The sequence below is a fragment of the Nitrosopumilus sp. S6 genome, assembly GCF_054515815.1.
Genome location: NZ_JBTNRI010000001.1, coordinates 1 through 115,343, shown reverse-complemented (window position 1 = coordinate 115,343; position 115,343 = coordinate 1). Strand labels below are relative to the sequence as shown.

The 115,343-nt window shown below is 30.1% G+C and carries 114 protein-coding genes, 3 tRNA genes and 1 other RNA gene (1 of these 118 running past the window's edge); 57 read left to right on the top strand and 61 right to left on the bottom strand.

What is annotated here, in order from left to right:
• Both mtnA and ACX12B_RS00585 read right to left on the bottom strand, forming a co-directional pair.
• A protein-coding gene (mtnA, locus tag ACX12B_RS00590; RefSeq protein WP_459352147.1) for an S-methyl-5-thioribose-1-phosphate isomerase crosses the window boundary here: on the bottom strand, positions 1-271 show its beginning. 764 nt of this gene lie to the left of the window's left edge; the window shows 271 of its 1,035 coding nt (coding positions 1-271); it begins with the start codon at positions 269-271; its stop codon lies beyond the left edge, outside the window.
• A gap of 36 nt (positions 272-307) precedes the next feature.
• Entirely contained in the window at positions 308-1,225 is a 918-nt protein-coding gene (locus tag ACX12B_RS00585) for an NAD-dependent epimerase/dehydratase family protein (RefSeq protein ID WP_459352146.1), read from the bottom strand.
• A 96-nt stretch (positions 1,226-1,321) separates the two neighbouring features.
• Here ACX12B_RS00585 and ACX12B_RS00580 point away from each other — a divergent pair, with 96 nt between their 5' ends.
• On the top strand, positions 1,322-2,332 hold the full coding sequence (locus ACX12B_RS00580; RefSeq protein ID WP_459352259.1) for an SIS domain-containing protein: 1,011 nt from the start codon (positions 1,322-1,324) through the stop codon (positions 2,330-2,332).
• 8 nt (positions 2,333-2,340) lie between these two features.
• On the opposite strand, the gene ACX12B_RS00575 is transcribed toward ACX12B_RS00580, so the two are convergent.
• Positions 2,341-3,285: a glycosyltransferase family 2 protein gene (locus ACX12B_RS00575; RefSeq protein ID WP_459352145.1), complete on the bottom strand. Its 945-nt coding sequence runs from the start codon at positions 3,283-3,285 to the stop codon at positions 2,341-2,343.
• Between the two features lie 152 nt (positions 3,286-3,437).
• Here ACX12B_RS00575 and ACX12B_RS00570 point away from each other — a divergent pair, with 152 nt between their 5' ends.
• Genes ACX12B_RS00570 through ACX12B_RS00560 form a run of 3 tightly spaced genes read left to right on the top strand, consistent with a single transcriptional unit; the run spans position 3,438 to position 5,933 of the window.
• The gene (locus ACX12B_RS00570; RefSeq protein WP_459352144.1) at positions 3,438-4,265 is read left to right on the top strand and encodes a CBS domain-containing protein; all 828 of its coding nucleotides are present in this window, start codon (positions 3,438-3,440) and stop codon (positions 4,263-4,265) included.
• Between the two features lie 43 nt (positions 4,266-4,308).
• On the top strand, positions 4,309-5,634 hold the full coding sequence (locus tag ACX12B_RS00565; RefSeq protein ID WP_459352143.1) for an MBL fold metallo-hydrolase: 1,326 nt from the start codon (positions 4,309-4,311) through the stop codon (positions 5,632-5,634).
• A 2-nt stretch (positions 5,635-5,636) separates the two neighbouring features.
• Entirely contained in the window at positions 5,637-5,933 is a 297-nt protein-coding gene (locus ACX12B_RS00560; RefSeq protein ID WP_459352142.1) for a Rieske (2Fe-2S) protein, read from the top strand.
• Between the two features lie 8 nt (positions 5,934-5,941).
• On the opposite strand, the gene ACX12B_RS00555 is transcribed toward ACX12B_RS00560, so the two are convergent.
• A complete protein-coding gene (locus ACX12B_RS00555; RefSeq protein ID WP_459352141.1) occupies positions 5,942-6,889 on the bottom strand; it encodes an iron-containing alcohol dehydrogenase in 948 nt (315 codons plus the stop codon).
• A 63-nt stretch (positions 6,890-6,952) separates the two neighbouring features.
• Here ACX12B_RS00555 and ACX12B_RS00550 point away from each other — a divergent pair, with 63 nt between their 5' ends.
• The 4 genes from ACX12B_RS00550 to ACX12B_RS00535 are packed head-to-tail and all read left to right on the top strand — an operon-like array spanning position 6,953 to position 9,639.
• Entirely contained in the window at positions 6,953-7,852 is a 900-nt protein-coding gene (locus ACX12B_RS00550) for an isocitrate lyase/phosphoenolpyruvate mutase family protein (RefSeq protein ID WP_459352140.1), read from the top strand.
• Positions 7,849-8,337, top strand: coding sequence for a thiamine pyrophosphate-binding protein (locus tag ACX12B_RS00545; protein WP_459352139.1), 489 nt, complete (start codon positions 7,849-7,851; stop codon positions 8,335-8,337). The genes ACX12B_RS00550 and ACX12B_RS00545 overlap by 4 nt, the downstream gene beginning before the upstream one ends.
• The gene (locus ACX12B_RS00540) at positions 8,330-8,878 is read left to right on the top strand and encodes a thiamine pyrophosphate-dependent enzyme (protein WP_459352138.1); all 549 of its coding nucleotides are present in this window, start codon (positions 8,330-8,332) and stop codon (positions 8,876-8,878) included. Before ACX12B_RS00545 ends, ACX12B_RS00540 begins: the two co-directional genes overlap by 8 nt.
• Before the next feature lie 8 nt (positions 8,879-8,886).
• Complete coding sequence (locus tag ACX12B_RS00535; protein WP_459352137.1) at positions 8,887-9,639, top strand: phosphocholine cytidylyltransferase family protein; 753 nt, start codon at positions 8,887-8,889, stop codon at positions 9,637-9,639.
• On the opposite strand, the gene ACX12B_RS00530 is transcribed toward ACX12B_RS00535, so the two are convergent.
• Both ACX12B_RS00530 and ACX12B_RS00525 read right to left on the bottom strand, forming a co-directional pair.
• The gene (locus tag ACX12B_RS00530; protein WP_459352136.1) at positions 9,632-10,750 is read right to left on the bottom strand and encodes a sulfatase family protein; all 1,119 of its coding nucleotides are present in this window, start codon (positions 10,748-10,750) and stop codon (positions 9,632-9,634) included. The genes ACX12B_RS00535 and ACX12B_RS00530 overlap by 8 nt on opposite strands.
• A 47-nt stretch (positions 10,751-10,797) precedes the next feature.
• Positions 10,798-12,153, bottom strand: coding sequence for a sulfatase family protein (locus ACX12B_RS00525; RefSeq protein ID WP_459352135.1), 1,356 nt, complete (start codon positions 12,151-12,153; stop codon positions 10,798-10,800).
• A gap of 81 nt (positions 12,154-12,234) precedes the next feature.
• On the opposite strand from ACX12B_RS00525, the gene acpS reads away from it, so the two are divergent.
• The 4 genes from acpS to ACX12B_RS00505 are packed head-to-tail and all read left to right on the top strand — an operon-like array spanning position 12,235 to position 16,270.
• On the top strand, positions 12,235-12,612 hold the full coding sequence (gene acpS / locus ACX12B_RS00520) for a holo-ACP synthase (RefSeq protein ID WP_459352134.1): 378 nt from the start codon (positions 12,235-12,237) through the stop codon (positions 12,610-12,612).
• Positions 12,609-13,673, top strand: a complete 1,065-nt coding sequence (locus ACX12B_RS00515) for a 4-hydroxy-2-oxovalerate aldolase (protein ID WP_459352133.1) — start codon at positions 12,609-12,611, stop codon at positions 13,671-13,673. The genes acpS and ACX12B_RS00515 overlap by 4 nt, the downstream gene beginning before the upstream one ends.
• Complete coding sequence (locus tag ACX12B_RS00510; RefSeq protein ID WP_459352132.1) at positions 13,666-15,126, top strand: class I adenylate-forming enzyme family protein; 1,461 nt, start codon at positions 13,666-13,668, stop codon at positions 15,124-15,126. The genes ACX12B_RS00515 and ACX12B_RS00510 overlap by 8 nt, the downstream gene beginning before the upstream one ends.
• Entirely contained in the window at positions 15,110-16,270 is a 1,161-nt protein-coding gene (locus ACX12B_RS00505) for a class I SAM-dependent methyltransferase (RefSeq protein ID WP_459352131.1), read from the top strand. Before ACX12B_RS00510 ends, ACX12B_RS00505 begins: the two co-directional genes overlap by 17 nt.
• 38 nt (positions 16,271-16,308) lie before the next feature.
• Here ACX12B_RS00505 and ACX12B_RS00500 read toward each other — a convergent pair whose 3' ends face one another.
• The 3 genes from ACX12B_RS00500 to ACX12B_RS00490 all read right to left on the bottom strand — a co-directional run bounded on the left by ACX12B_RS00500 (position 16,309) and on the right by ACX12B_RS00490 (position 19,625).
• On the bottom strand, positions 16,309-17,334 hold the full coding sequence (locus ACX12B_RS00500) for an SGNH/GDSL hydrolase family protein (protein ID WP_459352130.1): 1,026 nt from the start codon (positions 17,332-17,334) through the stop codon (positions 16,309-16,311).
• Between the two features lie 77 nt (positions 17,335-17,411).
• Positions 17,412-19,115 (bottom strand): carbamoyltransferase family protein, encoded by a 1,704-nt coding sequence (locus ACX12B_RS00495; protein WP_459352129.1) that lies wholly within the window; start codon positions 19,113-19,115, stop codon positions 17,412-17,414.
• A 357-nt stretch (positions 19,116-19,472) separates the two neighbouring features.
• Positions 19,473-19,625, bottom strand: coding sequence for a DUF5989 family protein (locus ACX12B_RS00490; RefSeq protein ID WP_459352128.1), 153 nt, complete (start codon positions 19,623-19,625; stop codon positions 19,473-19,475).
• An 88-nt stretch (positions 19,626-19,713) separates the two neighbouring features.
• On the opposite strand from ACX12B_RS00490, the gene ACX12B_RS00485 reads away from it, so the two are divergent.
• From ACX12B_RS00485 to ACX12B_RS00475, 3 genes are read left to right on the top strand one after another with little or no spacing between them, the layout of a single operon-like run.
• A complete protein-coding gene (locus ACX12B_RS00485) occupies positions 19,714-20,364 on the top strand; it encodes a cyclase family protein (RefSeq protein WP_459352127.1) in 651 nt (216 codons plus the stop codon).
• Positions 20,365-20,372: 8 nt separating this feature from the next.
• A complete protein-coding gene (locus ACX12B_RS00480) occupies positions 20,373-20,627 on the top strand; it encodes an acyl carrier protein (protein ID WP_459352126.1) in 255 nt (84 codons plus the stop codon).
• Positions 20,611-21,402, top strand: a complete 792-nt coding sequence (locus tag ACX12B_RS00475; protein ID WP_459352125.1) for an AAC(3) family N-acetyltransferase — start codon at positions 20,611-20,613, stop codon at positions 21,400-21,402. The genes ACX12B_RS00480 and ACX12B_RS00475 overlap by 17 nt, the downstream gene beginning before the upstream one ends.
• On the opposite strand, the gene ACX12B_RS00470 is transcribed toward ACX12B_RS00475, so the two are convergent.
• The 4 genes from ACX12B_RS00470 to ACX12B_RS00455 are packed head-to-tail and all read right to left on the bottom strand — an operon-like array spanning position 21,399 to position 25,455.
• Positions 21,399-22,643: a DUF4910 domain-containing protein gene (locus ACX12B_RS00470; RefSeq protein WP_459352124.1), complete on the bottom strand. Its 1,245-nt coding sequence runs from the start codon at positions 22,641-22,643 to the stop codon at positions 21,399-21,401. The two genes, ACX12B_RS00475 and ACX12B_RS00470, sit on opposite strands and share 4 nt — an antisense overlap.
• Before the next feature lie 57 nt (positions 22,644-22,700).
• A complete protein-coding gene (locus ACX12B_RS00465; protein WP_459352123.1) occupies positions 22,701-23,477 on the bottom strand; it encodes a cytidylyltransferase domain-containing protein in 777 nt (258 codons plus the stop codon).
• 3 nt (positions 23,478-23,480) lie between these two features.
• Complete coding sequence (locus ACX12B_RS00460; protein WP_459352122.1) at positions 23,481-24,530, bottom strand: N-acetylneuraminate synthase family protein; 1,050 nt, start codon at positions 24,528-24,530, stop codon at positions 23,481-23,483.
• A 22-nt stretch (positions 24,531-24,552) separates the two neighbouring features.
• A complete protein-coding gene (locus tag ACX12B_RS00455; RefSeq protein ID WP_459352121.1) occupies positions 24,553-25,455 on the bottom strand; it encodes an SDR family oxidoreductase in 903 nt (300 codons plus the stop codon).
• Between the two features lie 100 nt (positions 25,456-25,555).
• On the opposite strand from ACX12B_RS00455, the gene ACX12B_RS00450 reads away from it, so the two are divergent.
• Positions 25,556-26,521 (top strand): Gfo/Idh/MocA family protein, encoded by a 966-nt coding sequence (locus ACX12B_RS00450; protein ID WP_459352120.1) that lies wholly within the window; start codon positions 25,556-25,558, stop codon positions 26,519-26,521.
• Here ACX12B_RS00450 and ACX12B_RS00445 read toward each other — a convergent pair.
• Positions 26,518-27,348, bottom strand: coding sequence for a glycosyltransferase family 2 protein (locus ACX12B_RS00445; protein ID WP_459352119.1), 831 nt, complete (start codon positions 27,346-27,348; stop codon positions 26,518-26,520). The genes ACX12B_RS00450 and ACX12B_RS00445 overlap by 4 nt on opposite strands.
• Positions 27,349-27,477: 129 nt before the next feature.
• Between ACX12B_RS00445 and ACX12B_RS00440 the strand changes: the two genes are divergently transcribed.
• Positions 27,478-28,752 carry a DegT/DnrJ/EryC1/StrS family aminotransferase gene (locus ACX12B_RS00440; RefSeq protein WP_459352118.1) on the top strand — a complete coding sequence of 425 codons (1,275 nt, stop codon included), beginning with the start codon at positions 27,478-27,480 and terminating at the stop codon, positions 28,750-28,752.
• Here the strand turns inward: ACX12B_RS00440 and ACX12B_RS00435 are convergent.
• Positions 28,745-29,779, bottom strand: a complete 1,035-nt coding sequence (locus ACX12B_RS00435) for a GDP-mannose 4,6-dehydratase (RefSeq protein ID WP_459352117.1) — start codon at positions 29,777-29,779, stop codon at positions 28,745-28,747. The two genes, ACX12B_RS00440 and ACX12B_RS00435, sit on opposite strands and share 8 nt — an antisense overlap.
• Positions 29,780-29,861: 82 nt before the next feature.
• On the opposite strand from ACX12B_RS00435, the gene ACX12B_RS00430 reads away from it, so the two are divergent.
• Complete coding sequence (locus ACX12B_RS00430) at positions 29,862-30,740, top strand: NAD-dependent epimerase/dehydratase family protein (protein ID WP_459352116.1); 879 nt, start codon at positions 29,862-29,864, stop codon at positions 30,738-30,740.
• A 16-nt stretch (positions 30,741-30,756) separates the two neighbouring features.
• On the opposite strand, the gene ACX12B_RS00425 is transcribed toward ACX12B_RS00430, so the two are convergent.
• From ACX12B_RS00425 to ACX12B_RS00405, 5 genes are read right to left on the bottom strand one after another with little or no spacing between them, the layout of a single operon-like run.
• Complete coding sequence (locus ACX12B_RS00425) at positions 30,757-32,049, bottom strand: aminotransferase class III-fold pyridoxal phosphate-dependent enzyme (RefSeq protein WP_459352115.1); 1,293 nt, start codon at positions 32,047-32,049, stop codon at positions 30,757-30,759.
• A gap of 40 nt (positions 32,050-32,089) precedes the next feature.
• Complete coding sequence (locus ACX12B_RS00420) at positions 32,090-33,097, bottom strand: SDR family NAD(P)-dependent oxidoreductase (protein ID WP_459352114.1); 1,008 nt, start codon at positions 33,095-33,097, stop codon at positions 32,090-32,092.
• A gap of 48 nt (positions 33,098-33,145) precedes the next feature.
• The gene (locus ACX12B_RS00415; RefSeq protein ID WP_459352113.1) at positions 33,146-33,916 is read right to left on the bottom strand and encodes a hypothetical protein; all 771 of its coding nucleotides are present in this window, start codon (positions 33,914-33,916) and stop codon (positions 33,146-33,148) included.
• Positions 33,917-33,966: 50 nt separating this feature from the next.
• A complete protein-coding gene (locus ACX12B_RS00410) occupies positions 33,967-35,838 on the bottom strand; it encodes a hypothetical protein (RefSeq protein ID WP_459352112.1) in 1,872 nt (623 codons plus the stop codon).
• Entirely contained in the window at positions 35,810-36,262 is a 453-nt protein-coding gene (locus tag ACX12B_RS00405) for a WxcM-like domain-containing protein (protein ID WP_459352111.1), read from the bottom strand. Before ACX12B_RS00405 ends, ACX12B_RS00410 begins: the two co-directional genes overlap by 29 nt.
• Positions 36,263-36,353: 91 nt before the next feature.
• On the opposite strand from ACX12B_RS00405, the gene rfbB reads away from it, so the two are divergent.
• The 4 genes from rfbB to ACX12B_RS00385 all read left to right on the top strand — a co-directional run bounded on the left by rfbB (position 36,354) and on the right by ACX12B_RS00385 (position 41,044).
• Positions 36,354-37,340 (top strand): dTDP-glucose 4,6-dehydratase, encoded by a 987-nt coding sequence (rfbB, locus tag ACX12B_RS00400; protein ID WP_459352110.1) that lies wholly within the window; start codon positions 36,354-36,356, stop codon positions 37,338-37,340.
• Positions 37,341-37,366: 26 nt separating this feature from the next.
• A complete protein-coding gene (locus ACX12B_RS00395) occupies positions 37,367-38,431 on the top strand; it encodes a glucose-1-phosphate thymidylyltransferase (RefSeq protein WP_459352109.1) in 1,065 nt (354 codons plus the stop codon).
• A 46-nt stretch (positions 38,432-38,477) separates the two neighbouring features.
• The gene (locus tag ACX12B_RS00390) at positions 38,478-39,509 is read left to right on the top strand and encodes a glycosyltransferase family 2 protein (protein ID WP_459352108.1); all 1,032 of its coding nucleotides are present in this window, start codon (positions 38,478-38,480) and stop codon (positions 39,507-39,509) included.
• A gap of 89 nt (positions 39,510-39,598) precedes the next feature.
• Complete coding sequence (locus ACX12B_RS00385) at positions 39,599-41,044, top strand: B12-binding domain-containing radical SAM protein (RefSeq protein ID WP_459352107.1); 1,446 nt, start codon at positions 39,599-39,601, stop codon at positions 41,042-41,044.
• 2 nt (positions 41,045-41,046) lie between these two features.
• Here the strand turns inward: ACX12B_RS00385 and ACX12B_RS00380 are convergent, their stop codons facing one another.
• Positions 41,047-41,982 carry a GDP-mannose 4,6-dehydratase gene (locus ACX12B_RS00380; RefSeq protein ID WP_459352106.1) on the bottom strand — a complete coding sequence of 312 codons (936 nt, stop codon included), beginning with the start codon at positions 41,980-41,982 and terminating at the stop codon, positions 41,047-41,049.
• Positions 41,983-42,223: 241 nt separating this feature from the next.
• Between ACX12B_RS00380 and ACX12B_RS00375 the strand changes: the two genes are divergently transcribed.
• Complete coding sequence (locus tag ACX12B_RS00375; RefSeq protein ID WP_459352105.1) at positions 42,224-43,384, top strand: lipopolysaccharide biosynthesis protein; 1,161 nt, start codon at positions 42,224-42,226, stop codon at positions 43,382-43,384.
• Between the two features lie 48 nt (positions 43,385-43,432).
• Positions 43,433-44,707 carry a hypothetical protein gene (locus tag ACX12B_RS00370; protein WP_459352104.1) on the top strand — a complete coding sequence of 425 codons (1,275 nt, stop codon included), beginning with the start codon at positions 43,433-43,435 and terminating at the stop codon, positions 44,705-44,707.
• On the opposite strand, the gene ACX12B_RS00365 is transcribed toward ACX12B_RS00370, so the two are convergent.
• From ACX12B_RS00365 to ACX12B_RS00330, 8 genes are all read right to left on the bottom strand, one after another.
• A complete protein-coding gene (locus ACX12B_RS00365) occupies positions 44,704-45,708 on the bottom strand; it encodes a hypothetical protein (RefSeq protein WP_459352103.1) in 1,005 nt (334 codons plus the stop codon). The genes ACX12B_RS00370 and ACX12B_RS00365 overlap by 4 nt on opposite strands.
• A gap of 7 nt (positions 45,709-45,715) precedes the next feature.
• Entirely contained in the window at positions 45,716-46,549 is an 834-nt protein-coding gene (locus ACX12B_RS00360) for an FkbM family methyltransferase (RefSeq protein ID WP_459352102.1), read from the bottom strand.
• 192 nt (positions 46,550-46,741) lie between these two features.
• Entirely contained in the window at positions 46,742-47,311 is a 570-nt protein-coding gene (gene gmhA / locus ACX12B_RS00355; RefSeq protein WP_459352101.1) for a D-sedoheptulose 7-phosphate isomerase, read from the bottom strand.
• Position 47,312: 1 nt separating this feature from the next.
• Positions 47,313-48,146: an N-acetylneuraminate synthase family protein gene (locus ACX12B_RS00350; RefSeq protein ID WP_459352100.1), complete on the bottom strand. Its 834-nt coding sequence runs from the start codon at positions 48,144-48,146 to the stop codon at positions 47,313-47,315.
• Positions 48,147-48,184: 38 nt separating this feature from the next.
• Positions 48,185-48,703, bottom strand: coding sequence for a KdsC family phosphatase (locus ACX12B_RS00345; protein ID WP_459352099.1), 519 nt, complete (start codon positions 48,701-48,703; stop codon positions 48,185-48,187).
• On the bottom strand, positions 48,700-49,401 hold the full coding sequence (locus tag ACX12B_RS00340; RefSeq protein ID WP_459352258.1) for an acylneuraminate cytidylyltransferase family protein: 702 nt from the start codon (positions 49,399-49,401) through the stop codon (positions 48,700-48,702). The genes ACX12B_RS00345 and ACX12B_RS00340 overlap by 4 nt, the downstream gene beginning before the upstream one ends.
• Before the next feature lie 72 nt (positions 49,402-49,473).
• Complete coding sequence (locus ACX12B_RS00335; protein WP_459352098.1) at positions 49,474-50,064, bottom strand: hypothetical protein; 591 nt, start codon at positions 50,062-50,064, stop codon at positions 49,474-49,476.
• 33 nt (positions 50,065-50,097) lie between these two features.
• Complete coding sequence (locus ACX12B_RS00330) at positions 50,098-52,212, bottom strand: B12-binding domain-containing radical SAM protein (RefSeq protein WP_459352097.1); 2,115 nt, start codon at positions 52,210-52,212, stop codon at positions 50,098-50,100.
• Between the two features lie 55 nt (positions 52,213-52,267).
• Here ACX12B_RS00330 and ACX12B_RS00325 point away from each other — a divergent pair, with 55 nt between their 5' ends.
• The 3 genes from ACX12B_RS00325 to ACX12B_RS00315 all read left to right on the top strand — a co-directional run bounded on the left by ACX12B_RS00325 (position 52,268) and on the right by ACX12B_RS00315 (position 55,952).
• The gene (locus ACX12B_RS00325; protein ID WP_459352096.1) at positions 52,268-53,434 is read left to right on the top strand and encodes a DegT/DnrJ/EryC1/StrS family aminotransferase; all 1,167 of its coding nucleotides are present in this window, start codon (positions 52,268-52,270) and stop codon (positions 53,432-53,434) included.
• The gene (locus ACX12B_RS00320) at positions 53,424-54,257 is read left to right on the top strand and encodes an SDR family oxidoreductase (RefSeq protein ID WP_459352095.1); all 834 of its coding nucleotides are present in this window, start codon (positions 53,424-53,426) and stop codon (positions 54,255-54,257) included. Before ACX12B_RS00325 ends, ACX12B_RS00320 begins: the two co-directional genes overlap by 11 nt.
• Positions 54,258-54,380: 123 nt before the next feature.
• Positions 54,381-55,952, top strand: coding sequence for a glycosyltransferase family 39 protein (locus tag ACX12B_RS00315; protein ID WP_459352094.1), 1,572 nt, complete (start codon positions 54,381-54,383; stop codon positions 55,950-55,952).
• Between the two features lie 64 nt (positions 55,953-56,016).
• On the opposite strand, the gene ACX12B_RS00310 is transcribed toward ACX12B_RS00315, so the two are convergent.
• Entirely contained in the window at positions 56,017-56,979 is a 963-nt protein-coding gene (locus tag ACX12B_RS00310) for a glycosyltransferase (RefSeq protein ID WP_459352093.1), read from the bottom strand.
• A 161-nt stretch (positions 56,980-57,140) separates the two neighbouring features.
• Positions 57,141-58,151 carry an SDR family NAD(P)-dependent oxidoreductase gene (locus ACX12B_RS00305; protein WP_459352092.1) on the bottom strand — a complete coding sequence of 337 codons (1,011 nt, stop codon included), beginning with the start codon at positions 58,149-58,151 and terminating at the stop codon, positions 57,141-57,143.
• A gap of 88 nt (positions 58,152-58,239) precedes the next feature.
• Here ACX12B_RS00305 and ACX12B_RS00300 point away from each other — a divergent pair, with 88 nt between their 5' ends.
• Positions 58,240-59,076, top strand: coding sequence for an NAD-dependent epimerase/dehydratase family protein (locus ACX12B_RS00300; RefSeq protein WP_459352091.1), 837 nt, complete (start codon positions 58,240-58,242; stop codon positions 59,074-59,076).
• On the opposite strand, the gene ACX12B_RS00295 is transcribed toward ACX12B_RS00300, so the two are convergent.
• Both ACX12B_RS00295 and tes read right to left on the bottom strand, forming a co-directional pair.
• Entirely contained in the window at positions 59,065-60,087 is a 1,023-nt protein-coding gene (locus ACX12B_RS00295) for a glycosyltransferase family 4 protein (RefSeq protein ID WP_459352090.1), read from the bottom strand. The two genes, ACX12B_RS00300 and ACX12B_RS00295, sit on opposite strands and share 12 nt — an antisense overlap.
• Positions 60,088-60,137: 50 nt before the next feature.
• Positions 60,138-61,817 carry a tetraether lipid synthase Tes gene (tes, locus tag ACX12B_RS00290; protein ID WP_459352089.1) on the bottom strand — a complete coding sequence of 560 codons (1,680 nt, stop codon included), beginning with the start codon at positions 61,815-61,817 and terminating at the stop codon, positions 60,138-60,140.
• 101 nt (positions 61,818-61,918) lie between these two features.
• On the opposite strand from tes, the gene ACX12B_RS00285 reads away from it, so the two are divergent.
• From ACX12B_RS00285 to ACX12B_RS00275, 3 genes are read left to right on the top strand one after another with little or no spacing between them, the layout of a single operon-like run.
• Positions 61,919-62,686 (top strand): TrmB family transcriptional regulator, encoded by a 768-nt coding sequence (locus ACX12B_RS00285; protein WP_459352088.1) that lies wholly within the window; start codon positions 61,919-61,921, stop codon positions 62,684-62,686.
• A 2-nt stretch (positions 62,687-62,688) separates the two neighbouring features.
• A complete protein-coding gene (locus ACX12B_RS00280) occupies positions 62,689-63,141 on the top strand; it encodes a metal-dependent transcriptional regulator (protein WP_459352087.1) in 453 nt (150 codons plus the stop codon).
• A 39-nt stretch (positions 63,142-63,180) separates the two neighbouring features.
• Complete coding sequence (locus ACX12B_RS00275; protein ID WP_428325018.1) at positions 63,181-63,345, top strand: hypothetical protein; 165 nt, start codon at positions 63,181-63,183, stop codon at positions 63,343-63,345.
• Positions 63,346-63,349: 4 nt separating this feature from the next.
• Here ACX12B_RS00275 and ACX12B_RS00270 read toward each other — a convergent pair whose 3' ends face one another.
• Positions 63,350-63,769: a secondary thiamine-phosphate synthase enzyme YjbQ gene (locus ACX12B_RS00270; RefSeq protein ID WP_459352086.1), complete on the bottom strand. Its 420-nt coding sequence runs from the start codon at positions 63,767-63,769 to the stop codon at positions 63,350-63,352.
• A 171-nt stretch (positions 63,770-63,940) separates the two neighbouring features.
• Here ACX12B_RS00270 and ACX12B_RS00265 point away from each other — a divergent pair, with 171 nt between their 5' ends.
• Positions 63,941-64,354, top strand: a complete 414-nt coding sequence (locus ACX12B_RS00265) for a hypothetical protein (protein WP_048071331.1) — start codon at positions 63,941-63,943, stop codon at positions 64,352-64,354.
• A gap of 32 nt (positions 64,355-64,386) precedes the next feature.
• Positions 64,387-65,436: an mRNA surveillance protein pelota gene (locus ACX12B_RS00260; protein WP_459352085.1), complete on the top strand. Its 1,050-nt coding sequence runs from the start codon at positions 64,387-64,389 to the stop codon at positions 65,434-65,436.
• Here the strand turns inward: ACX12B_RS00260 and cutA are convergent.
• The gene (cutA, locus tag ACX12B_RS00255) at positions 65,433-65,744 is read right to left on the bottom strand and encodes a divalent cation tolerance protein CutA (protein WP_459352084.1); all 312 of its coding nucleotides are present in this window, start codon (positions 65,742-65,744) and stop codon (positions 65,433-65,435) included. The genes ACX12B_RS00260 and cutA overlap by 4 nt on opposite strands.
• Before the next feature lie 88 nt (positions 65,745-65,832).
• Here cutA and ACX12B_RS00250 point away from each other — a divergent pair, with 88 nt between their 5' ends.
• From ACX12B_RS00250 to ACX12B_RS00235, 4 genes are all read left to right on the top strand, one after another.
• Positions 65,833-66,984 carry a site-2 protease family protein gene (locus tag ACX12B_RS00250; protein WP_459352083.1) on the top strand — a complete coding sequence of 384 codons (1,152 nt, stop codon included), beginning with the start codon at positions 65,833-65,835 and terminating at the stop codon, positions 66,982-66,984.
• Between the two features lie 43 nt (positions 66,985-67,027).
• Positions 67,028-67,942, top strand: coding sequence for a TIGR00269 family protein (locus tag ACX12B_RS00245; protein ID WP_459352082.1), 915 nt, complete (start codon positions 67,028-67,030; stop codon positions 67,940-67,942).
• A 35-nt stretch (positions 67,943-67,977) separates the two neighbouring features.
• An RNA gene (gene ffs / locus ACX12B_RS00240) (signal recognition particle sRNA) lies at positions 67,978-68,289 on the top strand.
• Positions 68,290-68,321: 32 nt separating this feature from the next.
• Positions 68,322-68,654 (top strand): DUF5655 domain-containing protein, encoded by a 333-nt coding sequence (locus ACX12B_RS00235; protein WP_459352081.1) that lies wholly within the window; start codon positions 68,322-68,324, stop codon positions 68,652-68,654.
• Here ACX12B_RS00235 and ACX12B_RS00230 read toward each other — a convergent pair.
• Both ACX12B_RS00230 and ACX12B_RS00225 read right to left on the bottom strand, forming a co-directional pair.
• The gene (locus ACX12B_RS00230) at positions 68,651-68,929 is read right to left on the bottom strand and encodes an acylphosphatase (protein WP_459352080.1); all 279 of its coding nucleotides are present in this window, start codon (positions 68,927-68,929) and stop codon (positions 68,651-68,653) included. The genes ACX12B_RS00235 and ACX12B_RS00230 overlap by 4 nt on opposite strands.
• 50 nt (positions 68,930-68,979) lie before the next feature.
• Positions 68,980-69,714 (bottom strand): 50S ribosomal protein L2, encoded by a 735-nt coding sequence (locus ACX12B_RS00225; RefSeq protein ID WP_459352079.1) that lies wholly within the window; start codon positions 69,712-69,714, stop codon positions 68,980-68,982.
• A gap of 105 nt (positions 69,715-69,819) precedes the next feature.
• On the opposite strand from ACX12B_RS00225, the gene ACX12B_RS00220 reads away from it, so the two are divergent.
• Genes ACX12B_RS00220 through gatE form a run of 3 tightly spaced genes read left to right on the top strand, consistent with a single transcriptional unit; the run spans position 69,820 to position 75,223 of the window.
• A complete protein-coding gene (locus tag ACX12B_RS00220; protein WP_459352078.1) occupies positions 69,820-71,988 on the top strand; it encodes a CDC48 family AAA ATPase in 2,169 nt (722 codons plus the stop codon).
• A 32-nt stretch (positions 71,989-72,020) separates the two neighbouring features.
• Positions 72,021-73,310: a Glu-tRNA(Gln) amidotransferase subunit GatD gene (gene gatD, locus ACX12B_RS00215; RefSeq protein ID WP_459352077.1), complete on the top strand. Its 1,290-nt coding sequence runs from the start codon at positions 72,021-72,023 to the stop codon at positions 73,308-73,310.
• 8 nt (positions 73,311-73,318) lie between these two features.
• The gene (gene gatE / locus ACX12B_RS00210) at positions 73,319-75,223 is read left to right on the top strand and encodes a Glu-tRNA(Gln) amidotransferase subunit GatE (protein WP_459352076.1); all 1,905 of its coding nucleotides are present in this window, start codon (positions 73,319-73,321) and stop codon (positions 75,221-75,223) included.
• 4 nt (positions 75,224-75,227) lie between these two features.
• Here gatE and ACX12B_RS00205 read toward each other — a convergent pair.
• Positions 75,228-75,312, bottom strand: a tRNA-Leu gene (locus tag ACX12B_RS00205).
• Positions 75,313-75,411: 99 nt separating this feature from the next.
• Here ACX12B_RS00205 and ACX12B_RS00200 point away from each other — a divergent pair.
• A complete protein-coding gene (locus tag ACX12B_RS00200) occupies positions 75,412-75,552 on the top strand; it encodes a hypothetical protein (protein ID WP_459352264.1) in 141 nt (46 codons plus the stop codon).
• Here ACX12B_RS00200 and ACX12B_RS00195 read toward each other — a convergent pair.
• Genes ACX12B_RS00195 through ACX12B_RS00175 form a run of 5 tightly spaced genes read right to left on the bottom strand, consistent with a single transcriptional unit; the run spans position 75,549 to position 80,857 of the window.
• Positions 75,549-76,082, bottom strand: a complete 534-nt coding sequence (locus ACX12B_RS00195; protein WP_459352075.1) for a 5' nucleotidase, NT5C type — start codon at positions 76,080-76,082, stop codon at positions 75,549-75,551. The two genes, ACX12B_RS00200 and ACX12B_RS00195, sit on opposite strands and share 4 nt — an antisense overlap.
• A 5-nt stretch (positions 76,083-76,087) precedes the next feature.
• Positions 76,088-77,173 carry a molecular chaperone DnaJ gene (gene dnaJ, locus ACX12B_RS00190; RefSeq protein WP_459352074.1) on the bottom strand — a complete coding sequence of 362 codons (1,086 nt, stop codon included), beginning with the start codon at positions 77,171-77,173 and terminating at the stop codon, positions 76,088-76,090.
• A 49-nt stretch (positions 77,174-77,222) separates the two neighbouring features.
• On the bottom strand, positions 77,223-79,115 hold the full coding sequence (dnaK, locus tag ACX12B_RS00185) for a molecular chaperone DnaK (RefSeq protein WP_459352073.1): 1,893 nt from the start codon (positions 79,113-79,115) through the stop codon (positions 77,223-77,225).
• Positions 79,116-79,124: 9 nt separating this feature from the next.
• On the bottom strand, positions 79,125-79,682 hold the full coding sequence (locus tag ACX12B_RS00180) for a nucleotide exchange factor GrpE (protein ID WP_459352072.1): 558 nt from the start codon (positions 79,680-79,682) through the stop codon (positions 79,125-79,127).
• 35 nt (positions 79,683-79,717) lie between these two features.
• The gene (locus tag ACX12B_RS00175; protein WP_459352071.1) at positions 79,718-80,857 is read right to left on the bottom strand and encodes a hypothetical protein; all 1,140 of its coding nucleotides are present in this window, start codon (positions 80,855-80,857) and stop codon (positions 79,718-79,720) included.
• 63 nt (positions 80,858-80,920) lie between these two features.
• Between ACX12B_RS00175 and ACX12B_RS00170 the strand changes: the two genes are divergently transcribed.
• From ACX12B_RS00170 to ACX12B_RS00160, 3 genes are all read left to right on the top strand, one after another.
• Entirely contained in the window at positions 80,921-81,949 is a 1,029-nt protein-coding gene (locus ACX12B_RS00170) for a DUF354 domain-containing protein (protein ID WP_459352070.1), read from the top strand.
• A 61-nt stretch (positions 81,950-82,010) separates the two neighbouring features.
• Positions 82,011-82,083, top strand: a tRNA-Gln gene (locus ACX12B_RS00165).
• A gap of 66 nt (positions 82,084-82,149) precedes the next feature.
• Positions 82,150-82,887 carry a Rossmann-fold NAD(P)-binding domain-containing protein gene (locus ACX12B_RS00160; RefSeq protein WP_459352069.1) on the top strand — a complete coding sequence of 246 codons (738 nt, stop codon included), beginning with the start codon at positions 82,150-82,152 and terminating at the stop codon, positions 82,885-82,887.
• 9 nt (positions 82,888-82,896) lie between these two features.
• Here the strand turns inward: ACX12B_RS00160 and ACX12B_RS00155 are convergent, their stop codons facing one another.
• A complete protein-coding gene (locus tag ACX12B_RS00155; RefSeq protein WP_459352068.1) occupies positions 82,897-83,658 on the bottom strand; it encodes an ABC transporter permease in 762 nt (253 codons plus the stop codon).
• Entirely contained in the window at positions 83,642-84,580 is a 939-nt protein-coding gene (locus tag ACX12B_RS00150) for an ABC transporter ATP-binding protein (protein ID WP_459352067.1), read from the bottom strand. The genes ACX12B_RS00155 and ACX12B_RS00150 overlap by 17 nt, the downstream gene beginning before the upstream one ends.
• Positions 84,581-84,793: 213 nt before the next feature.
• Here ACX12B_RS00150 and ACX12B_RS00145 point away from each other — a divergent pair, with 213 nt between their 5' ends.
• Complete coding sequence (locus ACX12B_RS00145) at positions 84,794-86,194, top strand: single-stranded DNA-binding protein (RefSeq protein WP_459352066.1); 1,401 nt, start codon at positions 84,794-84,796, stop codon at positions 86,192-86,194.
• On the opposite strand, the gene ACX12B_RS00140 is transcribed toward ACX12B_RS00145, so the two are convergent.
• Both ACX12B_RS00140 and ACX12B_RS00135 read right to left on the bottom strand, forming a co-directional pair.
• Positions 86,191-88,932 (bottom strand): DEAD/DEAH box helicase, encoded by a 2,742-nt coding sequence (locus tag ACX12B_RS00140; protein ID WP_459352065.1) that lies wholly within the window; start codon positions 88,930-88,932, stop codon positions 86,191-86,193. The two genes, ACX12B_RS00145 and ACX12B_RS00140, sit on opposite strands and share 4 nt — an antisense overlap.
• A gap of 98 nt (positions 88,933-89,030) precedes the next feature.
• Positions 89,031-89,684 (bottom strand): ATPase domain-containing protein, encoded by a 654-nt coding sequence (locus tag ACX12B_RS00135; protein WP_459352064.1) that lies wholly within the window; start codon positions 89,682-89,684, stop codon positions 89,031-89,033.
• A 108-nt stretch (positions 89,685-89,792) separates the two neighbouring features.
• Here ACX12B_RS00135 and ACX12B_RS00130 point away from each other — a divergent pair, with 108 nt between their 5' ends.
• Both ACX12B_RS00130 and metK read left to right on the top strand, forming a co-directional pair.
• Positions 89,793-90,038 carry a U6 snRNA-associated Sm-like protein LSm6 gene (locus ACX12B_RS00130; RefSeq protein ID WP_012214473.1) on the top strand — a complete coding sequence of 82 codons (246 nt, stop codon included), beginning with the start codon at positions 89,793-89,795 and terminating at the stop codon, positions 90,036-90,038.
• 15 nt (positions 90,039-90,053) lie between these two features.
• Positions 90,054-91,220 carry a methionine adenosyltransferase gene (metK, locus tag ACX12B_RS00125; protein WP_459352063.1) on the top strand — a complete coding sequence of 389 codons (1,167 nt, stop codon included), beginning with the start codon at positions 90,054-90,056 and terminating at the stop codon, positions 91,218-91,220.
• On the opposite strand, the gene ACX12B_RS00120 is transcribed toward metK, so the two are convergent.
• The gene (locus ACX12B_RS00120) at positions 91,197-92,066 is read right to left on the bottom strand and encodes an NAD-dependent epimerase/dehydratase family protein (protein WP_459352062.1); all 870 of its coding nucleotides are present in this window, start codon (positions 92,064-92,066) and stop codon (positions 91,197-91,199) included. The genes metK and ACX12B_RS00120 overlap by 24 nt on opposite strands.
• A gap of 90 nt (positions 92,067-92,156) precedes the next feature.
• Here ACX12B_RS00120 and ACX12B_RS00115 point away from each other — a divergent pair, with 90 nt between their 5' ends.
• Genes ACX12B_RS00115 through ACX12B_RS00100 form a run of 4 tightly spaced genes read left to right on the top strand, consistent with a single transcriptional unit; the run spans position 92,157 to position 95,706 of the window.
• Positions 92,157-93,242, top strand: a complete 1,086-nt coding sequence (locus ACX12B_RS00115) for a cobalt-precorrin-5B (C(1))-methyltransferase (protein ID WP_459352061.1) — start codon at positions 92,157-92,159, stop codon at positions 93,240-93,242.
• A 31-nt stretch (positions 93,243-93,273) separates the two neighbouring features.
• Positions 93,274-94,326, top strand: coding sequence for a cobalt-precorrin 5A hydrolase (locus ACX12B_RS00110; RefSeq protein WP_459352060.1), 1,053 nt, complete (start codon positions 93,274-93,276; stop codon positions 94,324-94,326).
• Positions 94,323-95,075 carry a sirohydrochlorin chelatase gene (locus ACX12B_RS00105; RefSeq protein WP_459352059.1) on the top strand — a complete coding sequence of 251 codons (753 nt, stop codon included), beginning with the start codon at positions 94,323-94,325 and terminating at the stop codon, positions 95,073-95,075. Before ACX12B_RS00110 ends, ACX12B_RS00105 begins: the two co-directional genes overlap by 4 nt.
• Entirely contained in the window at positions 95,065-95,706 is a 642-nt protein-coding gene (locus tag ACX12B_RS00100; protein ID WP_459352058.1) for a precorrin-8X methylmutase, read from the top strand. The genes ACX12B_RS00105 and ACX12B_RS00100 overlap by 11 nt, the downstream gene beginning before the upstream one ends.
• Here ACX12B_RS00100 and ACX12B_RS00095 read toward each other — a convergent pair.
• Positions 95,695-97,047, bottom strand: coding sequence for a cobyrinate a,c-diamide synthase (locus tag ACX12B_RS00095; RefSeq protein WP_459352057.1), 1,353 nt, complete (start codon positions 97,045-97,047; stop codon positions 95,695-95,697). The two genes, ACX12B_RS00100 and ACX12B_RS00095, sit on opposite strands and share 12 nt — an antisense overlap.
• Before the next feature lie 87 nt (positions 97,048-97,134).
• Here ACX12B_RS00095 and cobO point away from each other — a divergent pair, with 87 nt between their 5' ends.
• Genes cobO through ACX12B_RS00080 form a run of 3 tightly spaced genes read left to right on the top strand, consistent with a single transcriptional unit; the run spans position 97,135 to position 98,660 of the window.
• Complete coding sequence (gene cobO, locus ACX12B_RS00090; RefSeq protein WP_459352056.1) at positions 97,135-97,665, top strand: cob(I)yrinic acid a,c-diamide adenosyltransferase; 531 nt, start codon at positions 97,135-97,137, stop codon at positions 97,663-97,665.
• Between the two features lie 40 nt (positions 97,666-97,705).
• Complete coding sequence (locus tag ACX12B_RS00085) at positions 97,706-98,503, top strand: translation initiation factor IF-2 subunit alpha (protein WP_459352055.1); 798 nt, start codon at positions 97,706-97,708, stop codon at positions 98,501-98,503.
• A gap of 1 nt (position 98,504) precedes the next feature.
• Complete coding sequence (locus ACX12B_RS00080; RefSeq protein ID WP_459352054.1) at positions 98,505-98,660, top strand: RNA-protein complex protein Nop10; 156 nt, start codon at positions 98,505-98,507, stop codon at positions 98,658-98,660.
• A gap of 9 nt (positions 98,661-98,669) precedes the next feature.
• On the opposite strand, the gene ACX12B_RS00075 is transcribed toward ACX12B_RS00080, so the two are convergent.
• The 6 genes from ACX12B_RS00075 to ACX12B_RS00050 all read right to left on the bottom strand — a co-directional run bounded on the left by ACX12B_RS00075 (position 98,670) and on the right by ACX12B_RS00050 (position 103,788).
• Positions 98,670-100,715 carry an STT3 domain-containing protein gene (locus tag ACX12B_RS00075; RefSeq protein ID WP_459352053.1) on the bottom strand — a complete coding sequence of 682 codons (2,046 nt, stop codon included), beginning with the start codon at positions 100,713-100,715 and terminating at the stop codon, positions 98,670-98,672.
• Positions 100,716-100,864: 149 nt separating this feature from the next.
• Positions 100,865-101,314 (bottom strand): YbhB/YbcL family Raf kinase inhibitor-like protein, encoded by a 450-nt coding sequence (locus tag ACX12B_RS00070; protein ID WP_459352052.1) that lies wholly within the window; start codon positions 101,312-101,314, stop codon positions 100,865-100,867.
• 36 nt (positions 101,315-101,350) lie between these two features.
• Positions 101,351-101,719, bottom strand: coding sequence for a PIN domain-containing protein (locus ACX12B_RS00065; RefSeq protein WP_459352051.1), 369 nt, complete (start codon positions 101,717-101,719; stop codon positions 101,351-101,353).
• A complete protein-coding gene (locus ACX12B_RS00060; protein ID WP_459352050.1) occupies positions 101,712-102,974 on the bottom strand; it encodes a translation initiation factor IF-2 subunit gamma in 1,263 nt (420 codons plus the stop codon). The genes ACX12B_RS00065 and ACX12B_RS00060 overlap by 8 nt, the downstream gene beginning before the upstream one ends.
• A gap of 31 nt (positions 102,975-103,005) precedes the next feature.
• Positions 103,006-103,416 (bottom strand): S6e family ribosomal protein, encoded by a 411-nt coding sequence (locus tag ACX12B_RS00055; protein ID WP_459352049.1) that lies wholly within the window; start codon positions 103,414-103,416, stop codon positions 103,006-103,008.
• Positions 103,417-103,614: 198 nt separating this feature from the next.
• The gene (locus ACX12B_RS00050) at positions 103,615-103,788 is read right to left on the bottom strand and encodes a zinc-domain-containing protein (protein WP_141976913.1); all 174 of its coding nucleotides are present in this window, start codon (positions 103,786-103,788) and stop codon (positions 103,615-103,617) included.
• A 52-nt stretch (positions 103,789-103,840) separates the two neighbouring features.
• On the opposite strand from ACX12B_RS00050, the gene ACX12B_RS00045 reads away from it, so the two are divergent.
• Positions 103,841-103,914: transfer RNA gene (locus ACX12B_RS00045), tRNA-Gly, on the top strand.
• On the opposite strand, the gene ACX12B_RS00040 is transcribed toward ACX12B_RS00045, so the two are convergent.
• Genes ACX12B_RS00040 through ACX12B_RS00020 form a run of 5 tightly spaced genes read right to left on the bottom strand, consistent with a single transcriptional unit; the run spans position 103,915 to position 110,505 of the window.
• Positions 103,915-104,877, bottom strand: a complete 963-nt coding sequence (locus tag ACX12B_RS00040) for a tetratricopeptide repeat protein (RefSeq protein WP_459352048.1) — start codon at positions 104,875-104,877, stop codon at positions 103,915-103,917. It lies immediately after the preceding tRNA gene.
• A 35-nt stretch (positions 104,878-104,912) separates the two neighbouring features.
• Positions 104,913-105,455 carry a glutamine amidotransferase-related protein gene (locus tag ACX12B_RS00035; protein ID WP_459352047.1) on the bottom strand — a complete coding sequence of 181 codons (543 nt, stop codon included), beginning with the start codon at positions 105,453-105,455 and terminating at the stop codon, positions 104,913-104,915.
• Positions 105,456-108,311, bottom strand: a complete 2,856-nt coding sequence (locus ACX12B_RS00030; RefSeq protein ID WP_459352046.1) for a UPF0182 family protein — start codon at positions 108,309-108,311, stop codon at positions 105,456-105,458.
• A 47-nt stretch (positions 108,312-108,358) separates the two neighbouring features.
• Positions 108,359-109,480 (bottom strand): DNA primase small subunit domain-containing protein, encoded by a 1,122-nt coding sequence (locus tag ACX12B_RS00025; protein WP_459352045.1) that lies wholly within the window; start codon positions 109,478-109,480, stop codon positions 108,359-108,361.
• A complete protein-coding gene (locus ACX12B_RS00020) occupies positions 109,480-110,505 on the bottom strand; it encodes a DNA primase (protein WP_459352044.1) in 1,026 nt (341 codons plus the stop codon). The genes ACX12B_RS00025 and ACX12B_RS00020 overlap by 1 nt, the downstream gene beginning before the upstream one ends.
• A gap of 85 nt (positions 110,506-110,590) precedes the next feature.
• On the opposite strand from ACX12B_RS00020, the gene ACX12B_RS00015 reads away from it, so the two are divergent.
• Both ACX12B_RS00015 and glyS read left to right on the top strand, forming a co-directional pair.
• The gene (locus tag ACX12B_RS00015) at positions 110,591-111,430 is read left to right on the top strand and encodes a deoxyribonuclease IV (RefSeq protein WP_459352043.1); all 840 of its coding nucleotides are present in this window, start codon (positions 110,591-110,593) and stop codon (positions 111,428-111,430) included.
• Between the two features lie 30 nt (positions 111,431-111,460).
• Complete coding sequence (glyS, locus tag ACX12B_RS00010) at positions 111,461-112,918, top strand: glycine--tRNA ligase (RefSeq protein WP_459352042.1); 1,458 nt, start codon at positions 111,461-111,463, stop codon at positions 112,916-112,918.
• Between the two features lies 1 nt (position 112,919).
• On the opposite strand, the gene ACX12B_RS00005 is transcribed toward glyS, so the two are convergent.
• Positions 112,920-115,343, bottom strand: a 2,424-nt coding sequence (locus ACX12B_RS00005; RefSeq protein ID WP_459352041.1) for a hypothetical protein, incomplete at its 5' end; no start/stop codon positions are given.

Here is a 115,343-nt window from a genome sequence, read left to right as displayed (position 1 = left end):
TAGGTCTAGTAGCAAAAAGAATTTTTCTTGCTTCTTCAAGATCAGAAATAAGTTCATCTTTTGTAGTTGCCTTACTTTGTAAAACAGCCAATGCTAACCCAAATGCACCAGACACACCTATTGCAGGGGCACCTCTTACAATCAGAGTTTTGATAGCATTTGCAACTTGATTAAAGTCATCATATTCTACAAAAATGAGTTCATTTGGTAATTTAGTCTGGTCAATCATTATTACTTTATTATCTTTCCATTCTACAGTTCTAAAAGACAATTTTACAAAACTATTTTTTAGTTACCATATTTGAGTTCATCTATTTTCAAGCATTTTATCTAAACCAGATTTAAGATTAAATTTTGGTGAAAATCCAAGTTCATTTTTTGCTTTTGAAATCAATACCTCACTAAACAATAAATCCCCTCTTCTAGGAGGATCATAAATAATTTTAACGTCTTTTTTTGAAATTTCCATCATTGTTTTAGCTAATTCAGTAACCGAAGTAGATACTCCACTTGCAAGGTTGTAAACTTCTCCTTTTTTACCACTTAAATGAGAAATTGCATCTAAAACACCTTGAACTAAATCATCAATGTAGATATAATCTCTAGTATTTTTTCCATCACCAAAAATTATTAACGATTCATTATTGTCTAATTTTTCAATAAATTTTGTAATCACACCTGCATATTCATTTGATTGTCCTTTTCCATAGACATTAAAAAAACGTAGAGAAATAGAATTCATATCAAAAGCGTTAGCAAAAGCACGAATGTAGGATTCCATTGATAATTTATCAGCACCATATGGTGAAACAGGGTTAGGAACAGTTTCTTCTGTAACTGGAATTTGTTTTGGATCTCCATAAATTGCTGCAGATGAAGCACCTATGAAATTTTTCGTATTTGTTTCTACACATGCTTTTAGAAGATTTATTGTTCCAAGCACATTTACTTTATTAGAAATTTCAGGGCGTTTTAGTGATTCAGAAATATCAATTTTTGCTGCTAAATGAATTACTAAATCAAACCCATGCAAACTTTTTTTCAGTAATTCAAAATCTGAAAGATCACCTTCTACAATAGTAGGAATTTTTGATGAAAAGAAACTTAAATTTTCTTTACTGCTGTTTGAAAAATTTTCATATACAGTTACATCATTGTTTTCTAAAAGGGATTTTACGATATATCTTCCAATAAATCCAGTACCTCCAGTTACAAAAATTTTCATACAAAATTTATCAACATATCACTATAATATGTTAATTATTCATCAGAATATTTATTCTCAACATTAATGTTTATCCTATATTTAATAAAATTGGAAATGATAAATTATAACGATATAGAAAAAGTCGATATTAATGGAATGCATAAAATATATGATAAATGGCCGGAAATAGCAAAAAAATCATATGATATTGATTTCGAGCCAATTCAATTTCCTGAAATTGATCATATTGTATTTGCAGGAATGGGTGGTTCTGGAGCATTAGGAGATTTTTTTTCTTCAATTCTATCAAAAACAAATATCCACACATCAATTGTGAAAGGATACGAATTACCTAAAACTGTGAATAAAAACACATTAGTTGTTGTAATTAGTATCTCGGGAAACACTCATGAAACATTATCAGTTCTCAAGCAAGCACATACAATTCACGCGAATGTAGTTGCTTTCTCTTCAGGAGGAATGATTGAAAAATACTGTTTAGAAAATAATTTGAAATTTAGAAAAATTGAAAAATATCATTCTCCAAGAACATCTTTTGTAGCTTATTTGTATTCAATTTTAAAAATTTTACAACCTTACTTACCAATTGAAAAAAATGAGATTTATGAATCAATAAAAGAATTGGAAAAATTATCGCAAAAAATTTCATCCAATAATCTTTCAAAAGACAACCCATCTTTAGATTTAGCTTATTGGATTAATGACATTCCAATAATTTATTTTCCAAGTGGTTTTCAAGCAGCATCAACTAGATTTAAAAATTCACTACAAGAAAATACAAAGATGGAGGCAATTTCAGAAGATGTTCTAGAAATGTGTCATAATGGAATTGTCTCATGGGACAGAAAATCAAAATTTAAACCAATTTTTCTGGAAGGAAGGGACGATCATTTAAAAACCAAAGAAAGATGGAGGATTTTAAAAGATTTTTTTGATTCAAAAAAAATTGAATATAAGGAAATTTTTTCAATTGAAGGCAATATTCTTTCAAAATTGATTCATCTAATTTATCTATTAGATTATGCATCGATTTATCTTGCGATTTTAAATAATATAGATCCAACACCTGTAAAGCCAATAGATTTTATTAAAAAAAGGCTCTAAAACTAGCACTAATTTTTATATCCAAATGATATTCGTGAAGAAACTCTTGACAAAACATATAAAATTACAGCAGCTAAACTGAAAAAAAATCCTATCGATACTAACAATAAAGTAAAAACAGTCATGCCAACAGGAAGTCTATCCATATAATTGTAAAAATCTACAACATACAATGCACTTATTCCAGATGCAATAAAAAATACAATAGCAGGAATTCCAAAAGCTTGTAGAGGACGATGTTCTATAATCAACTTGAAAATGGTAACAATTACTCCAAAACCATGTTTTAATGGATTTTTTGAAGAAGTTTGAATTCCTTCAGGATACATTTCTTTTCTTGGAATTTCAACAATCTTTAATTTTTGAATAGAAGCTTTTAGAAGAATTTCTGCAGACATTCCCATTCCTTCAGTCTCTAAAGAAGGAACAATTAATTTTAAAGAATCTAGTCCATATGCTCGTAATCCACTTTCAGCATCTTTGATATCACTTTTAGAAAATGAATTTACGAGTTTTGTAATCAATTTGATTCCAAATTTTCTATAGGGTTTTACATCATCTGTATCATTTAAAAATCTTGAACCAATGACAATATCAGCCTCATTTGATAAAATTGGTTGGATGATTTTTGGAATGTCTTTTGCATCATGTTGTAGATCTGCATCAAAAGTAATAGTAACTTTAGCATTTCTCTTTAACCCTTCTTCTAATCCTGTTTTTATTGCTCCACCATATCCACGGTTTCTTTTGTGAGTGATTACATCTACGCCAGTTTTTTTTGCAATTTTTTCTGTATCATCAGATGAGCCATCATTAATAACAATAATTTCTGTAGCAAATTTTTTACACGTTTCAATAGCATCCTTAATTGTAGATGCTGCATTATAAGATGGAATGCAAACTAAAATCCCATTAGATCTAGAGTCAACCTTTTCTTCAATAGTTTCTTTCATCATTGTTTGACGTATAATCAGATTTTAGCTATTTAAAATAATATCGAGATACAATACCTTATCATAACTAAATTTCTGTAAACTTAGGCACAAATACTTTCAATATTGATAATATCTGGATAATTGATATAGGAAAAAAGAAAATGGATTTTATGATTCAAGCGAAAAGTGTTATGAATTCACCAATAACAATGGATAAAAAGACAAGTATTGCTGAAGTAATTTCTCATATTTTAAAAGAAAAAATTAGTCGACTTTTACTTTTAGAAGATAATAACATTACAGAAATCGTAAGTGAAAAAGATATTTGTCAGTTTATGCTCAAGAATTCAACTGAAACAATTGATGAAATTCCAATAAGTAAAATTTCTAAAAAAATAATTAGTATCAACCCAGATGAAGATCTTAAAGTATGTGCAGAAATAATGATTTCAAAAAACATTGGTTCTATAGGAATTGGAATTAAAAAAATTGATGGAATTGTTACAAAAACAGACATTGTTAAAACTATTCAGAATGAATTCAAAGGGAAGAAAACAGCTGTTGAAATAATGACAGATGATTATTTATGGGAATTTTCAGATCAGCCAATAAACTCAATTTTTAAAAAAATGATTGATTTTAATATTTCCAGATTAATAATAAAAGAAAAAAATGAAATTGCATCAGGAATTATAACAATAAGAGATTTACTAAAATTAGGGTTCAAAGATTTTAACACAGATTCTGTGCATGAATCTGAATTAGATACTAGATTATTGTTTGAGAGATTTAACTCTGGAAAAATTCTTGGAGAACAACTGAGCACAAAAAAAATACTTTCAGTTCCAATGGATGAAGATCTATCAAAGGTTTGTTCATTGTTATGGAATAAAGGAATTGATGGTTTAGGAGTGTTAAATGACAATAACATTATTTGGGGAATTTTAACAAAAACAGACATTGTTAAGGAATTCATCAACCAAAATAATTCAAGTTAATAATTAATGTAACTTTTAAATTCATTTGTTTTTAAGCAAAATCATGTTTGTAAGATTTTTAGGTCAGGCATGTACATTAATTGAAACTGGAAATTTTAGAATAATTGTTGATCCGTGGATTGTAGGTCCATGTAATGTAAATACTTGGTATCCATTACGAAAAGAACCTGCAACTAAAAAAGATATTCCAACAGATGTAGATGCAATTTACATTTCACATGAACATGAAGACCATTTTCAAGCCGAATCATTATGCGAATATAATAAAAATACACAAATTTACATTTGTAATTTCCCAACTGAACGTTTTCATAATGCTATTAGAGATTTAGGGTTTTCAAATATCACTGTTCTGAATTCTTGGAAACCAGAAAAAATTAATGATGATGTGGAGATCACATCTATAAAGAATCCAGATTTAATGTTTGAAGATTCTGCGTTATTAATTAAAAGTAAAGAAGGTACAGTTTTTTGTCAGACAGACTGCAAGATGGATTATGAATCGTTGAGAAAAGTTAATGAAGCAAAACCAGATATTGGATTTTTTATGTACTCACCTGCAAATTGGTATCCAATTGCATATAACTATCCAGAAGATAAAAAAAATGAAATTGCATTAAAAAGAAAAAAGAATAAAATTAATGGGTTTGTAAATTACGTAAATCAAGTTCAACCAAAAGTAGCAATTCCTTATGCAGGTGGAATATTATTACCTCATAAATCACAACTACAATTTAATGAGAATTCTACAAGTATGTTTGCTTGTCCAGATGAAGCAAAATTAGCCTGGGAAAATTCAGGTAATACGGGTTCAAAGGTAATTACGATGGCGGCAGGTGATGAAATTCTACCAAATGGAGAACACATACAAAATTTTGAACCAGTTCTATCAACAAACAAAATGGAAATTGCAAAAAAATTATCTGAAACTATAAGTGATGATTTAGAACAAAGATGGAAAAATGAAGGAATAGCTGATTCTAAATTACCAAATCAAATAATAGAGTATTTTGATAAAATTATTTCAGAAAATCCTAAAGCAAGAGAACATATCGATATGAAAATACAATTAGTTGCAGAAGGAGATAACGGAGGGAGTTTCAATTTTGACATAACAAGAGAAAATAATTCTGAATCATTTGCAAGAGAAGGAGAAATTGATGATTGGAATTATTTTATGAAAATTCCTGCTCATCTAGTACAAAAAGCAGTAAATAATGAATTATTATGGGAAACACTATTTTTGTCATGTAGATGGCAAGGAGACAGAAGACCAGATCAATGGAATGAACATTTAATTAATTTATTATATGATCCAAACCCTGAAAGAATCCAACGAATTTACAAAACATATGAAAGATTACATTAGAAATGGAAATCAGAATTAAAAAAAATAATCTAGAAAAAGGGAAACTAGTAGAAGTGTCTAAAAGCCCAAAAATTATTGTATATTATGATGGTACAAAATATTTTGCTTTTAGTGGAATTTGTCCACATGCAAAATGGCCTTTGGAATTAGGTTTTGTAAATGATTGTACCCTTACATGTGGAGGACATGGTTGGGAATTTGATATTGATAATGGAACATGTAAAACAAATCCAGGTAGAGATTTAGAAAAATATACAATAACAGAATCAATTGAGGAAATAGTTATTTCAAATAAATAAAAAATCTATTAATTTTTTATCTCAGCATTATTGATTTTTTCTAATAATGAAATAATGTCATTTTTTGTTATTAATTTTGGATTATTATCAAGATGTTTTACATCAGGAAGTATTGTTTCTGCAGCTTCCTCCAAGGATTGTTTCAAATTTATTTTAGAAAAGGTTAGTTTTTCTACAATATTTTTAAACCGATTATAAAATTTAGAATTGTTAAATTCATGAGCTACAGTAGTGGTAAAGGCTAACGCATGACCATGTGAAATACCCTCATTTGAATATACATAAGATAAAGCATGACCCAAAGTCGTAGAAGAATTTCCAAAACCAAGACCGTCAATTAATGAACCTAATACAATTTTCTCAAAATCATTTCTAAGTATTCCTTCTTCTAAAAGATCAAATGCATAATTACATAGAAATTTTGTATAAGGATTTGCAAGTTTACTATCATACGCTTCTGTACATTGAGCACATGCATCAATAACAGAATTTTTTGTTATTTTTTCATCAGAGTTTTCAATAAAATGGGAATCAATTATTGCAATATCTGCAAAAAGTTGATCATCATGAAAGCTTTTTTTCTTTCCGTTTACTTTCAGTACAGAGATTCTAGTTACTTCACTCCCACTACCAAAAGTAGTAGGAATCATAATTTTTAGTTTATTCATTTTAAATGCACAATATTTTGCAACATCCATAGAGCTACCGCCTCCAATTCCAATTACATGAGTAAAATCAGAATTTTTGAATTTTGAAATAATTTTTTGTGTAGTTTCAATTGAAGGATTAGATTCTACTTTATCAAAAATCATTTGATTACTCAATCCAGCATATTCTAACCAACCACGTGAATTTGCTCCAGAAGAGGTTATAACAAGACATTTTTCAGGAAATGAATAATCTTTAACGCTCTGCTTACCAAAAATGATTTTTGAGGGTTGTTTTATTGTCCACATATAAAGAAAGTAGAAAGATCTATTATTATAGATTAAATTATTTGCATTACATATCTGATTCAAATGAATAATGGTGCTAGTATTTTACACTCAAAGTTAAAAGAAAAGAAAATCCTAAAAGTTGCAGGGGCATTTGATGCTATGTCCGCCAAATTAGTTGAATTAAGTGACTTTGATGCGGTTTGGGCAGGAAGTTTTGCCATATCTGCAACTCATGCCCTGCCAGATGCCAGCATTCTCACTATGACAGAATTTCTTGCAGTTGCATCCAACATGGCCAATGCATGTTCGATTCCAATAATTGCAGATTGCGATACGGGTTTTGGAGGACCTAGCAATGTAAGTCACATGGTAAAAAAGTATGAAAACGCAGGTGTTGCTGCTGTTAGTATCGAAGATAAAATATTTCCTAAACAAAATAGTCTTTTAGAAAATGGCAAACAAGAATTGTTATCAGAAAAAGATTTTGTTGCAAAAATAATAGCTGCAAAAAATGCTAAAACAAATCAAAATTTTTTGATCATTGCAAGAATAGAAGCTCTAATTGCAGGATTAGGTGTTGATGAAGCTAAAAAAAGGGCAGATGCATATGAAAAAGCAGGAGCAGATGCAATTTTAATTCATTCGAAAAAAAGTACACCTGATGAAATTTTTGAATTTTGTGATTCATGGAATGGAAATATTCCAATAATTGCAATTCCCACATCATATCCAAATGTAACAATTGATGAACTTCAAAAACATAAAGTTAGAATGGTAATTTATGCAAATCAATCATTGAGAACTGCTCATTGGGCCATGGCGGAACATCTAAACAAATTATCTAAAGCAAAAAGTCTTAACGAAGTTGAAACAAAAATGACTTCGATGGAAGATATTTTTCATCTTCAAGAAATGTATGAAATAAAAAAACAAGAAACAGATATTGAACAAAATTTAAAAAAATTGGGATACATAAATTGAAAGAAGAATCACAAAGAGAAATTTTTCATTTTTTAAAGAAAAAGAAAATTGAAAATTTTTTAGGAGTTCCAGATTCCACATTGAAATTTTTCATTGATGAATGTATTAAGAACAAAAACATCATCATTACAACAAGAGAAGAGGAAGCTATGGGTATTGCTACAGGTATGGCTCTCTCAAAAAGTTCTTCAGTAGTATTTTTGCAAAATGCAGGTTTTGCAAATTCTATAAGCACAATCACATCACTAATTCAACTTTATGAAATTCCAGTAATTTTCCTTATTGGTTGGAGAGGATATCTTTCAGATGATGCACCAGAACATCTAAAAATTGGAAAAATTCAGCCCAAACTTCTCAAAGCAATTAATTTAAAATCAAAAATTCTTACAGAAAAAAATTGGAAACAAAGTTGTGAGTGGGCTTTAAAACAAATTAAAGATCAAAAATCATGTGCATTAATCATAAGGAGAATGTTTCATGATTAGAAAAGAAGCAATAACAACAATTGCAAAAAATATTGGAAAAAGCCCAATTGTTTCAGCAAATGGATTTGCAAGCAGAGATTTGTTTGAAGTTAATGATAAAGAATCAAATTTTTACATGATTGGTTCAATGGGACTTGCATCATCTATAGGATTAGGTATTGCATTAAAGAATTCCAAAAAACGAGTTTATGTTTTTGACGGAGACGGAAATATTTTGATGAATTTGGGTTCTCTAGTAACTATTGGCAGTCTAAAGCCTAAAAATTTGATTCACGTAGTGTTTGACAACAATAGTCATGAATCAACAGGTTCTCAACCAACAAATACGTCAAACATAAACTTAGAAAAATTAGCAAAAGATGCTAATTATAAAGTATTTACAATAAAAACAAAACACAAATTGTTAACAGTTTTGAAAAAGATTAAAAATATGCCAGGCCCAATTTTTCTTTTAGTAAAAATTTCAACTAGTAAAGAAAGGAGTAAACGAGTTGCACATGAACCTAAAACTATTAGAAACAGAGTAATGAAATCACTATAACAAAAAAAATGAAAGCAATAATTATTGCCGCAGGATCATCTAAAAGATTAGGCACACAAACAAAAAAACTACCAAAAGGTTTGTTAGATATTAATGGAAAATCTATTCTTGAAAGACAGATAGATCTTCTAAGAAGAAAAAATATAGAAGAAATAGTGATTATTGTCGGGCCACACAAAGAAAAATTTGATTTTAATAATGTCAAATATGTAGAAGATAAGGAATTTGAAAAACATGATGTTCTTTTAAGCCTAATGGCAGCAAGACATGAGATTAAAGATGAGGTAATTACAACTTATTCAGATATTTTGTACGATGAAAAAATTCTTGAAGAAATAATTGATTCAAAAGTGGACATAGGAGTAGGAACTGATCTAAATTGGGAAGAAAAATATGAAAACAGAACAGAACATCCAAAATCTGAAGCAGATAATGTCATTATAGAAAATGAAAAAATTGTGAGAATCAAAAAAAATATTTCAAAAATCTTGAAACAACAACAAAATGGAGAATTTATAGGAATTATGAAATTTTCAAAAAAAGGTTCAAAAATATTTGTAAAAGAATTCAACAGAATAGAAAAAGTAAATCCCAATCCTTTTCATGATGCAAAATTCTTCCAAAAAGCATACTTGACAGATATGATACAAGAGTTAATAGATCATAATATCACGGTAAACCCAATTGTTGTAAATGGGAAATGGTGTGAGATTGATACACCACAAGATCTAGAAAATGCCAGACAAGAATATGTCAACTAAGATAATGTTGTATTTTCTTCCAAAGTACTTCTTCTATTTCTAAACCTGTTCCAGACAAATTATTATTTTCAGAAGGATCAGATTCTAAATCATAGAGTTCTTTAGAATTATCGTATTCATTAAAAATTAGCTTCCATTTTGATGTTCGAATAGACTTTGTGTTTGGATTTTCTGGAGGTCGTTTTTCTTTAAGAGGATTACCAGTTTCTGAAAAGGCAAATTTTTCTTCAATAGTATCACCATCAATTAGCGGAATTAGAGATTCACCATCAATTTTTTCAAAGTTTGTAGATAAAGGAAGTTCAAGATAGTCCAAAATAGTAGGCATGAAATCTATAGTTCTAATTTGTTGTTTAATTTCTATTGGACGTATTTCAGGATATACAAAGTAAGCGAATGTTCTCAGGGTATAATCATAACAAAATGCACCATAAGCACGTTCTCCTATTTTTTCACCCACGCTTATTCCATGATCTGACATAATCAAAATTATAGAATTTTTATCAAATTCAAGCGATTGAATTTTATCCAGGATTGTTTCTAGATAATTTTCTGCATTATGAAACAACCTACTATAACGTTCTTTGTTTTTGTTCTTGTTTGAAAAATATTCATGACTAAAATTATCATATACTTTCAAAACTTCATTCATAATACCTGTATGAATATTACTATATTGAAGATAGATAAAGAAATTTTTTCCACTAGAAGTTTTTTCTTTCATATCATCAAGGAAATTACAATGACGGAGGGTCAAATCATCTTTTAATTCATCATGAATTAAAAATTCATTAAATCCTTGTTTAGGTATAACTAATTCATTAACAACATCTGCAAGTGTATAATATTCTTGATCTTTTAGGTATTCAGTTAAAGTTTTAAATTGATTTTTTTTAAATTTAAAAGTAGACCAATAGCTATTTGTTCCAGTTCTATTTCCATATGTTCCACTAAAAACTGCATGCATGGCTGCTATAGTATGAGGACCATATGTGATAGAATGAGAGAAGAAAGCTGAATAATTTTTGATTCTGTTAAAAGTTTTGGAGTTTAATGCATAGTCCAATCTACCTCCATCAATCATTAAAATGATCACGTTTTTTCTATTCATGAGAAATAAACTGAATAAATTGAATAAAAATGGTTCTAAAAAATAATTCAGATATATCCTAGTTTTTTTAATTCATTTTCTACTTTTTTTCGCTCATGTTCACTAAGAGAAGAATTAGAATCTGAAGTAGAATTTTCTAAAATATTTTTTAAATATTCATTCATTTTGTATGTCATTTCAGGTTCATCTGCTGCAAAATTTTGTTCTTCAAAAGGATCATTTTTCAAATTATAAAGCTGAATTTGTGAATCACTGCTTTTTTCTTTCATAAATTTATAGTCATTAAATTTTATTCCAACAATTTTTTTCCAATCATTTCCATTTGCAGGTAAATTTTCTATATAACAATACAATGGATCCATTTTTTTGCCCTGAATTAACGGATAAACACTACAACCATCAATGTCTGTAGATATTTTTAAATCAATAAATTCGAAGAGTGTAGGAAAAATATCAATTTGTCTTGTTAAAAAATTAGAGTAAAATTTTTGTAGATTATATCCTGAAGCTAAAAATGGAATAAGTAATGAATCATCATGAACGTCTCTAGTGTGACCTATAATATTTAATAAAATTCTTTTTTGATGACTTGATAATTTCTCAATATCAATTTTATTTTTAATTTTTTTATTTACAAAAACTTTGTAAGCATTATGAAGTTTTAGCCAAAGTGGTTGTAACGATTTTGGAGTGATCAATCCTAATTTCCAAATAGTTCTATATGTGTTTGAGGGCTCAAAGGAGAAAGTTTTTCCATCAATTTCTAGATGAGGTAAATAGTTAGCATGATCAGCAGTAATGACAATAATTGTTTTTTCTAGATCAATTTTTTGTAGAATTTTTCCTATCCATTCATCAATACATGAAATTATTCTTTCATATTGATCAACACCATATTCTTGTGAATCAAATTTTCCATTCGATATAACTGGGCGAATAAGATCTAACAAATGAACATAATAAATCCAAGGCTCTTCAAATTTTTTGGATTCTAGAAATGAAATAATTTCATCCCCCAAAGAATTTTGTAATCTACCAGTAAAAGTATTGTAATACATATCATTATTTTCAACATCAGAAAAAATATTGGTGGTAGAAAAAATTTCGGGAATGGTTGCATAAATGTGAAAGCCATTTTTTTTCATAGAATGTAAGTGAGTTGTTAATTTAGAATCTAATTTGAAAAAATTATCATCTGTAGAACTGGTTTTGAATGGATAAAGAGAAGTGAGCATTGAAGCTGTTGCTCTTTTAGTTGAAGGTATACCACTAACGGTTTTTGGAAAAAATACACCATTTTGAATTAATTTGTCTATGTTTGGAGTCTTTGATGTTTTTTTTGCCCCATAAAATTTATCAGAACGTAGTGAATCAATAACGAGAAATATGATATTTGGCTTCATAGGGTAATTTCATTTATCTAGCATAAATATCTCAATATTTTTGAACAAAAATTCATTAAATAATCAAATGTTTGTTATTATATGGAAAATGTTTGTGTTGGAGTAGATATTGAAAATATTTCAAGATTTGTGAATATTCATAAAAAAAAAGATAGAAAGTTTTTAGATAAGATTTTTACTGAAAGGGAAATCGATTATTGTTTTGAAAAAGTAAAACCTGAGCAACATTTAGCAGCAAGATTTGCCGCTAAAGAAGCAATTATCAAAGCATGTAACACAATTTGCAATAATGTTTTATCTTTTATTGATATAGAAATACAGAATAATATTAATGGAATTCCATTAGTTCATATTAAAAAAAAAGAATTTTCAGGTATGGATATAAAACTAAGTTTGTCACATAGTAGTGATAATGCCATTGCATTTGCAGTAATAATTAGACGAGGTTTTAAGAATTGAAAAAAATTAATATTTTAGACACTACGCTTAGAGATGGAAGTTATGCTGTTAATTTTTCATTTACATCAAACGATACAGCAAACATTTGTCTAGGATTAGAAAACGCAGGAATAGAATTTATTGAAATTGGGCATGGCTTAGGGTTTAATGCCAGAAATTCAGGATATGGACAATCCGTGCAAACAGATGAAGAATATATGATTGCTGCAAAGGAGGTTTTAACAAATTCGAAGTTCGGGATGTTTTGCATTCCAGGTATAGCTAGATTGGAAGACATAGATCTTGCTGCAAAACATGGTATTGGATTTATTAGAATTGGTACAGATGTAAATAAAATTGAAACATCAAAAGAGTTTGTAAAACGTGCCAAAGATTACAGAATTTTAGTTGCTGCAAACTATATGAAATCATATGCATTAACACCAGAAAAATTTGCTCAGAAAGTAAAAATTTCAGAAAAATACGGTGCAGATATTATTTATGTAGTAGATTCAGCTGGAGGAATGTTTCCTGAGAAAGTATCTAATTATTTTCAAGAAATTCGAAAAAATTCAGAAATAGATATGGGATTTCATGGGCACGATAATTTGGGATTGTCAGTTGCAAATAGTCTTGCAGCTATAGATTCAGGAGCAAGTATTATTGATTGTTCATTACAAGGTTTGGGTAGAAGTTCAGGAAACGCATGTACAGAAATCTTAGTTATGGCACTAATTAAGAAAAATTTTGAATTAGGAATCAACTATCAAGAAATTTTAGAAGTTGGTAGAAAGTTTGTACAGCCTCTGGTATCAACAAATGGTAAATCTCAACTAGATATCATTGCAGGATATGCAGACTTTCATTCAAGCTATATGCATCACATAATGGAATTTTCTACAAAATACAATGTTGATCCTATAAAATTAATTATAGAATATTCAAAAATCAATAAAGTTGAAGTGGATAAAAAAGAACTTGAAAAAATAGCTACAAAGTTAAATCAAGAAGGGAATATCAGTACTGCAAAGTATAGATTTAACAGATATGTTGGAAGAGAACAAGATAACGAAATTGGATGAAATTAACAAATTAATTTTAGATATTTTTGATAAAAAATGGGATGAAAATTTTGTTTTTGACAGTAATACAGATGAAAAAATAAGATATTCTGAATTTCTTTCTGAAATTATATCTATTCAACAATATTTACAAAAAGTCGGGATTAGAACAAATGATGTTATCTGTACTCTATTAAATAACTCATTAGATTTTATGAAATTGTATTTTGTTGCATTGATTTCTAATTTTACAATAGTTCCAATTGATCCAGAAAAGGGAAAAGAAGATGTTAATGAAATTATAAATTTTGTAAAACCTAAAATCGTTATTATTGAAAAAGAAGAGCAAAGGATCACTCATAATAACATAGAAATAAAAAATATTGTTCGGAAACCAATCAAAGAAACAAAGGATAATCTTTCAGTTTTATACAAGATAGATAGTCAAAGGGATTTTTTAATCACATTTACATCTGGAACTACAGGAAGTCCTAAAGGAGTGGTGCACTCTATACAAAATTTGATTTTAAGTGCTTTAGCATTTAATGAAAATTTTAATTTTGATACAAAAAATGTGTTTTTCCATAATCTTCCAATGTCATACATGGCAGGAATTCTGAATACAATATTTTTACCATTTATATCAAATAGCAAAATTGTCATAGGACCACGTTTTTCGTTAAAAAATGCAATAGATTTTTGGGAAATTCCAAAAAAATATTCAGTAAACACATTTTGGTTAACACCGACAATAATTGGATTATTGTTAAAGTTTGACCGAGGGGAAAAAGGTAGAAATTACACAAAAAATAGAAACATAATTGGATGTGTAGGTACATCAGCACTAAATTATTCAATTAAAAAAAAATTTGAAAAGAAATACAACATAAGTTTGTATGAAAGTTATGGATTGTCAGAAGTTCTTTTTGTAAGCACAAATTCTCCAAAAAAAGATGATGAAAGTGTGGGTGAAATTTTAAATGATGTTGAATTAAAATTGAAAAATGAAGAAATTTTAATTAAAGTTCCTTGGATGTTAAAAAAATATTATAATTCAGAAAATAAGAAAAACATTACAGAAGGGTATTTTATTTCTGGAGATTTGGGAAGAATTTCTGGAAAAAAATTAACAATTACTGGAAGAAAAAAAGAATTAATTGTTAAAGGAGGAATTAATATTAGCCCAAAAAAATTAGAGGATTTCATAATTAATGAAAAATTTTTTGATGAATGTATTGTTTTAGGATTTCCAGATGATGTTTTAGGAGAAAAAACTGTTTGTTTTGTTTTAGAGAATTCAAATAATAAACATAGAAAAAAAGAATTGAATAAAAAAATTGTTGAAAAATTAGGAAAAGATTATCACATAGATGAATTTGTGGAATTAAATGAAATTTCTAAAACAACAAATGGAAAAACCAATAAACCCAAAATAAAGGAGAATTATTTGAATAGTTATGATTGTACCACATGATATCATTATACAAACTTCCAAAAATGGAAAATGGGTTATTTACAATGTATTTACTAAAAATGCAATTGGTGTCAAAACAGATACTTTAGAAATAATATCATTGATTGATTTAGGCACAAAAATTTCCAAAATTTCTAGTGATAGTGAATCAAAAGAATTCGAAGTTTGGGACATTGAGAGATTTTCAAATTTTGACGGATTACTAGCAGATCCTACACGAATAATCAGAGATAATGAAAAGTGGCCAGAATCAACGAATATGGAAATTTTGCAATTAATTGATATCTTAAAGCAAAAAAATATCATAATAGAAGATTATGACAAATATTTGAACAGATTTGAATCTAAAAGAACCCTGTTGGACGGGGAGCATTTTGGGAATTTTCATCAGCAATTAGGACAAAAAATGCTAATTGAGAGAAAAATTAATCCTGATGATTGGTGGATTTCACAAAAATTCGAACAAGATTTTTCTGGTATTAAAAATAACTTATACAAATCAATTCAAGAAAACTTTCTAGAAGAATTTTTTAAAAAGAAATTTTCAGAAAAAGATACAATTTTAGACTTGGGTTGCGGTATAGGATATTACAGTAAATTAATGGCTAAAACAAAAGCCAAAATAATCGGAGTAGATCCAAACAAGCAATTCATAGACATAGCAAAAAATAATCCTAAAGAAGTCGAATTCCATGTATCTGAAATTGGAAATGTTGATTCTTTAGATTGGTTAGAAAAAGATAGTATTGATTTTGTTTTTATGAGTGATGCACTATTATTTTATTTTGTACCACCAAATCCCAAACAAAAATATGAAATTGAAAACTTGTTAACAAGTATTAAACGAGTTTTGAAAGCAAATGGGAGACTTTTCTCATTAGAGCCTCATGGAGTGTTTTTTTTAAAACCATGGTTAGGAGAATTAGAAAATCCGTTTACAATAATAACAGAATATAACAAGAAGAAATTTGATATAACACCAAATCTCAGTCATATGATAAAATCATTTTTGGAGGGAGGTTTTACATTAAGAGACTTTAAGGAATTATACAGTAAAGAAAACATAATTGATGATAAACGTGCAGAATTATTTGCAAAAAAATTCCCACTTTGGTGGTTTTTTGAATTAAAACCTGAGAAATAAAAATTCAAAACCTAAATGAAATTAAAAATTAAGAAATTTTAGTTGTTATTGATTAATGGTGTCACATGAGTGGATAATTCTTTTGCAATCACATAGTTGCCTTCATCCCCAACATGAACATGATCGTAATAAATAGAATTTATTTTTCCATCAAAAATCATGCGAAAGTCTAATACCTCATCACATGAATTATGCAAGTTTGGAAGAACAGATGCATATTTCTCATATGGCTCAATTTTACCTTCCATATCAGACAATTTTTTATATAATTCTAATTCAGAATCAGAAAATTTTTTGTCACCTGTGCCTAAAAATGGTTGTAAAATAATTACTGATTTCACATCATTTTCTTTCAAATAGCCGCAAGTATTTTCCCATCGTTTAGACCACTCCAGAGTCATTTGTTCAATATTGTTTTCATAAGCTGTTTTTTCTTCATTAGTAGTAAATGCAATTAACAAATAGTTTAGTGCGAGAGGGGTTTTATAAAAAGGAAAATTCTTTCGTATGAAAACATTAATTGTTTCTTCTAAACTTTTATCTTGTGTATCAGTATTTGAAATTATTTCCGTTTCAAATGTAGTAGTTGACTGTACTAAATCATTCCAGCCATCATAAACAATAATCATATCTGGCTGAAAATCTAATAAATGATTCTGAATCAAATAAGATTCAAATTTTGAATGTGCACCTGGGATTCCAGCATTGATCACTTCAATTTTTTTATTAGAAAATTCAGAATCAAGAATATTTTCCAGATAACCTGGAATAGTAGTATCATCCATTGTTGAGCCTATACCAAAAGTTGTTGAGCCACCAACTAGAAAAATTCTATAATTGTTTTCTAAGTTTGAAGGATCAAATTCAGGTCCTCTAAAACCAAGACTGTTGATATTTATTGTTTCAAAGTTTTGATTAGGTTCAATTCTCAAATAAGGTTCATGAAACAATATTATCTCATACCAATCCAAACAAATTTTTTTCTTTAAATTATGGTCATCATAGATATCACTTTCTTTTAACAAACAACTTCTAAACTCTTGCCAAAAAATTGATGATACCATTTCAATAGCAATAGCAATAATACATAAAAATAAAATAAAAAAGACAATTTGTTTTGTATATGAAACTTGAACGGACATTATTTTCTCACTAAATAATTTCCCATAACAATACAATCCATATCAGTCTTAACAATCATTTGATATGCCTGTTCAGGAGTATTTACAATTGGTTCGCCCATCACATTCATTGAAGTATTAATAATTACAGGTACTCCAGTAATTTTAAAAAATTCACTTATCAAATCATAATATAATGGATTTGAGTTCTTTGAAACCGTTTGTAATCTCCCTGTACCATCTACATGAGTAACTGCGGGGATTATTTCAGGTTTTTTGACAGGTGCTACCATCAGCATATAAGGACTTGGTACATCAATGTCAAAATACTCGAATGCATGTTCTTCTAAGATTGAGGGTGCAAAAGGTCTGAATGATTCTCTATGTTTAATTTTTGCATTTAGAATATCTTTCATTTCTGCTTTTCTTGGATCAGCTAAAATGCTTCTACAACCTAAAGCACGAGGCCCCCATTCCATTTTATCTTGATACCATCCAACAATCTTTCCTTCTGAAATCAATTGTGCAGTTTTTTCTAATAATGATTTTCGCTCAAGATATTCATATTGAATGTTTTTTGAGTTCAAAAATTTTAAAATTTGGTCATTATCAAAAGAAGGGCCAACATACACATTTTCACGAATTAATGCATCAGGATCGTTTTCTATTATTCTAGGATTATTATGAAAAACATGATAAAGATACTGTGCGCATCCAACAGCGCTACCAGCATCTCCAGGTGAAGGAGGAACGTGGATATGATCAAAAGGGCCATTTTTCAAAAGTAGGTAATTAGATACTCCATTAAGAGCAACACCACCACCAAGACACAAATTTTTTAGTTTTGTTTCCGAATAGACATGATTTGCCATTTTTAAAATTACATCTTCTAAAACTTTTTGAGCACTAGCACCTATATCAAAATGTATTTGCTTTGTTTCCTCGTTTTTTGTTTTCGGAAGAATACCAAAAAGTTCTGCAAACTTTTTGTTTGTCATCACCTTATCATAAGTGAATCCAAAATATTTCATATTTAGTTTAAAACTACCATCATCTTTTACATCAATTAGATTATCTAAAATTAAATCATAATATTTTGGAGTACCATATGATGATAGACCCATTAACTTGTATTCGCCTTCATTAACTTTAAACCCCAAAAAATATGTAAATGCAGAATAAAATAATCCAAGTGAATGTGGCCATCTTATATCAGAAGTGATTTTTATAGAATTATTTTTTGCAAATCCAAATGATGTTGTACTCCATTCTCCAACACCATCAATTGTAAGTATTGCTGCTTCTTTGAAGGGTGATGTATAATATGCATGGGCTGCATGAGATAAATGATGTTCTGGAAATAATATTTCACCTTTAAATTCTGGTAAGGATTTTTTTATTTCATTTTTAATCCAGAGTCTTTTGTGAAGCCATTTTGGAATAGTATCTAAAAAACTATACAATCCACGAGGTGCAACTGCAATGTAATTATCTAATAATCTTTCAAATTTTAAAATGGGTTTATCATAAAATGCAATAGAGTCAATTTGATTAGGTTTAATTTTTGCTTCATCTAAACACCAATCTATTGCTTTTTTTGGAAAACCATCATCAAATTTTTTTCTTGTAAAACGTTCTTCCTCAACCGCAGCAATAACATGACCATTGTGTAACAAAGCTGCCGCAGAATCATGGTAATAACAAGAAATTCCAAGAGTGTACATTAGTATTGTTTCCTTATTCTAAAAGACTCGTTTTGTTCTAGGTTTAACCAATATGTGTTTGGTTGTTTTTTCAAACGAAGTAAATCAATTCTAAGTAATTTAAATAAAATACCATAAATTGAAATTAAGCAAACAAAAAGTAGCCCCAGAAAAATTTTTGTGTTCATTACAGCAAAAATGTCTAAGATTTTTGAAATTTTTTTTGTAAATATTTGAGTAACAGTAAAAAGAGAAATAACAAACGCAAAAAATAATTCAAACGAAAATAAGCCCATAGAAGAAGATATCAAAAAAAACCAAAAAGACATTCCAGCAGTTACTGCAAGAGATTTAAATCGAGGGGAAGATGCATCCATACTATATCGGATAGATAAAAGCAACCAATCCTGTTTGGGCAAGAGCAGTAACGCCAATTAAAGCGATTAATAAGATCAGTATAGGAAACATGTAATATTTTTTCCTGTGAACAAATAATTCAAAAATCTCTTTAATTGTAGATAATTGAAACATAATCAATTTCTTTATATTGAATATGTATATTTTTCTAAAAATTTCTTGAAAATGAAATACAAAAATATTACAAAAAATAACAAAGATGGTGGAAAAGATAATTGATTTAACATATCTAATAAATAATGAAATGATTACATATCCATCTCCATGGCACCCAAAAGTTGTTGTCGAAAGACTAGGAAAAATAGAAGAAGTAGGGAGAAATACCAGGAAATTAGTTTTAGGAACACATACCGGTACTCACATTGATGCTCCATTACATTTTATAAAAAATGGAGACAGTATTGAAAAAATCCCTCTGGAAAAGATTGTAGGAGAGGTTACAATAGTTGATTTTTCAGATTTGAAAGAAAATACAGCAATTCAAAAAGAAATGTTAAGTGAGATCAAGATTTCTAAAAGAATGATATTTCGTTTTGGATGGCAGAAATATTGGAATAGTAAAAAATTTTATAAAAATTATCCATATTTTACTGAAGATGCAGCAAACTATCTAATATCAAAAGGAATCGAAGTCATAGGATACGATACACCATCACCAGATAATAGTAACACTGATGAAAATGAAATAGATTCGCCTATTCACAAGATCTTTCTTGATAACAGAGTTGTTTTACTAGAATATCTTGCAAATTTAAATAAATTAGAAACATTAAATGGTTGGAATTTAGTTGTCGCTCCAATGAAAATAGAGGGTTCTGACGGATCACCATCCAGAGTTTTTGTGTTTAGATAGGTGATATGATGAATGTAAATGAATGGTTAATAGAATGGTTTGAAAGAAATTCAGATTTAACAAGAGATGAGATTCAAAAAAATATGTTTGAGGATTACCTAGCAAAAGGTTGGATTGATTCATTCAAATTTGTAACGTTTGTAACAGAAATTGAAGAAGAATTCAAAATTACATTTTCTACAGATGAATTTCAAGATAGAACGTTTGCAACATTAGAAGGGGTAAATAAAATAATTGAGGCTAGAATTGAAAAAGAGTCATGATTATACAAAAGAAGATATTATTTTAAGCCTAAAAAAAAGTGGTTTACAAAAAGGAGACAGTATATTTTTACATAGTAACTTAGGATTTTTTGGTAAATTAAAAGATGGAAATGATATAGGTACTTTATGTAAAATTTTTGAAGAATCTATTTTTGAAGTGATAGGAGATAAAGGAACATTAATTGTCCCAACATTTTCTCTATCATTTTGTAACAACCAGGTGTATGATAAAAAAAATACACCAAGCATAGAATGTGGAATTTTTTCTGAATATATAAGAAAAAAAGAAGATTCAAAGCGTAGCGATGATGCAAATTTTTCAGTATGTGCAATTGGATGTAAATCAGATATTTTAACATCAAACGTACCTGAACAATCTTTTGGAAAAAATTCATTTTGGGACAGGCTTTTGAAAGAAGATGGAAAAATTTGTAGGTTTAACATGAGTTCTGATTATAATACATTCGTTCATTTAATTGAAAAAAAAATGAATGTATCTTATAGATTTGATAAAGAATTTTCAGGGTACAGCATTGAAAATGGAAAAGAAGTTAAGAAAAAAAGCATACATTTTGTTAGAAATTTAGATGATGAAGAAACGTTACCATATCTTAAGCGATTAGATCAAAAATTAGAAGGAATGGGGCTTTTGAATATTACAAATCTTGGAAAAGGCCAAATTATTTCATCAGATACAAAAGATATTGAAAAAATTATTTTACAAGAAATTGAAAAAAATCCTCAATTTCTAATAAAAGGAAGAGAAAAAATCTAGAAATAAGTTTTTTCAACTAATCCTGCATCAACAAATTTGTTTACATATTCTAATACTTGTTTAAATGGCAAATCAAATTGTTCAGCAATATCGATAATAGACTTTTCTCCTTCAAATTCCATAAAAATTTTTTCGGCCAGAAGATTTTGTTTCGGATCGTCCTGCCAATCTACCCACAATCCATATCCTGATAGAAATGGAGGTCCGGTAAAATTCCTCTTTGGGACATAATTTTCATCAAAGGATTCAAGGATTTCAAGGATTAATGATTTGGATTCTTCAAGTTTTTCAGGCTTTATTATTGAAATATTATCATCACTGGTATGATACTCGGGATATGGCCACCTACTAATTGAAATCATAGGAATATTCAGGCCAGGACCGTTGAAAACCATCTCATCATTTGCTACAACTTCTCTAAATGCACCTTGATTAAAACTAGGGAATTTTATTCTAAGAATATTTTTTGCAATTTTGTCTAGAACAGTGTTGTTTTGTTTACTATATTGTAACGCAAAATCATTTTCATTCCCCAACATTTCCAAAAATATTCCAAATTTGAGATCATGTATAATATTCTCATTTTGACTCAAGTATGCAATAGAACCTATGGTTTCAGGCAAAATTAGAAATTTGTAGGAAAAATATAGATTACTTTTTTCGGAAAGAGTTTTTGCAACTTCAATGAGTACTGCAACTCCTGAAAGATCATCATTTGCCATTGCAGGGTGATCAAGATGTGCTACCAGAACAACAGTATCATTTGATTTTCCTTTAACAAATATTTCACCAATTTTCAAGTCACCATTTTCAAAACGAGAATTAATCAAAACCCTATATTGTTCAAATGAAAAATTTGCAAGTTTATTGTGTTCTACACAAAATCCCCAATCTTGTTCATAAAACTTGAATTGATATGGAATTGCGTTTGGTCTTTCAGAATTTGAAAACATATGTTTCATCAATTCATCATGAGGCACAATTTTATCAATCGATAAAGAATAAGAGATCACATGTAAAGGGTGATCTTTTAAATCAAGTAATTTTTTTCCGTCTGCTTCAATATATGCTTCAGAAATACTCCATTTTTGTGGAACAGTCCAAGTCCAACATTTTGTTCCAGAGGGAATTTTATGAATTTTTAAAGGAATAATTTTTGATAGATATTCCAATGCCTCATCATAACCATCAGAAATAAGATCTCTTCTAGAAAAATAAAGATCCTTTACTATGTCATACACAACTCAATAGAATATTGGCCGATTAATATGATTTAGGCTAAAATTATTTGAAAATAGTCAATCTTTTGAAATTACAACGTCATTTTTTAAAGATTTTTTATAACCCTCATCTCTTGTAATGCCTGAATTAATTTTTAATAAATTTGGATTTTGTTTAATTATTTTCAGAATATCTTTTGTGGAGAAAAGAAAATTTGGTTTCAACAATCTAAAAATTTTTCTAACAAAAATAAGATCATCTTTTTCATCAACAGTCCATCTGTAATGTGAGAGATCTGTTGAATTTTCATAACTAAAAATTTTGAAATTACTATTTTGTTTAATCATATATGGAACAACGTGTTCTCTTTCAGAACGCAGTTTAGCTTTTTTCCATGTTTTTTCCAAAGTAGAGAATGAAAAAATAGATGCATCAAGTCCATCAGGAAAAGTGGGATTGATATTATTTGCAATAAAATCAAATTTATTTTCTTGAAAAAATGATAACATTTTAGAAATTAAGTTTGGATCAATTAGTGGACAATCAGCAGTAATTCGAATAATTGGATCTGCATCAAATTCTTGACTTGCATTATAGAATCTATCTAAAACATCTTTTTCACTTCCAGTATATGAAAATATTTTTTCATTTTTAGCAATTTTTACCAGAATTCTATCAGAAGAATGAGAAGAGGTTGCTAAAACAATCTGGTCAATATTTTTAATTTTTTTAGCTCTGTTGATCACATGCCAAATCATAGTTTTAGATTGAATTTTTGACAATACTTTCCTAGGTAGCCTAGATGAACCTGTTCTAGCTTGGATTATTACGGTGGACTTTCTAGTATTATTCAATTTTCACAAATCATTTTTTGCAAGTGGGTGATATTCATGTAGATTACGCTTAGATTTTTTTCCCAAAATTTTTGAGTACTGAGAAGAAGATATTCCTTTCACAGGTCTTAAAGCACGGATATTTTCAATAGTGAATCTCTCACCTTTTTTGACAGGTTTTATTGTCCATATACCTCTTCTTTGAATTATTCGGGCATTTTTTTCAGATTTTTCGACTTTTTTTATTCCATCACCTAAAGCACTTTCAAGGGTTCGAATTTGTTGGACCATGAATTTGAAGTCTTTAGGAGACATTGAATGAGGATGATCAGGGCCAGAAAGTTTTGGGTCTAATGTAAAATGTTTTTCAATCACACAAGCACCTAAAGCTACACTTGCAAAACACACTAAAGAACCAGGGGAATGATCTGAATAACCAACATTTAATTTGAATTTATCTTTAAGAGTTTTCAATACTTTTAGATTTGCGTCTTCAATAGGTGATGGATACTCGGTAATTGATTGCATTAAAACTATTTTTTTATTGCCGGTAGATTTAATCACATCAATTGCTTCAGAAGTTTCTTTTAGTGTACTGGCACCAGTTGCTAGAAGTATAGGTAGATTTTTTGAACCAATATATTTCAAAATTTCATGATAAGAAATATCTCCTGAACCAATTTTAATGGCTGGAGATTTTGATTTTGCTAAAATATCTACAGCTTCAAAATCCCAAGGGCTAGTAAAGAAATGAATTCCTAATTTTTTTGCATATGAATTTAATTCATTATGCCAGTCTCTAGGCAATTCAGCATCTTGATAAACATTCCAAACAGATTTTTTCCAACGGGATTGAAATGCAGTTTTTTGTTCAAACCCTTTTTTGGCAATCAAATTTTCTGTTTTGAACGCTTGAAACTTTGCGGCATCAGCACCACAGGATTTTGCCAATTTTATCAATTTTTTTGCTTTGGCTAGATTTCCATCAAAATTTGAGCCTATTTCAGCTATAATATAACATGGGTATCCATCGCCAATTGTTTTATTTCCAATTTTTACAGGTTTTATTTGCAATAATATAGCAAGGAAAAAACAGTTATTGAAGTTTTTCGTTATTTAGATAAGCGCCATCATTCAAAAAAAAATTTTTAATGTTTTTTAGAGAAGTTTGCAAATTTTCAAAATCCATATTTAGTAGTTTTTTAGCTTTTTCATTAGATAGTGATGTATCTAACGGTCTTTTTGCTTTGAAATCAACATCACTAATTTTCCCTTTTTGTATTAATTTTTTATCAAATGAAAAAATATCAGCCACCATTAATGCAAATTGATATTTACTAATTTTTGAATTTGATGATAAATTCAATATATGATTTTCATCAAGAGTAGAAGATTTTAAAATTGATTTTGCTAAATAGGAAACTTCTAATGGAGTAAATACTACGTCATCAAATCCGATCAAAGGTTCACTATTTGATAATTTTTTAATCATCCAATTCAAAATGTTTTTTCCATCTAAATCATATCCAACAAAATTTGTTCGTAAAATAAGATAGTCATCAGATTCTTCTTGAACATATCTTTCAGCTAATAACTTTGTTTTTCCATATGTGTTAATAGGATTAGGAATTTCATCTTCAGAATACATTCCTTTTTTTCCATCAAAAAGTCCATCAGTTGAAATTTGAATGAGTTTTGTTTTATTTTGTTTTGCAATTTTTGCAAGGTTTTTTACTCCTTCAGAATTTATTGAAAAACCAATTTTTGGATAATCTTCTAAATAATCAAGATCAGTTATAGCAGCACAATTAATAATTAAATCGGGGTTTATTTTTTCTACGACACATTTTATTGAATCAATCTTTTGGATGTCAATCACAAAATCAGTTTTAGAGCAATTTTTCAAGCGTGAACTGTATACAGAATATCCAGATTGTTGGAATTCTTTTAGAACATAATTTCCCAGAAATCCACGTCCTATTACAAGAACACTTTTCATAAATTCCATGTATTATATACATAGATTAATCTTTGAGTTTTTCAAGCAGTAATTCAATATCTCTATAAATAAATACATTCAAACTCTACAAATTTTGAATATGAGGTTTTTAGTAATTGGATGTGGTTCAATTGGACAAAGACATATTAAAAATCTAAAAAAAATTTCAAAAAAATTTGAGATTTTTGTATTTGACAATAACAAAATCTTAGAAAAAAATATTGTAAAAGAATACAAGGTATTTTCCATAAAAGAAAATTCAATGTATTCAGATTTTTTTGATTGTATTTTAGTTTGCACTCCTCCAAATACTCACATGAATATATCTACTAAAATTATGAAAAAAAATTCAAATATTTTCATTGAAAAACCATTATCAAATAATTTAAACGGTATTGAAAAATTAATTGAAAAAAATAAAAAAACAAATTCGAAAATTTTTGTAGGATATATGTTTAGATTTAACAAAGGAATTAAGAAAATAAAATCAATCATAGAATCTAAAAAATATGGAAATGCGTTACATGTTTCAGCATATTTTGGACAGTATTTACCGGATTGGAGACCAAATCAAAATTATGTAAAAAATTATACAGCATGGCAAAAACAAGGGGGAGGAATAATTTTTGATGGTTCACATGAAATAGATTACTTAACTTGGATTTTTGGAAACCCATTAAAGATTCAATCAGAGTATGTAAAAACTAAATTTATCAAATCAGATGCAGAAGCTATATGTGATGTAATTCTGAGATTCAAGAATAATGTTTTAGGAACTATTCATATAGATTTTGTAAGAAGAAAATACAAAAGAACGTTAGAAATTCTTTGTGAAAAAGCAGTAATTAGATGGTCATTAAGTTCAAACAAAATTGAAATTTTCATTCCAAATAAGGCTAAAGAGACAGTCATAAAACTAGAAGAGGATGTTAATGACATGTATTTGAATGAATTAAAACATGTGATTTCCTGCATAAATAATAAGAAAAAATCAGATATTATTGATATAGAAAATGGAATAAACATTTTAAAATCATCTAAGAAAATAAAAGAAAATAAAATCTAAAATTGTTTTAAAAATGAATTAAATCGGATAGACGTTATTAATATTAAAAATGGCATCAAGAAAATTTTTTCTAAAAAAGTAATTTGACGACTTTTTAATGGTGTCCAGAAATCAGTCTGGAATGCATGAAAAAATGACAGTATTTTTCTAGATAATCTAAAACTTTTTCCAGTTGTTGAAAAAAATTCATAGTCACTTTTTCCAAACATGTTCCACCTACGTAAGGTTTCAGATACACTATCAGTTCCTATTTCATAACAAAATACATTAGCAATTCCAAGACTATATCCATTTTGAACTAATCTATTACAGAGTTCGGTATCATCAGAAAATGTCGAATTTATATTAAATTCAAATTTGTCTAGAATTTCTCTGACATATAACATTGGAGTTCCAATTATACTACGTTTACCAGGAAAAATTTTTGCCTTTTTGTATAATGATAATGCTGTTTTTAGATAAGAATTTTTTCCTTTCATAAGATTAAGACAAGAAACACCAATCCAATTTTGTTCATTCATCATATCTAACATTTCTAGAATTGATTTTGAAGGCATAATGTTATCTGGGCCAATAAAAATAACATATTTTGTTTTAGAATGTTTTAACCCAATATTTCTAGCGTTGCCTAATCCAGTTCCAGGATCTGAAAAAATATAATCAGTGTATTTAGATACAATTTCTTTGGTGCCATCGATAGAATTTGCATCTACCAAAATAATTTTTTCAATACCGTTATCAATTATAGATTTTATACAATCTTCAATGGTACTACTAGAATTTTTAGTACAAACAATTCCAGTAATTTCATTTAATTTAGAATTCATTGTTTCTTTATTTTGAAAACTTCTAGTTGATAAAAAAATGTTTTTAAACTAAGTTTTCAACTAGGTTAAGATGAATTTTTTACATAAAAATCTCTTTAATTTATAAGAATGAGATAGTTAGAAATTTTATTGGAAAAAAATGAAATAATTTCTCAGATTGAATCTTTAATTAAAACATATTTTTCTAATGAAAAACATGAATTTATTCCCAATGAAACTAAAATTCCTATTGCAGCCCCAACATATGATGCTGATGAAGTAATTGAATCAACAAAGTCTCTTTTAAGTACATGGGTGACCATGGGAGAAAAAGTAAATCAATTTGAAAAAATGTTTGCCGAATATATCGGTTCAAAATATGCAATAATGGTCAATTCAGGTTCTTCAGCAAACTTGCTTGCATTATCAATCCTTACAAATCCAAAAATTTCAAAATTGAAACCAGGTGACGAAGTCATCACACCAGCATTAACATGGGTAACAACAGTATATCCAATTTTAAACAATGGGTTAAAACCAGTTTTTGTGGATGCAGACCTGCATTCATTTAACATAGATTCATCTAAGATTGAAGATGCAATAACTGAAAAAACAAAAGCGATTATGCCAGTACATCTTTTAGGCAGGCCAGCTGATATTAAAAAAATAAAAAATATTGCAGAAAAACATGATTTAGTTTTGATTGAGGATACATGTGAGGCACACGGTGCCGAATTTGAAGGACAAAAAGTAGGTTCATTTGGAGATTTAGCAACTTTTAGTTTTTTCTTATCCCATCACATTACTACAATTGAAGGAGGAATGGTATTAACAAATAATGAAGAATTGTATGAGGTAGGAAAGGCATTACGAGCGTTTGGTTGGACAAGAGATCTTAATCAAAAGGAATCATTTGAACAGGAAAACCCAAAGCTAGATCCACGATTTTTGTTTATCAATTTGGGATATAATTTAAGACCAACAGAAATTCAGGGAGCATTCGGAATACATCAACTAGGCAAATTAAATAATTTTATCGATATAAGAAGAGGAAATGCAGAGTATCTTAATAATAGATTAGCAAAGTTCTCAGACATACTACAATTACCATATGATGATCCACATTCAAAGCATTGCTACTTTGGATATCCAATTCTAATTAAAGATAATTCTAAATTCACTTACAAAGATTTTGTTGATTATTTAGAAGGGAAAAAAATTGAAACAAGACCCATAATGGCTGGAAACATTGTAGAACAACCATCTTCAAAATTATTTGAATATTCCATTAGTGGAGATTTAAAAAATGCAAACAAAATAATGGAAGATGGTATATTTTTACCTAATCACCAGATGCTAAGAGAGAAAGAAAGAGAATACATGGCAGATAGTATTATTGAATTTATTCAATCAAAAATTAATTAGTTTTTTTGGTTAATGAGTCATATCCAGACATTGCAGCATCCCAAGGGAAGTATTCTTTCTTCAACCATCTCTCCCATCTTTGGATATCTTCTTCAACCATAATTTTAACAAGTTTTTTAAATTTAATTTTTGGACTCCAATTCAATTTTTTCTTAGCTTTTGAATTATTACCTTTAAGAAAATCTACATCATAAGGACGAAGATGTTCTTTAGTAGATTTGATTTTAGAGGTTGAAATTCCAGCTACTTTACATGCTTCAGCAACTAATTCTTTTACTGAGTGAGATTCATTTGTAGATAAAACTATATCTTCAGGAGATTTTTGTTGTAACATCATCCACATACCTTCAACATATTCAGGAGCATAACCCCAATCTCTTTTTGCAGAAAGATTGCCCAAAGATAGTGAATTTGATAGGCCTAATGAAATTTTGGCAACACCATTAGAAACTTTTCTTGTGACAAATTCTAAACCTCTAATTGGCGATTCATGATTAAACAATATACCATTTAACGCAAACATATCGTAACTATGTCTATACATGTCTACCATCCAAAATGCATATAATTTTGCTGTTGCATAAGGACTAGATGGATAAAATGGAGTTTTTTCATTTTTAATTTTAGATTTTTCACTTCCATAAAGTTCGCTAGATGACGCCTGATAAAATTTAATTTTTGGATTGAATTTTTTGATTTCTTCAAGAATTCTTACAACTCCAAAACCAGTAACATTTCCTGTATAGATAGGTTGGCTAAAGGAAGCAGCAACAAAACTTTGAGCTGCAAGATGATAAACTTCATCAGGATTAGAATGTATTAACGCATCATGAATAGATCTAGAATCCAACATTTCTGCAGAGATAAGATCAATTTTATCATAAATTCCCAAATAATGAAGTCTCCAAAAGTTTGGAGTAGACAAACGCCTATAAGTTCCAAAAACTTTGTATCCTTTTTTTAGGAGAAAATCTGCAAGATAAGATCCATCTTGTCCAGTTATTCCAGTAATTAATGCTCTTTTCATTCAAAAAATTTTCAACAAGTTTTCATTAAAAGGTATCGAATTAAATACAAAAACTTATGCTAGTGTACAATCAAGAAGTCATATGCGCGTATTAATCACAGGACACACAGGATTTATTGGAACATATCTTACAAATTATTTAGTTTCTAAAAAATATGATGTAATTGGTTTATCACCAAAAAGTAACAAAAAATTGAAAATTAAACAGATTAAAAAAGATATACGAAAAGTAAAATCAACTGACATTAGCGGTAAAATCGACATAATAATCCATTTGGCTGCAATAACAGATGTAAATTATTGTCAAAAAAATCCTTTTGAGTGTTATTCAGTAAATTCTTTTGGAACTCAAAAAATACTTCAAATTGCAAAAGAGAAAAAATCTAAAATGGTTTTTTTGAGTTCTAGTCATGTTTATGGAAAACCAAAAAACAATCCCATATCAGAAAAATTTCAAACAAATTCAACAACTATTTATTCTGCCAGTAAAATATCATCAGAGATTTATTGTAAATCTTATTCAAATTCATTTGGAATGGATGTTTCTATTATTCGTCCTTTTTCTGTTTATGGTCCACATCAACCAGAAAATTTTCTAATTTCATCAATATTAAAACAATTAAAAAACAGTAATACGGTTAAAATTGGCAGAGTAACACCAAGAAGAGACTTTGTGTACATTAGCGATGTTGTGAAAGGAATTGAAATTATTTTAAAAAATACAAAAGGATTTAATATTTTCAACATAGGATTTGGAAAAAGTTATTCTGTAAAAGAAGTATTAGAAATTCTAAAGACAGTATCAAATAGAAAATTCAAGGTAAATTCAATAAAGAAAAATTTTCGACAAATAGAAATTCCTGAAATAAGATCAAATTCAAAAAAACTACAAAAACTTGGTTGGAAACCTGAAATTCCATTTAAAAAGGGCATAAGAATAATGTTAGAAGAGAATTTTTAAAAAATTACTTTTTAAATTAAGAAATTCTACTAATTACGGATTTGGCAATATTTCCACGTAGTTGATTTTTCACATCATTTTTTTCAATTGCATGTTTGAGTTGTTCTAAAGATTCATAAATTTTCTCTAACGTAAAAGAAATTTCTTCCTCAGAATGTGAAAAAGATAATAAAACGGTGTTAGGATGCATAAAAATTCCATTTTCAACTAAATTTTGTAAAAATAAACTCTTGTATAACAAAGAATCATTTCCAGTATTATCTAAAAGATGGAATTTCAATCTCTGAGGAAAACCAATACAGGTTCCTGAAATTTCTAATTCTTGTGTAAATTTGTTAAAAGAATTTTTGATTTGAGAACCTAATTTTTCCATATGACCACAAATATCATATTTTTGATATTGTTCTACTGTAGCAACACACGCAGCTAAGGATAATGCTTCTCCAGCATATGTGGTAGAAACAAAAACATCATCAAAAAATTTCATATATTCTGATTTTCCAACAATTGCAGCTAGAGGCATGCCATTAGCTATTCCTTTAGCAAAAGTTGCCATATCAGGTTTTACACCAAAATATTCTTGTCCGCCACCTTTAGAAAGTCTAAATCCTGTCAGAATTTCATCAAATACAAGTAATGAGTTATTTTCATGAGTGGTTTTTTTTACTTTAGAAAGAAAATCGTCTTTTGGTAAATCAAATACTGCGGGTTCCATAATAACAGCCGCAATTTGATTTTTATGTGTAACAAACAATTTTTCAAGGGATTCAAAATCATTGTATTCAAAAGTTTTGATCAAGTTTTTATTAAATTCTGGAATTCCAGAATTTCTATTTGTTATAATACTATACCAATCATCCCAAACACCTCCAGAACCACAATAAAGTATCATATTTTTTTTAGTGATAGCTCTACATGCACGTACTGCACCCGTAACAGCATCAGAACCTGTTTTTGTGAATCTAGTCATTTCTGCACAAGGTATAATTTTTTTAAGAGATTCTGCAGCTTCAATTTCTTTAAAATGTGGTAAAGAAAAAATTATTCCTTTTTCTAATTGTTGAGAAATTGCTTCATTTATTTCAGGCACATTATATCCTAAAACAATTGGTCCCAAAGCCATCAAATAATCAATGTATTCATTACCATCAACATCAACAATTCTTGAGCCATGTGCACTATCAACATATGTAGGATAAACACCCTCTACAAAACTAGAAGGAGATTTACTAAATGTTTGAGCAAGTGAAGGCAGTAATCCTAAACCTCTATTTTTCATCGAAGTAGAAGTTGAAAGTTTTAATCCCATTAAACATCATAGGGTTGATTTTAGAATAATAAACTTTGTACTATGATTTTGGTTTTATTAATTTAGAATCAGTTAGAATTTGTTTAAGATCAGATTTAGGAATTTTTTCTACATTATCTGATGAGTATTTTTCCATTTGTTCCAATTTTTTGATTTCGGGGTAATTTTCTAAGATTTTGTTTTCAGGTATATTTGGATCAAAAATGACATAACTTCCCCTATATTCCCAAGCATATCGCATTTCTTCTTCACCAATAAGAGTCTCATGCATTTTTTCACCGGGCCTAATTCCAATAATTTTTTCATTTGTTTTTCCAAGTAATTCAAAAAGAGCAGTTTTAACATCATCTACGGTATAGGCATCTAATTTTGGCACAAATACTTCGCCTCCTTTTCCCGATTCTGCAGAACTCAGAATAAAATCCAATGCGTCATCCATAGTAATACTAAATCTAGTCATATTTGGATCAGTTATTGTTACATCTGTTTTTGATAAAATTTGTTCTATTAAAATTGGAACAACCGAACCACTACTTCCCAAAACATTACCATATCTAATGGTGATGAATTTTGTTTTATGTCGTAAAGGGTTTAGAAAGTTTTTAGCAGTAACAAATAATTTTTCCATCAAAAGTTTTGATGCGCCATATGTATTAAGAGGGGAAACTGCTTTATCAGTTCCGATGCCTACAACTAATTCAACATTTTGTTCTAGACAAGCATCAATTACATTTTGAGTTCCAATAACATTAGTTTTGATTGCTTCAAAGGGATTGTATTCAATTACTGGTACGTGTTTTAATGCAGCAGTATGAAAAACAATATCTACACCTTCCAAGGCTCTAATTAATCTTGGAAGATCTTTTATGTCTCCAATAAAATAACTTAATCTAGAATCAGAAATTTTTCTTGCCATCTCTACTTGGTTACTTTCGTTTCGACTTAGGATTCTAAGTGCTTTGATATCATAAGTCAACAATCGTTTTGTTAGAGCTTGACCTAGAGAACCTGATCCTCCAGTAATTAGAATAGTTTTTCCTTCGAACATGTTATGGAGAATAATTGTCTTGTATTTTAATGCAATAATTTATTTTTGCTAATTATAGATTGGTTTTCCCGCAGTATCACTATCTCCAGATAAACTAGAAACCGTTACCAAGGTGGAAAAACACATCCATCTACCATCAGATCTAGTCCAATCCAAGGGGAAGTTAGGATCAACAGGATCAACCCCATGTTGAATTGACGGGTAGAAAATTATAGAATCGCCAGGATTTAGTAAAGAATCAATGTATTCTTTCTCACCTTTTTCATTTCTACAAAATAAACCACCTTCACCATAATCGTCTGGAATTTTACTTAAGATGGTATTTACAATTACTTTTTGTCCTACATCAGGATCTTTGTGTTCTTGCATGTATCCTCCACCTCTAGGATATTGTTGTACAAGTGGTACAGAAACAAAACCATCTTTGATTTCAGATAAGGCATAATCTTCTGGCAAATCTGATAAAAGATTACGCAATTTGAATTGTCGTTTAAAATAATTTTGTACAGATTTTGATTCATCATTCCAATAAAAAAATGAGTAAAGGTGTAAAATTGATTTTACCTTTGATTTTTCAGGATTATTATCTATTCTATGATAATTGGGGGTTCCGGATTTTACAGATGGACTTGATTCAGGAATTTTTGTAGAAAATTCTTTAGAGAAATTTCGAAGATGAACAGCCTCTTCTTCAGATAACATTCCTCTAACAAGTGCAATTTTTCCAGAACGAACATTATTTTTTATAATATCCAAATCAGTATCCAATTTTATAGTATCATCATTTCTTTCTAGAACATTAACTTCAAAGAATTCCAATTGTTAACAGTATGAATAAAGAGGTATAAAATAATATGTTTGGTTAAATATCAGAAATTTTCCAGGTATGAAAAAAATTGCTGAGAAGATTTTCCAGGATATGAGATATACTCTTTTAGAAATTTTTGTGCATCAGAAAGTAAATTTTGTCTAAATTCTTGGTTGTTTAGAGTTTTTTCAAGAGTATTTGGAAAATTGTTTAGAGAAGTTAACATTTTCGGATTTTGTTCAAAAATTAATGCTTTACCAAATCCGTAATCTTTCACATCTACAGAAATAACAGGTTTTTGGAGTATTATTGCCTCTAAAATACTAGTAGAAATATCAGTGGTGATTAGTAATTTACATTGAGAAATAAGATTAATCATATTACTATGTTTTAAAACAACTATATTTTCATCAATATTTTTTACAAGTTTTTCTATATCTTGTTGTTCCATAAAAGGATGTAATTTTATTACAAGTTTTTCTCCTTTTTCTAATATTTTTTCAGAAATTTCTTTTACAGATTGTTCAAATTTTGAGATAGAATCTACAGTTAGATCATTCACAAAATTTCGTATTGGAGAGGTAACAGCGAATAAAATAAAATCATTTTTCTTTTGAATATTTGTAGAAAAAATATCATCATACAAAGGAGCTCCAATAATTTCTAGTTTTTTAGAATCGATTTTTGAATCAATACAAAATGAATGTGTTAATTTTCCCCATAACAATAATTTATTAGATTTTATTGGAACTACACCATCAAATTCACGTCTAAAAAGATAATCTGGATGTAGTGTTTCAATACTCAAACCATGAGATAAGAGAAAAACTGGAACATTATTTTTTTTGGCAAAATGTAAAATGATTTGTTCGATTGATCCAGATTCATATAAAATTACTATTTCATCCAACAACACTAAAGAAAAAAGTTCCTTAACTCTTTCGATTTCTTTAATTGCAGTTTCAATCCATTTCAATGAAAATTCCTTGAGAATTGGTTTGATAATACACCAATAATTTACACCATTTATCAGAAAAATATCAAACTTGTCCATATTATGTAATTGAGAAGAAAATTCTTTTTGTCGTAATCTAATTTCATTTTTTATAAAATCATCTTTTTTGTCAAAAGAGGAAGAACTTCCCACAACACATTTAGTTTTTTTTAAAATTGAATAAGACTCTCGATTCCAAAATGTTGGTCTACGTCGATTATACAAAATTACATTAGTTTTGGCATGATTAGACTCTAAAAGTAAATCTTTGAATCGTATAGTATCAAATTCCACTAGTAGAAGATTTTTTTGTTCTGAATTAAGATCTGACGAATTTAATGTTTTAAGAAATTTCTCTGAAAAATTTTTTAGTTTTTGAAATTTATCCTTGGAAAGAGAAAGATTTAGTGATTTTTTTCCAACTTTAACTTTATAGTTAACTGAATTGAAAACTAGTTCAGTTTTAATCTTAGATTGATTAGAAAAAATACTTACATTTTCAGAGAACAAATTTGTTATTGGTTCTAATTCTTTTGTTACAAGAAAATGGAAACTAGGATATTTTTTTGTGATTTTTGATAATTCAAAAATTTTTTTTATGTATGGAACCAAAAAAAAATGGAAGTCACGATAAAATAAATTTGCAATATCAATATTTTCATAGATTAAAGAATCAAATCGGTGATAAGTGGACCATTTAGCTGCGATAAAAGAATTTTTTTCAATTTCATTGAAATTTTCTGTTTCTAAAAATTCATCAGATATTTGGTGAGAAATATGTTCATTTTCTAAAAGAATGTGTGATTCATAATCAAAAGATATGATTTTAATATTTTTTTGAGAAAGATATTTTTTTAATTCTTCTATTGTACCGTTTTTATCAAAAAGAATTATTGTGGAATGAGTTTTTTCATTCAACTTTCCATTTCTCCCAGTCATACTCTTCATAAAGCACATTTTTCATTTCACCATCATCGGGTTTCCAAGATACATTTGCCAAGACCAAAACAATTGAATTTTGTTTGGATATGTTAATGTGTGCAGAAGATATGTTTTTTGGGACATGTACTAACACAGGATTTTCTTCGCCGGAAATAATTTCATCATAATTTCCATTTTTATCCTTAATGACAAATACAACTTTTCCACTAATACAAGTCATAAAACTATCTCGTTTTGTATGCAAATGAGGTCCTTTTTTTTCACCAGGGTTGACAGTTGTTACGTAAATCATTTTTGGATCTATTTTGAATTTGGAATCCCAATCTCTCCAAACCACAGTTAATTTTCCATTAACGTGGCCATCAAAAATATCCTTGGTAAAATGATCTTCCAAGTCAAAAGAACTATGATCACTAGTCATTATGATTATATTAAAAATACGTTATAAATAATCACATCTTTTTAGAGAAGAATTGAAAAATAATAAATCTTCTATTAATTAATGCATATTATTGAAAATTTTAGTTACTGGAGGTTTAGGATTCATAGGAAGTAATTTTATTCATATTTTACAGAAAAAACATCCAAAGTACAAAATCATAAATTTAGATGCAGAACTAAGTGGTTCAAATAAACGCAATCTAGACGGAATAAAAAATAAAAATTATCAATTTGTTAAGGGAAATATTACTAATCAGAAATTATTAGAAAAAATTATTCCCAAAGTAGATGTTGTAATTAATTTTGCAGCTGAATCTCATGTAGATAGGAGCATAAATAATCCAAAACCATTTATTGATTCAAACATATTTGGAGTATTTTGTATCCTAGAATCAATTAAAAAATATAATAAAAAACTAATTCATATTTCAACGGATGAAGTTTTTGGTAGTTTAAAAAAATCTAGTGCGGATGAAAAATATAATTATAATCCATCAAGTCCATATGCATCATCAAAAGCTTCAGCAGAATTATTGATAAAATCATATATAACAACATTTGGTTGTAAGGCAATTATTACTAGATGTACAAACAATTATGGCCCCAGACAATCTTTAGAGAAATTAATTCCAAAAATAATTTCACTTGCTTCAAAAAACAAGAAAATTCCAATTTTTGGTAAAGGGACAAACATTAGAGATTGGATTTTTGTAGACGATCATTGTAATGCTATTATCAAAATTTTAAAAAAAGGCAAATATGGAGAATCATACAATATTTCAGCATCAAATGAAGTAGACAATCTCACAATTGTTAAAAAAATTTTAAACATGATGGATAAATCTGAAAAACTGATAAATTTTACAAAAGATAGACCAGGTCATGATTTTAGATACAGTCTAAAGTCATCTAAAATCAAAAGAGAATTAAAATGGAAACCTGAAAACAGGTTTCAAGAAGGGTTAGAAAAAACCATCAATTGGTATTTGTTAAATACGAAATCATGGTCAAAATTTTCTACGGTAGAATTATCCAAAGCCGAATGGAAAACTAGATAACTAAATTACCATAATTTTTCTAATAATTGAAAGGAATCATACTACATGGTGGTCATGGAACTAGATTACGGCCACTAACCCATACAGGACCAAAACAATTGCTACCAATTGCAAATAAACCAATGTCTCAATATTGTCTTGAGGCTATCAAAAATACAGGAATAACAGAAATTTGTATTATAATTGGAGGAATTGGTTCAAAAAAAGTAAGAGAATATTATGGGACAGGAAAAGAATTCGGGGTAAAAATTACATACATAGAACAAGACGAACCAAAGGGGATTGCACATGCAATCGATCTGTGTAAAGATTTTGTTAATAATGAAAAATTTTTGGTGTTTTTAGGAGATAATATTATTAAAAAAGACATTAGCGAGTATGCAAAAGATTTTCAAGAATCTAATACAGAAGCATCTCTTTTATTATGTAAAGTATCTAATCCATCACAATTTGGAATTGCTGAACTGAATTCTGATGGAAGTATTAAGAAAATAATGGAAAAGCCAAAAAATCCTCCTTCAGATCTTGCAGTAACAGGAATTTATTTTCTAACACCAAAAATTTTTGATGTGATTTCTAGATTAAAGCCATCATGGAGAAATGAATTAGAAATAACTGATGCATTACAAATGCTACTAAGTGAAGGTAATAAAATCAAATATTATATGATTACAGATTACTGGAAAGACACTGGAACTCCACAAGACATTATTTTTGCAAATTCAGAAATATTAAAAAATATGACACCATATTTTGATGCAAAAAAAGAAGAGAATATTGAATTAAATGGAAACATAATGGTTGGAGAAAATACATGCATTAACTCGGGTTCAAAAATTATTGGTCCAGTAATTATTGGAAAAAATTGTATAATAGATTGTGAAATAGGTCCTAACGTAAGTATTGGAGATAATTGTATTTTAAAAAAATGTAAAATTAAAGATTCAATAATTATGGATAATTGTAAAATAGAAAATGAGTCAATATTGAAAAATAGCATTATTGCATACAATTCTGAAATTAAACCATCCTCATCTACTGAAAATGAAAAAATGTTATTACTCGGAGAAGGCAGTAAAATAACAATTTAAAATAGAAAAGGATTTTTAGTCAACAAAGAATAATTCAGAGAAAACATTGGAAACGAAAATCCCCTTAATCAGCATTGTAATTACCAATTTTAATGGAGGGGATTTACTGTTAGAATGTTTAGAAACAGTATTTAAAACAAATTACAATAATTTTGAAGTTATTTTAGTAGATAATTGTTCAGATGATAATAGTCACAATATTGCTAAAGAAAGATTTCCAAGAATTTCATTAATTGAAAATAATGAAAATCTTGGTGCAGTAGGAAGAAATTCAGGAATAAAAAATGCAAAAGGAGATTTCATAGTACTCTTAGATAACGATACAAAAGTAGATTCAGAATGGCTAAATGAATTCTTGAAAAGTTATGAAAAATTTGGTTATGGAATGTATCAAGGCAAATTACTGTTAATGGATTCACCTGAGAAAATTAATTCAGCTGGATGCATGATAAACATTTTTGGTTTTAGTTTTGCAAAAGGTACAGGAGAAATTGACAAAGGACAATATGATCATGAAATAGAAATTAATTTTCCAGCAACAGCTTGTGCATTTGTACCTAAAAAAATTTTTGAAGAAATAGGGTATTTTGATGAAAAATTTTTTGCGTATTTAGATGATACAGATTTTGGATGGAGAGCAATGAAGCAAAATATTTCATCATATTTTGTTCCTTCAGCTATAGTTTTTCATAAATGGAGTAATACAACTAAATGGAGTCCTCTAAAGTATTATCTTTTAGAGAGAAATAGACAAATTTGTATCAACACATTATTTTCAGAAAAATCATTATCAAAACTAAAACCATTTTTAAAAATTGTTGATTATGGGATAACAAAATTATATGAAAAAAATGGTATGCTTGATGAAAAAAGAAAAGCTGATGAATTTATTAAAAATAACAAGCAATATTTAGATAAAAAATCAGATATGGTCAGATCAAATACAATAATTTCAGATAAAGAAATTATAAAAAAATTCTCGGATGAGGTTCCAGTTCCAAAAGAATCAATCGGAAATCAGGGGATGTTGAATAGAGTGTTGTCAGTTAATAGTAAAGTAGCAAAATCAATTATCTAAAAATCAAAAAAGACACAAAAATTTTTGTGAATAGATTTGGTGAAGCAGGTATATTAACTATAAAAATGGAAACTAATTATACAAAAAAAATGGCAAAATATAGAAAAATTTTACTTACTAGACCCCCAACAGGTTCAAATGCATTACAAGGAGGTTCTGATGCAGATCCTCATCCACAACCCCCATTAGGTCTTGCGTATCTTGCAGGAGTTATTGAAAAATTATCAGATGTAGAAGTATTAGACATTCTTGATGGTAACTTTTCAGAGAACTATGTTGAGGATGTAAAAAAAATTGTGGAAGAGAAAAATCCCGATTTAATAGGATTTAGTGCATTTACTCCATTTGCGAATCCAGCATTAATGGCAATCACAGAAATAAAAAAAATTAATCCAAATATTTTAACAGTTTTGGGAGGTCCTCATGCAGTTTTAGCTGAAGTGACAATGAAAAAATGTGTAGATCTTGATGTAATCGTATATGATGAAGGAGAAGGACAAATTGAAGAGATTGTTTTAGGAAAACCTCTTGATGAAGTTTCTGGATTATTTATTAGAAAAGATGGAAGAATTGTTCCAACTCAACCAAGAGATTACATAAAAGATATGGATGACTTACCTTATCCTGCATATCATAAGTTACCTAATTTTCCTGATGGGTATCATCCTCATCCACCAAAAAGTACTGGTAAAAAATGGTGTAGTATCATGTGGTCAAGAGGATGTCCATTTTTCTGTAATTATTGTAATAGAGAAAATAGTTTTGGATTAAAATTTAGAAATCAATCTCCAGAGTATGTTGTAGAACATATAAAATATCTTCATGAAAAATATGGAATTGAAGAGCTTACATTCTATGATGATGTAATGTCTCTGAATAGAAAAGCAACTATGAAACTAATGGAGTCGTTAACGCCAGAAAATCTTGGATTTAAATTAGAATGGGATGCAGAAACAAGAGTAGATTTAGTTGACAAAGAATTACTTTTAGAAATGAAGAAAGCAGGATGCAGAATGATATCATATGGAATTGAACATGGTGTTTTTATCCATGAAATAAAAGGTGGCAGAGCTACTCTAAAACAAGCAGAAGATGCAGTAAGATGGACTCATGAAGCAGGAATACAGACTGTCGGATATTATATGATTGGTTTACCTGATGAAACAGAAGAAACAATAAAGAAAACAATAGAATTTGCAAAGAAGTTAGATTGCACATACGCACAATTTGCTATCACCATGCCATTTCCTGGAAACAAATTGTATGATGAGGCAGTAAAATCAGGATTAGTAAAATTAGATGATACATGGGATCAGTTTGTTTATGCAGGAGTTGGTTCAGGAGGAATTCAAGCACCAGTATTAACTACAAATGCATTATCTGCAAAAGATCTTGAATATTGGGCAAAAAGAGCTTATCAGGAATATTACTTTAGACTAGGTTACATTGCAAAAAGATTTTTGAAAATACGCAGTCTTAAAGATCTAAAAATGAATTATGACGGATTCAGAATGTTAAAAAAAGATACTTCATAAAATTAGGTTTTTTGTTCTTCAAAATATTGAATAGTTTGTTTAATTCCTTCTTTAACTGAGACTTTTGGTTTCCATCCTAGTTTTTTTAATTTAGAATTATCTACCAAAAAATTTCCAACATCAACTTTTTTAGTATATTTTGGGGTAGATGCATATTTTATTTTTGAATTAGTTAATTCTTCCAAAATTTTTCCAATTTGATAAAACCAGGTTTTTTTACCAGATGCAATCCAATAAAGATTTCCGGGTTTTCCTTTTTTCATAATTTTGATAATAGCATCCACAACATCTGAAATGTAGATTACATCACGAAAGAATTTTCCACGATTAAATATTGTTATATCATGATTAAGATATGCTTCATGAATCAAATAATTTAAGGCATTTTTTGTAGAAATTGTTTTTTCACGTGGACCAAATGAATTTGTAATTCTAAAAATTCTAGTATCAATTCCATAAACTAAATTATATGTTTGACAATAATGCTCACTTGCCAATTTATTTATTGCATAAGGAGAATTTGGAGTACAGATAGAGTTTTCAGTAACTGGTAGTTTTTTTGGTTTTCCTATAACAATGAAAGTACTTCCCAAAATAAATTTAGTTTTTAAATTTAATTGCCTAATACTTTCAAGAAAATTTAAGGTTGAATTTGTATTACTCTTTAGATCAGTAAAAGGTTTTTTGAATGAAATAGAATGTGAAGTTTGACCGGCTAAATGAATTATGATATCTGGTTTATGTTTTTTCACCAATTTGAATATAGAATTAAAATTAGATACATTAGCAGTTTCCAATTTTACGTTCTTTGAAGTTGTTGGAAAATTAATTAATTTTGATTTATTACGTACAAGTAAAATTAAATTATTTTTATTGAGTAATTTTTCTGATAGATGACTACCAATAAATCCAGAACTTCCTGAAATCATTATTTTCATGCAAAATCTTCTTACAAGAAGTTTATTAAGTTAAAAAAATTGAAAATTCAAACATTAGTAATGATTTAAACACAAACATTATCAAATCCACAAAAATTAATTAAAATAATGTCATTGTACGTTAAAATAAAGTGGAAGTCAAGATGGTTTTCTACTCAAGTCTTGTTAGGTTTATTGTGGATTCTCAAGAGTCAAGTAGTTAAAAACGTCCAAATTTGTAATAAAATGGTTTGAGTTTAATATGACAGATATTTGGGGGAAAATAAAAAAAATTGTTTTCAGGACAGAAGATTTACAATATATAGGATTAGCAAACGTTGCAACCAAAGCTATTGGGGGTTTATTTTGGTTTTTTGTAGCATCATTAATGGAAGCTGATGTTTATGGCCAGATAAGCTACATCATTGCAATTGCCATGATGGGAATGAAAATTTCTTCAATTGGTTCAAATCAAACAATTATTGTACTTACTGCAAAAAAAATTGCCATTCAACCAGTAATGTTTTTGGTTGTATTAATTACGGGTTCAATTGCAGCTATCATATTATTTTTCACGTTTGAGGATAATGTTATTAGTGTATATTTACTTGGAGGGTTAATTTTTGAACTCGGCATTTCAAGTTTGTTAGGTTACAAATTTTATAAAAAATATTCAATATACTTAATTGCTCAAAAAATATTATCTGTTATTTTAGCTCTAAGTTTGTTTTTTTTAATTGGTCCAAATGGAATAGTGTTAGGAATCGGATTATCATTTTTAATTTTATTACCTAGAATCATTATTGCTTTTAAAAATGAAAGAATTCAATTTTCAATATTAAGAGAAAAATTCAGGTTTACAATGCATAATTATGGATTATCAATCGAAAAAATTCTTAATGGTCAAATTGATAAAATAATTATTGTTCCCCTTCTAGGATTTGTATCTTTAGGAAATTTTTCGTTAGGATTTCAAGTTCTTTCAGTGTTGCTTATTATTCCATCTATTGCATTCACGTATAACTTACCAAGAGATGCTAGTGGACTACCAACCAAACGTCTAAAGATTATTGCTGTAATCATTTCAATAATTTTTGCAATTTTAGGTATGATTCTTGCACCAATTCTCATCCCTTATTTCTTTCCAAAATATGAAGATGCAGTACAAATAATTCAAATATTAAGTGTAAGTGTTATACCTACTACAATTACAGGTGGATTTGTATCATATTATTTGGGACATGAAAAAACTAAAACGGTTTTAATTGCTCAAGCCATAACAATCATCAGTTACATAGTTGGGATCTATACTTTGGGTGAAATATATGGCATTATTGGAGTTTCAATCGCATTTGTAATGTCAACAATTTTCCAAACTGTTTATTATACAGTTATTTGGAAAATTAAAAAAGAACAGATATGATTGCTATAGAAAGAACTTTAATTATAAAAAATATTTAAAATTTAGAAATTGAAAAAAATTCGTATTCTTGTTGTATTACCAATCCATCCAAGTAGAACTTCAGAAACAACGTTAATTATAAAAAATATTCTAGGAGAGTTAAGGAAAAAATCAAATCCGCATATAATTTGGTTAGTGTATTCTACAAAAAAAATAGTAACAAAACATGATGAAAATGAAACAATAATAGATATTCATGATTACAAAAACTTTGTAGATATTTTAAAATCTGAAAAACCAGATTTGGTTTATGCGACAGCAAGTTATTCTTTAATTGATTTTGCGGCATCAAGTGCTGCAAGATATCTTGGAATACCTGTACTATCAAAACTAATGAATAAAGTTGCAGTAGTTTCAAAAAATTTAAGAAAGTCAGTTATTACAAGGTTGTTTGAGACATCACTACCTACTGATGAAAATGATTCACAAAAACAATTTATGAAAAGGGGTAAATTTTATTTTTACAAATGGAAATTTTTAGTTAATACATTAATTGCGACTAAGAAAAACAAAATTAAATCATTAATGATAGGTATCAAGATTTTGAAATATAATATGAGTATAGGTAGGCATGAAGGAACACCTGAGTTTGCAAATGATATGCATTGGTTAGAAAGCAATAGTAGAGTTAACAGATTAATTGAATTAGGTTATAAATCAAATTCATTAGTTGTGACTGGAAATCCAATGTATGATCATGTGTTCCAAAAACTTAATCAATTAAAAAAAATTGAAAATAAAGTACCAGTAATATTATTCATTCCAACTTCATTATATGAACATGGGATTATACCAAAGAAAGAAAATGAAATTATCTTTAAAAAAATACTTGAAAAACTAAATGAAAATAAAAAAATTAAAATTAAAATTAAAATTCATCCGTCATCACAACAATTTTCTTATTACAAAGAAATGACGACATCGATAGATGAAAAGATAGAAATTTTTCAAGAGGGAGAGTTACTTGAATATGTTGAAAGTGCAGATTTGATAGTATCATATTCAGGATTTAGTACTACTCACCTATATGCACTATTAAGTAACAAACCACTAATTTTGTTAAATATTTTTGAATACGACAAAGGACCATTATTACAGAGAAATATTGCAGTTGAATGTAAAAATATTGAAAAAATTAATGAGTTAATTTCATCAACATTAGAAAACAACCCCATAGATGGAGAATCTATTTCTAATTACATTGAAGAATTTTTTTATAAAACTGATGGAAAAGCTGCAGAAAGATTATCAGATATAATAATTAAATTAATTAAAAAAAGTTAAATTAAATTTTTATGATTTTCTAAAATATCAACAATTCTTTTTGTTCCTTTTCCATCTATTAGTTTAGGTCCAGTAGAATTCATTGATTTTCTTAACACAAAATTGTCTATTAAGTGGTTTAGTTTTGAAAGTAATTTTGTTTTAGAAATATGTTTAGAAAAACCAAGATTTATTCCAAATCCATTAGATTCTAAGAAAATTGCCGTTTCTTCTTCTTGTTTTTCACTGCCCATAGTCAGAGATGGAATACCACATTTACATAATTCTAATAACGTCATACCCCCAGCAGATATAGCAACATCATGTTTTACCATTTCGGAATACATATTGTTAACATTTTTTAAAATTTTTAGAGGTTTTACACAATTTTGTTTAGCAACTTTCAATTCATTCCAACAACTAAATCTAGGACCAATTACTGTAGTAATTCTAAAAAATTGCTCAGATTCATTAAGAATATTAATAATTTTAGGAATAAAACAACCTTGATCAGCTCCCCCCTGTAATAAAAGAAGTGAGCTGACAGATTTTTTGATTTTTTTGGATTTTTTAAAATTGTTTTTTAATATGGTATAATCTAAACTGGAAAGTCCGTTTTTAGGACCACTATTTGGATATAAAATATTCACTCCAAATGGAATTCGATCTTTATTTTTACCAACATAATCAATTGCAAAAAAAACTTTCGATATTTTTGTAAATTTATCTAATAATGAAGAAAATTCTGTTTTTTTATCTAAGATGAAAATATCACATTTGATTTTAGAAAAAAAAATTTTTTGTTGAGAAAGTTGTTTTGGAATTAATTTACATAAAAATCCATTTTTTTTAATAAATGATTGTACAAACGATGTAGTTGTTAGAAACATAACTTGATGATTTTTTTTAACCAATACTGATGCTAAATTCATAGTACGAAAAATATGACCCATGCCAATTTTGGAATTACCATCTGCTCTAATCATTATTTGAAGAGATTTTGTATTTGTAGAAGAATTCATTTTAAAATCAATCAGATTTCTTTGGAATCATAAATAACATAAAATTCATTGGTAAATTATCTGCCTCTAATTCATCAAATAAGTTTTCAAATGAAATTTGTTTTACATCATTCATATTTCCTAATAAAGGCACATCCATTTCTCGTGGAATATAATATAGAATATCATATCCATGTTTTTCAATATTTTCTAAAAGTTGTTTTGTTCCAGAAATTCCAATTAAAAATAGATGAATTTCCATGTGTATCAAGGGTTTGTATTTCTCAAGTGTGCGACACATACCTTTTACAATATTAACTTCAAAACCCTCAACATCCATCCTGATAAAATCTAGTCTAGGTAAAGATTTTTCTTCAACAAATGAATCAATTGTTTTCATAGGTACTCTGATTTTTTGAATTATAGCATCTGGTGGAGCATCAATAAATTTTTCTGTAGAAACACGAGACCAATTTGAACGATCGCTAACCAAAAATTCAATTTCACTATTTTCATTCCCGCAGGCGAAATTATAGACTTCGGTATTTGTTTTATTTTGTAATTCAATATTTTTTTTTAAATATTTGAAATTGATAGGAGACGGTTCAATAGAAATTACTTTTCCAGAATTTCCCACTACATTACTTTCTAAACAAGCATAATATCCAATATTACTTCCAACATCTAGACAATACATGTTCTTTTTTAAAAGTGAAGACAGTATTTTTGTACTTAATGGTTCATGAGTTTGAAACATCAAGAGTTCTTCAGAAATTCCAACATCATTGGGGATAGTTGTAAATTTGTATCCATTAATGTTAAGTACATGTTCTTTTGAAAGATCTAAAAAACGTCTTTTCAAAATTCTATAATTATAAAAGAAAATTCCCTTTATGGTTTTTGATATTCCAAAATGTTTTAAAAAATAATTTTTCATATAAGAGATTTTTGAGACGTATCCAGATTCCAATTATTCAAAAAAAAGTAACACAGTATTATATTATTTTGTAATTAAAGTAAAATTAAGGTGTTTTTAGAAAAATTATGTAAGTTTTTAATATTTTTTTAAGGTATCTTCTACAATTTCACAAATTATATGATAGATGATTCTATGTACTTCTTGTATTCTTGAAGTTGAATCAGAATTAACGATAATTGCAATATCAACAATTTTCCCTATTTTTCCTCCGTTATTACCTAATATTCCAATAGTAGGAACACCTTTTTTTCTAACAGACTTAATTGCATTCAAAACATTTTGAGAATTACCACTTGTAGAAATTCCTATAAGGACATCTCCTTTATTCACTAAACTTTCACATTGTCTACTAAAAATTTGATCAAAAGAATAATCATTTCCAATTGCTGTTAAAATAGACGAATCTGTTGTTAGTGCAATTGCAGGAAGACTTTGTCTTTCTTTTTTAAATCGTCCAACCAATTCTGCTGCAATATGTTGTGCATCTGCTGCACTACCACCATTTCCACATAAAATAATTTTTTTATTTTTTTTAAGAGACTTTATCAATATTTTTGTGGCACATTCAATATCATTACTTAGTATCTTTGAGTCTTCAATGGTTTTTATAGAATTATCAAAATAATTAAGAATCTTTTTTTCCATGTTATACCAAATTTTCTCTAAGCTTTTTCATCACAGAAATTTCCGAATCCCAGATTTTTTTCTTTCCATCCCCCAGAATTTTATCTACCATTCTAACATCTCTAACTAAACGAATTAATCCTGATGGTTCTAGTGATGCAGATTGATCGCTACCATACATTGAACGATCTAGAGTAATATGACGCTCCAAAGATGTAGCACCCAAAACTACTGCAGGTAATGAAATATTTGTGGCTCCCACTTCATGACCGCTATATCCTACATTACATTTGAATTTCTTTTTTAGAACAGAAATCAATTTTAGATTTGCTTCATTGGGATCCATAGGATAAGAACTATGACTATGCATCAACTCAAAAGGACAATTATAATTTCTAAAAATTTTTACTGCTTGGGCGATTTCCTTTATCGTACTCATACCAGTTGAAATAAAAGTATATTTTTTCTCTTCTGCAACAGACTCTAATAATTTTTTATGAACTACCATGGCTGAGGCAATTTTGTTATATTTTGTTTTAAAGCGTCTCATAGAAATTTGACTGTCTACATCCCAACATGACAGATACCAAGGAATTTTTTTAGACTTGCAATATTTGTCAATTTCTTTATATTGATTGATTGAGAACTCTAATCCGTTTTTTTGTTCTCTTTGTGTTGTTCCCCATGGACTTTCTCTTGGAGAATCCAATAGTTCTTTACTGTATACTTTTTCAACAGTACGTTTTTGAAATTTTACGGCATCACATCCAGCAAAAACAGCTATATCGATTAATTTTTTTGCAATATCTAAATCACCATTATGATTTATTCCAATTTCTGCAGTTATGAAAACCAATGATAATACATAGTATTCATGGTTTTATAACAGTAATGTTAATACCATTTCTTTTTTTTAGGAAATTTAATAGATAAAATCAAATCACATATTTCTCTAAATGATCCATTACCACCACTTTGTTTACACACATAATCTACATTTTTTTTCACAAAAATATTACCATTAAAAGGAGTAGCCGAAAATCCAACTTTTTCTAATAAATTAACATCATTTACATCATCACCAATATAGGCAATTTGTTCTGGTGAAACATTAAATTTTTTACAAATTTTTGGTAGTTCATTTTCTTTAATTTTTGAACCTTGTATAACATAACTGACGTTCATTGATTTTCCCCAATTTTTTACAATTTTTGATTTTTCTTTTGTTAAAATTATGGTTTTTATGTTATTACGTAACAAAATATTGACACCCATTCCATCCTGTACATGAAATCTTTTTAGAGATTCACCATTTTCTGAAAAATATCTTCCACCATCAGTAAGAACACCATCAACATCAGTTATGATCAAAACAATTTTTTTACATTTTTCAGATAATTTTTTAGATATCAAATTTTCACCAGTTTTTGTTTAATCATTTTTCTAGCTTGAGTTAAATCATGTGGTTCATCAATTTCGATAGAATTTTTTTTAGGCATAACAAATATGCCGGTTTTTCCAGAAATTCTACATTTCGATTTTAGAAAATTTTTATATTTTGTTATGTAGATTGCGCCATTTTCAAAATATATAGATTTTATATTTTGTCTTTGAGGACGTTTAGTTGGATTATAATTAATTGGAAATGAAGATTTATTTTTATTGATCCATATTAGTTCAGAGGAAGAAACCCCACTTAAAACAGAATCATACCGTTGTTTAAAAAATAAATCAAAAGCTTCATCAATATGTTTAACAGTTCTAAATGGAGAAGTATTTTGAAGTAAAATTATTACATCTGGAATATAATTTTCATTTTTTTTAAGAAATTCTAAAGTATGCAGCATAACAGGTTCAGTAGGAGATTTATCAAGAGATAATTTTTTGGGTCTTGGAATTACTTCTGCTCCAATTTTTTTGGCATACCTTGATAATTCATCATTTTCAGTAGATACAATAGTTCTATCAACATACTTTGATTGAAGAGAATTGTTGATAGTATAATACAACAAAGGTTTTTTGTTTAAAATTTTAAGATTTTTCATGGGAATGCCTTTAGAGCCACCTCGAACAGGAATAATTGAGATGATTTTGAGATTTGAGATTTTCATGAGTTTTTTTTTATTATTCACTACGACTCTATACTTTTTAGATATTAAAATTTAGATTTTAAAAAAATGAGTTTATAAAGAAAGCCAATCGTCAAAAGAAATTTTTTTTGCCAAAATACCATCTAGTGAAAAAATTTTTGTCTTTTGAATATTTTTAAAAACAATATCTTTTCCTTTTAAAAATTGACTATACTCACCAGTTAATTTTATTCCAGATAACAGTACAAGTTCAACATTAAAAAATGAAGCCAAAGATATACAAGTTAATCCGCTATTAAATTTTGGAAATTCCCCTGAAATAATTTTTGGCAAATTACAAGGTATGTATGTAGGAGAAAACCAAAAAATTTTTCCATCCAATTTTTGAATTTTTTCAGGGATTTTAGGATCCACAATTATGGATAGAGCATAATTTCCTTTTTTAGAAATATTAGATAATGGACCTTGAGTATGATCAACTAAAACATAGAGTTCAGAATCAATATTTGTTGATGGAGTTGAAAAACGAGGATGGAATTCAGGATGTCGGTATTCCCCCTTACCACAAATCATAACTTTTTTTTGAGAAAAATCAAAATCATTTATTGTTAAATCAATATGTTTTAAATTTTCATTTGCATTTTTTTCAAAAACAACAGGATCCCAGTAACTGGAATTAGGCATGATAAAATGAATAGAAAACTAGAGAAATTTTAATCAAACAAATTCACCTGGCGACGTCATTATACCCATATCATCAAAAATTCTATCATCATGGGAAAAGTTTCCATCAAAACTCAGAGTTCTTAGAGAGAGAGAACCTAACATTTTTGACAAAATCTTTCCAATACCATTTACATCTGATCCATTTTCAACAATCTTTTCTTGAATTAGACTTTTTTGTTCATCAGAAGAATAGAAGGTTATTTTTGTTAATTTTGAAGATTTTTGTGGGAGTGGTTTGAAATCATTTTTTTCTAAAGTTTCAAAATCATAATGAAATTCATATGAATATTTTTTGTTAAAGTCAAAAACATTTCTTTTTCGCAATATGCTAAATGTTTTTAATTCTTTCAAAAATGGTTTATAATTTTCATAAGTGTTTAGATCCTTCTTCTGGATTAGTTCTGAAGCAACTCGAAAAACGGCATCGTGAATTTCATCAATTAAGTCTAATGCAGCAATAGCTCTATGTTTGAATAAAACATTAATTCCTAATTCACCTTTAGCATATTTTTCTATAGTCAATGGCTCTTGTATATGATTTCTAAGATCCTCTTTATCATCCCAAAGTTCAGTTCTAGTATCAGTATCAAAAGAATCAAAAAGTTCAGAGATTTTTTTAGAGAAAGTCATACGTCGTTCAAACAATATAGGTAAAATATCTGAAGGTAAAATATCAAAATGCTTTAGAAATTGATATAATTCATAAAAAACCCTATCCTGATAAAACAGACCTATAGATAATGCAAATTGTCTACATTCATAATAATCCTCTATAGATAAAGTTGAATTTGAAACACATACTTTTTCAATTTCAGCACATCTAATTTCTTTTCCATTAAAGTCATACACTCCGAAACACCTTGGTAAAACTCTAAATTTTGATTTCATACCCCAAGCATTTTTTGTAAAATTTGCTCCTAATTCAGAACCTTCTAGCACCATACACTGATACATAGAAATCAATTTAATTTCTGCATCAGCTAATTTTAAAACAGTTTCAAAATGTTTTTCTTTAGTATCTCCTGGCAAAGCTAAAATTACTTCAGAATATGTATTTGCGCTTAATTTATTTCCAATTTGAGTCATTTCTAAAAGTTGTTGCTCAGAAATATTATTTCGTTTGACATTTGTCAATACTTCTTTATCTAGAGATTGAACAGAAGCAGCTAAACCCATACTACCTTCAAGGATTTCAGCACATTCTAGAATTCTAGCTTTGTTATTTTTTCCTGCAGATACTTGAATATAATAAGGATATTGATATTTTCTTTTTATTTCTGCAATGCTCTTACTAATTTCTAAATCTCTACCATACATTCCAAAATTTAAATCTGCTAACGTTAGCATTTTTCCATTATAATGTTGAGCAATATATTCAAGTTCATTATAAAATCTAGAAACTGATTTGTTGAAAACTTTTGAACGCGTTTTGATTCCATCTACACAAAAGGTACAAGAAAATGGACATCCACGATTAGATTCCAATAAAGGCGATAATTTACTATTTTTCAAAAATTCATCAAGAAAACCTTCAAGATAAGGAGACGGAATTTGATCTAAATCATTTATTCTAGCACTAGATTCATCTAGATGACACAAGTTTTCATTTACTATAGAGAAACAACCAGAAATTTTAGATTTTTTAACTGATTCTATATCTCGGGAATCATTCCAAATATCAATAATTTCAGTAAATGCTTGTTCGCCTTCACCAACTACATAGATATCAACAGCAGGATGTTCAATCAACCAATTTTTTCGACTATCATTTTCTAACGGAAAATTTGGACCTCCAAAAATGATTAAAATGTCAGGATGGATCGATTTGATTTCTTTTGCAAGAGTATATGCTAACTCAGAACCCCAAACATAATTTGAAAATCCTATAACAGAAGGTCTTTTTTTAAAGAAAGAATCAATAAAATTTTGAGGATCTTTAAAAAGTTCAATTTTAAAATTGGCAAAAAAATGAGAATGAGATAAAAAATAAGATTTAATGCATCCAATAGGATAAGGAATAAGATTGGGTGAATAGGATTTACTACCAGTATGAGTTAAATCTGCTAGAAAAATAAATTCTTGTTTTGAAAAATCATGATTTTCCACAATAGTTAATTAAATAGGAATAACTAATAAATCCTCAAGGATTGTTTAAATCACAATGGACCCAAAATGGACCTCAGGTAACGAATTAACATATCTTAAAGAAGTATTAGAAAATTCAAATGAAGTAAGGAAAAACCCATTTACCAATAGACTTGAAGATGCTTTTTGTAACAAATATGGAGTCAAATATGCAATAGCTCTTAATTCAGGAACTTCAGGATTACATTCTGCATTAGTTGCAGCAGGAGTTAAACCAGGAGACGAAGTTATTACAACGCCTTTTACTGTGTTAGTAGATAGTTCAGTACCAGTAATTATGGGAGCTGAACCTGTTTTTGCAGATATTCAAGAAGGAACTCATAATATTGATCCAAAATCTGTTGAAAAACTCATTACTAAAAAAACTAAAGCCATCATTCCTGTATCACATGACGGATTACCATACGATATAGATGTAATTAAAAAAATTGCTGCAGAGAACAATATCATAGTAATTGAAGATAATGCTCAAGCAATGCTTGCTGAATACAAAGGAAAACTAGTAGGAAAAGATGCAGACATGACGATGTTCTCATTTGAACGAACAAAACACGTTTCATGTGGTGAAGGAGGAATGTTGATTACAAATAATGAAGAATTGGCCAAAAAAGCTAGAAAATTTGCAGGTATGGGATTTAAAAATTTGAGTGCATCACATAGTGATCTTGTTGCAGGAGTCCCACTAGAATATCAATCACCTATTTATGAAAGAAATGATGCAGTAGGATTGAATTATAGATTTACTGAATTTTTAGCAGCAATTACATTAGCACAATTTGAAAGAGTTGAAGAATTAGTCAAGATTAGAAGAGATATTGCAAAAATATATGATGATGTTTTTGAAAATACTAATTTTATTCCACAGTTAGTCCCTGATGGATATGTCAGTTCATATTTCACATACGCAGTTGAGTCTCCATACTCAAATTTGGAAGAATGGAAAAAATTTCATGATTTTCATATAGAAAATGGTGGAGATGATTTTTACGCAGCAATGATACTAGGATATGAGGAACCAATCATGAAAAAATTAGGATATTATGAAAAATACAAAGGTCGCTGTCCTGTTGCAGAGGAAATTCAGCCAAAAATGATGCAGTTTAAAACAAATTACAGAAGTTTAGATGAGGCAAAGAAGAATATTGAAAACTTAAGGGAGTCAATAACGAAATTTGAAAAATAGAAATATTTCTACCAAGAATGAACTTGAAGAATTATTTTCGATCAAAAATAAAAACATAATCGTTACAGGTTCTTCAGGACTATTAGGAAGTTATTATTCTAGAATTTTATTAGAATTAGGTGCAAATGTTGCATTAATTGATCATTCCTCAAAAATTAGTAAAGAAATAGAAAATGAGTATTCAAAAAAAGGGGTATTTGCAAAATTCTATAATTCAAATTTAGCTGTTCCTGAAAAAATAAGTTCAACTTTAAAAAAAATTAATAAAGATTTTGATACAATTGATGTTTTAATCAACAATGCAGCATTTGTGTCTGCAAAAGCATTTAAAATAAAAGATTTTAAAAATTATGAAACACACCCGTTCAATTTATGGAAAAAATCATTTGAAGTAAATGTTGATGCGGTTCATATTTGTTGTCAAAAAGTTTTACCAATAATGAAAGAACAAAAAAGTGGTTCTATCATTAATGTATCATCAAATTATGGACTGCTTAGTCCGACATTTGACACATATAAAGATGAAAAATTATGGACACCGCCAGGATACGCAGTTACAAAATCAGCAATTTTGAATTTAACTCGATATATTGCAAATCTTTATGGAAAATATAATATTCGCTGTAATACTTTTACGCCAAGTGGTGTATCAACATCAAAGCTTTCAAAGAGATTTGTTAAAAGATATGGTTCAAGAAATGCTTTTGGACGAATGGCTAAACTAGATGATTATGCAGGTCCAATAGTTTTTTTGTGTTCTGATGCATCAAAATACATGACAGGTGCAAATTTAATCATTGATGGTGGATGGACATCAAAATGATTAAAAATTAAATTGAAACTATCTTTTATCAAGTTTGAGAAATATTTTTTCTAAGAATTTTTTACTAGAATTATATTTTTAAAGAAAAAACGTTAATTACATCAATTTAAAAATTTAAAGAGGTTGTTACAAATTTTTCAAAAAAAAACGGTTATTCCAATTACACTATTAATTATCTGTGGAATATCAATTAGAGTAGTTTTTACATTATGGAATTTGCCTTCGCAGGCACCAGATACAATAGTTTTCTTTATTGAAGCATTCAATTATGCAAATAATGATTATTCAGGATTTAATTCAAGATTTCTTTGGCCTTTTGTTTTGTCAATATTTTTCAGACTTTTTGATTTTCAAAATTTTATAGAATACATCAATATCATGAGAATAATTTCAATAGGATTATCAGTAATAACAATTCCCATAATTTATAAAATTTCTAGAGAATTTGTTGCAAAAAAATATGCTCTATTTGCTTCATCAATTTTTGTTTTTGAGCCAAACATTATTGAAAATTCAACATGGGGAATTACAGAATCACTTTTTCTTTTTCTTGCATTAGTTTCAATATTTTTTGTTTTAAAGTATAACAATAAATTCACAATTTTGAGTTTTGTTTTTGCAGGATTAGCATTTGATACAAGAATCAATGGCATCGTTCTGATTATTCTAATTTTAGTAATGTATAGTGTTAAGATAAAATCTATCAAACGGCCATTTTTATTTCTCTTGTTAGGACTGTTGATTTTTACATTTTTGACAATTCCACATTATTATGCTGGATCAGATCAAGCACCCATTATTTCAAGAGCTTCTGGAACCATTGAACAAAATGATAATAACCAAATAAATCCATCTTTATACCAAATCGCAAAAATTTTCTATTCAGAAAAACAACTAGATTCAAATTCTGATGATTTTCAGAAAGTTGGAATTGAAGAAATTTACTTATTTGCGTTAATCAAAGAATTTTATCATATTTTTCTAATTGCTATTCCAATTTTCATTTTTCTAGTTCCACTTGGAATTATTATCATTCTTAGGAATAGAAAATGGAATGAAATGGTCCTATTTTGTGGAATAATAATATCTATCATTATTGCAATTCCACAATATACACTATCATCTGAAATTAGAAATTTGTTGTTATTGATTCCCCTAGCCTCAATAATCAGTGCTATTGGTATTAATTATTTAGATAACAAGAAAAATGTTGGAAATTTGATAATGATATTATCAATAGCAAGTTTGATAATATTTTCAATTTTTATTTTGAATACAAAAATTTCAGACATAGAATCAATACAAGAAAGAGAAAATTTTGGTAAATTTGTTTCAGAAAATTTTGAAGGTAAAATTTCTGGAGACTTGCTTTATCATATTCAAACAAATATTCTTGAATTAAGTAACATTCCAATAGTGCATAATCAAGGAAAAGTAATTCAAACAGACTATTCATTTTTTGCGTTAATTTCAGAAAATCACCTAATTGATTATCTTACACAAAATGAAATTTCATACATTGTAATTGATGATAAAATAGATAACAGGTATGTAATTTTTGAAGATGTTTTTCATAATGAACAAAAATATTCATACCTAACAAAAGTTTATGATTCAAAATCAGATTATAACACATTAAAAGTAAAAATTTTCAAAGTGAATTCTGAAATCTTTGACAAAGATAATTCTGAATGAAGTGGATTAGATAGTTTTTTTATAACATCATACTAGAGTAGAAATCAAATCATATTGTTAAATTTTAAACAATAAATTCATTATATAATTTAATTAATTTTTTGATTTCAGTATCAGCATTATAGTTTTCTTTAATTTCATGATATAGTTTTTTCCCAATTTCTTTTCTATAGTTTTCATTTTTTAATGAAATTATATGGTTCACAATATCATATTTTGATTGTCCAATCAAGAGAAATTCTTCAGAAAATCCAAGTGCACCTGATTCTGATGTAATTACGGGCATTTTACATGCACCAGCCTCCAACATTTTAGTTTTTGATGCTAATATATGAGAAAACTCTGGGTACGGAGATAATAACACACTACATTTTGATAGTTCCCCAATAAAATTTTCAACTTTACCTAAAAAATGAACATTAGGAAATTGTAGTTGTTTTTTGAAATTAATATCAACAGATCCAATAAAAATAAAATCAACATCAGGCAAATTTTTAACGCAATGAAGAATTATCTCAAGCACAGCATAATTTTGGGTTCCAGGCAAAAAGGGTCCCACTACTGCAATTTTTAATGATTCACTTGCAGAGGTATTATAATCATCAATTTTTACAGAATTTCTTACCACCGTTGCATTTTGAATGTTTTTTACACGTTCATAGATGAGATCACTTGCACAGACTAAATGTAATGAATTTTTCCAGATGTTTTTTTCTAGTTTTTCGAGAGTATTTGCACTATGACGATACCACCATTTTTTATATGAAAAAAGAGAGTAGCTAGATGATTTATAGTCAGTTTCTTCAAAAGCAATTCCATGTATGTCTGAAATATAAGATTTTTTTTCAAAAAACTTTCCAGATAATTGCTGTGCATGAATTAAACAATTGGTAGGTTTTTTTGTTTTATTGTTAAAATTATCAATTATTGAAATCTTTGAAAATCCTTGTCTTCTTAATGCTTCAGATTCCCATTTTACACGCATGACAGAACCATTTGGTTTATTCATTGCATATTCAGTAACCATGACAACTTTAGAATTCAATTTCGGATAATTGAAAATATTTTGAGTTGATTAAAAAGGATACGCCACACAATACACATTATAAAATAAAAAATATTCTTTTATCAATTAAAAATTTCATTATATTTCACATTAATTTAGGTACAATTTAGAAACAATTTATTTCATTTTTCATAAACAGTTTTCAATATTTTTGTGATTTCAGAAATATTCAAAGGTTCCATTTCATTAAAATATGAAAAAATATTTTTTGGTTTTTTGGCATTAGGGTATTTGTATTTTGAAAGAGGCTTAAAAAGAGATGGTAAAATGAAAAAATCTTTTGTTTCTAAAACATGTTCCATTTCAAAATCAGTCAACAAATATTCTGTTAGCTTCTCTCCAGGTCTTATTCCAGTAACTTTTGTTTTGATTTGTTTTTCATCATATCCATATTTTGGTGCAAGAATCTTTTTCATAACTTCAAACAAATCATTCAGATACAATAAAGGCATTTTAAGAATAAAAATTTCACCACCTTTGGCCAAATTTGTTGCATTGACAATAAGATCAACAGCTTCCATTTTTGTCATGAAAAATCTTTTCATTCTTTTATCCGTTAACGTAATAGGACCGCCATTTTTTATCTGATTTTCGATTTTAGGCAAAATTGAACCTCTAGTATGAAAAACATTACCAAATCTTACCGATGCAAAAATTGTTTTGGAATTAGTATGAAATGATTCAGCAGATAATAACTTCTCACCTAATAATTTTGTTGCACCCATAACGCCAATTGGATTTACGGCTTTATCAGAACTTATTGAAATAACTTTTTCAACATTTTCGTTTTCAGCAGCTTTTACCAAATTATTTGTTCCAATAATATTAACAGTAAAAGTTTCAAAGGGATTTAGTTCACATCTATCAACATGTTTTAAAGCTGCTGTATGAAAAATTATATCAATTCCTTTTACAGCAGAATTTACAGTTTCAAAGTTTCTTATGTCTCCTACTACATAATCAATTTTTTTATTTGTAAAGGTCTGTTCCATTTCATATAATCCATTTTCATCATTACTAAAAACACGAACAAATTTTGCACCATCATTAATTGCTTTTTTAACAATTTCCTGACCAATTGAACCTGAACCTCCAGTTACCAAAATATTTTTATTTTTTAGTATTGAATTCAAGTATTAAATTATTGAAAATACCATTTAATTAATCAATATGAATAGTTTTGATGAAAAAAGTCATAGAGGAGGAATTTACTAGAAAATCATGAATTCAATTTTTGTTACAGGTTCATCAGGATTTATTGGGAAAAAAATTGTTGAGAGACTTCCTCAAGAGCAAGTTTTAACAGATTTTGTAAACTCAACAAGAATTAATCTACAAAATATTAACGAAGTATTAGATATCAAACCTGCGGAAACTGTAATTCATTTGGCAGCAAAAATACCTAAAAAAGAATCAGCATGGCAGGATTATTTTCAGAATAACATTACAACTACAACAAATATTTTAGAATATTGCAGAATAAAAAATGTAAAAAATCTAATTTATGTTAGTAGTTATGTTTATGGAAATCCAAAATATTCTCCTATTGATGAAAATCATCCAATAGATCCTCATAATGCATATAATGAAAGTAAATATCTAGGAGAAAGATTATGTAAATTTTATAGTGATAAAACAAATCTGAATGTCACTATTTTAAGATCGTTTAATATTTTTGGAGAATCTATGAATCAAGGTTTTTTGTTAGCAAATTTAATCGAGTCTGCTAAAACAGGCAAGAGAGTTTTAATTGTCAATAAAAATAGTAAGAGAGATTTTTTGTATGTTGATGATTTTGTGGATTTGATTTTAAAGATTATCAATCATGATTGGAAGTTTGAAATTTTTAACATAGGTACTGGAATGTCATTTTCATTTGAAGATATTATTAATAAAATTGAAGATATAACAGCAAAAAAATTGAATTTAGATTACACTGAAGATAAAAATACGGCCATAAATGAAATAAAAGCAGACATAACAAAGATTCAAGAAAAAACAAATTGGAAACCTAAAATCAAATTTGAAGAAGGTTTAAGGAAAATGTTAAGAGTTTAGAACTTGTTTATACAAATCCACATATAATTTTCCTATATTTGGCCAACCATATTTTTGAACTTCATTATATGCTGCAGTACAGATTTTTTCTTGTAGATTTTTGTCACTCACCATTTCTACAATTTTTTTCAATAGATTTTCAGAGCTTCCAGGTTCAATCAAGATTCCAACATTATTTTTTCCAAGTAATTCTTTATTTCCACCAATATTAGTTGCAATTATGGGTGTTTTGCAGGCCATGGCTTCTAATAATGTTGAACTAATTCCTTCAGCAAATGATGGTTGGATTAGTAAAATAGAGCCACGAATAAGTGGAATAGTTTTTTCTTTTGGTTGGTATCCCAAATAATGAATATTTTTGAATTGTTTTTCAATGTCAAGTACACTTTTTTCTTCAGGTCCACTACCAATGATTAGTAAATTAATTTCTTCAGGAAGTTTTTTTGCCATTTCCAAGATTGTCAATATTCCTTTTTCTTTAGATAATCTACCAGCAAAAATTATCTGATTTTTATATCTAGAATCAGAGCCAACAGGTAAGGATTCAATATCGATTGCATTAGGAATGTGAAAAACATTTGGATTTAATTTTTTATAATATTCATACGATTCTTCAGAACCAGCTGTTATTGCATCTGCAAATTTTAATGCATTTTGTTCATATTTGCTAGAAAGTTTTGAGCTTGATTCACCATGAAGCAACCCAATTTGTTCACTAAAAATTCCATGTATTGTTAAAATTTTTTTTCCAGTAATATTTTTCATTGCCATTGCACCAATTGGATGCATTGCATGAACAATATCATATTTTTTCATAAATTTTGTTTTTAGATATGAGGTGATTAGAAAACTAGGATTTTTTAATTTTTTTAATGGTATTATAGGGGTATTTTCTGATGACAAAACATCTACTTCATGCCCATGTTCTTGTAGATATGTAATAAAATCTCGTACATGTTGTGCTACTCCACCAATTCCTTTGAGAGTAGGAGAGATTAACAGAATTTTCACAAAACAGAATTATTTTTTTTACTTAAAAGGTATTGGATTAAAAAATACTATTACGTTGTTGCTTGTGCTGCTTGGTGGAACATTTCACTTTTTGCACATCCTGCTGCAAGTTCATCGCCTGCACCACGTCTCATAAGACCTCTGTATAGACCGTCTTCGAGTTTGACACCTTCTCTTTCTTCCCATTCTTCTACAGTGATAGAGTATTTCTTTTGGATTCTATCTCTGTACCATTCAGGAATTACATTAAATGCACAGAATGGAACGATTCTAAGATCAGGGGTAACATAATGGATATCACATCTTTGTAGTCTTTCTAGGTCTTCATTGTATTTGTCTTGGAAGTGCATCATACCAAGGAACAATCCTTTGACGTGCCAAGAGCCAACTGAATCAAAGGATCTCTTCATCAAGATATTACCAAACATCTTTGCCAAATCTAATCCTGCTGGTTGTTTCTTTGAGTCAACAAATCCTTTGAGTTTTCTTACAACTTCAAGCATTGTAAAGTACTTGTTTTTACCAGAACGAATTTCTTCTGCTTTATCTTCAAATAATTCTAACATTCCTTGAATATCACAGAATTTTGTTAATGGAACAAACTTCTTTGTTTCTTCATCTTCAAAGATGTATGTTCCTGCACCACAAGCAAAGTGAATTGATAATTCGTATTTTGGTTTGCTTGAGAATGCTTCAATTACATTTGTTAATGGCATACAACTTGGTACGGGGAACCAATCATCAATAGTTACCTCACCATTTGTTTGCTCTTCAATTCTTTGAATACAATCAGGTACAGTAATTCTGTATTTTTCACGTTCACTCTTACCCATTCTACCAGTTAATGATACTGGTTGGAAGTTTACAGCGTGAACTACATCCATGTTCTTTTGAGCATATCTGATAATTCCACCTAATTCATGATCATTAATTGATTTGATTACTGTTGGAACAAATACTACAGTTGTTCCTGTCTTTCTGCAACTATCAAGTGCATATGGGATTTCCCAGTGATTCTTTGGGTTTGTTCTTGCAGTTACACCATCAAATGAAAGATACAAATTGTTACATCCAGCAAGTCTTACTTCACGTGCTGCTTCTGGATCCATTGCATGTCTAATTCCATTAGTGTTCATCTGAATATGATCAACACCTTCTTCTTTCATAATTTTGATAACATCAGCAATATCTTCTCTAAGCATTGGTTCACCACCAGTAATTTGCATAGAGTTTCCAGGAATTGGTCTTTCTGCTCTTAGAGTCTTCATCATTCCTCTAATTTGAGTATGATCTGGCTCATACATGTAAGCACCTTCTAGACCTTTCTTTACATAGAAGAAACAATACCAACATGTCAAGTCACATCTGTTAGTTACAATCATGTTTGCAAGTCCACTGTGAGACAGATGGTTTGAACATAATCCACAGTTATTTGGACAAGAACATTTGTCAATCATTACGTTTGGAGCATGAGCACCTTTGCCATCCATCCAATATGTACTAAATTTCTTGTATAATTCGTAAGAACCAAAGTATAATTCCTCACATTCACCGTGAGTTGGACAAACTTTAGACATGAAGACTTTGTTGTCTCTCTCAAAAACCTCTGCATCCAAAATCATGTTACAGTCGGGACAGATGCTTTGAGTGAATCGAATTGTAGATTTTTTACCTAAATTCTTTGTACTTTGATTAGATATCTGAATTAGAGCCATGCCTACTATGGGCATTTTTCCGAAATGGTATATAATGCATTTCATACTTGGCCTCGGGTGGAATTTAGGAAGTAGGCGTATGGGATTTAAATAACAAAACTGATCGACTAGATCGCATGAGCATATCTGATAAAACAAGAAAAGCCTTAGAGAAAATAGGTCTAACAAGTTATGAGATCAGAACATTTTCGGCATTACTAAAATCAGGAGAATTAACAGCATCAGAGCTCAGTCAAAAATCAGGAGTCCCATATTCAAAAATTTATGAAGTTTTAGGAACTCTAGAAGAAAAAGGCTGGATTGGAACAGATGATTCAAGACCAACTAAATATTTTGCAAAGTCACCATCTACAGGATTAGAAACTACAAAGCAAAAGATGGAAAATGATTTTTCAGAAAATCAAAGTGTTATTCTAAATGAATTAGTTCCATTGTATGAAAAAAGTGGAACTAGTGAAAAGCCAGACATTTGGGTATTATCAGGTGCAATAAACATTGCAGCAAAAATTCTAGAAATGGTTGAAACATGTAGAAACGAAGTGATGATTGCATTACCTGAGGCAGGTGAAGAATTAGTAAAACAAGCATTACCAAAATTAAGATCGCTACATGACAAAGGGGTGGACATTACAGTTCTCACATCAGATAAAATGGATAAAGAATCCATCAAAGCAATAAAAAGAGTTGCAACAGTAAAAATCAAGAAAGGTTTGTTTGGGGGAGGAATAATTTCAGATAAAAAATATGTTGTAATACTATTAGGTCCAGCAGTTGCTGCTGAAAATTCTTCAGACGTAGTTGCAATTTGGGCAGATCATGCAGGATTAGCAGGATTTGCACGTCAATATTTCGAATATTTATTAAAAGATTCAAAGAAGGTATGAGTATGGATGCATTAAATGATGAAGAGACTCTATTTGTAGGAACAGCAGAAGCTGAGCATGTAGAGATGTATCTCAAAGCAATTTGGCACATCAAAGAAAGAGGAGAAGAAGTCAAAATTAGCACTATTGCAAAAATGCTTAATGTTAGACAACCAAGTGTTGTTCAAATGCTAAAAAAACTAAACAGTAAGAATTTGGTCACTTACAATAAAGCAGGAGTTAAACTTACAGATGAAGGTCAGTCGATTGGTTCTAGTATGATGAGAAACAGTAGACTATTGGAAGTTCTAATGGATAGTGCACTCAAAGTGGATATTGATGAGGAGATGGTATGTGGAATTGAACATCATATGAATAAACAATTTACAGATGCATTATGTACAATGCTAAAACATCCAAGAAAATGTCCTCATGATCATGACATTCCTGTCGGGGAATGTTGTAAATCAGCTTAGTATCCCAAAAGATATATCATCTTAGAAATTAGATTAATCATGGCATGTTTTTGTGGATGTGAAACATATGAAAAAAATGATAATGGATTCAAAATTGCATGTGTAAAATGTGGACATGGACCTCAAAATCATGATGATGAATTTAGAGCCGCTGCAAGAAAGAATGAATCACAAAGTCAAAAACGTGATGCAGACTTTGGATAGATAATTATTCACCGATTATTTTTACTAAAACTCTTTTTGGTCGTTTTCCATCAAACTCTCCATAGAAAATTTGCTCCCATGGACCAAAATCTAATTCACCATTTGTAATTGCAACAACTACTTCTCTTCCCATGATTTGCCTTTTTAGATGAGCATCTGCATTGTCTTCTCCAGTGTCATTGTGTTTGTATTGATCAACTGGAGCATGTGGTGCTAATTCCTCTAACCATTTTTCATAATCATGAAGCAATCCACCTTCATTATCATTGATAAAAACACTTGCAGTTATGTGCATAGCATTAACAAGGCACAAACCTTCTTTGACTTTACTTTTGTCAACTAGTTTTCTAATATCAGGAGTGATATTGACAAAACCTCTACGGGATTGAACATTAAAAGTTAGATATTCAGTTAGTGAATTCATAATTATTCTAGGTTAATCGTCAATTAAAATCATAGGCAGGCTCAGAACTCAAGATCCTCATCATCATTTCAAAGGGATAGGTTCATCACCACCTGCAAGCCATATTTGAGGTAGATTCCTATTGAGTCTTTCAAGAAGCTTGATAAATGGCCAATAGATTATTCATTCAAAATGGTTGCAATTGACACTCCAGCATCAGTAGAAAGTTTTAGAAGATTTATCATCTCCAGCACATGCAAATCTTATGCTCCAAGAAGTTATTTGGATGATTCAGAAGTATTTGCTGAGAGAGAAGATAGTTTAGGTGCAATTTATGTCGAGGCAGCTGACAAAGTAACTTTGAAAAAAATTAGAGATATTACATTTGTTAACGCAAGAGATATTCTAGGAATTATATATAATTCAAAAAGTGGCAACACATCTTTGAAATGGCGTCAATTAAAAAGAAATCATGGTAAAGTAACTGGAGAAGCATCTGCAAACTCATTAACAAATTTGGCAGAATCAGGAGTTCTTACTTTAGATTGGGTTGAGAGTTATCTCAAGAAAAAATCTGAAGAAAAAACTAATGAAGTGACAAACTAAACTCTTTTCTCTTTGTAGAATAGAATAATGATATGATTACAAAAAATATTGATGATAATCTAATTTCGGTCATTCCAGAGGATTCAGATGATCTTTTGAATTTACGTAGAATAATTAAAGAAAATGACAAAGTTATTGGAGACACAACTAGAGTACTAAAGCAAGACAAAGATTATTCAAGACCAGACAAAGGAGAGAGAATTAAAGTTAGAATTGCATTGACCGTAGAAAAAATTTCACTTGATGATGTGTTAGATAGATTACGAATTGGAGGAATAATTACCGAGTCAAGTAATGAATCAGTACCACATGGTTCTCATCATTCATTTATCTTAAAAATTAATGATGGTGTGACGATTTCAAAGAAAAAATGGTTGCCATTTGAAAAAAATCTTTTAGAATCAAGCAATAATCAAGTTGGTTTTGTATTAGTAGCAATTGACACAGGAGACTGTGGAATTGCCCGATTAAGAGGAACACATTTGGAATTTATGCCAAATATCTATTCAGGTTCTGGTGGAAAGAGATACAAAACTAATTTTAATATTGAAAAATTCTTTGAACAAGTACAACAAGCAGTTTCAACCATTCTCAAAGAAGGAGATACAATAGTGATTTTTGGTCCAGGAGAAACAAAGAAACGATTTTCAAACTTTATTCAAAAGTCTCAGAATTTACAAAAATTCAAAGTTCAAGTGGTTGAAGGAATTGATTCTGGAGGTGAAGATGGAATATACACATTTACAAAATCAAATATTATGAAAGAAATAATGTCAGATAGTAAACTGGCAAAAGTATCATCAATTATTGATGAAGTTATGCTTCTTGCAAATAAAAAAAGTAAAAAATTCACTATGGGTTTTGATGAGACATTTAATGCAAATCAAATGGGAGCAGTAGAATCTCTGGTTTTTTCAGATAAAGCAATTCAAGATGATGAACAAAAAATGATAGATTTTCTAAACGATGTAGAGAAAAAGAGAGTGAAAATGTATAGTGTTGATTCTTCTACAGATATAGGTTTGAGAGTAACAGGTTTGGGAGGAATTATTTCCCTGTTACGATATTCAATAGAGTCCTAACTTGTTGAATCTATTAACCAATCTAGATACGGTTTGTTAATTGAAGCCACATCAACTTCAGCAATTTCTGGGACATCATAGGGATGAGTTTCCTTAATTTTTTCTTTAAGTAGTTTCTTGTTTTTTGATGTTGTTTTAAAGATAGCAATGTATTCAGATGTATTTTCTATTTTTTTATTCCAAGAATAGATTGAAGATATTTTAGAAATATTTACACATGCGACTGTCTTATTTTTTACAAACATTTTTGCAATTTTTGTAATTGATTTTTTATCAGGATATGTTGAGATAATCACTGTAGGTTTCATAGTAACCGATAAATGTCCGTACCTTAAAAAAATTACAATTAATTTGGAACTTGATTTTATTACCCAAAATTCGATTATCTATGTACTAATGGCATGGGTAGTTATTGTCATTGTTGCCAAGGGGTTAAAATTAGAAAAACATGGTTTTGAAATAAAGGCATACAGTCTAACTTACAAAAATAAACAAGTCAACTCAGTATTGTTAAAACTTCTTAGTCGGACAAGAAGAGGAATTAGGGTTTTTGCAGATGTAAGTGTAATTTCAGGTTTCATAATGATGGGTTTTGCGTTCTGGTTTTTACTTAACAATGTTTCAAACTTTTTTGTTGCACAAACAGAATTTTCAGAATTAACTGTTCTTATTCCAGGAGTTACACTAACTTCAGCTGCATCAATTACATACTTTCTGCTATCAATTCCAGTTGTACTGATTATTCATGAAGGAGCACACGGTATAGTTGCAGCATTAGAAAAAATTAAGATCAAAACAGGAGGCTTTGCAATATTTATTGCAATGTTTGCAGGCTTTGTAGAACCTGATGAAGAAGAATTTAACAAAGCAAAAAAGATTTCAAAACTCAGAGTTATTGGAGCAGGAGCAACATCAAATGTAATTTTTGCATTTGTTTTAGGAGCAATTTTACTTACAAATCCATTTTTTGCAATGGTTTTACCTGAACCACTCTTGAGTACATTTTATGAATTACCTCAAGGAGTTCTAATTCTTTCAATCATTGAAAATTCAGGAGCAGAACAAGCAGGATTACTTGCAAATGACATCATAACGTCAATCAATGATAAACCGATTCTGAGTCCGGTTGATTTTCCCAGTTTGAATCCAGGAGATATGGCAAGTGTTTCTGTACTTAGAGATGGACAACCATTAGAATTTAGTCTCGAAGTAATGCCAGCACCTGACGATCCAGAAAGAGGACTAATTGGAATTATGAGAGATAATTCATTTGCATACAAACCTGTAATGAATTTCATTGAATGGAATGATCCAAATCTTTCAATGTTCCTCTTGTGGCTTTGGATGATATCATTTTTCATTGGAATAATCAACATGCTTCCACTACCAATTTTAGATGGAGGAAAATTCATTCACACTATTATTGATAAAAGAATTTCAGAAAAAGCAGTAAATGGTGTAATGTGGGGAATCTATGCGTTTACTTTTGCATTATTTGGCCTAAACATTGCCCTATCATATGTAAAATCTGGTTGGTTCACAATATAGAAAATACCTAAAGAATCATTAATGAAAAAAAATATTCAAATTCATGAAATGTGATGGGTGTGAAAACTCAGCAGTTTATACTAGAAAATATTCTGGGCAAAAACTCTGTTCAGAATGTTTCTCAAATTCTATTGTAAGAAAGACTGCAAAAACAATTTCCAAACACAAAATGATCAAAAATAATGAATTAGTGGCAGTTGCAGTTTCTGGAGGCAAAGATTCTCTTGCATTGTTGAAAATCATCCATGAAATGTCGTCAAGCCATAATTTTAGAATTAAAGCAATTACTATTGATGAGGGCATTCCAGGATATAGAAATGAGGCATTAGAAATTGTTGAGAAATTCTGTGGAGAATTAGGTGTAGAGCACAAAGTTTACTCTTACAAGGATCTCTTTGAGTTAACACTGAATGAAGCATTAGACTTGAGAGAAAATGAAAAAACATCATCATGTTCAATTTGTGGAACTTTAAGAAGAAGAGCAATTGATCATGCTGCAAAAGATATTGGAGCAGATGTTATTGCAACAGGGCACAATCTAGATGACACATTACAAACATTTGTCATAAACATGCTTTCAGGAGATACTAATAAAATTGGATGGATGGATCCTGATACATCTTCAAACTCATTAAGAAAAATCAAACCATTTTGTGAGATATATGAGTCTGAAATAGTGTTTTATGCATTTACAAATGACATTCCATTCCAATCTGAACCTTGTCCTCACATGAATGAAGGAATAAGAACAGAGATTCGTGAATTTCTAAATTCATTAGAAAAACAACACAGTGGAATTAAAAATAATTTGTATCAATCAATTCTCAGAGTATCAAGTATCGTAAAAGAAACAAATTACAAAGAAAAAATGGTTTGCAAGAAATGTGGTAGTGATTGTACAGGAAATGTATGCTCAGTTTGTAATATGGTGTTGAAACTAAAAGAGAACCAAACCTAATGCAAATATAACATACTTTGTTTTAGAAAAATTGGTAGTAGGTAGGATCGGGGTGCCAGCCGTGCCCTGTTCTGAAACCGGCTATATGCAGAGATCAGTAACTGTTGGGTAAATCTCTAGATGGGTAATTCCCGCTTGGTGTGCGGAAATGAAATCACGCCGAGGCGGGTGGTTGCAGGACTAGAACTATCCGAAGGGATAACTTCTAAGACCGAACCATCGAAAGGGATGAGGTCCGGGAGGGAGCAATCCTAAGGTGGAGCATCCACGCTTCCTCGTCAACGTGGCGGATCTTGTACGCCTTGAAATGGGGCTATTCGCCTAGACTGGAACCAACAGATCTGCTACCATTTATTATTAAACTAAAATTTACAAGTTCATGGAAGGAATAATTTCATTTGGAAATAAAAGAAACTATGATGATTTTAAAAAACAGATTCCTTCTCAAGTATTGCCATTGTTTGATTCAATTCGAGAGTTTTGTTTTTCTTTAGGAGAAAACGTGATTGAAGATGTCAGAATGCACAGAGTTGTTTTTTGTAAATCCATGACATTTCGATGGTTTGCAGATGTTGAACCCCAAAAAGAAGGAGTAATTATAAAACTTCAAAAAAATAGAAAAGAACCCATAGAAATTATTCAAATCAATAAAAGCCAGCAAATTTCTGAATTTGGAGATTTAATTAAAGATGCATATGAGCAAATTCACTAATACAAAACATCAAACTTTGAGAATTCACCGGTAAATTCTTCATTTCGGATTTCTATATCCTCAACTATTGCATTTGCAGGACCAGCATGAGCCCATTCAATCAATCGGTTAACATTTTCTTCGTTACCCTCTAAAATGGCCTCAACACGCCCATCTTTGAGATTTTTTACCCATCCGAAAACATCATTTTGTATTGCTCGTGTTTTTAAGGTCTGACGAAAAAAAACACCCTGAACTCTACCAGTTACAAAAAGTCTAATTCGTTGATTTGACATTCAACAAAGATTTCACAGAGCTATTAATCAATTTTAGGTTATAGAAAAAACTACTTTCTTTCTTTAATTCTAGCTCTACCAGTCTTTCTTGCAGCAATACTTCCGACTTTAGCTCCTGGAGGAGCATCTCTAGAAACAGTAGAACTTTGTCCAACATGTTGATGACGACCACCACCGTGTGGGTGAACATAAGCTGCTTGAGCAACACCTCTAACTATTGGGTATTTCTTTCCTTTAGCTTTGAAGTTTCTCCATTTTCCGCCTGCACTCATAAATGGTCTTTCACTAGCTCCACCACCAGCAAGAGTTCCAATCATGGCTCTATTTTTTGGATTTAGAGTAGTAAATTTTCCAGAAGGAAGTTTAACAGTGACACCCTCATCACCATGAGAGAAAACAGTTGCATTGGTTCCAGCAGATTTTACAATTGCACCACCATCACCAAAGTGCTTTTCAATATTACATACAATAGTTCCATCAGGAATATTTTGAATACTAATTACATTTCCTTTTTCAATTTCTGATTTTAATCCAAATTGTAAAGTTTCACCAACTTTTGCACCAAGAACTGCTGGAACAAAAGATACAGAACCATCTTCAAATCTAACTTTAGCTAAAGGTGCTTCTCTACCACGTTCATGAACAAGGTCAATGATCTTGCCCTCATGTTGTTCAGATAGTGGGAAACGTGGATAATTTGCTTTGGTACCTACTTTACCAGTAGAAGTAGATCTAAATTGATTGCCTCCACGGCCACGTCTTCTTACTAATGGTCTCTTACCCAAAGTTGATCGTTTCCTACCTAAAGAGGATTTTAAGCTTGTGATTTTTACCCGTCATTTGAAGAAATTACCACAAAGGTATAAAAATTAGACAGAGGGCATTTGTGTATGAGTCAAAATGCTCTCTCTCTAAAAGTTTTAGAGGCATACACTAGAGATGTTGGAAGAGGAGTAGCAAGAATCGATTATGATTCAATGGACACATTAAATGCATCTACAGGTGATGTTATAGAAATTAAAGGCAAAAGACGAACAGTTGCAAAATGTCTTCCACTATATCCATCTGATGAAGGAAAAGGAATTATCAGAATTGATGGACTAGGAAGAAATAATTCAGGAATTGCAATTGGAGATACAATTTCAGTTAGAAAGATCAAAGCAGTTGCTGCAGAAAAGGTTGTAGTTGCTCCATTAGAAGCAATTCCTCCAATTGATGAAAGATACCTTGCAGACGCTTTAGAAAGTGTTCCTTTGATTAAAGGCGATAATGTTATGGTTCCATACTTTGGCGGACGTTTAACTTTCCAAGTAATTGGAGTTACTCCAGCTGCTGATGCAGTTTTGATTACTCAAAAAACAGTTTTCCATATTGCAGAAAAAGGAGAAACATTACGTGGAGTTCCACAAGTAACCTATGAAGACATTGGAGGTTTAACTGACGAAATAAAGAAAGTAAGAGAAATGATTGAGCTCCCATTAAGACATCCTGAAATTTTTGAAAAATTAGGAATTGAAGCTCCAAAGGGTGTTTTATTGTATGGTCCACCAGGAACAGGTAAAACATTACTTGCAAAAGCTGTTGCAAATGAAAGTAATGCACACTTTATCAGTATTTCAGGTCCAGAAATTATGAGCAAGTTTTATGGTGAAAGTGAAGCTAGGCTAAGAGAAATTTTCAAAGAAGCAAGAGAGAAAGCCCCTTCAATTATCTTTGTTGATGAAATTGATTCTATCGCTCCAAAAAGAGAAGAAGTTACGGGTGAAGTTGAAAGGAGAGTTGTATCTCAGATGTTATCATTAATGGATGGATTGGAGGCAAGAGGTAAAGTAATTGTAATTTCTGCAACAAACAGACCAAACGCAATTGATCCTGCTCTTAGAAGACCAGGTAGATTTGATAGAGAAATTGAGATTAAAGTTCCAGATAAAAAAGGAAGAAAAGACATTCTTGCAATTCACAGTAGAAACATGCCGTTATCAGATGATGTTAATATAGATAAAATTTCATCAGTTAGCCACGGATATGTCGGTGCAGACTTGGAATATCTCTGTAAAGAAGCTGCAATGAAATGTTTGAGAAGATTATTACCTATTCTTAATCTTGAAGAAGAAAAAATTCCACCTGAAACTTTGGATAAATTAATTGTAAACCATGAAGACTTTACTAAAGCATTGATCGAAGTCACTCCATCTGGAATGAGAGAGGTATTCATTGAAAATCCAGATGTAAAATGGGATGAAGTGGGTGGTTTAGAAGATGTTAAACGAGAATTACAAGAAGCAGTTGAATGGCCAATGAAATATCCAGGTCTTTATGATAAATTAGGACACAGTATGCCTAGAGGAATATTACTTCACGGTCCAAGTGGTACGGGTAAAACATTACTTGCAAAAGCTGTTGCAACACAAAGTGAAGCAAACTTTGTTTCTGTTAGAGGTCCTGAATTATTATCTAAATGGGTTGGAGAATCAGAAAGAGGAATCAGAGAAATTTTCAAAAGAGCAAGACAGTCTGCACCATGTGTAATCTTCTTTGATGAGATAGATTCAATTGCACCAATTAGAGGAGCAGGTGGTGAAACTGCAGTAACTGAAAGAGTTGTCAGTCAATTACTTACAGAGTTAGATGGAATGGAAAATATGCATGGAGTTGTTGTTTTAGCTGCAACAAACAGAGCAGATATGATCGATCCAGCGTTATTGAGACCAGGCAGATTTGATAAAATTATTCAAGTACCAAATCCAGATAAAGATAGTAGAAAACGCATTTTGGAAATTAATGCAGAAAAGATTCCTATGGGAGATGACGTAGATTTGGATAAGATTTCAGAAGCTACAGACGGAATGAGTGGAGCTGATACTTCATCTATTGCAAATACAGCAGTTTCATTAGTTATTCACGAATACCTAGACAAACACCCAGATGTCAAAGATGTTGAAAAAAATAGTATTGATGCCAAAGTCACCATGAAACACTTTGAGGAAGCAGTAAAGAAAGTAAGAGAACAAAAAGACCTCAAGATGGGCGAAAAATTAGTCGCATCTTATTACAGGTAGTTTTAATTAAATAGCAAATCTAATTCTCGTAAATGTCAGAATACAGAGGGTATGAAGGAAAGTCATTAGAATTTCTAAAGAAAAAACAAGTAACAGTAGGAGATTCTGTAAAAATTCTATCAGATATCACATATTCAGGCATAATTATGCCCAGATATGAGCACAGTGACGACAAACACATTGTTTTGAAATTAAAAAGTGGATATAATGTTGGGTTAGAAATTGAAAAAATTAAAAAGATAGAGAAAATACAATCATCAAAAAAAACTGTTGATGAACCTAAAAAAGTAAATAAAATTGAAGGATTACCAAAAGTGTTATTACTTTCAACTGGAGGAACAATTGCAAGTAAAGTAGACTATAGAACAGGAGCAGTTACTCCAGTATTAACTGCCGAAGAATTAAACTCATCAGTTCCTGAACTTTCTAAAATTGCAAATATTGATGCAGAAGTTTTGTTGTCAGAATATTCTGAAAACATAATGCCAGAAAATTGGTTAGAGATTGCAAGAAAAATTAGTAGTTATTCAGATTCAGATTATTCAGGAATTATTATTGCTCATGGAACTGATACAATGCATTATACATCGTCATTTCTTTCATTTGCATTATCAGGATTTCCAATTCCAATTGTATTAGTTGGTTCACAAAGATCTTCAGATAGAGCATCATCAGACGCAGCACTAAATTTGATAGGAGCAACAAAATTCGTTACAGAAAGTAAAACAAAAGGAGTATACATTGTCATGCATAATGATGAAAATGACAATACAGTTGCATGTCATATTGGAACAAGAGTTAGAAAAAACCATACAAGTAAACGAGGAGCATTTCAAACAATAGGAGATGATCCTGCTTTCATAATTGCAGAAGAAAAAATTCAAAAAAATATTTCTAAAGAATTCTACAAAACAAAGGAATTCCAACCAAAAATTAATCTAGATACAAAAATTGCTTTAGTAAAATATCATCCAGGATATGATCCTAAACTAATTGAACATATTATCGATAATGGATACAAAGGGATAATCTTTGAAGGTACAGGATTAGGACATGTTGGAAGAGTAATGTATGATTCTGTAAAAAAAGCCAATGAAAAAGGAATGTTTCTAGGCATGACATCACAATGTATTGACGGAAGAGTGAGAATGACAGTTTATGAAAGTGGCAGAGATCTTCTAAATTTAGGCATAATTCCTTTAGAAGATATGCTTCCAGAGGTGGCTCTAGTAAAAGCAATGTGGGCATTTGGAAATACTCAGAATAAAGATGAAGTAAAAGAAATAATGCTTGATAACATTGCATCAGAAATATCAATCTAGGAGAAGAAATGTCAGAATTTTTAACAGATGAATTAGGAATCAAAGTAGGACTCGAAATTCATCAACAGCTTGCTACAAACAAAAAATTATTTTGTAATTGTACACCTATTGATACAGATGAATATTCTATAAAATTTCAAAGAAAGTTACGTGCTGCTAAAAGTGAATTAGGAGAATATGATCCCGCAGCATTATTTGAAAAATCAAAATCAAAAACTATAATGTATTTTGCAAATCCTGAAAGTAGTTGTCTTGTTGAACAAGATGAAGAACCACCACATGAGTTAGATGAGGACGCAAAGAAAATTTCTTTGATAATTGCATCAGCACTACAATCAAGTGTATTTAGGGAAATATATCCAATGAGAAAAACAGTTGTTGATGGATCAAACACTACAGGATTTCAACGAACAATGTTAATTTCACAAGGTGGTTCTTTTAATGTAGATAATAAAAAAATTGGAATTCAATCTATTTGTCTAGAAGAAGATGCTGCAAAGATTTTGGGTGAAGATGGTTCGATTAAAAAATATGGTTTAGAACGTTTAGGGGTTCCTCTAGTTGAAATTGCTACTGATCCATTTGAAGTAAAACCACATGAAATTAAAAAAATTGCATTAACATTAGGGAGAATTTTAAGGAGTACTAAAAAAGTAAAAAGAGGATTAGGGTCTATTCGACAAGATGTTAATATTTCAATTAAGGAGGGAAATGTTGTAATTGAGGTCAAAGGAGTTCAGCAGCTTGATCAATTAGAAAAAGTGGTAGAATATGAGGCTAAAAGGCAACACGGATTATTAAAAATCTCAAAAAAATTACAGGGTATTGATTGGACTCATGATAATAAAGATCGTAAAGATGTAACAGAGTTATTCAAAAAATGTAAATCAAAAATTGTTCAAAATGCGATAAAGGAAAATCAGAAAATATTTGGAATTTCATTTAGAAATATGGCAGGTATGTTTGGATATTCACCATATGAAGGAATTAGGTTAGGAAAAGAAGTAGCAGAACTAGTACGATTTTTTGGGATAGGCGGAGTTTTTCATTCTGATGAGTTACCAAATTACGGTGTTGAAAATGAAGACATTGATGGTTTGAAAAGTATTTTAGAAATTAATGATAATGATGGATTTTTAATTTTGGCAGCTCCAGAAGAGAAAATGGAAGTGGTTATAGATCAGATAGTTTTACGAATCGAGTACATTAGAAACAAAGGAATTCCAGTTGATACACGATTAGCAACTCAAAGTGGAGAGACTAAATTTTTGAGACCAAGACCAGGTGCAGCAAGAATGTATCCTGAAACAGATATTCCTCCAATAATGATTTCAAAAACAGAATTAAGTGATGCAATAGAGAACATTCCCAAATCATGGGATGATTCAATTAAAGAGATACAAACAAAATATCAATTAAATCTTCAATTATCAGAACAGCTTTTTGATTCAAACTATTTTGAATTATTTGAAAATATAATTGAGAAAACCAAAGTAACTCCAACATTTGTAGCATCTGTATTATGTTCAACTATAACAAATTTAGAAAGAAGTGGATTAGATTCAAAATTATTAAAAAATGATGAAATAATAAAAACATTCCAATTTTTAGAAGAGGGAAAAATTACTAAAGAATCAGTTGAAATTATTTTTGAAAACATTATGAACGGAAAATCTCAAACAACAGAAGAGGCAATGAAAAGTGCTTCGATTGAGGCTGTAGACGAGTCAGAATTAGAGATAATCTGTCAACAAGTTGTTGAAAATAATCAAGAGATTATAAAAAATCAAAAAGAAAGAGCGATTGGACCTCTAATGGGAATTGCGATGAAAGAATTAAGAGGTAAGGCATCTGGTGAAACAATTAACAAACTTCTTTTAAAAAATATCAAAAACAAATTAGAAAATAGTTAATCTATGCGGGAAGTGGGATTTGAACCCACGAACTCCTAGAAGATAAGGATCTGAACCTTACGCCGTTGACCAGGCTGGGCGACTCCCGCATCATAAATTTTTGAAATCCAGAATAAGTTTCTTTATTATACTGAAAGTATAACATCAATTAATTAAAAATGGAAATGGAATTCAGAGAGGTTTATTGTATGAACTGTAAAAAAATTCTAGGTCGTTATAATGTAAAATTTTATGATGATGATAAAATTTCAGAATTGTTAAAAACAACTCATTCTACTCATGTAAGAAAAGGACATCAAGTAAACATTAAGAAATTTGTAAAAAATTAATTTATTTTTTCAATTGCTTCAGTAAGATTTGAAATTCTATGAATTTTATCTTCAGTAATATGTTGATTCCAGGGTTGAGAGTATAGAATTACACTTTTGTTATTTTCTAGAAATTTTAATGCGTTTAATGGCGAATCGTCGATAAAAACATCATAATCTAAATCAGCTTTCATAGGACCATCAATTACTGAAACATAATTATTGTAAGAGATATTGTGATGGTCTAACCAATTCTTTACAAAAGAATCAGTAGAACGTTCTCTTGCAGTTACAATATCTACTTGACCAATATCAGAGAGATTTTTTGTAACTGAGGCTAGATTTTCTTCAGTAGGAGGAATTAAAGACCAATTTTTCCAACATGAACTCAATTCAGCATAAAAATCATAACGATCAATTTCAAATTTTTTCCAAAAATCCCAATCAGTAATCTCATGTTTTTGAATTTCCCGCCTAATTGAATTACTATAATTTAGCCAGGACTGAATAACATCTGCAAGTACACCATCTACATCTAATGCAATTTTCATGTTAGTTAATCACTAGTTTGTTTAAATTCATCAAGTAGGTTTTTTTGATGTTTACTGAGTTTTTTAGGAATATTTACTACAATTCTAACATACTGATCTCCTCTACCTCTAGAATTAATATGTGGCACACCCTTTCCTTTTAATTTTATAATTGTGTTTGGTTGACTTCCAGAATCAACTTTTATTTTTTCAGTTCCTTCTAAAGTTGGAACAACAACCTCGCATCCTAATGCTGCATCAACCATTGAAATATCTTGATCATAAAAAATATCTTTTCCATCTCTGTTGAATTTTGAATGAGGTTGTACTCTAACTCTAACAATTAGATCACCATTAGAGCCACCAGGTACTTCATTTCCTTCATTTGGTACAGTATAATCACCTGAATCAATTCCAGGTGGGATATCAAATGTAACTTTTTTTGAGCCCTTTTTCTTTCCTTGACCTTTACAATCACTACAAGGTGTTTCAATGATTGAGCCTTGACCTCTACATGAAGAACATGGTGCAGTAGTAACAAATGATGCAAATCCCATGTTACGTGTTTGTCTTACTTGACCTTGACCATTACATGAAGAACATGTTTTTTTATCTGTACCAGGTTTGCATCCTGAACCACTACATGTATCACACTGAATTTGTTTTTGTAATTCGATTTCCATTTGTTTACCATGTAAAACGTCTTCTAGTGTTACAGTTGTTTGATAGAGAATATCAGAACCTCGCTCTTGACCAAATCCAAATCCGCCGCCTCCACGACCAAATATTGATTCAAAAATAGAATCAAATCCGCCGCCTCCACGACCAAATATATCACTAAAGTCACCTCTTGCACCCTGAAAAATATCTTCACTTGAATATTTTCCATCTACACCTGCATGACCATGTTGATCGTAGAGTTGTTTTTTCTCAGGATCAGATAAAACTGCATAGGCTTCAGAAATTTCTTTAAAATGATCTGCAGCATCAGCAGATTGATTTCGATCAGGATGAAATTTTAATGCTAATTTTCTATATTGTTTTTTGATTTCATCATTAGAAGAGGATTTAGACACTCCTAAAACTTCATAATAATCTCGTTTTGCAGACATGAATCATTCCTTTATTCTAATTACTGTATAAATGATTGAATTATGAAAATTAGTTAGTTTTTGTTTCATCATTTGAAGATGATTCTGTTGTTTGTCCATCAGCACTTTGTTGTCCATCAGCACTTTGTTGTCCATCAGCACTTTGTTGTCCATCAGCACTTTGTTGTCCATCAGCACCAGGTGGAGGGGCAGCGTTTTTGTATAATTCAGTAGTTACTTCATTTACAATAGATTGTAATGCTTCAAGCTTTGGTTTTAATTCTTCAGGTTCCTTATCTAAAACATCTTTTACTTCTTTTACAGCATCAGTAATTTTAATTCCTTGTTCTTGAGAGATTTTATCTTTTAGATCATGATTGACTAATTTTTCAGTAGTGTAGATGTAACTTTCTGCCTCATTTTTAAGATCAATTTTTTCCTTCTTCTTTTTGTCTTCCTCAGAAAACTTTTCAGCATCTTCTTTTAATTTTTCAATTTCTTCTTCAGATAATTTGGTTTTTGTTTCAATAGTTATTTTTGCTTCTTTCTGAGTTCCAAGATCTTTTGCAGTTACATTTATGATTCCATTAGCATCAATATCGAATTTTACTTCAATTTGTGGAACACCTCTTGGAGCAGGAGGTAGATCAGTAAGATTAAAGCTGCCCAAGGATACATTATCTGTTGCCATAGGTCTTTCTCCTTGAACAACATGAATAGTTACAGCTGTTTGGTTATCAGCTGCAGTTGTAAACACCTTACTCTTTGAAGTTGGAATTGTAGTGTTTCTTTCAATGAGTGGTTCTCTAACTCCTCCAAGTGTTTCAATTCCTAGAGTTAATGGAGTAACATCAAGTAGAACAATGTCACTGGTAACATCACCAGCAATAATTCCTGCTTGGATTGCTGCCCCCATAGCCACTGCTTCCATAGGATCAACTCCGGATTCAACCTCTTTTCCTATAACTCCACTAACAAATTTTTTAACTAGTGGAATTCTTGTTGGACCACCAATCATTACTATTTTGTCAATATCAGAATTTGAGAGTTTTGCGTCTTCAAGTGCTTTTTGAATAGAAGGTTTACAACGATCTACAATAGGTCCAATTAATTCATCAAGTTTTGATCTGGTTAATCTTAATTCAAGGTTCTTTGCACCTGATGACGGATCATGTGCAATAAAGGGCAGATTAACATCAGTCTCCATTACAGTAGATAATTCAATTTTTGCTTTTTCTGCAGCTTCCCTTATTCTTGTCATAGCAGTTGTGTCTTGAGAAAGATCAACTCCTTCTTTTTTCTTAAAATCATCAACAATGTAATCAATCAGAACTTTATCCATATCAGTTCCACCTAGTTGAGTGTCACCTGAAGTACTCATCACTTCAAAAACACCACCGCCCATTTCCATGATAGTGACATCTAAAGTACCACCACCAAAATCAAAAACAAGTATCTTCATGTCTTCTTTTGCTTTATCTAATCCAAATGCCAAAGATGCTGCAGTTGGTTCATTAATTATTCTAACAACTTCAAGACCCGCAATTGTTCCTGCATCTTTTGTTGCTTGACGTTGGTTGTCATCAAAATATGCGGGAACTGTGATAACTGCTTTTTCTACAGGTTCACCTACGAATGCTTCAGCATCTTTTTTTATTTTTTGTAAAATGAATGAGGAAATTTGTTGGGGTTTGTATTCTTTGTCTTGAATTTTAAAGGTATAATCAGAACCCATTTTTCGTTTTGCAGCAATGATTGTGTTATCTGGATTTGTAACTGCCTGTCTTCTAGCAGGTTCACCAACTAATAGTTCTCCTTCTTTAGAGAAAGCAACTACTGATGGAAATGCCTTTCCAGCTGCAGTTTGACCTTCAGCTGCAGGAATAATTGTGGGTTTTCCACCCATCATAACTGCTGCTGCAGAGTTACTTGTTCCTAAATCGATACCTATTACTTTAGCCATTTTTAATTATCATCCTTTTTTTGAAATTTCTACTAATGTCGGTCTTATAACCCTCTTTTGAGAAATATATCCCTTCCTGATCTCTTTGGTAATTGTATTGTCATCCAAATTAGGATCAGTAATGACAGATATTGCTTCATGAAGATTAGGATCAAAAATTTCTCCTAATGCATCAATTGGAGTCACATCATATTTTTTCAATAGAGAATCCATATTTTTTAAAATTGAATCAAGGCCTTCAGTATTAATTTTATTGTCAGAAAAAACATCTTTTGCACGAATAAAATCATCATAGATTTTTAGAAAATCTAATAGGAATTCATCCACTTTAGCATTAACACCATTTTCAATATCAGATTGTGTTTTTCTAGTAAGATTTTGAAAATCTGCTAAAATATGTTTTAATTTTTCTTCACATTCTGAAGTTTTTTGTTTTTCTGCATCTAACAACTCTGAATAATTTTCTTGTTTAGTTTCCGAAGATTCTGATTCTTGAGAGGTTTCATCATTTTCATTCTCAGAAACAACATTTACAGGAATTTCATCAGATTCATTATCACTAGACAATTCAAACAGAATACTCGTTTAGCTAATTTATACCATTATTGGGTTGTTTCACATAAAGGATTTGCTTTGACAATAATCAAGTCAGAATCTTGTTTGGTTTTTTCAATATTTGTAAAATCAGATTTAGAACATGCAACTACAATTGTTGTTTTATCACTATGAAATAGATCAAAGTTTGGATCTTCATATGCTTCAACATCACCAATATAATCACGTAGTCTTGAAGTCAAATTTTGAAGCATTTCAATTTTATCTCCGCGCATCGAATGTTGATCAAGTGTCCAAGATAATGCAATTTTTGTTCTGCTAGCTTTAAGATCATTTTTCTTTAGAGTTGCACGGATTTCATCTATCAATCGTTTTATGTAACCATCAATTCCTTTGACACTTCCATTAATAAGATACATGAGTGTATTTGCACCTTCAAAAGACGAGCCTAAAGATTTGAGATCTAGTAATCCACCAACCATATCATCAAGGAATATTTCTTGGAAATCATCAGAAGATAAATCATTTTTAGTAATTTCATCTTGTGCATATTTACAAACTTCTAGTACACTACACAAACTTGAAAATCTTGAGAGAATATTGATTGCATGAAAGTGCTCAGATGATGAAATTGCAACAAAGTTTTTCTCTTTTTTTCCAGTAGTTAACAAATCAGATAGTACAGGATCTTTTTTACCATTAAAAGAACCAACGATTTTTGGTTGTTTATCAGTACCTTCTAAAGGATAATAAAAATATGAAATATCCTTTCCGACTTCAAGTCCTGTAACATGCTCAAGCAATGAAATATTTTCGTTATTTCCACCAAATCCGGTTGGCAGAGTAAAAACAACAGAACTTTTTTTCTTTAAAGATGCAGTAGCGTCCTTGAATTTTGAATGAATTTCAGTTTTGATATCTTGACCAGTTTTTCTGATTCTAGGAGTAAAGAATAGGTATTGAGCTTTAGATATTGCCACATCAATTGGTTCCATAGCTAATAATGGTTCATCCTCTTTCAGAGACGAGACATTAGGATAAGTTTTAGCAATTTCTGCTTTTAGTGAAATTGCAGATGGAGTTGATTCATCAATTATGTATACATCTGCTCCTTTAATGGCCATTTGTGATGCAATAGCATATCCTTCGGTACTAAGGCCATAAACAACAACTTTTGTTCCCCCCATTACACCAAGCTAAGTATTCGACTAAGAAAAACTTATTGAACTAACTTCAGTTATGGAAATTACTTGAAAATATGGATAGATATTCTAACTCCAAAGCAATTGTTGTTTTCTGAACCGATAATTGAGAAATTAGGCAAAAAAAACAGCATTTTATGTACTTCTAGAGATTATGAAGAAGTTTCAAAATTAGCAAAAATTCGTAATTTAGACCTGATTTTTGTAGGTAAACATGGTGGAGGAAGTAAAAATTCCAAACTAAAAGCAGGGAATGAAAGAATTGGAAAGCTTATTAGAAAAATTGAGGCATTTTCACCAGATCTAGCAATTAGTTTTTGTTCACCAGAAGCTGCAAGAATATCATTTGGTTTAGGAATTAAACATATTGCATTTTGTGATTCACCACATGCAGAAGCAGTGATGAAATTAACATTACCGTTAATTCAAAAATTATTAATTCCATACACAATTCCAAAGAAAGAATTTTCAAAATATGGCATAAGTGAAAAAAATATTATTCCATACAAATCAATTGACGCAGCAGTAACAATCAAAAGAAAAACAGATGAACGTGTACAACTTCCATTTAAAAACAATGGTAAAAAAAATATTTTGATAAGAATAGAAGAGGAGGAAGCAGCATATACCGAAAAATCAAATAAAATTATTCCAATTATTGATGATATAATTTCTAAATTTGATAAAGAAAATATTGTTATTTTAGGTAGATACACAAAACAAATTCAAAAACTACAAAAAAAGGTAGGAAAAAATGCTAAAGTTGTAAAAATGTCATTTGATGGAAAACATTTGTTAAATAATACAGATGTTTTCATTGGTTCAGGTGGCACAATGACTGCTGAATCTGCATTAATGGGAGTTCCCACAATATCATATAATGCAATTCCAAACATAATAGAGAATTTTTTAGTAAAAAAAGGATTAGTTAAAAGGGAAACGAATCCTAAAAAAGTTTCAAAACAAATAACAAAATTTTTTGAATCTAAAAAACAATCAAATCAACTAAAAGCAAAAAAAATTCTGAATCAAATGGAAGACCCTATTGGAAAATTAATTAGAGTTATCAAAGATTAGTTTAGTTTTAGGCATATTAAAATAAAAAGTTCATTAAGGGAGTTAGCGTGCTCGATTTAGCAGCCCGATAGTGTAGAGGTCAAGCATATGGGCCTTTGGAGCCCGTGACGGCAGTTCGAATCTGCCTCGGGCTACTTTTCTAAAAAACAATAAACTGTAACACGAATATAGCATGAGGTGTTTTTCTGACAATAGGTATAATGTCAGACATAGTATTAGGCATGGGAGAAGTGGGTGAAACCCTATTTGGATTACTACGTGAAAGAAATTTTGATTGTATTGGTATTGACGTAGAATCTGCAAAATGTAAAAATTATTCAGAAAACGATACGATTGAAAATCCAGAATATCTTCATGTTTGCTTACCAGGGCAATTAACAGAGTTTGTAGATATTACCATAAGTTGGATTCCAAAAATGAATGGTCTAAAAGCAATAATTATCCATTCTACTGTAAGACCAGGCACTACAAAAAAGATTCAAGAAAAATCCAGCGTCCCAGTTTTATTTTCACCAGTTCGAGGTGTTCATAGAAGATTCCTAGATGATATTAAAAAATATACAAAATTCATTGCTTCAGATGATAAAGAGATCAATCCTGAAATTAAGTCAGATTTAGAAAAAAGATTTCAAAAAGTTGATTGGATGTCAACTACAAAAACTGGAGAACTTGCCAAAATCTTAGTAGACACATCATATTACGGATGGCTTATCAATTATGCACAAATAACAAAAATGATTTGTGAAAAAGAAGGCATAGATTTTGATGAAATGTGGAAATTTGCAGATGAAATACATGAAAACCTAGGAAATAGACCAAAAATGTATCCAGGAATTATTGGAGGCCATTGTGTGATACCAAATTTGGAATTAATTGGGTATGAAGAACTAGATGTGATTAAAAAAATTAATGAAATGTATGAGAAATTTAAAAAATAATATTGTTTTCTAAAAATCTAATTTAGTTAGAAGTTTTGATGCAATAACAAAGAGTGTTGAAGCAATTCCAACAAGCACTAACATTTCAATAATTACAAACTCAGTAATATTTCCAAAAATTCCTGCACGAATCACATCAACTAGATAAGTTAATGGATTTAGATAAAAAGCAGTACGTAATGGTTCTGGAACATTATCTGCAGGATAAAATGCTGAACTGACAAATGCAAAAAACAGAAAAACTGTATTAATTATTACATTAAATCCTTCACTAGATCGTAATCTAGTTGAAATTATAGATGCTAATGAACCAAATAAAACAGAACCAGTAATGGCACCAAAAATGATCACAGGTATTGTGACTACTGAAAATTCTACAGATTCAAAAAAGACAGGATAGCCCACCAAAGCGATCAGAGAAGCACTGACTAAACCAATTATTCCGATAGTACAGATATTGCTAAGAATGTAATGACTTCTTGTAAACGGGCCAGACATTATTTGTTCAAACATTCCATGTCGCCTATCATTCCAAATTATAATTCCTGAGACAAGCGTACTATTCATTATGTTAAATCCAATCATACCAGATGCTAGAAATGCAGGATAGTCAAGTTCTTTTCCACCAAAGGGAACATGTTGAATTAATGGAGCATATGCAAAACCTGCTACAAAAATATAGATCAGAGGAAAAATTACTTGCCAAATTAAGAATCCAGGATTCAAAGAAATTGTAATATTTCTATTTACAAGTCTAATTATCGGATGCATTTTCTCTCACCATTTTTAAGAATATTTCCTCAAGGTTTGTAGGAACAGCAGATAAATCTTCTATCTCAACATTATTATCATTTAGTATTTTCAAAACTTTTAACAAAACTAATTCAGATTGTTCAGAATGGATAACAATATTTGTACCAGATTCAAAATTTATTTTACAATCATCAATTCCATTTAGTAAATTAGAAACTTTTAGATTTTTTTCTAATAAATGAATTTTAATAGTTTTTTCTTTTCCAAATTTAGTTTTTAATGCTTCAGGAGAATCAACAGTTATAATTTTTCCTTTATCAATAATTGCAATTTCATCACAAAGATATTCAGCTTCTGTTAAAATATGAGTTGTGTAAAAAATTGTCAAACCTGTATTGACTTTATTTTTTAGATAATCTAGTAATTTTCGTCTAGCACTAGGATCTAATCCCACGGTTGGTTCATCTAAAAATAATAAATCCATATCATGCATAAATTCTCGTGCAACCTGAACTCTTCTTCGTTGACCAATTGAAAGATCTTCATTTCTTTTCTTTCTAATTTCAACTAGATCAAAATCTTTCAAAAGTTGTTCCAGTCTTTTTTTGCGTTCAGTTTTTGTAACATTCCACATCATCCCATACTTATCAAGTGATTTTTCAACTGACAAAGTAGGTTCATAGCTTGGCTGTTGTAAAACTACTCCAATTTTGTGACGTACATCTAATGGATTCTTGATAGCATCAATATCCAATATTATGAGAGAACCATTTGAAGGTGGAATTAAGGTAGTAAGTAATTTGATAGTAGTTGATTTTCCTGCACCGTTTGGGCCTAAAAATCCAAAAACCTGCCCAGGTTTTACAGATAAAACAATATCATCTACAGCTTTGATTGAGCCATATGATTTTGATAAATGTCTAACATCAATACAGGACATATTGAAACTGCGATCATCCCACTAATTTAGTTAATCAGTTGTTTCATCATAAAGTTTCCAGTGGTTTAGAAAATTAAGAGACAATATATTCAAAACAAGAGAAATTGAGAATTAATAATTTAAAATTGACAATAAAGCGATCTAATTTAATAGAAATTCAAGGTATGAATATAATGAAATTTTTATTAATAGAATAAAGGTAGCAATTATGAATTGTCTGAATTTGATAGTCTAATTGAAAAATTAATTGAGCAAAAACCAGAATTAACTAAAGAAATTATTGAGGAACAAATAAAACTAAAAAAAGAGAAAATTGGTGCCGGATATCTAACTGATCAAGGAGCTTTATTCTTAATCGCATCAGATTATGGTGTTACATTGTCAGGACCATTAAAAGTTGAAATGAGTCTAAAAGATCTCTATGCAGGAGCAAAAGAAATTTCATTAGAAACTAGAGTTTTGAATTTATCTCCTGCAAAACAATTTTCAAGAAAAGACGGTTCTCCATTTTATCTTAGAACTATGACAGTATATGATGATGCAAACTCTACAGCAAGTGTGAAACTATGGGATGAAAAAGCAAATCTTCCAGGAATTGAAAATATAAAACCAGGAGACCTGATTAAAATCATCAAGGCTTATGTTAAATCAGATCTTGATGGTTCACCAACAATCAATATTGGTTCAGGTTCAAATGTAGAAGCTACTGATGGAACAAGTGAGATTCCAACGATTGACACAATTACAAAAGATGTAAGCGAATTACAAGAAGGTCAAAAAGATCTGGTTGTTTTAGGAGAAATTGACGGAGTCATTAGCGGTATGGAATTCACAAACTCAAGAGGTATGCCTGGAAAAGCATTGAGAATGAGGTTAAAAGGCAAAGATGGAAGTGGAATGAGAGTGGTACTATGGGGAAAAGATGAATCATCGATTCCAAATATGATTTCACGGTCAGCTAAAGTAAGATTACTTGGTGTCAGAGTTAAATCAGGAAATCAAGGATTAGAAATTCATGGAAATGATGCAACAATTATTGAAATTGAAGGAGGAAAAGAGGCAGAACCAGTAATTGCAAGAGTTCTTTCAATGTCACCAACAGAAAATGGAAGAAACATGATTTTAGCAGTAGATAACAAAAAAAACCTATACAACATTAGTGATTCATCAAATTCAACTAGTATTTGTGTAGAAGGAGATGTCATAGAATGCATGCCATCTAAAGCATATGGAAATTCAATAACACTTGATGAGAATTCTTTTGTAAGAAAATTAGATAATGATGAAAGTATTCCTTCATTATCTCAAATTAGAACAAAAATTAATGATGTTAAAGTTGATGGTAGTTATTGCATAGAAGCAATAATCTTGAAAGTTCCAGAAAGACGTGAAGTTCAAACAAAAACTGGAGAATCAATTGCACTTTCAGAAATGTTTGTAGAAGATGACACTGGACAAATTTGGGTAAAGGGATGGAGGAATCAAGCTAGATTAATTGATAAATGTGAATTAGGGGAAATTGTTTCAATAACGGGCCTTAATGCAAAAGCTGGATTAGAGGGAAGAATAGAAATGTTCCTAACAGCATTTTCTAAAATTACAAAAAAGAATTAGGAATCCCAAAAGCCCCTAGTAACTACATATTGTCTTTCTGCCTCATAGATCTGTTTGAATAAGTGTTCTTCATCAACCATATTTCGAAGAATTCTTGCAGCAGTATCTGCACCTACACCATAACCAGACATGACAATGATTGCAGTTTTACCAAAATTCTCGATTAGAGAAGACACTTTCCAGGCACGATCTACCTTATGTTTTTCCTCACTAGTCAATTTTTTCCCATCATGTTTTTTTCTGATAATTTTAGGAAGATCATAATCAGAGTAAAATGTTGCAGTAATTTGTCGCCCTTTACAATATGGACAAATCAAGATGTTTTTTACTTCATTTGTTTCAACAACACGTTCCCATTTTCCACATCTAGCACAAATTAAACGGTGTTTTGTTTTTTCAAGTCGAGATTTTACAAGATCTAAAATTCCTTTATCAAGATTTGCAGGAGAAGAATAATATTTTGATGTATGATCTAATATTGGTTCTGCTAATTTTGAAAATTGATCAACTTCTAACCATTTTACATGAATTTGATCTTCACGAATTTCTTGTAGGAGTTTATCAGTATTTTTAAGGTCATATTTATCATGAAATAATTCACGCAATGCTTCTCGAACAAGGGCAGTTTTAGAATATCTTTCATACAAAAATCGTGCAGATTTTCTTTCATATACTGCACCACGTCCTACAATACCAAACTTTTTTGCAACACACCATGTTCTCCAATTAACATTATGAGTACCAGCAAGAGATGCAGTAACCATAGAAAATAAATCATAATCATCTTTTAAGACTTCAAGAAATAATTTTTCGGATATTCTTGATCTAGAAGATAATGCAATTCTATAACCATCTGAGCGAGAATCTACAATTGAACCTAACATAGAAGATAACATAGAGGAAAGTAATGTTGAAAGTGTAGAATTGATTTTTGTACCAAAACATGAGTGTAGTACAATTGAGCCTTGAGATCTACTAGATTCGATTACTATGTTATTCTCATCAGAAATTTCATTGAAATTTAATTTTTCAATTGTTTTATTTGTTAACTGAAGTGAGCCTGAACGTACTTTGCTTCGAAAATTACCCACCTTTCTGGCAGTTTTGTAATCAATAGGAATATTCTCACCTTCCCAATATGGAACAGTAATTCCTCCACCTCTAAATGGTTCAACATTTACGGTGAATGACTTCTCATCAACATTTAGAATTCTCCATTGTGAACCTTTTAGAACAAAAATATTTCCAGAGTCACCATAATCACCTACAAATCTTTGATCTAAACTTCCAATGATTTTTTTTCCTACACTATCAAACACTTTGAATTTGAGGATATCAGGTATTGTGGAAAGATTTTCAAAATAATATTTGAAAGAACGGCCTTTCTTCCAAAAAGTCATCTTTGTTCTATCAAAAAAGATCAAATAATTTGAATCAAGTAAATCTAATACATCTACAAGTTCTTCTAGTTTTAAATTTCTAAATGGATAAGCTCTTGTTATCAAATCAAATGCTTTGTCAATTGAAATTTCTCCAATTTGCATTGCAAGTCCTACAAGATGATGAGCTAGAACATCAAGTGAACCATCATGAATTTTTTGCTCCTCAATAGAACCTTCTTGGATTCTATGAAGAATAGCTTGTGCTTCATATTCATCATCAGAATTATTTGTAATGATTAATCCTTTGGCAGAAGCATTACGGTTATGTCTACTTCTTCCTATTCTTTGAACTAATTTAGATACTTGTCTAGGTGAACCGTAATGAATTACTAATTCAACAGAACCAATATCTAATCCCAATTCTAGAGAAGATGTACAAACAACAATTCCTCGTTTTCCTTCACGCAAATTTTGTTCAGTTTCTTCTCTAACTTCTTTTGAAAGAGATCCATGATGTAATTCAATTGGAATAGTAGATTTTTCTTTGAGTATTGAGGCTAGAAACTCAGATTCACCTCTAGTGTTTGTAAACAAGAGAATTGGGGAATCCAAATCTAATTCAGACACATGTTCAATAATTTTCTCAGCTACATCAGAAATTGTTCCATCAACATATTGTATGTCTACATCATATTTTCTAACAGAAGTATCTCTAATTATCTCACATTTTCTTTTGGTACCTACAACAAATTTTCCTGCTTCTTCGAAATTCCCAACAGTAGCAGATAAGCCTATTTTTGTAAGGGGGAATTTAGAATTAAATTCTAATCGCTCAATACTTAGAGAGAGTTGAGTACCTCTTTCACTAGATAATAATTCATGTACCTCATCAATTACAATCCACTCTAAATCAGATAATGCATCAAGATATTTGACTTGAGTTAAAAGAATTACCAAAGTTTCAGGAGTTGTAATTAAAACATCAGGGGGATTTTCAGTAATTTTTTTTCTATCTTTTTGTGTTGTATCACCATGCCTGATTTCAATAGTCAATTCACTTTGATGAGCATATTTTGTAATTCTTCGAAAAACATCTCGATTTAATGCACGTAAAGGAGTAATGTAAAGAGCTTTTATTTTTCCTGATTTTTTAGAATTTTTCAATAGAGAGAAAATAGGTATTACAGAGCATTCTGTTTTTCCAGAACCAGTAGGAGCAATAACTAAACAATCTTTTTTTTGTAGAATTATTGGTGAAGCTCTTTTTTGAATTTCAGTTAATTCGGAAAAACCAAAATTCTTAAACAGAGATTTAGGAATCAGATTCATCTGGTGCTTTAGATCGTGATCTTTCATAAACAATTACACCAATCAACCCAAGTGCAAATAACACTACAGTGATAATCGGAATAGAATCAAAAATTCCTGCCATTAGTAAACTTCATCATTGACCGTTAAATATCTTCAGAAGAAGATAAACCTGATTGGTTAATCACATAAGAAAATGAATCCCCTATAAATGGGGAATAAATTTTTCCATTAAATTTTGAGGAATTTTTTGTTAGATGTATTTTGATATGAGTAAATGGGTCAATCGCACCTTTCATATTTTCAATTTCTTTTCCTTCCAAATTCCTTACCATATTAGTGATGACGATAGGAATTGTATTAGATATTGCAAAATTAGATAAATCATGCATGTATTTCATAAATAAAGAATTTTTTTCAAAAATCGAATCATCTTTTTGATATTCATAAGAAAATAAATCAGTTACATTATCAATTACAATTAACGAAAAATTTTTGTTAATATTTTTTATTGAATTAATCTGTTCAGAGGTGTTTGTTAATCTTGAAACGGTAATTTTATCAAGAAAATCAAATTGAGATTCAGATGTTTTTTGAATATCCAGTATTCTTTCAGGTCTAAAACCTCCTGTTGTATCAAAATACAAGACATGACCTCCATTTTTGATAGAATTTATTGTCAATTGCAACAATAATTGGGTTTTTCCTGTTCCATTTTTTCCAAAAATATCTACAATTATTCCATCTGGAATTCCTCCAGACAGAGATTTATCTAATTTTTGTAATCCAGTTGAGATCATTTATGTTATTATTAGAAAAAGAAGAAAAAATTTAAGGAATTTCTATTTCTTCAAAGGAGGTAAGGCTTTTATTCTAGAGAACAAAGTTGCAAAACAAGTGAACAATTAGTGTCTCAATCAAATAGCGCAAAAAGACCTCTAACAACTCTTCAAAAAAGCACAAAGAAGAAAGTTACTGTAAGACTGAAGAATGAAGTCGAATACAAAGGTAAAATGGATAATGTTGATTCATACATGAATTTGATTATGACAGATGCTGAAGAACTACATGAAGGTAAAACTATCGCAAATTATGGTAGAGTTATCGTAAGAGGTAACAACGTATTATTCATCAAACTAGAAAATGAACTCTAGTAGGTAGTAAGTTTTATGACAAATAATTTTCTATTTACGTCTGAATCAGTAACAGAAGGCCATCCAGACAAAATTTGTGATAATATTTCAGACGCATTTTTAGATGAATTTCTTCGACAAGATCCAGATTCTAGAGTTGCAGTCGAAACAATGGTAACAACTGATTTTGTTGCTGTTTCAGGAGAAGTTACATCAAAAGCTAATTTAGATAAAAAAGCACAAGAGGAATTAATTAGAAAAACAATTAGAGAAATCGGATATGACAATAAAGAATTGATGTTTGATGCAGATACTTGTCAAGTAAATTTAAGATTACATTCTCAAAGTCCAGATATTAGTCAAGGTGTTACTGCAACTGAAGATAAAGAACAAGGTGCAGGTGATCAAGGATTAATGTTTGGATATGCAACAAATGAAACTGAAGAATTAATGCCTATGCCTATTTTGCTAGCACATAAACTAATTCAAAAATTATCTCAAGTAAGAAGAGACAAAACATTACCATGGGTAAGACCAGATGGAAAATCTCAAGTTTCTGTAAGATATGAAGATAACAAACCAACTAAAATCGAAACAGTTGTTGTGTCTACTCAACATGCACCAGAAATATCTCAAGAAGAGATTGAAAAGGAAATCACTGATAAGGTTATCAAACCAGTATTAGGAAATCTATGGAATAACGACATTAAAATTCACATCAACCCAACAGGAAAATTTGTAATTGGAGGACCGCATGGTGATGCAGGTCTAACTGGGAGAAAGATTATTGTAGATACCTATGGTGGTTTTGGAAGACATGGTGGAGGTGCTTTCTCTGGCAAAGATCCATCAAAAGTAGATAGATCCGCATGTTACATGTGCAGATACATTGCAAAAAATTTGGTTGCAGCAGGTCTTGCAGATAGATGTGAAGTTCAACTTGCATATGCAATTGGAGTTGCAGAACCAGTCTCATTATACGTAAATACATTTGGAACAAACAAGATTCCTGAAAATCAAATTGAAGATTTGGTTAGAAAGAATTTTGATATGAAGCCCTCAGGAATCATTTCTCAATTGGATTTGAAAAGACCAATTTACAAAAAAACAGCATCATATGGTCATTTTGGAAGAAACGAGCCAGAATTTGGCTGGGAAAAAACAAACAAAGTTGATGCTCTAAAGCAAGGCGCCGGTCTTTAACAATTCTTTAACGGATTGAAAATTCATTTTTGATAAATTTCTCAGTTTTTTGTGATCTCCAACAAAATTTCCCACTAGAATATTGAGATCATCTATACCATAATCAAATTGTGAGTTAGTTATTGCAAGATGAAATGCATTTTCAATATCAACATAACATAGTTTAGTTTTTTTCTTTTGCAGGAATAATTGAATATATTTTTCAAATGAGAATATTTCAGGACCAACAAGATCTATTGTTTTATTCTTGAATTTCTTATCAATAATAGACTGAAAAATTAATTTTGTAACATCATTTATCGAAATTGGTTGTATAGAGTATTTTCCAGAACCTGGAATGGTGATTTTATTTTTTTTAATAGATTTCTTTAGATATTTTGTAAAAAGATCATCTTTACCTACAATATACGAAGGTCGAAAAATTGTATAGTTAATTTTTGAATCAATGATAGACTGTTCAGCCTTGAATTTTGATATAAAATATCCTACAGATGTATCAGAAGATACACCAAGTCCACTAGTATAGACAAGTTTTTTGATTTTTGCTTTTATTGATAAATTGACAATTTTTTGAGTTAATTGATGGTTAATTGATTCATAATCAGTTTTTACAGATTGTTTTCCAATTCCTATAAGATGAATTAAAGCATCAGCATTTTTTATTTTAGTAATAAGTAATTTCTGATCATAGTTTTTAGAGATAACTTTAGTTTCATTTTTTAATGATTTGAAATTTTTTCTAGATATTGAAATTAAATGAACATTTTTTTCAGACAAATATTTTCTAAGATTTTTTGCTACAAATCCGCTGGCACCAGTAACTACTATTTGAAGGGGTTTTTCCATAAGAATTTCAAGTAGTTTTTATTTTAAATCTATTTGGAAAATAAAAAATCCTAAACAAGAGTTAATACAGTAAAATGAATACATCAATTTGTGGTAGAAGAAAAAAAGCTAAAAACTGGTTATACAACAGGAAGTTCTGCTACTGCAGCATCAAAAGCTGCGTTATTATCAATCATCAAACAACAAATTATTGAGGAAGTAGAAATTACTTTACCTAAAAAAACTACAATCAAGATTCCTGTAAATTCATGTCAATTTGAAAAAAACAAGGCAAAATGTTCTGTAATAAAGGATGGAGGAGATGATCCTGATGTTACACATGGTGCTGAAATTATTGTTGAATTAACATTCAATGATAACAAAAATCAAATTAAAATTGACGGAGGAGAAGGAGTAGGCATAGTAACTAAACCAGGTTTAGGTTTAGAAATTAACAAACCAGCTATCAATCCAGTTCCAAAAAAAATGATTATAGAAAATCTTCATGAAGTAGGAAAAGATGTTCTAAAAGAAAAAGGAATTAGAGTTGTAATATCAGTTCCAAAAGGTAAAGAATTAGGACCAAAAACAGACAATCCCAGACTGGGTATCAAAGATGGAATTTCAATTTTAGGTACAAGTGGAATAGTAATACCATTTTCAACTGCGTCATATGCTGCATCAATCAGACAAAATTTGGATGTATCAATTGCCATGGGAAATGATACAGTAGTATTAACAACTGGAGGAAGGAGTGAAGATTTTGCAAAAAAAATTGTAGATCTACCAGAACATTGCTTTGTACAAATGGGAGATTTTTCTGGATATACAATTCAGCAATGTGGTAAAAAGAATATCAAAAAAGCATATGTTGTTGGATTTATTGGAAAACTTGCAAAGATGGCAGCAGGAGTAAAACAAACTCATGTTAAAGGTTCAAAAGTCGATATGAATTTTCTAGCAGAATTAGCAAAAAAAGTCAACGCAGATGAAAAAATTATTGAAAATATCAAAAAAGCAAATACCGCAAGACATGTATCAGAAATTATTCAAGAAAATAACATAAGTGGATTTTTTGAATTAATTTGTGCTGAAGTGCATAGACACATGAGAAAACATAGTGAAGAGAAAGTTCCAATTGATGTCATATTATTTGATTTTGAAGGAAATGTATTAGCAAGAGAACCAAAAGGGTAAGGTATTTTATTAAATCAACAAAGTTTTGAGTATGGAAAAAATTTCAGTTCTAGCAATTACTAAAAACGGCATCAATATTGGTCAAAATCTCAAAGAATTTTTTCCAGAATGGACTATTTTTGCACCATCTAAATTTTCTAATCAAAATGATTCTATTACGTGGTATTCAGAGCCTACATCAGAAAAAATTGTTGAATTATTCAAGAATAATGATGCTTTAATTTGCCTGTTTTCTTTAGGAGCAGTAATTAGATTAATTGCTCCTCATCTCAAAGACAAAAAGACAGATCCTGCAGTAATTGTAATTGATGATAAAACAAATTTTGTAATTAGTGTATTATCTGGACATATAGGTGGAGCAAATGAACTTACTGAAAAAATTGCAGAAAAATTACAAGCACAACCAGTAATCACTACAGCTGCTGATGTAAACAAAACCATTGCTGTTGATTTAGTGGGAAGAGATTTTGGTTGGAAGATTGAAGACGATTCCAATGTTACTAGAATTAGTGCACATATGGTAAATGAGGAACCAATAGGTGTTTTTCAAGATACAGGAGAAAAAAATTGGTATAAACAATTACCAAAAAATGTTTCATTATACAATACCCTAGGAGAATTAGAAAAATCAAAATCTAAAGCAAAGTTAATAATTTCAGATAAAATTATTGAGAATGATTTAATATCTGAATCAGTTATTTACAGACCACCTAGTTTAGTGATTGGGATTGGCCTACATTGGGATACATCAAAAGAAACTATCAAAGAAGGCATCAATGATTGTCTAGAAAAATTCAAACTTAGTTCAAAATCAATAGCAAAACTAGTGTCTATAAAAAAACCTGAAGACGTACAGGGATTGATAGATGCTGGAAAAGAAATGGGAATTCCAGTTGAATATGTTGAAAGAGAAGATTTAGCCAAAGTTACAGCTCCAAATCCTTCTGATACCGTAAAAGCTTTTGAAGGAACGGCTAGTGTTTCAGAGGCAGCAGCAATTCTTGTGTCAAATGGTAAATTAATTGTAGAAAAGCAGAAATTCCCACCAAATTTGACTATAGCCATAGCGAGGATTGAAGATTGAAACGTGGATTATTAATTATTGATAGAGGAAGTAGAGAAAGAGAGGCATCTGAAGAATTAGAGACTATTTGTGCAGGCATCAAGGCTAAAGGAGACTATGTTTTTACAGATTACTGTTTTTTGGAAGTAGAACCACCATTTATTGAAGATGGTATTTCAAAATGTCTCAAAGAAGATATTGATTCTTTGACAATAGTACCATATTTTCTGTATCCAGGAAAAAAAGTCAAGATGGCAGTAACTGATACAATGAAATTACAAAAAAATACAAAAGTAAAATTCCTAATAACTAAACCAATGAGCATGCATAAAACTTTGGTAGACATTGTTGGAAATAGAATTACAACTACTCTCAAAGAAAATAATGTTACATTACCAAACAAAGATGTGGATATAATGATTATTGGTCATGGTAGTAAGGATCCTAATGCACAAATGTCATTGAACTATATTGTAGATGAACTAAAAGATTCTTACAGAAATGTTAGCCGTTGTTGGTTAGAAATTGAACAACCAGATATTTTTGAAGGGATTAAAAAATGTGAAAAAGATCAGCCTAAAGTATTGATAATTGTGTTTTATTTTCTACATGAAGGAGCACATGTTAAAACTGACATTAATAATGATTTAATTCCAGCTCTAAAAGATTCAAATCTAAAAGATGTTTTTATTACAAAACATATTGGAATTGATGAAAAAATTATTGATTTAATTATTGAAAGGGCAAAAGAGGTAGAAGATGCAAACTAAGAAAGGTCAATCAATTGAAGATGCAAGTATGCAAATGATTGAAGATGAAATTGGTTCGCATTCATATAATGAAAAAGAATGGCCTATTGTAAGAAGAATCATCCATTCTACAGCAGATTTTGATTTTGCAGATAAAAATAAGATAATTTTTCACAAAGATGCAATTGAAAGTGGAATGAAAGCTTTGAAGAATGGTTGCAGTATTGTTGTTGATGTCAATGGAGTAATTGGAGGACTCAATAAACAAAATCCCAAAGATTTTGGAAATGAAATTGTTTGTAATATCTCAAAACCAGAAATTATGGAATTGGCAAAAAAAGAAGGAAAAACACGTTCGCAAGTGTCAATGAGGGCCGCAAAATCAGATATTGATGGGGGAATTGTAGCCATAGGAAATGCCCCTACAGCCCTACAAGAGGTGATAAAAATGGTAAAAGAAGGAATTGTCAAGCCTGCACTAATCATAGGGATTCCAGTAGGCTTCATCTGTGCTGCTGAATCAAAAGAAGAATTATCTAGATTAGAAGAGGCGCCATTTATCACAAATTTGGGTAGGAAGGGAGGTAGTTCATCAGCATCTGCAATAATTAATGCAATTTTTAAGTTAATTCGAGCAGAATCAGCTTCTTGAGTATTTTATACAGTTTTTTACAAAATCCTTTGCATAACTAGAACTATCAAAATAAAGATGCCCATATGATGCAAGTGAATTATATTGCATTAATCCATCTTTGTGATTCTTTATTCCATCACCAATTTCTAATTCATAAGCAAACTTTGAGTCAGAAGATACAGAATCTAATTTAGAATAATGAAATTCATGACCTTGAATACTGTGTGGTTTTTCAGAAATTATTGAATGATTAATTTTTCCTTTTGTATAATTTAGTTTCATTTTTTTTGTCATAGAAGTTTCTGCATCAAATATGCCAACCATTTTGTATTTTTTATTTTCTGAGGAAATAGATTTTGTAAGATACATTAGTCCTCCACATTCAGCATATATTGGAATATTATCTTCAGCAAGATTTTTGATGAGATTTTTCATAGTTTGATTTTTTGCTAACTGTGATCCCAAAATTTCTGGGAATCCTCCGCCAATGTATAGTCCATCACATTTTGGGATATTTTTATCATTTACAGGACTAAAAAACTTTAATGATGCACCTTCTCTTTTAAGAGATTCCAAATTATCTTGATAATAGAAATTAAATGATGTATCTAATGCAACAGCAATTGTTGTTTTATGTTTTTTGTAATTAGGTTTTGAGATTTTTTGAAGTTCTGTAGTATTTTTTGAGATTTTAATAATTTGGTCAACATCCAGATTTTTTGAAATAATTTTTGAGATGTTCTGAATTTTTCCGTATAGTGTTTGGTTATCTAAAGTAGAAAATAATCCTAAATGCCTTGATTCTAAACCAAGTAGGGGATCTTTTGGAATTACACCCACTATTGGAAGTTTTGTTTTCTCTAGAGCTTGTCTACATAGATTTTCATGTTTTTTGCTTCCTATTTTATTGAGAATTATGGCAGAGATTCTCGAATTTTGATGAAACTTTTGAAATCCCAAGGCAGTTGCTGCAATAGAACGAGCGGTTTTACTTGCATCAAGAATCAAAATTACAGGAGATTTTGTTATAGAAGATACATGATGTGTACTAGCGTAGTTTGAATCACCACTAAATCCATCATAGAATCCCATTACACCTTCGATTATTGATACATTAGATTTAGAATTTGAAATAAAACTAGATAACAAATGATTTTTTCCCATTAACCAGACATCTAAGTTGAATGTTTCATTTTTTGAAATACTTGAAAGATAACTTGGATCAATATAATCAGGACCTACTTTGAATGGTTGAACAGAATATCCTTGTTTTTGAAGTGCATAAATTATTGAACAGGTGATGGATGTTTTTCCAACTCCACTACTGGAACCAGCTAAAACAACTCTTGGAATTTTCAATTTGCATGAATAATATTATTTTTTTATTTAAATCGATGTATTTGTCAAATACTCAATGTTTTTAGTTAGATAATGAAATGGAATGTCATGAGTGGGGGTTTAACCATTGTATACACCGGAAAAGGCAAAGGTAAAACAACTGCAGCGTTAGGATTAGCATTAAGGGCTACAGGATATGATAAGAAGATCTGTATGATCCAGTTTATCAAAGGTTCATGGCATTATGGGGAAATGGATTCAACAAAAAAACTTGAACCTGGATTTGAGATGGTTGCAGTTGGAAAAGGATTTGTAGGTATTATTGACGACAAAAGTCCAAAAGAAGATCATGAAAAAGTTGCAAAAGAAGCAATTAGAATCAGTAATGAAAAAATTCAATCAGGAAAATACGATATTGTAATTTTAGATGAAATCAACTACGCAGTAAATTTGAACTTGATTTCTGTAGATGATGTGTTGAAATTGATAAAATCAAAGCCAGAGAACATAGATTTAGTTCTAACAGGAAATTATGCTAAAGAAGAAGTGATAGGCATTGCAGATCTAGTAACAGAAATGAGGGAGATTAAACATCCATTTCAGAAAGGTATCAAAGCAAAGAAAGGGATTGATTTCTAACCAGCAACATTAATTTACACAGTTAGGAGTTTTAGAAGAAATGTCTACAGAAGATCAAGAAATGCCTGAGCAGGGTGAAATTGTTCTTGCTACAGTAACCAAAGTCATGGATCATGGTGCATATGTTACACTAGATGAATATGATAATTTGCAAGGATTTTTACATATTTCAGAGATTGCTCCAGGATGGATAAGATCAGTTAATAGATTTGTAAAAGATGGGGAGAAAAAAGTTCTGCTTGTAAAAAAAGTAAATCCACAACGAGGAGATATTGATTTATCATTAAAACAAGTTTCAAAAGATCAGAAAAAACAAAAACTAAAAGAAGTGAAAAAATTTGAGAAGGGAAAAACTCTATTACAAAATGTTCAAGAAAAGGCAAAACTATCAGATGACGATATTGAAAAATTAGAAGACAGTATTTATTCAAAATATGACTCAGTATATGACGTATTCATTGAAATTGGAAGAAATGGAATTAACTCTGTAAAAGAATTAAAAATTCCTAAGAAAACGGCAACTGTTATTGAAGAAATTTGTTCTAAAATTAAACTTCCATCAGTAGAAATTAGAGGAATTATGGAAATTACTAACTCAAAATCAGATGGGATTGAAATTATTAAGAAAACTCTTTTGGATGAACTAAAGAAAGATTCAACAATAGACATTACATATTTGGGTGCACCAAAATATAGATTATCAATTACTTCAGAAGATTTCAAATCTGCAGAAAAATCGTTAAAACCAATAATTGCTGATATTCAGTCTAATATAGAAAAGAAGAAGGGTTCATTCAAATTTACTAGAGAAGAATCAAAGAAAACTCGAGAGAATTAAAATGAGATTTCAATTAAGAAGATGTAGTAAATGTTTTCAATATACATTGAAAGAAAAATGTCCTAAGTGTAATGAACAAACAATTTCTGCACACCCAGCAAAGTTTTCACCTGATGATAAATACATGAGATATAGATTAGCTGAAAGATATAATTAAAAATTAATTTCATGGAACAAAATCTTTGTTGATTTCATAAACAAATACACCTAACACAACTCCAGATTCTTCAACATTAAAACTAGGAGAAGAATATACTAGTTTGAATGGTTGATCATCATTTGAGAATTTAATGTTTTTTTCATATAGAGGAGTGTAACCAGGTTGATATGTCAATGATTGCTGATTTGTTTGAATATTTATGTATCCAACAACACTATAAGGAATCATTTTTCCAAGTAACGTATTATTCCAAAAATAATCAGTGCCACTGCTTCCATCTACGTGTAAATATTTATTCAAAGGTTCATTTGCAATCCTCATAAACCATTGTTTTTTTGATTCATCAGCCCCCCCACCTAAAACATAAAGTGGTTGATTGTTAGGTCCAACGTAGTCTAATCTTTGACCAGATACAAAAATTACAAAATAATCTGCTTCCATTTTATCTAAAGATTTCCAGCTATTTTCTGGAGTACCAATTAAAATTTCAGCTATCTTTTGGATAATAAGTGTAGAAACTGTAGCATTATCAGCTAAAGTAGCTCTATCAGCCTTTGTTTGAATCCAATATCCATAATCCCACCATGAAGCAATAACTGCATCTTCAGGAGTGTTGTTTTTTATCCATTCTAAGGAATCATTCCAATCATCAGTAGATATTTGAAAATGAGTACCGCCATTTAGAATTGTAGGAGGATTGTCAACAGTACTAACAATATTTGGAGTTGTGAAAGCTAATGGAAGTGTTAATAGAATAATTATTCCAATCACGTAAGATGATTTAAAAGTAAATTTTTTGAATTTGCCAAGATCATGGTTTTTTGAAATAAATTCTTTAGATAGAATCGATAATGATAAAGAAGATAATATAATAATTGAAAAAGATGCAAAAACCTCCAGTCTCACAAATGCAGAACTAAGATACATTCCAGACAATCCAATAATTAATGAAAAAGAAACCATATCATTTTGTATGAATGGATATTTTTTTGGAGTTTTTAGAATTAACCAAATTCCAAGACCAGCAAAAATCATTAAAACTGAATGAAAGAGAAAAGATTGTTGTATGGTAGTAGTTGCATGTTCAGATACAGAATCAACTAGCGGGTCTGTAGTAGTTAAAAATGGATTTATTGCATTTAGATACCTAAATGATGGGAGAGGAATAAAATCAGAATCCACATTCATTACAAGTAAACTAGGACCAATTATCAAAATTGCAATTAGAAGTAATAATCCATTCCTAATTTTTTTAGACTCTACACTCTTTTTTTGAATAATTATACACATTACAAGAAAAACGGTTGGTACAATTAGAGATAATCCACCTAATCCAAGAATAAAATCTGATCCTAATCTTTCAAACCCCAAAGAGGTGATTAGAGCAGAAATCGTAAAGACAGGAATACTCCATAAAAGAAAATTATGGTCTCTTCGTACAAATGGTAGTACGAAAAAGAATACTCCTAAGGGGATGATAAAAAATTGAATACCACCCCATGCAGAAAAACCAAATATAATGAAAAGTCCTGCTCCAACTAATTTTAAAAAAGAAATTTTATGATTCTTTGCTCTAATCCCACTTAAAAATAGGTATAATCCTAAAATTCCAAAAAATAATCCAAGAGGTTCTGATTTAAACCAACCAAGCTGTCCACGAATAAGTATAGGCAAAGAAATTGAAAATAATAGTGTAGAGAACAATCCTGCAGTTGTTCCACCAATTACTCTTACAAGAGCAAAAACTACAACACAAGTTAATGAACCAATAATTACTGGAAACATGATTGTGAAATCATAAAGGTTATTGTTGCCACCAAAAATCCAATATGTTGTTGCAGTTGTAAGGTGTAGCATTACTTGTGAATTACTAGAAACATCTCTCCCATGAGGATACCAACTTAAATTATCATCCCACTCAAAATATGCATTAACACCGTTTTCAACGACATATTGCGTTGCTCTAAAATTAAAAAAAGGATCAAATTCATTTAATTCCCAACCCCAATCTGCAGGTTGGGCACGAATTAAGAAAGAAATTGAAAAAGACAAACAAAGTATTCCTATTATTAAAAGATGATTTAATTTTAAATCATACCGTCCAATAGAAATCATAGTAGAATGGGAATTCAATTATTTTCAATTGATATCTACAGCTTATTACTCTTTATGACAAAATTTGTGTTTACAATAATTTTTGTTTATTGTGGTGCATATTTACCAATTAATTTTGCTTCAGCAATAACATGATTTTTTAGCAAATTTTCAAGATCTTTTTTAGTTGAACCTCTATCTAATTCAAGTATTATATCAAGTGCGTATAATTTGAAGATGTAAGTATGTTCTTTGTCAGGGGGAGCTGGTCCACCATAACCAATTTCTCCAAAGTCTGTTTCTCCTTCAATTGAATTTTTAGGTACAGAATTTTCATCTATTTTTTTTGTATCTTTAGGAATATTCCATAAAACCCAATGAACCCAAACTTTTCCAACAGCACCCATTGCATCAGGATCATCCATGATTAGAGCAAAGGATTTTGTTTGGTCTGGAACATCACTAATTATTAACGAAGGACTAACATTTCCATTTTTGTAACCAAATTTTTTTGGTATTGTTCCACCATTTTCAAAAGATGAACTTTCTAATTTCATAATTATAATGAGTTAAAAGCTTAAAGTTAAATTTTTCTAAGACTCCAGAATTATTTTATCATTAGAAAAAGACATTATTGAGCCACCAACATGTTTTATTTGCTTTTTTAGTTCTTTATCCATCGTACCAATAATGGAATTGTTGGATTTTGCAAATTCTATTAGTTCTTTGTCTGCAAAAGAACCCAATAATTGAATTGTTTTGAAATTTTTGACATAATCTAAAGTTTTTTCAATTCCAAGTTTTTTTTCAGGTATTGTTTGTAATTTTAATAATTCTGTTTTTACAACTTCGGGTACAACAAAAGAGATAGTACCAATTTCCATATCAAGAGAATCAATATTTTTTATTCTTTTAGTAGCAAGATTAATCAAAAAACTGGTATCACAGATTACTTCAACCAACTATTCCAGCACCAATTAGTCTCCATCGTTCATCGATTCTTCTACTTAGTGCTACATTTCCACCTTCAAAAATGCATGCAGGCCTTCTTAATTCAATATCTACATTTTTTGATTTTACTTTAACGACTTTACCCAATAATGGAGCAGTGCCAATATTTACTCTGAGTAATTCGCCGGTTTGTATTGGTTGAACTTTAATGTCTTCAGTAGTTCCTACGGCTGAATCAAATAATGTCACATCTAGTTTTAATTTTGTAGAGTTTTCAGGCAGAGTTCCTGGTTTTCCAATAACTGAACCAATAAATGAATCACTGCGAGTCATTGAAGGATCTAATTTAGTACCAATTGCAACTAATCCGCCAGGTTTTACTGATTCAACAATTCCAGCAGCTGTTCCTAAAGAAGTAATTTCTGTTATCAATGGTTCATAAGTTTTTTTCTTTTCGTTTAGGATTCCAGGTTTGATTTCAATTTCATCACCGATATTAAAAATACCTTGAGTTAGACTACCGCCAATGACACCTCCTTTGATGTTTTTTAGTTTAGTACCAGGTTTGTTAACATCAAATGAACGTAAAACATGCATTACAGTATCTTGTTTTTCATCTCTTTCAGGAGTTTTGATACTAGATTCTATTGAGCCAATTAATACATCAATGTTAAGACCAGATTGAGCGGAGATTGGAATGATTGGTGCTTTTGCAGCATGGGTTCCTTTGACAAATTTTGTGATATCTTGATAATTTGCAAGTGCTTCTTTGTAAGATAACAGATCAACTTTATTTTGAACAACTACAATTTGTTGAATTCCAAGGGTTTGTAGTGCCAAGAGATGTTCTTTTGTTTGGGGTTTTGGAACTTTTTCATTTGCTGCAACCAGTAATAATGCTCCATCCATTAAAGCAGAACCAGACAACATGTTTGCCATCAAACTTTCGTGTCCTGGACTATCAACAAAACTAACAACTCTAGATAATTCACTTTCTCCTCCACAATTGTTACATTTCGGAGTTGTAGAATACCCTAAAGGTTCTTCACAGTTTTTACATTTGTAAAATGCTGCATCAGAATAACCAACTCTAATTGTAATTCCACGTTTTAGTTCTTGGCTATGAACACTTGTCCATGAACCAGTTAATGCTTGAATGAGAGTAGTTTTTCCATGATCTACATGACCAGCAGTTCCAATGTTGACACATGGTTGATATCCATATTTTTTAATATACCAATCAGGAAGTGTATCTCTCCAATGCATGAGTCAAAATGTAGAATCGGTATATGTTAAGTTATTCTTTTTTATCTTCAGGTTTTTCTTCTGTAGACTCCACTGCATCTTCTGCAGGAGCTTCAACAGGTAATTCACCATCAAATTTACAATTAATTTGATAAATTTCTTCAGAAACAGTATTTCCGCGCATTAATTTTCTTACTCTTTGTCCTTTTTCTGCATCTTGCAAACCTACACCTTTAGAAAGTAGAACATATTTTCTTGCAGCTCCATGAATATCATTTCTCATTGGAACACCAGATTTATCACTGCCTCCAGTGAGTTTTAGTTTTCCACTTAGACCAACAACAGAAGCGTCAGTTTCGTGTCCTAATTCAAGACCCAAAAGAGGATTAGCATCGCTATCTTTGAGTTCTTTTGACATTGATTTTCCTTTAATGTCGGAAATGGTTATCTTGAAGTTTGCCAAGTATTCGAAAAAAATCTAAAACGACTAATTAACCTTTGGACATTATTTTTAAATTAATAACAACAAAGAAGATTATGGCTGAAGATATACGATGTCCAAAATGTGATAATAAGATGGTGGACATGCAAGCCTGCCATATGTTTTGCCCAAATTGTGGTTCACATCTAGATTGTTCGGATAAAGGAAATTATTGGTAGATTACAGTCCAGGTCTATCAGGAATATATTCAGAAGACATGTTAATTGCTTGATCTTTCATGATTTCAAGATATGTATCATAATCTGCTTCAAAATTACAATGTGGACATTTTACATTTGTTACATTATCATCCAAAACTGCAACTTTTTCACATTCAGGACATCTTGCATCCATATACTAACTTGTGAATCAAGATATTTAATTATAATTAATGAAGATGGTTCAAGCGGAGTTAGTTTAGTCTGGTATGACGTCAGCTTCCCAAGCTGAAGGCCGCGGGTTCAAATCCCGCACTCCGCATCATAATTCTCTAATTGCTTGTTCTATAATGCCCCTATCAGGAGCCTTTGGAAAATATTTTAAATAATTTTTAAGATCATCTTTTGCATCATTGTTCTTTTTTTGTTGTTCCCTAAGATAAGCACGATTTTTGTAAATTTTGGCAGAACGTTTAGGATTAATTTCAATTGCTTTAGTGTAACAATCTTCTGCTTTTTTGAAATCATTTGTTTTAAGATAAAAATTTCCAAGACCATTATAAGTCAAATAAGAGCGATTATTGAGTTCTAAACATTTTTCATAAAATTTAACACATTCAGAAGATTTTTGTTCATTCATCATAGTACCTAAAAGATGTAGTGCAATAGAATTATTTGGATTCAGTTCAATTGCCTGATTTAGGGATTTGATTGCTTCAGAATAATTTTTTAGGATATTTTGTCGCTCAGATTCAAAACATAATCTATTTGATTTATCAAGAGAATCATTCTCAAGTTTAATAGAAGATAAGATATCTCCAGGTGCAATTACTATCAACAATTTACCTTCTTCAGACCATTCTTTTTCAAATATATCTTCAGGGATTGCACCTTCTTGCATTTCGCCTTCTTGATTTCCTGTCTGAATATAATGAAGAATTGTTTTTTCTTCATCATTGTAACCTGTAATAACAGAAGCATGTTGAGTAACTTCAGGAATTCCAGGCAGAATTACAATTGGGGGAATTCCAGAGTCAATAATTTTTTTTAATTCATTTAGAGAAGAATATACAATTTTGCATACTAGCCCATGTCTTTCTGCAGATTCGATACCTTCAATGAGTATACTTCCGTTAAATCCTGCATATTTTTTTGCAGTTTCTATGGCTTCAGCCATAGGTAAATCGATATTCCAATATTTTGAAACCACATTTACTGGTAATGGAAGACAAATATTTTCTTCTTCTACTAATGGTAAAAGTAATTCATGGTCCTCCTGTTCCATAAATTAATCAAATTTTTCAGAGTAATTAAAATCATTCAGAGCATACAGAATTTTTCAATCATATTATTTCCGTCCAAACTCATTTCAGGATGAAATTGGGTTCCAAAAATAGGCTTGTTTACATGCTTAACAATTTCATATTTACAATTAACAGATTCTCCAATAGGAATCAAATCTGAGGGTAATTTAGATATCTCAAAATTATGACTTTCAAAAACCAATAAAGAGTTATTTTTAATAAGATTATTTTCAAAGACTTTGACAGTTTCATTCCCTTTTTGAAGAGAAGAACTTTTCTTGATTGTTCCTCCCAAAGTAAGAGCTAAAATTTCAGCACCATAACAAATACCAAGTAGTTTAGAATTATTTTTAATAGAATATTTTACAATTTTTGAATTTATTTCATTAATTTTTTTTTCATTCTTTCTTCTACCAGATAAAATAAAAGAATCATAGTTAGATAACGAATCAATATCTATATTGTTTGGAGTTTTGATTTCAAATAAAATATTTTTTTCAGTAAGAAAATCAGTTAGATTTTTTGTGTAAATAGATCCATTATCTACAACCAGAAGCAATTAGTTGCCTACCTCAATTGAGACATAATGAATCTCAGATATGCCATCTTTGACAAATATTGTTCCAATGTTGAGGTTATTTTCCTCTTGCCACATGAATACTCTATCACTTCTTGGTTGTACAAAGTCATCAATAAATTGTGATAAGAATTCTACAGCATCCTCACGATCATTTTCTGTAAAGAAGAATAATTCTCCTTCATTAAATGATAATGGAATTTGTATTGATGTAGGTTCTGATACGGTAATGCCATTTTCTTCAAAGACTTTTTTGATAATTTCTATTCTATTATCTCTGTCTAATTCAACATAATCTTTATCAGCAACAGTAATTGAACCTGCAACGCCTGAAACTTTCTTCAAATAAGCTTCAAATGCTTTTTCTTGAGTGGCACCTAGTCCGACAAAGTATTCTCCATTGAATGCTGCACCTACAGCTGCAATTGTTCCTAATTGTGCAACTACACCTCCAGCGCCAGCAGTATAAACAGGAATAAAGTAAACATCATGAGCACCCACACGATACAGAATATTATCACCAACTCTCGGATTTCTCAATAATGTCTTTAATTGAGCAAATTCAGGATCTCTATCAAGTGCTTCTCTAACAGCAGTTGGACCAATTAATTTAGTTGTAGAGTTTAGAGGAACTTCATAAAATTGTAAGTTACCCAAATTAGTAAGATCATTTTCAACTACCATATATCCTGCAAGGTTTCTTCCTTGAGAACCTCTCAATTCTAATGACAACAATCCCAAGAACTCAGTTTGTTCAAATCCTGGAGGTTTTGCTTCTACATAATAGGTGTCTAGGCCACGAGGAATTTCATAAAATTCATTTGCTTGAATGAATGTTTCAACATTAGTAACATGGTAAACATTGTACATTTCAGTTTTCCAATTAAATAATTCAACAGGATATCTAATTTGTTCTTCTAACCATGCAGGCATTGGTTGGAATTGTTCTTCATACTGACTAGCAAACATTTCTGTAAAGAAATCATCTCCTGTCTTTAGTAACTGAATATCACCATTGTATGAATCAACAAGTGCATATCCTACTAGACGTAAGTATGGATTTCCAACAGACCATGGAACATCTCGTGTATCAAATCCAATGATTAGTGGAATTAGCCAATAGGAGTTTTCACCATCAGTAACAGGAAGGGAATCTAATTCTTTACCAAACAAATCATAGAGAAAATATGGATACAAGATTTGCATTCTGTCATGTACATCTTTGTATCTCATTATGTGAACAGATTCTCCTGGAAATGAGAGCAAAAAGTTTGGCTCAAATATCCAGCTCAAAGGAGGTGAAACGTCTAATCCGCCCGATCCAGAATAAGATACACCACCAAGTTCTGCACTTTCAGAACCTCTGGAATTTGGATAAGCAGACCAAGTTTGCTCAAACAAGCCACCTTCACCATAGTAAATTTCTCTTTGTTTGAAAAATTGGTCACTTTCAACAATTTGTCCATCTGTTGCTTCCAAAGTAAGGAATCCTTCTGGAACATGTGTGTAAACAAGATGTTCGTTATACCATCTATTTTCAAGACTAACAGATGTTGGAAGGATTGGTTTCATTGAGGCTGTCCAATACAGAGTATTGTTAAATCTCAAAATATCATTATCTTCAAAGTCAACATAAGGAATCAAACCAATTTCAGGCTTTAATTTGGCAAAAGCTGCTTCCCAGTCCCAAACTCGAATTACATCAAGAACATCGCTATTTTGTGAAACATAGTTTTTGATATTGTTTGGAGAAACAGAGGTTAATTTAACATCATGAATATTTTCCTGTACATTGTTTAGTTCACCTAGGTATCTGTTAACTCCAATTTGTTGAGCAGTATACGGTCCCAAAAATTCAATCTTTTTTGCATCTGCAATACTATTATTTACAGAAACAACTCCTGCAACAATTATTGCAATTGCAATTATTGTAAGTATTCTAATGTATACATCTCTCTTAAACATATGAGTTAGAACGCGTGCTCTAATTCTATCAACAACTGAAAATGCAATGAGTGCAAAACCAATTACAAGTGTACCGCCAATTACATATCTTGTGTTATAATCAATTTGATCAGTAAAAAATAAGTTAAATCCTGCCCAAAGTATTCCAATTCCTATAATTCCTTCAATAGTTGAAACATAGTTTAGGTATCGGGGCTTACCTTCATTAGAGTCTTGAAGAAATGAAGTAATCACATGAATTATTCTGTGTAATCCAACATACAAAACTAAACGTAATCCTATTGCTGCAAGAATTGGAGGAATCAAAATTACTAATGCAGGAACCATTGGTACTACATTTTCGGCAGCATAGTTTGGATCGGTTTCTGGAGTGATAAATGGTAATGAAAATAATTTTGGTAGATTTTCTATTCCAAGATAATTACCATCAAGAAATGACATTGCAGCAAATCCAAACATAATATTTGCAAAGAATGCACCAAAGAGGAAAATTTTGGTAATTTGCCAGATTACAAATTGAGCTGAGCTTAATTTGTAATCTCTAAAACTTGGCACTACATTGGATATTGGTTGTTGCCCACTTTTGCCTAAAAATCCAATTGCAGTACTAATTGCATACCAAAAAATAGAAGATCGTCCAGCAATATTTACACGAACTAGTGCAATAGCAGATAAAATAATTGTAGAAATGAGTGTGTAATAGAGTGGCTTGGTAAATTGATCGCCAAATTCGGTGAAATTCATCGATAAAATGACTGCTTGATTTCCTACAATTGCAAAAATAACAATACCAATAATTGCAATAATACCTAATCGGATGTATTTTCCAGCATCAGGAGGAGGAGTCTGCTTATCAGTAGAGGCGCTATACAAAATCAAGTTGAGTTAAGATTTGGTAAATTAATGTCTTACCAGCAGAATTAGGCAATTGTTGCTAGTTTTTTGCAGATCATATAGACTGCAGCAAATGTTGGAATACTTACTTTTTCGTTATGGTATGGACCAAATTTTTTATTTTTTAATTTGAATGAAATAGGGCAATTTGCCAATACTTCGACAGTATCATCACTGAGAAAAGATGAATCGGCATAAGCATCAAATTTTTCCAAGTCTTTACAATGAATTTTTGTAAGACCACTTTTGCTATTAATAGAACCTGGTAGACGAAAAATTCTATGTATATCCATTGTAACATTAGGATCAATTTTTGCTCCAATATTTTCAGAAACATCATCTAAAGTTTTTTGAAATGATGAATAACCATTTGAAAGAAGTTCTGATATAATTTTTGATCTCTTTGATTTTGAACCATATACATATTTAGAGAATCTACCTCGCCATCCAGATTCACCAAAATCTGGAAATTGATTTCTATGTGGTTTGAATTTTTTCATTCCAAATTTTTCAGGAATTGCACCATTAAACATGATGTAATCTACCAAGTCTGATCTTTCTCTAGACCCATTTTGTTGGAATTGAGAATTGTACACATAGATATGAAATCCTTCATTACCAGAAAAATATATTTGAATATCATCATTGTTTATTGAGAAATCATTTGTTAATATTTCTGATAATTTTAAAACTTCATTTTTAGATGAATCAATACAATTCTTACAAGGTAAAGATTTTTTTTCTATTTTGGTTGAATTGCATTTTAAACATTTTTCAGAATTATTAGAAATTTTATTACATTCACTACAAATAGAAACTGTATGATTTGCTCTACAAGATAAATTTAGATCCTTTGCATCAATATCAAAAATAAGATCAGCTTCTTTCCAATCTTTCTCATTCATAGGTAAATTAGGAAATGAGTAGTATGCATTAGAGCAATACACGTCAGATGGAACATTTTGCATTAGTAGTAAATGTAGTTCTTTGTCGTCTTTGACTGAAATATGACGTGTCATTCCAGAATTGAATTTTTGATAACCAAATTCTCTTTCAGATGTACGTCCAGGTACTCGAATTAAATCAAATTGTTCAAAATAATATTTTTTGAACGCGCCCTCGAGAAATTTTATGTCAGCTTCTTTCATTATTTTCTCTTCTTTCCAAATTGTAAGGGACTAATGATACCATCACACTCTGGTGTTGCAAAGCAAAGACTTTGTGTTTTTAGTTTTTCGCATGAAGGACAAGAATATTGCGTACCACTACCTGATGTTCCAGCTAGATGATTAAGTTGGTAAAGGGTTACACGCTCATTATAATCAGGGGCATTTTTGAATAATGGTGCAATTTGTTGTACAGATTGTCCTTTTGAAAGAAGAAAAGTTGCTAACATGAATCTACCAGAATGTGGTAGATTTTCACCTTTTTCAAGTATATCAATTGCATGTTTGACACATGGAGGGTATTCTCCAGTTGTTACTGTAAAAGTTGAGAATTTTTTTGATAACATTACAAGTTTGTTTACAGAATCTTCAAAACCAGGAATCATTGTTGGTGTTTTTGCATTTACTATTTTTGAATTGATATAAGTTCCAAGTTCTTTTCTGATTAATCTTACAGTTTCGTGAGGAGTAAGAAAAACTAGACCGTTTTCTACATATCTGTTAATTAATTTCCATTCTCTTTCATGGAAATTAATAGAATGTTTTAGATAATCAGATACAGGTATTACAAAATAATCATTGATTTTTTCTATTTGAACTGAAAATAAATCATCAATTACTCTAATTGCTAATTGTTTTTTTGATTCATCTGAGATATTTGCTAAGTCTTTTTCTAGATATTTTTCAGCTCGTCTTGCCTCAGCAAGTGCAAATCTCTTGATTAGAGTATGCATGCCACTTAGTTTTAACAAGACTATAGCAAGTAGAAATGAAAAAACTTCTCTAGGAAGTGCTGCTTCTTTTGAGACCTGATCTCCAATAAGGTCAGATTTGTAGATTTTTCCATCAGCTGCAACTTGAATTCTCTCATATGCTTTAGTAATCAATTCTTTTAGATCAGGATCTGTTCCAAATTGTTCTAAAGTGAATCCTTTATCTTTTAGGTATTGGCCAGCATCAGCTAAAAATGGATATTTTGCGATTTCGTCTTGTCCAAGTGCTAGCATATTAGTAAATTACCTAGTTTACTTAAAAATCTGGTTTCAGTATATTTGATGCTGATTTAAATTATGTTTTGATAAAATTGAGAATATGCAGATCGGTTGTCATGTATCAATTTCAGGTTCTATTGACAAGGCAGTTGATAATGCAGTTGAGAGGGAATGTTCAGCATTTCAAATTTTTACCAGAAACCCAAGAGGATGGCATGCAAAACCACTAACTAAAGAAGACATTACTAATTTTAAATCAAAACTAAAAGATAGCAAAATTGATAGATTTGCAACATGTGCACACATGCCATATCTTCCAAATCTAGCAACTCCAAAAGAAGATGGATTTGAAAAATCAGTAAAAACGTTAGTTGATGAAGTTGAAAGATGTGCACAATTAGGAATTCCATATCTTGTAACTCATCTTGGAAGTCATTTAGGAGCTGGAGAAGAATCTGGAATTAAGAGACTAGTAAAAGGATTAACTGAAGCTGGTAAAACAAAAAATGATGTAATGATTTTATTGGAAAATACAGCAGGACAAAAAAATTCAGTTGGTTCAGATTTTAAACAATTAGGAGAGATTTTCAAACAGCTAAAACCCTCAAAAAAATTTGGTGTTTGTTTAGATTCATGTCATGCATTTGTTTCAGGATATGATTTGAGAAGTGAAACAAAAGTAAAGGAAACTTTTGCGGAATTTGACAAATACGTAGGAATAGATAATTTGAAAATTCTTCATCTTAATGATGCTAAAGGTGAAATTGGATGTAACCTTGATAGACATTATCATTTAGGAATGGGAGGTATTGGAGAAAAAGGGATTTCAGCTATTGTAAAATATGCAAATAAAAAGAAAATACCAATAGTGTTAGAGACGCCTATTGATGATGACAGAGATGATTTTGAGAACATTCGAAAAGCAAAAGAATTTGCGTAGAAATTTATTCAATGGTTTTAGTGACTAATTATGGACTATGAAGCAGTAATGAAATTAGCACTTGAGCGAGGATTTTATTTTCCTAGCTGTGAGGTTTATGCAGATGCACAAGCTGGTTTTTGGGAATATGGTCCAACAGGAGTGGGTTTAAAAAATAAATTTTTAGAATTATGGAGAAGAGAATTAATCAGAAGAGACGGGATGCTTGAGATTGATGGTTCTCAAATAATGTCTAAATCAGTGTTTGAAGCTTCAGGTCATTTAGGGAATTTTGCTGATCCAATAATAAAATGCACAAAATGTAATTCAACATTTAGAGCTGATAGAACTATTGCAGAAATTACCCAAATTGAAATTCCTGAAAGTGCAGATTTGGAGGAATTTGATAATGCAATTAATCAAAACAACATAAAGTGTCCAAAGTGTAAAGGAGATTTTGATAAAACCAAAAATTTCAATATGATGTTTAAGGTAGGGATTGGTCCTGAAGAAGAAGAGGCATATCTAAGACCAGAGACATGTCAATCAATCTTTGTAGATTTTCCTAGATTATACAAAACAATGAGAGGAAAACTTCCATTAGGAATTGCACAAGTTGGAAAGAGTTTTAGAAATGAAATAGCACCTAGACAGAGTCTTTTACGTTTAAGAGAATTTTATCAGGCAGAAATTGAAGTATTTTGTAATCCTTCTAGACTAGATGAAGTTGAAAAATTTGCAGAAATACAAGATACTGTGATCAGGATTCAAACAGATTCAGAACCAGTTGAAATGACTTGTAAAGAAGCAATAGAATCTGGAACAGTTCCAAACAAGTTTGTGGCATATTATTTGGGAATATTGACTGAGTTTTATGAAAAAACTGGAATTGATATTTCAAAAAGTAGATTTAGAAAATTGGGAGATAAGGAAAAAGCATTCTATGCTGAAGTTGCGTTTGATTTTGAAGTAGAGACTACAATTGGGTGGTTAGAATTAGTTGCATGTAACTACAGATCAGATTATGATTTATCCAGTCATGCAAACAAAAGTAAGGAAAAATTTGAGGTAATGGACAATGATGACAAAGTCTTACCTCATGTGTTTGAGATTTCAATGGGAATTGATAGGAGTCTTTACACAATTTTAGAGCATTCATTAAAAGATGACAAAGAGCATGAAAGAGTTGTATTATCACTAAAACCATATCTTTCACCCATACATGTAGGAATTCTTTCACTAGTCAAGAAAGATGGATTAAAAGAAAAGACAGATGAGATTTATCTTTTCATTAAACGAAAGTTTGATGCATTTTTAGATCATTCAGGTGCAATTGGTAGAAGATATAGAAGATTAGATGAGATAGGAGCTCCATTTGCAGTTACAGTTGATCATCAAACACTAGAAGATGATACTGTAACTATACGAAAAAGAGATTCTATGGAACAATCACGAATTAAAATTTCAGATATTGATTCAATTCTTTTAGAATCAGTTGCGTTTCCATAGACTAGTCTGAGTATACTGTTATCATTTCAGAGATTATCTTTTGTTTCACTTTAACAGTCAAATCTTTGATTGCTTGTGCTTGTGGGATTAGACCTTGTTCAGTCTCTAATGTGACAGTCCAGTCACCAATAATTGGGTCAATGGAAGTGATGGAGAATCGTTCTAATGCACTATCAGCACCACTATACTTTACTCTGAGTATCTGTCCATCATATTCAACACTTTGTAATCCACCTCTATGTCCTCTAGTACTATCTTGAACTGCACATTCATCAGATGAACCAATTATACATTGACCATTTGGTGCAATTACATTGAATTTGAATTCATCTTGAGAATCAGATGCATAAATCAAAACTGGTTCAGACAAGACATTTCCATCAATTTCAATTGACTGAATGGTCTTCATATCATATGCAGACATTGAAACGGTCTTTGGATAGTTGTAAAGTACTGCTGAATCAGTAACTTTGGATGTTCCATACAAGTCTACTTTACCTTGAATATCATATGATGATAGACCATCATAGAATGGAGTCTTCCAGTCAAATGATACTTTGGTCTGGCCATTACCAAAGAATTGGGCTTGTTTTGATACGACCTCACCATCAACTAATAGTGACACAATACCATATGCTGGGGCTTGATCATTTTCTATATACAAGTTAGGTCTAACTATAGAATTGCTTGCCTGGATAGATTGTACATCTAATTCTAGAGATACATCTGGGTCTGTTATTGGTTTCACACCCATGGTATAGTGTTTTGATTCAACCTCACTAAGTTCCTCATCAATTACATGTATCCAATAACCAACTGCAGGATCTTGCATGAGGTATGAAGGTATACTTGCAGATACTTGATATGCTGATTCAGTATAGATTAGTGGTTCAACATTCATTCTTATTGCAATATATTCGTCATCAGATTGTCCTAGTGTGATTGTTCTAAGTTCAACTCTCTTGAGCGGTGTCTTGCTATCAATGATTGCGGAAATATACAAGTCTTGTTCAGATACATAGAAGTATTCTGAATCAATATCTGCAATATGTTGTGTACCATTTTCAATTTGGAATTTTACATCGAATATTCTAGGTACTGCAAATGAAATTTCATCAATTTCATCTTCTGGGATATCAGAAACTACTACTACACCATCACATGAAGGAGTGTTAATTGCAGCATTTACTGTATTTTGTACTGTGCCTTTCTCTTCAGTAACAGTTACCATCAAGAATGTTTCATTTGATGTAATTGGAATTTCATATAGATATTTATCAACTCTAGTAATCTTGTTTAATTCCTCATATGGTTGTTCATCAGATAGGATAGCAACAATTGTTCCAGTCTTTGTGGTATGAATAGTAACTACTGGAAGATTCTCTGCATCGCTAGAAATTAAAATTCTTGCAATGTTTTCATCACATTTGTCATATGATACCTCGTTAATTGTTAGTGGAGTTCCCAAGATACCACCAAATCCCCCTGCACCACCACTAGCACCTGCACCTTTACCAGTACCACCCCCACCACCTGATCCGCTGCTACTGGTACCTTCAGTTGATGATGAAGTGGATTTCTTTGCTGCGCCGAATTTTGTAAAGTGACTAGTCCAGAGAATCACATCAGTGTTATCATCGAAATAACATTCATCATCACTATCAAGTGCTGCATCAGCTGCCGATGCAGTTGCAAAGTTTTCAGAACATCGTTCTATGAATACAATATTGTCATTAGTATCAGTATAAAATGGTACAAATCCAGAACCACCATCATCCTCAAAGACAATTTTTGCTGGTGGGCTAATAGAGATAGTCTGTCCTGCAATTCCAACTTCAAATGCGGCAATTTCTGAATATGAAGTTGTAGTTGTTGTAGTTCCTGCAGCAGTTGAACTTGTGGCGGATGTAGTTTCAATGGTAACTGTTTCAGAATGTGGGATTCCAAGTGTACCATTCCATCCAGATGGTCCTGTGAATGTTGTATTATCAGCAAACACTATAGTGCCAGCTTTATCTTCAGTGTTTGCATCATCATTTGTATGTGTAGCATTGAAAGATATATTGAAACCTTTAGTGATTGTGGCAGAATTACCACTCTTTATACCTGAAAAGTCAACAGTTGAACGAAGATTTTCTGAATTAATGACAATGTTACTGGTGGCAGAAGAACTGCTAATAACTACTGAAGATTTTTTAGTTATTTTTACACTAGTAGTGTCAGCTGATGGGTATAATTTTAATGGTTTTGAAGTATCACCTGGGGTAAATGTAGCAAGTAGCGTATCAGAAGTTAAAGAGTTTTCAGAAAATGAACGAGTGACTTCTCCGAGAGATCTGGCAAGGGTATCAGTAACAGTGATTAGATCAGATAGTAAAATTGTTTGAGAAGCTGATGAAGCTACTGTGTCAGTTACTGAGATGGA

Coding starts and splice junctions, on each gene's coding strand:
- ACX12B_RS00585 (WP_459352146.1), bottom strand. CDS start 1,225: ATGAAAATTTTTGTAACTGGAGGTACTGGATTTATTGGAAGATATATC.
- ACX12B_RS00580 (WP_459352259.1), top strand. CDS start 1,322: ATGATAAATTATAACGATATAGAAAAAGTCGATATTAATGGAATGCAT.
- ACX12B_RS00575 (WP_459352145.1), bottom strand. CDS start 3,285: ATGAAAGAAACTATTGAAGAAAAGGTTGACTCTAGATCTAATGGGATT.
- ACX12B_RS00570 (WP_459352144.1), top strand. CDS start 3,438: ATGATTCAAGCGAAAAGTGTTATGAATTCACCAATAACAATGGATAAA.
- ACX12B_RS00565 (WP_459352143.1), top strand. CDS start 4,309: ATGTTTGTAAGATTTTTAGGTCAGGCATGTACATTAATTGAAACTGGA.
- ACX12B_RS00560 (WP_459352142.1), top strand. CDS start 5,637: ATGGAAATCAGAATTAAAAAAAATAATCTAGAAAAAGGGAAACTAGTA.
- ACX12B_RS00555 (WP_459352141.1), bottom strand. CDS start 6,889: ATGTGGACAATAAAACAACCCTCAAAAATCATTTTTGGTAAGCAGAGC.
- ACX12B_RS00550 (WP_459352140.1), top strand. CDS start 6,953: ATGAATAATGGTGCTAGTATTTTACACTCAAAGTTAAAAGAAAAGAAA.
- ACX12B_RS00540 (WP_459352138.1), top strand. CDS start 8,330: ATGATTAGAAAAGAAGCAATAACAACAATTGCAAAAAATATTGGAAAA.
- ACX12B_RS00535 (WP_459352137.1), top strand. CDS start 8,887: ATGAAAGCAATAATTATTGCCGCAGGATCATCTAAAAGATTAGGCACA.
- ACX12B_RS00530 (WP_459352136.1), bottom strand. CDS start 10,750: ATGAATAGAAAAAACGTGATCATTTTAATGATTGATGGAGGTAGATTG.
- ACX12B_RS00525 (WP_459352135.1), bottom strand. CDS start 12,153: ATGAAGCCAAATATCATATTTCTCGTTATTGATTCACTACGTTCTGAT.
- acpS (WP_459352134.1), top strand. CDS start 12,235: ATGGAAAATGTTTGTGTTGGAGTAGATATTGAAAATATTTCAAGATTT.
- ACX12B_RS00505 (WP_459352131.1), top strand. CDS start 15,110: ATGATTGTACCACATGATATCATTATACAAACTTCCAAAAATGGAAAA.
- ACX12B_RS00500 (WP_459352130.1), bottom strand. CDS start 17,334: ATGGTATCATCAATTTTTTGGCAAGAGTTTAGAAGTTGTTTGTTAAAA.
- ACX12B_RS00495 (WP_459352129.1), bottom strand. CDS start 19,115: ATGTACACTCTTGGAATTTCTTGTTATTACCATGATTCTGCGGCAGCT.
- ACX12B_RS00490 (WP_459352128.1), bottom strand. CDS start 19,625: ATGTTTCAATTATCTACAATTAAAGAGATTTTTGAATTATTTGTTCAC.
- ACX12B_RS00480 (WP_459352126.1), top strand. CDS start 20,373: ATGAATGTAAATGAATGGTTAATAGAATGGTTTGAAAGAAATTCAGAT.
- ACX12B_RS00455 (WP_459352121.1), bottom strand. CDS start 25,455: ATGAAAAGTGTTCTTGTAATAGGACGTGGATTTCTGGGAAATTATGTT.
- ACX12B_RS00450 (WP_459352120.1), top strand. CDS start 25,556: ATGAGGTTTTTAGTAATTGGATGTGGTTCAATTGGACAAAGACATATT.
- ACX12B_RS00445 (WP_459352119.1), bottom strand. CDS start 27,348: ATGAATTCTAAATTAAATGAAATTACTGGAATTGTTTGTACTAAAAAT.
- ACX12B_RS00435 (WP_459352117.1), bottom strand. CDS start 29,779: ATGAAAAGAGCATTAATTACTGGAATAACTGGACAAGATGGATCTTAT.
- ACX12B_RS00430 (WP_459352116.1), top strand. CDS start 29,862: ATGCGCGTATTAATCACAGGACACACAGGATTTATTGGAACATATCTT.
- ACX12B_RS00425 (WP_459352115.1), bottom strand. CDS start 32,049: ATGGGATTAAAACTTTCAACTTCTACTTCGATGAAAAATAGAGGTTTA.
- ACX12B_RS00420 (WP_459352114.1), bottom strand. CDS start 33,097: ATGTTCGAAGGAAAAACTATTCTAATTACTGGAGGATCAGGTTCTCTA.
- ACX12B_RS00410 (WP_459352112.1), bottom strand. CDS start 35,838: ATGACTGGGAGAAATGGAAAGTTGAATGAAAAAACTCATTCCACAATA.
- ACX12B_RS00405 (WP_459352111.1), bottom strand. CDS start 36,262: ATGACTAGTGATCATAGTTCTTTTGACTTGGAAGATCATTTTACCAAG.
- ACX12B_RS00385 (WP_459352107.1), top strand. CDS start 39,599: ATGGCAAAATATAGAAAAATTTTACTTACTAGACCCCCAACAGGTTCA.
- ACX12B_RS00380 (WP_459352106.1), bottom strand. CDS start 41,982: ATGAAAATAATGATTTCAGGAAGTTCTGGATTTATTGGTAGTCATCTA.
- ACX12B_RS00375 (WP_459352105.1), top strand. CDS start 42,224: ATGACAGATATTTGGGGGAAAATAAAAAAAATTGTTTTCAGGACAGAA.
- ACX12B_RS00365 (WP_459352103.1), bottom strand. CDS start 45,708: ATGAATTCTTCTACAAATACAAAATCTCTTCAAATAATGATTAGAGCA.
- gmhA (WP_459352101.1), bottom strand. CDS start 47,311: ATGGAAAAAAAGATTCTTAATTATTTTGATAATTCTATAAAAACCATT.
- ACX12B_RS00340 (WP_459352258.1), bottom strand. CDS start 49,401: ATGAAAATCTCAAATCTCAAAATCATCTCAATTATTCCTGTTCGAGGT.
- ACX12B_RS00335 (WP_459352098.1), bottom strand. CDS start 50,064: ATGCCTAATTCCAGTTACTGGGATCCTGTTGTTTTTGAAAAAAATGCA.
- ACX12B_RS00325 (WP_459352096.1), top strand. CDS start 52,268: ATGGACCCAAAATGGACCTCAGGTAACGAATTAACATATCTTAAAGAA.
- ACX12B_RS00310 (WP_459352093.1), bottom strand. CDS start 56,979: ATGGTTACTGAATATGCAATGAATAAACCAAATGGTTCTGTCATGCGT.
- ACX12B_RS00300 (WP_459352091.1), top strand. CDS start 58,240: ATGAATTCAATTTTTGTTACAGGTTCATCAGGATTTATTGGGAAAAAA.
- tes (WP_459352089.1), bottom strand. CDS start 61,817: ATGCCCATAGTAGGCATGGCTCTAATTCAGATATCTAATCAAAGTACA.
- ACX12B_RS00285 (WP_459352088.1), top strand. CDS start 61,919: ATGAGCATATCTGATAAAACAAGAAAAGCCTTAGAGAAAATAGGTCTA.
- ACX12B_RS00280 (WP_459352087.1), top strand. CDS start 62,689: ATGGATGCATTAAATGATGAAGAGACTCTATTTGTAGGAACAGCAGAA.
- ACX12B_RS00275 (WP_428325018.1), top strand. CDS start 63,181: ATGGCATGTTTTTGTGGATGTGAAACATATGAAAAAAATGATAATGGA.
- ACX12B_RS00270 (WP_459352086.1), bottom strand. CDS start 63,769: ATGAATTCACTAACTGAATATCTAACTTTTAATGTTCAATCCCGTAGA.
- ACX12B_RS00265 (WP_048071331.1), top strand. CDS start 63,941: ATGGTTGCAATTGACACTCCAGCATCAGTAGAAAGTTTTAGAAGATTT.
- ACX12B_RS00260 (WP_459352085.1), top strand. CDS start 64,387: ATGATTACAAAAAATATTGATGATAATCTAATTTCGGTCATTCCAGAG.
- cutA (WP_459352084.1), bottom strand. CDS start 65,744: ATGAAACCTACAGTGATTATCTCAACATATCCTGATAAAAAATCAATT.
- ACX12B_RS00250 (WP_459352083.1), top strand. CDS start 65,833: ATGGCATGGGTAGTTATTGTCATTGTTGCCAAGGGGTTAAAATTAGAA.
- ACX12B_RS00245 (WP_459352082.1), top strand. CDS start 67,028: ATGAAATGTGATGGGTGTGAAAACTCAGCAGTTTATACTAGAAAATAT.
- ACX12B_RS00235 (WP_459352081.1), top strand. CDS start 68,322: ATGGAAGGAATAATTTCATTTGGAAATAAAAGAAACTATGATGATTTT.
- ACX12B_RS00230 (WP_459352080.1), bottom strand. CDS start 68,929: ATGTCAAATCAACGAATTAGACTTTTTGTAACTGGTAGAGTTCAGGGT.
- ACX12B_RS00220 (WP_459352078.1), top strand. CDS start 69,820: ATGAGTCAAAATGCTCTCTCTCTAAAAGTTTTAGAGGCATACACTAGA.
- gatD (WP_459352077.1), top strand. CDS start 72,021: ATGTCAGAATACAGAGGGTATGAAGGAAAGTCATTAGAATTTCTAAAG.
- gatE (WP_459352076.1), top strand. CDS start 73,319: ATGTCAGAATTTTTAACAGATGAATTAGGAATCAAAGTAGGACTCGAA.
- ACX12B_RS00200 (WP_459352264.1), top strand. CDS start 75,412: ATGAACTGTAAAAAAATTCTAGGTCGTTATAATGTAAAATTTTATGAT.
- ACX12B_RS00195 (WP_459352075.1), bottom strand. CDS start 76,082: ATGAAAATTGCATTAGATGTAGATGGTGTACTTGCAGATGTTATTCAG.
- dnaJ (WP_459352074.1), bottom strand. CDS start 77,173: ATGTCTGCAAAACGAGATTATTATGAAGTTTTAGGAGTGTCTAAATCC.
- dnaK (WP_459352073.1), bottom strand. CDS start 79,115: ATGGCTAAAGTAATAGGTATCGATTTAGGAACAAGTAACTCTGCAGCA.
- ACX12B_RS00175 (WP_459352071.1), bottom strand. CDS start 80,857: ATGGGGGGAACAAAAGTTGTTGTTTATGGCCTTAGTACCGAAGGATAT.
- ACX12B_RS00160 (WP_459352069.1), top strand. CDS start 82,150: ATGTCAGACATAGTATTAGGCATGGGAGAAGTGGGTGAAACCCTATTT.
- ACX12B_RS00155 (WP_459352068.1), bottom strand. CDS start 83,658: ATGCATCCGATAATTAGACTTGTAAATAGAAATATTACAATTTCTTTG.
- ACX12B_RS00150 (WP_459352067.1), bottom strand. CDS start 84,580: ATGTCCTGTATTGATGTTAGACATTTATCAAAATCATATGGCTCAATC.
- ACX12B_RS00140 (WP_459352065.1), bottom strand. CDS start 88,932: ATGAAAGATCACGATCTAAAGCACCAGATGAATCTGATTCCTAAATCT.
- ACX12B_RS00135 (WP_459352064.1), bottom strand. CDS start 89,684: ATGATCTCAACTGGATTACAAAAATTAGATAAATCTCTGTCTGGAGGA.
- metK (WP_459352063.1), top strand. CDS start 90,054: ATGACAAATAATTTTCTATTTACGTCTGAATCAGTAACAGAAGGCCAT.
- ACX12B_RS00120 (WP_459352062.1), bottom strand. CDS start 92,066: ATGGAAAAACCCCTTCAAATAGTAGTTACTGGTGCCAGCGGATTTGTA.
- ACX12B_RS00110 (WP_459352060.1), top strand. CDS start 93,274: ATGGAAAAAATTTCAGTTCTAGCAATTACTAAAAACGGCATCAATATT.
- ACX12B_RS00100 (WP_459352058.1), top strand. CDS start 95,065: ATGCAAACTAAGAAAGGTCAATCAATTGAAGATGCAAGTATGCAAATG.
- cobO (WP_459352056.1), top strand. CDS start 97,135: ATGAGTGGGGGTTTAACCATTGTATACACCGGAAAAGGCAAAGGTAAA.
- ACX12B_RS00085 (WP_459352055.1), top strand. CDS start 97,706: ATGTCTACAGAAGATCAAGAAATGCCTGAGCAGGGTGAAATTGTTCTT.
- ACX12B_RS00080 (WP_459352054.1), top strand. CDS start 98,505: ATGAGATTTCAATTAAGAAGATGTAGTAAATGTTTTCAATATACATTG.
- ACX12B_RS00070 (WP_459352052.1), bottom strand. CDS start 101,314: ATGAAATTAGAAAGTTCATCTTTTGAAAATGGTGGAACAATACCAAAA.
- ACX12B_RS00060 (WP_459352050.1), bottom strand. CDS start 102,974: ATGCATTGGAGAGATACACTTCCTGATTGGTATATTAAAAAATATGGA.
- ACX12B_RS00050 (WP_141976913.1), bottom strand. CDS start 103,788: ATGGATGCAAGATGTCCTGAATGTGAAAAAGTTGCAGTTTTGGATGAT.
- ACX12B_RS00040 (WP_459352048.1), bottom strand. CDS start 104,877: ATGGAACAGGAGGACCATGAATTACTTTTACCATTAGTAGAAGAAGAA.
- ACX12B_RS00025 (WP_459352045.1), bottom strand. CDS start 109,480: ATGAAAGAAGCTGACATAAAATTTCTCGAGGGCGCGTTCAAAAAATAT.
- ACX12B_RS00020 (WP_459352044.1), bottom strand. CDS start 110,505: ATGCTAGCACTTGGACAAGACGAAATCGCAAAATATCCATTTTTAGCT.
- ACX12B_RS00015 (WP_459352043.1), top strand. CDS start 110,591: ATGCAGATCGGTTGTCATGTATCAATTTCAGGTTCTATTGACAAGGCA.
- glyS (WP_459352042.1), top strand. CDS start 111,461: ATGGACTATGAAGCAGTAATGAAATTAGCACTTGAGCGAGGATTTTAT.